A 115,343-nucleotide genomic window follows, 5' to 3' on the forward strand; every position below is an offset into this window, starting at 1 on the left:
TGGTTATTTACTTCAATATTAGAAGTATATCCTCAAATAAATGACCCTGATGAGGCTAAACTCATTACTTTTCCTAATCCTAATTTACCAATTAGTTGGTAACCATTACCACTAAATTCTTTAATATCATTAATATTAGTGGGAATATCCTTACCATCCCAATAGTATCCTTCATAATGTTTTCCAAGAACCGCCAAGATCCCAATTAAGATGATGACCGTGGTTATTCACATCAAACTAATACTTCATTTTCCAAATGATTTCATATATTTTTCCCCTCTTTTCATATAACAACTCTATTATAGACCTATTTCTTAAAAACCTTACTAATATATTTACTAAAATTAGAAATATATTAGTAAGGTTTTTAAGAAATAGCAATGACTAACAAAAATTAGTTATTGCTATTGTTATTCCTTAATTTTAATAATTACTTACTTTTTTTATTTTTACTCGCACTTTTTTGTGCTTTTGATACTGGTTTATCTTTTCCATGTTGTTTTTTAGTTGCGGTGGCTGCATTTTTTTCCATTAATGTTTTGACATTCGTCATTACTGCACCCGCGCTACCGTCTTTTCCTCGATAGTCTTTTGCTGTTTTAATATAAAAATCGCCCATTGAACGAACAATTGCCCGTTTCATTGCCGGAGTTGATAATCCAATTGATTGCTGTCTAATTTCATTTCATTTTGTCTCAATCTCTCTTTGACGTTGAACTTTTAATTTTGTAGACCTGTTATCTCCATTTGACGCCATGTAGTTTTAGTCTCCTTTCATGCGTAAATACATATAATATTATTATACCTTTTTTTGCTTAATAACCAAAAATAATTTGCAAGATAATAAAAATTATCTTACTCTTGATAGATTGGTGGTAAGGTTATTTTAAAAATACTACTTTGGCACTGATCATTAAGTTTATCAGTTCCATATATTTTAAACTAGAAATCTCTAGGCACTGGGAAGTGCTAAATCAAATGTTTCACTCCCAAAGTTAGTTCCTTTTTCGTCATTATAAATTTCATAATCATATTGGGTTGGAAAACCTCACTGCTGAACTGCTAATTTTCCCATTACCCGGAAAAGAATTTTTTTCAAATCTTGGTAATTAACTTTTGTCAAATTATTGATTTCTATATAATCCGCAATTTTTATCTTATTTTCTGGATCATTGGGATTATATAAAAAATTAGTAAAATAAGATTTATTTGCCGGAACAACCGTTAAATCTAAGTATCAATAAAGTGGTGATGGTGTCCATCTGTTGTATAACTTCCATAACGAAAACTAATAGTAATTTTATAAAGACCAGGAGTTTTAAAAAGTTCATTAGTAATATTTTGATCATTAATTTGTATTCGAATCAGCGAAAATTTACTACTATTATAAGTAAAAACTGGGAAAACACTTTCATTACTTAAATTATATTTCACATAATTTGTTTTTAAAAATACCTCTTCTAACTGCTGAACACTAAAGTTATTTTGTTCAACCACTAATTTAGCATTCCGTGAAAATGGTTGTAACCCCCGATAAATGGCAGCGTCCATCGGATTAATAATAGGAATGTTGAATTTAATTGGGTTACTAAATTTATCATGGTACTGAAAACTAGCAAATAAATGAGTATATTCCGGCGGTTAAAAAAATAAACTCTGTGGCTATTTGATTATTATATTTTAAATTAATCTCTGGGTTAATTTTAAATTCATATAATCAAATTCTTCGCCATTTCGATAAATAAGTTTGTCAAGTTTATCTCCAAACACATTTAAAATGGTGTAAATGATATTAGTTAATGATTCACCGACATAAAAACCACCCAAAGGTCCAATATACACCAAGCCAAATTAATGGTGATTAAGCACATTAATGACAAAATCATATTCTTTCTCATTTTCAACTGGATCTGGATTAGGCTTTGGTTTGGGAGTTGGTCAAGATGAATTAGGGGATGAAGTTGTTGAACAACTAACAGCAAGACCAGCGGCACCAAAGATCATAACTAAAGTACTTAAAATACTTATTATTTTTTTCATATTGTTTCCCTCCCCTAGTTTTAATGTTTAAGTTATTATATCATAGAAAAAAATTAAAAAGAAAGCTTCCGAGGAGGTAGGTAGTTGTTTCCTATTCAAATTAAGCTTGTTAAATAAAAAGCATTAAAATTAAACAAAAATTTTAATACTTCTTAAAATGGAATAATAACTATGATTATTTACGGTGTTGACCATAATAGACAGTTTTCCCATGTTTGCGATAATAATGTTTATCAAGGAGTTCTTGACTAATTTTATTGATATTCTGGTTCAGCCCATAAACCTTTATAAGCCATTTGAGCTACAATCTCTAAAACCTTCGCCATTTTGACAGATACTAACGGACTATTGCCAAAAGTAAAGGGGCCATGTTTATTACATAAAATTGCAGGCATTTTCTGGGGACCCAAATTATGGGCCCTAAATATTTTAGCAATAATAACCCCTGTTTCATATTCATAATTTGTTTTAATTTCGTTCATTTTTAAATGGGGAATGTAAGGGATTGGCTCATAAAAATTATCGGCATGGGTTGTTCCGAGCAGTGAAATATCTAATCCAGCTTGTGCTCAGGATGTCGCATAAACTGAATGGGTATGAGTAATTCCTCCTAAATCTGGATATTTATTGTAAAGATATAAATGGATTGGGGGGTACCAGTGGAAGGATTTAACTTACCTTCAATACTATTTCCTTTTAAATCAAGAATCACCAAATTATCAATTGTTAACTCTTCATATTTAACTCCTGATGGTTATTAAACCATCAGGCCCTTGTCCCGGTCAATGTCACTAACATTCCCTCAGATAAAAGTAAATAAATTATATTCAACTAACTTTAAATTTGAGATTAAAACTTTTTGTTTTAATTCTTCTAACATTATCCTCACCCTGCTTTTCGAAACTGTTTATTAATAAAGCTAACCGCTGTTTGTAATTCCTGCACTGGCTCGTTATTATCTTCATACCATGCTTTAATCATAAATGAACCTTAGTAATTAACTGTTCGGAGATATTGTAAAATTTTTACAAAATATACACATCCCGTCCCAAATGGCACCTTTTTAAATTTATCAGGATGATGAGAACTAACCACGATAGTATCTTTTAAATGAAAACCAACAATTTCGTTAATTCCGATTGCAATTTCCTTTGTAACTTCCTCACCAACTCAATCAGTTAAATTACCAACATCCGGATAGACACTTAACCACGGACTAGGACATTCTTTTTTAATTGTTAAATATTTAGTAATTGATGAAATAAAAGTATCATCCATTGTTTCAATTGCTATCATTACCCCATAACAATTAGCAAGTTTTAAACCTGCTTTCAAATTAGTAAAAAATCATTTTCGTGTTTCGTTATCTTTTATTTCATAATAAACATCATAACCTGCTAATTGAATAATCCGAACTTTTAACTTAACAGCTAAAATAATACATTTTTTAATAATGCTAAAGCAGTTGTGCGAATTGTTTCGTTATAACTACCCAAAGGATATTTCCGGTGCCCAGAAAAACAAATTGAGCGAATTTTAATTTGATATTCACTTTGCAACTTATTTAAATTATTAATTTCTTGATCACCCCAATCCAAGTCCGCTAGACGTTCTGGTGATTCATTAATGGATAATTCGATAAAGTCAAAATTAAATTGCTTGGCAATCTTAAATTTTTCTGACCAGTTTCCTTTGGGTAACGCTTTTTCATAAATCTCCACTTGGTTACTAATGTTAAACATTGTTTAGTTTTCTCATTTCGCTTGTAATAATTTTTGAAATGTAATGGCTGCTTGGTGTGGGTCGTTGTGATCACGAATAGCGCGACCAGCAATAATAATATAAATTGGATATTTACTAAAAAGATCTAAATCATTAGCTTCGATGCCACCCGTGATGGTAACTTTAAAACCAAGATTAATTAGCTGTTCAATTTTTTGAATCTTCCGTCGTTCATTTGGCACCCGCAGCTTGAACATCGCGAGCACGATGATAAACTACCTTTTCAACACCAAGGGCTTTTCATTTTTTAGCTTGTTCAAAGGTTCACACGCCAGTTAATTCAATTTGCATTTCTTTGTGATATTCTTTACTAATTTCTACAACACCGGCAATCGTCGCAAGATCAGCACAACAAATAACCGTAATAATATCCGCCCCGGCGGCTAGTAACATTCACCCCAGAATTTTGCCAGCATCATCAATTTTACCATCCGCTAAAATAATTTTATTCGGATAATGTTTTTTAATGGTTTTGATAGCATTAATTTCTTCAGCACATAATAAAATTGTCCCAATTTCAATAATATCAACGTCCAAACCAACAAGGGCTAAGTTATCAAGAGCTTCTTGTAGTGTTAAAGTATACAATGCAATTTGTAAAAGTGGTTTTTTCATTTCAGTATCCTCCTATTTAACATATTTCATATAATCAATTTTTTTAATAATAGTCATCACTTCGGTTGGGAAATTAGCTTGAATAATTTGATCAATTACCGCCGGGTTTTCAAAAATTGCGAAATTTGTGGTAATGCTAAACTTAAATGAGTTTCGGCATCAACCGCACAAAGCCAATTAATAAACTAACTGGTTGGTTATCAGCAAATAGCACTGGTTCTGTTAAGGAAACTAAGCTAAAAGCATTTTTTAAAACCCCTTCTTTGGGGCGCGTATGGGGCATCGCTAATTTTGGTGCAATAATATAATAGGGTTTAAAAACAATTTTAACCGCTGCTTCTCAAGTCGCGGCGGTATGATGAAGCAAAATTGAATTATTAGTTAAGAGTGATTCTAAAAAATCCAGTTGCATTCCCCTATATATTATATAATTCTTGTGATTTTCATTAGATTCATCAGGTATTAAAAAAGGAGAATGTGTAGTAATAATAACAGTTATATTTTTATTTTTTACACTTTTTCAAAATATAATTAATAATTTTCATTTGCAATAAAGGATGAACATTTTTATCAATTTCATCTGCCAACAAATTAAAAGTTTTATTAGGTTCTTTTTCACTTAAATTTAATAAAAAATTAAATTTATATAAAAATCAAACTAGTGCTTTATATCCATCAGAATTTAATTTAATTTCAACATTTTCATTATTTTTATATTTAAGTTTATGAACAACTTGAAGTTTAAAAATTAAACCATCAAAATTAAAATGAGAGTAAGCATAAATATCAAAATTACTAAAAAGATTTTTAACTATGTCATTAGTCTGATTTGCCATTTGTATTTTTATTAACTCTTTTCTATTAAATGCAGTTGGATTTTCAGTTTGCGTAAATAAACTAGCTAATTCTCTTCCAAATTTTACTAATTCTGGTGAGAGAAATAAAAGCATTTTAAATGTAGAGTCATAATTGGGATCAGTCGCGAATCATTTAATGAAGATAAATCATATCTCATATTTATGTTATTTTCTATTGCAGAATTATTAATCATAGATACAACTGACTTATGATTAAAGATTTCTTCAATAAATTTTATATTTTTAAAAATTTCAGCAATTTCTAATCTATTTAAAAGTGCATTTATCTTACTAATTTTCTCTATATTTTCATCGGTTACATCAAATAATAAGTATTTTTTATTATCCCTATCATTTATTTTATATGTATATTTTGCATTAATAGAGGATTTTTTTTAAAAATAAGAGGTTATATTATAAATTAATTTTCCTAAAAATATAATATTGCCATTACTATCTTTCTTTTTAAAACCATTATGTGTGTCTAAATCTTTACTTATTAATTTTTTAGTATCTGTAAAAAGATCTGGAAATTTTCAATTGGAAAATTAATTTTTTTGCAAATATTTTTAATCTCTTTAATTTCTTCTTCTGCATAAGTCTTCCTCATAAGTAAATATAAGATTTCGGATCTTTTTACTAGTTTCATCTATATCATCGCAATATTCAGTTAATTGAGGAATATCACTTTCATCAAATGGAGTAGAATTACTAAAAAATTCAATAGCTTTTAAAATATTAGTTTTTCTAGAGCCATTTTCACCAATTAAAGTAACAACTGTTCCTTTTTAAACTCTATTTCTAACTGGTCAAAACTATAGTTTTATAATTTTTAATTTTATATTTTATCATATTTTATTATCTTATTATATTTTTTATTTAATTTACATGAATTATAAATATTTTTAAAAAAATATTTAAACAGTCTTTTTGACTATTGTTTTTAACATCTAATTTATTTGATTATTATAAATATAATAAAACACTATCATAAAAATTATTATAATTTGCTTCCCACATTTAATAATTTTTTAAAAAAAAATATTAAAAAGAATTAATGATATTAATTATCATTAATATATAATTGGTCAAAAACAATATCTTATAATTAAATAATTATGGTAATGTCTTTTTAAGGGATTAATATAAAATAATATAAAAATAAATCAAAAATAAAATTTTTATTATCGTTTATTTAAAACGTATTTTATTTTTTGATAATTTAAATTATAATATGCTTTCTGTTTTTTATTAAATTACCTAAAACAATACTATTAAATCTAAACTTAAAATTAATAAAATTTTCTAAAAAAATAAATAATTTTACTAATTTTTAACTAATTAAAAAATAATCTTTATCTAATTTTTTGTCTATTTTTTTGTTTAAAAATAATAAAACTTTTAATTCTTAAAATGTGTTATATTTTAATTGAAAAAATTATATATTCTGTTACTTTTAAATCCAAAAATTAAGAATATTAGCTACGGGAACGGATTCATAAGGAGGAATAAATAATGAAAAAAAATTATTAACATTATTATGTCCACTAGTAACTGCTACTAGTAATATCAATGGTTTTGAACTTATGAAGAACAATGATTATTAACATGTAACAAAAGTAACAAATTATCAACCAGTTAAATTAGATAAAATATTTAAATATGTATTTACCCGAACGATCACTTAAAAGTTCAGAAATTATTAATGTTCAAACTAAATAAGTAACGCCAATTGCATATGTTGGGGGCTATGTAACGATGGCAAATGATAATTGGGGTGCTCTTACTGCCTTGAATAATATTCATGAGTTGTTAAAAATAAATGATAATAACATTAGTTTAACTCCAATTACACAAATCAAAATTGATTCCTTATCAAAATATACAACAAATAAAATTTTAGTAACAACAAGCGATAGTAAAATCTATGAACTTGGCCAAAATGGTGTTTTGACTAACCTTCCTTACCTTGAAAATACTCCTCAATACTGGGATCAAGATAAAGTCCTTTTATTTAATCCGAGTTCATTACTAACGCCAAGCGGACAAGTAATAAAAATTAATTATACTTTTACAACCTATACTATATAATATATAATGATTAATTAACTTTTACAACTAACGATCAAAAATTATATTTATTATCTGCCGATGGTAAGATTATTGATTTAAAAATCCCTGGCATTGGGTTAGGAAAAATTGACAATACTTTAATATTTTACAATTTTAAAGACCATGATACTTATTATTTAAATATTTAACTAATTAAAAAATAAATAACTAGTGAGAATTTATTTTTTTAGGTTATTGTAAGGTAATACTATCTAAACAATAATCGGTATCAAAAATTCCAATTAAAATATTAACTCCCTTCGTTCCCTTGGCATTAATACTTTAATTTTGATAAGCATTTAAATAAGCAATCATTACTAAACGTTGGTAGGTTGTTATATTGGGCTGGATCGCAGGTGCATGGGGAAAAACTTACTAATAATATTTGAATAGTTATTAGCAATTTCAAAAGGTGGTTTAATATTAAAAAACTGGTGGTATTCATTTCACATTGTCCCCCATGTTTGATGATTAATAAATAAGCGAACAGTTATTCCATAGTAATTAGGTGTAAGATAGTTTTTCACATCCGTTGCTAGGGTCAAAGCATGAAAACATTTTGCTCATTATTAGTGATTAAATTTCCTAGCGGTGTTGTTAAACCAATTACTCCACATAAAACTAACAAGTGTTTCATTGGGTTCCCACCTTTTAATAAAATTATTATTTTATTATTCTCTTGGTTTAATTATATCGCTGTCAAAATTAACTTCTTTTATTAATCTTAAAAATTAAAATTGTTCAAAATTATTAATAATCTTAACGCTTCGTTCCCATTAAAAAAGCAAAGTAGGAACTAACACTAAATAGCCCGAGAAAAATTAGGGTTCCAAAAATTGGTTGGTAAATTGATAAAAATGATAAATTCCGATCAATTGCAGGGACAATTAGAAAAAAACCATAACTATTAATTTCACTTTGGGTATAAAACATATACACAATTCAGGTTAGATACTTTTGCGGAATAAAATAACCAAGCACAATCGTAGCTTTACTTGTTGCATATCCTAAGTCAATAAAAAAATCACCAAAAAAAAGAAAGAGCACTAAAATTAAGATATTAATTGACTGCACTAAGTAAATATTTTTTAACGCTCCCGAAACTAATAAGGATAGGAAGAACACCACTAGAATATTTAAAATAATTCCAAAAACAACACCCATTCACTGGTCAACCGTGTGCATTTGAAATAATCAAGTTTGCACAATATGAGGATGACGAAAGGAATCTAAGAAAAATAAATAACCAATGACTAATAATATCGCCAGAAAGTTAGTTGTGAACAAAACAATCAATAAAGCACTAATAAATTGGAACCGACTAATTCCAAAATTTTTTAGTTGTTTAATAAAAACGGAATCTCGTCATTCACAGATAATATACGATACTAAAAATAATAAAAATAAACTAGGTAATAACGTAAAAGCCGTAATTAGAATATAACGACTATTTTTTAAAATATTTTGGTACCATAAAAAATAAACCAGGGTCATTAAAACAATCGGGGCAATTAACATATAAATATAAGTTCTGGTTGTTTTTAAAACAGACTTAAAAATATATTTAATACAGCGGTGAAACATTAGGTGTTGTGTTTTTATTTTCATAAGCTCCTCCTAAACATTAACAGTTACACTATACCCTGGTTGAGGTAAATTATTTTGTAAAACTGGTTTAATCATTAAGGTAATCTGGTGATTAGTACTTTGTAAGTCTTTCACAAAATAATAATTTTGCGTAGTTTCTCCAATCCGATACCACTTACCTTCATAAAGATAATAAATTGCATAATAGTCTAAATTAGTTGCTTTGGTACTTTCTCATCCAAAACGAATATTATATAACTCCATATTATTAACCATTCGGTTAATAACATATTCTGCCGTCGGATTCTTAATTTCCAAGGGAGCATTATGATTGTTATTATTAGTTGTTGGTGTTGTGATTGTAAACTGCCCAACATTAAACTTAAACTTATTGGTTTGTGGTTTAATTTGCAATCCAATTTTAGCAATCCGATTGGCAGAGCTAACATTACTTAACTTATTCAAATTTAAATCAATTTTCACTCATCCCCCGGGTAATTTTTCACTATGATCTGGGGTAATACTTTGACTAGTAGGAATCATTGATTGTTGGTCAGTAGTAGTCACCCAAAAGTTTACTGTCGCATTACTATTATTATCTGACCCATCATAATAAATAAAACTAACTTGGTGGTTATTACTAATTAAATTAGTTCCCAAAATATCCCAGTCGTATACTTTGCTGTTATCTCACTGGGCTGGTAAAACTTCACCATTTTTATTGAAGCCACTACCAATAGCAATAGAATTACCCTTTTGGTAGATTGTATCATAATCATAAAAACCACTTAACGCATTAATATTTAATGGTTTATCTCGCTGAGATTCATCATAAATTTTTCATTGGTAAGTTGGTAAAATATCGGTTAGTCTCTTATTAGTTCAGGGATAATTATTAGCAACAATCGGTTGGCCATTTTGATCACGTTCCACAAACTGGACACCACTCCCGGTTGAAAAATTGGTTTGTTTGTTTAAAACTTGGTCTTCATCAAATAAAGTTGTTTGTTCTTTGACTAAACTACCAATCCCATAACTAGATGAATTATAACCTCCATGGCCTTGATAATCATAAATTTTTTGTTCTACAAATGGATCAACCTTTCCCTTATTAGAAGCTTTAATTCGGGGATCAGAAATAAACGCTGCTCGTTGGTAAGAACCACTAGGATTTAATCCTTGATAATCATTTAAAAATCGATTCGATTGTAAACCTTCATCATTACTACTAATAAAAGTGTTGGTTCCTGAAAATTGAATTGTATTAAATAAGTTAGTAACTTGAGTAGCAAATAAATATGCGCGGATGGGATTATTAACGCCGTTGGCCTTCGCTCAATTGTAAGCATCCGTTCCAAAAGTTCCAGCGCCAGCATCTAAATAAGTTGAAAAACTAGTATATACATCTTTATTATAAGAAGGTTTTCCTCCACGTAACTGTTCTTGGTAAGCTAGCTGACGAAAATCATAAGACCCAAAATACTTTGGATTAGCGCCTTCATCAATTATTGTGTGCAAATCACTAGGATGATAATTAGGATTATCTTTTAAGAAATCAACTGTTTTATCCGGAATCTCTCCAAAATTTAATTGAATTTCAGTGGGAGTAATTTCCCCGTTTGGTTTTTGATAACCACTTGTTGTCATTTTAATTGTTTCTTGGTCATCGTAACCATGACTTCCTTTCGAAACAGTAGCATCATTACGATAATAAATTACTTTTAATTTTTTAATATTCGGATCGGTCGCAGTACCAACTTTATAATTAAATTCCTTAATAATTTCATACATCGTATTATAATCCAAAATTGAACCATTCGGAGCAGCCCCATTTGCTTCATTATTAATAAACCAACCATCAAACCCATTATATTTGGCTAAGTTAATTAAAATATCAACAATTTTATAACTACCATCACTATTCTGAGCCAAAAAATCTTTCAACATTTCTTTTGTTAATCCGTGATAGCCATCTAAAAAAACATTTCCAAAAATAGGCGTTCCGTTAACATGGGCCGCATCAATTACATCGGCAGGCGGTGGAACAATTGGTCCTTCAAACCATGATCCCGACCAGTTAACATATTCATTAATATATTGTCAATTCAAATTAGTATTTTCAAAAGGATTTTTAGTTCCCACAATTGTGTTATCAAAAGTACGGTGTTTACGCGATGAAAAACCTAATTGGTTATACTTAATATTTTCATTTTGTTCTGAGGAATTATAAGTCGCGACATATTTTCGGGGTTGCAAAGGAACAACACTGCGATTATATTTGGCATCATAGTCAGTTGCAGGGTTTCATTCTAAAATTGAATTAAGACGTAAATATTTTTGGGCTAAAGAAGTAACCCCAAAATCTTGGGCATAGTTACCATTTGGCATAAATCCTTTATTAAGAGGCACGCCAGTTACTGCTTGTTTTTTAATATTTTGGTTTCACTGAAAACCGGTACTAAATTTGGAATAATCAAGATATCGCCCCTCATGAGCAGGAGTAATATTACCAAGTGGTACTTGGTGGGGAGAATTAGCTAGCATATTATGTTGGTCAGTATTATTAAAAGCAATCCCTTCCCCATACTGATCACTAGCCCAGTCAAAGTTTGGAAGACTGCTTAGATATTGGTTCCCACTGACACTACCAATTGAACATGATGTTAATAACATTGATGGTAAGGTAATTATTGTTGCTAAACTTAAATAAATTCATAATTTTCGCATCTGATCTTATCCTTTCATTCCCCAGGTAAAATATTTGGGGGTTAAATAACTAAAAATACCAATAAGAACAACAATACCAAGGAAGGGTTCTCACACTTGGTTAAAAGCAATAAATGAGACTTGATTAAAATCTTGAATAATTTGGCTAATTCCAAGCGAGTCTAAAAATTGATAGGAAGTAAATAACATGTTAAATCAAATAAAATATTTAGTTGGACATAGATAGCCAAGAATAATAAATGGTCACATTTTATTAGTAATTGTTGGCTGTAAAATAACATCTGAAAAGATTAATAAAAATAAAGTGACAATAGTTAGGGTTGCAAATGACCAATTCCGGTTTGAAATTGCCGTAGCCATTCACACATATAATAAGGTTAAGAAAAAAGTTAACATTATCATCCCCATGATATAAAGTAACCAAATAAATGGTCTAATATTAGAAAGCAATGGTAAGTGGAAATTAAAAATTGGAACTAGCGAATAAATATTATATAAAATAATATTGATTAAAACTGAGATACTAGTTAAAGCAAGGTTTAATAGAAAGACTACTATAATAATATGATATTGATGTAAATTAATTAACTTAATTTTTTTCAAAAACTGTTTTTGTCGTCACTCCACTAAATATAACCCTAAGTAAAAACTAGCAATAAAAACTGAAATTGATAAGAAGTTAATTAAAATGGGTGGTAGAATGACAAAAAAACTATAGGTATTTCATAACCACGAACATAGAATTGACAATAATCCAGAAAAAATAAAAACAAAAATGTAGGTACGCGGATTAGTAAAAATTACTTTAAAGAGTAAACTGGCTGTTTTATTAAGTTTCAAAAATGTTGGTTTACAATGGTCAATAAAATTACTCTTCATAGCCAACCTCTTTTTCAAAATATTTAATTAACATTTTCCGCAATGTCCCAAATTCTTGTAAAATAGTGTCGATATTTTGGTTTAGATAAACAAGTCCATCTTTTAAAATTATTACCCGGTCACACAGCATCTCAACTTCTTCCGGAGTATGCGAAACAATTAATAAATTAATCTTCTTTAATTGCTTTCATTCTTTGAAAAAATTGACAAGCTTAATTTGCATCTTTAAATCTAATCCGGTAATTAATTCATCTAACACTAAAATTTCTGGATCATTTAAAATTGATAAAAAACAATTAAACCGTTGCCGTTGTCCACCTGATAACGAAGCAATGTCTTTTTTTAAAATATTTTTTAATTCAAAAGCATCAATTAGCTGTTGTCCTTCCACAGTGGTTAAATAACCCTTCCCCTTATAAAATTTAATTAAATCCATCGGCGTTGTTCCCGCTGGTCAATAACCATCTTGAAATTGGATCCCGATTTTTTTATGAACTTTCTCATTATTATGGTCAATAAAATAAACATGGCCATTATTTGGTTTTAAAACCCCTGAAATAATTTCAACAAGGGTCGTTTTTCCACTCCCATTTGATCCTAAAATTGCGACTGATTCTGAATCAGCAATTTTTAAATTAATATTTTTTAAGACTTCTTTTTTGCCATAACTTTTACTAATATTCTCTAAAATAATCATCTAGTTGTCGCTCCTATTAACATCTTACTAGTTCAAAAATAATTCATAATATATGGTATTAATTAGTTTATTCATAACGGGATCTAACTTTAATAACGGCTTTACCTTTGCCGCCGCTTCATCAGGACCTTCACTTCAGATTGGATTGCCATCACTATCTTTTTTGACTAACGAACCAAAAGTATAGAAATCAATATTAATTGGTTTTTCAACAGTCCGTCCTAAATCAGGGACCCATATTTTTGCTCATTGATAATAAATCCCCGCGGTGAAATACTTCATTACTCATAAACTTAAATATTCATTTGGATTAATAGTATTATTCGTCGGATCATTAATTTTGTTAATGGATAATTCAATATAATATGAACGCAAACTTAGCGCACTAAAGACTTGCATATCATACGACAAAATAATTTTATTTTTAATATACTTATTAATAACATCATTTGGAATCCCAATTTCATCATAACCTGGTTGCCCAGCATGTTCAGCAGCCGTTGGTTTATACTTTTGGTATTCATTATTATAGAAAGCATAAAAATTATTTAAAATCTTATTATTAACTGCTACAATCTTTTGTTGAGTATCATAATATAAAAACTCTCAAATTTGAAGTTGATCTTTATTTTTTGCTGGTCATCCCCGGTTGGGGTTAACAATTTGGTTTAAATCATTAGTAGTATTAAAATTATCATTAACAAAAAAATTAATAATACTAGCCAATGGTAAAACTAAAAATGAACCAAAAAATAAAGCTCAAATTGATCTTTTCATGTTTTTTTCTCCTTTTGTTTAAATTAGAAAAACGCTGTCCATTTTTGCTAATTAACTAATATTATATAGACTAAAAAAAAAAAAAAAGTGTTAAGTGCAAAAAAATATTTTTTTTAACACTTTTTTTGTAAAAAATAGTAAATTTAATTATTAGCTAATATTAACCATCCGGCAATTAGATTAATTAAGAAAAAAGTAAACATACCAAAAGTATCACTAACATAGTCCTAACTGATAATTTTAAGTTTTAAATTTTCAATCATTGGTAAACACCATGTTAAGCTTAAACTAACAGTAACCAGGGTAATAATTGGTGTTGTCACGATCATTCAAGTGCAAGCTTTTTTAAAGTTTTGTTGTTTCTTATTATAGTTACTACTAGCGGGATTAACTTGTCTCCTTAAAATTATTACTCCCGAAAATACTAATCATAATAAAGCAATAATTCTCGTTAAAACCTTTAACCATCTGGGTAAGGTTGTGGTAATTCCCAACATTAAACTAGGGAAAATTAATAATAACAAGCATAAGATTGCCAAGATTAACAAAATAATCCCGGTGGCAATAACCTGCGAAGTGTTTCCAAAATTATTATTAAAATTAATCAATAACAAAATTCCAAAAATTAAGGATACCAAAAAACTAGCGATCACGAAAATTAAATTCCATCATAAACCGGCTTGTAAAACTGAGTTGTATGTTATAAATATTTTTTGTGGTTTCATAAAAAAAGATCTTCAGTATAATAATTTAATATTACTTCAAAGTGATAATAACAAAAAGTAAGAAAAAAAGTCAAGATAAATTTAATAATCTTACTTTTAATTAAATTTAATTTGACTAACATCAATTGTACTTGTTGAATATTTATGAAAAAAGGAAGCACCTCCGCCAATAACATACGATTTAACTTGTACGTAAATAAAATTACCGGCTTTTCAAAATTTAATGTAAATATCAGCTCCTACACAGCCAGTTTTGATAAGGGACAGTATAGAATCCAGCAAACTTTTGATAATTTTGACTACCATCCTTGGGAATTACACGATCAACAGCTAAGGAACCAAAGGAAGTTAATGTTTGATCATAACTAAAACTATCCGCGTGAATTTTACCAACCATTTTGGTAACACTAATAGTTCGATATTGAAGAATAAAGTCATCTCAATTATCAGCATATTTAGTTCAATCAATCATTGCAAAGAATGATGATTCATTGCTATACTGTGCGACAATACCCCATTCGTCTATTTTTACTTGATGCTGGTAGAATTCCACTGAGAACATTAACGATTAAAGAATTTTTGGGAATCATTACCATTAATTTAATATTAGCACTGTTGAAATAATTAATTATATTAGTACCATCAATTTTAATATTAATTAAAATACCTTGCCCAGTAGTGAGTACCCTGTCAAGTGTCAAAACAATAATTCCCTTTACATGCACATCATTTTTTAAAACCGAATTAATGTTAGGATCCGTGCTGATCGCTTTGACTAATTCATCTTGACTAGTACTTTTAATGGTAAAGGTTCCATCCTGCGAATAATTACCGCTAAAATAACTTATTAAATCAATTGTGGTTGCTTTAATTAATAAAGTTAATGTTGTTTTCCCTTTATAATTAGCAGCATTATTTGCGTCAATAATAATATTAATTTTATGGAGTTGATTATCATTAATTAGTTTTGATTCTGTTGTTATTGAAACTCCTGGTAAGGTTATATTTTTTAATTGGGGATTTAAGGCAACCACATTTTTTAAAGCATCGAATAATTCTCTCGTGTTAACATCTGGTTCTATCACAACAGACAAACTTGTTAAATCTTGGTTTCAATTGGTAATATCTGTTTTGGGATAGACCATTAAAACTAAAATGTTGGCAGTTCCCATATAATCTTGTGATCCGTTAGCGTTAACTGTAATTGCAATATCATGGGCTACTAAATCATCTTGGGGAAGTTTCAAAGTTGTGCTAACAATTACCCGCAGATCATTAATGGCACTTAGAATGACCGGATTAGTTTGTTTAATTTGTTTTAACGCTTTAATTAGGGGTGATAAATTAACACTAGTACTAATAATGTTTCCATAAGTCGTATAGTTTTCCCTATCATTAGTAATATCAGTTTTACTTGTTTTGGCCATTAACTTAATTGTCGCAATCCCGGTATAATCTAAAGTTTGATAAGCATTTAAAGTAATATCAAGCTCGTGGGGAACACCATTATTTGGCAATTTAGAATAGGATACAATTAATAAGTTGCTTTCTTTTAAAACATTTAAAGTTGTTTGGTTAATTCCCTGTACTTTTTGCAATGCATTGCATAAACTTGTGGGGTTAGGATTTTGTTCGCTAACTGCGGGGTAAGAAGTTAAATCTTAACTTAAACTACTAATGTTCATTTTCCCAGTTTGTGCTTGTAACGTAATTGTTAACTGACCACTATATGCCAAAGTATTTGTGGCATCAATTGTTACCTTTAATAAATGACTATGTCCATCATCGGGTAACGGTGATTTAGTGGTTAAAATAATATTTGGATCCTGGGCCGAAGCAATTAAATGTTTATCCATACCTACTACCGAAGTTATTAAATAAGTCAGACTATTAAAACTAGTATCTCGAATCGTAACTGGTGATGATGTTGTATAATCATTTTTTAAATGAGAAATATCAAATTTATCGGAAATTAAATTTAGTTGACAATTAATTTGCCCTTTAAAATTATTAGTATTATTAGCATCCAAGGTAAAACTAATGCGGTGGGCAAACCCATTAGGAATTACTGTACCTTTAATATTAAGAATTTGAATTCATTTGTCAAGAAGCGCACTTGCTAAATTAGAATTTAAGTTTGGTAATAATTTAAGAGAATTTAATAAACTAGTAGTATCAATATTAGCAATGTGCAGAGGATTATTATGGCTAAAATCACCACTTAACTGGAAAACGTCAAACTTAGTAGCTTTAATATTCATCGTGATTGTAGTAGTTCCCTTAAAAATTTCAGAATGATTGGCATTAATATTAATTTTCATTAAGTGATATCCCCCATCATATTGGAGCGGATCACTAGTTGTTAAAATTGTGGTATTATCATTAATTGCACTTTGTGCAAATCAGCATTTAAATAATTTAAATGCTGATTTGCAGATAATAATTCTTTTAATAAGGTATTTTGAATGGTGACTGTTGATTTATAATAATCACCACCATCTTGGGAAATATTAATCTGGTGGTCAACTGGGGAACCAGAAGGTTTTAAACTAGTAAAAGTTTGCCAACCGCCAATTGCTAAGCCTATTAGTAAAATAATTATTAACACAAAACTAATTTTAAATCATAAATTTGATTTTAAAAATAACACAAAAAAACTTTTCGACACTTAAAAATAATTATTAGGGGGTTAAAATTAGTTTCATCCAGGTCTAGATTAATGTTAATTTTATAAACATTAAAATTATTTAGAATAATAATATTTTCTTGTCCAGTCTTTTTTAGATAACTTAAAATTTTTTTACAACAAATATTGCATATAATATCTTTTTTCATTGTTGGTGTTTCCTTCAAACTTGTTTTCCATAAAAAGTACCTAACAAATTAATCTTTTGTTAGGTACTTTTCATACTATATTAACAAGTTCATTATAACGAAAAATTAATTAACAGTTAATTATTATAATTATTATTTTTTGAACATTTAAAATGTCAAATATCGTTACAATTAATCATCGAATTTAATTTTTTCGAAATCAACTTTAGTTTTCTTTTTTGTTTGGTATAAATCTAAATCAGCTTGCGAATATTTTGGATTATTAAAACAAATAAACGCAATGGCAATATCAAAAATTGGACCCAGAATTCAAATTCAGTTAAAACAAATTAAAGCAACCGATAAGAATCCGACAATAATGCGCGCTCAATAGAAATTAGCAAAACTAAAGATACTAAACACAATAGTAATTGTACTAAAAACAATAATAATAATACTAAAGGCCAGCACAATGCTATTATTATAAGGATAGTTTAAAACTTTTGATCACACATCTCGTAAGGTATAATATAAGACTGAAAAAATAATATTAAAACAAGCAACCACAATGGCTAAAATTAAGGCAATTTTCCCCTTATAATCAAGTTTTTGATATTTTTTAATATCAATAATTATTTTAATTTCTTTAACTTTTTCAGGGTGATGTTCTTTAATTTGCTTTTTAAAATAAAATAAATTATTAACCCAAATAAAAAAGTATTGAAATGATGTACATAAAACTAAGACTAAGACACTTCCGGTGGCTAGCATTACCACCCCATTGGTTGCATAAAAATCTAAGAAGAAATATGGAAATAAAGTGTTTTCTGGTTTATGATCTAAATGACGAATATATCCCCGCACTAACACATAAATTAAATATAAAAAAGGATATAAACAAATTATTCAGTAGTTTCCTTTATGATGATTACTAAACTTATAAAAAGCATCCCCAGCGGTCATACAGAAACTTAAAATCATCGCTACCGGAATAACAGTGTGTAAAATAAAGGTTGAAATTCATTCATAAGCTGACATCCCCCGTACAATATCACCCTGGGTAAATAAGCCTAACCAAAAAACTAACATTGTCATCGTAATGTATACGGTAACCATTAACCGAATAATAAAATCAGGTTTCGTATTTTTAAACTTTTTATGAAATAAATAAAACACAAAATACCCAAAAACCAAATAATTTGATTGGGTTGTAAAATAAGCATAATAATGGCTCAAGCGTTCTCCATAAGAATTTAAGTGGTCAGCACCAGCAGTGTTTAACACTAAAATAAAATCAAGAACTAAAAAAATAAAAATTAAGATAACTCCTATAATCCGATAGATTAGTAGCATTTTATCAGTAAATAATTTTTTCATTAAAAATTTCCTTTACATTATTAATTTTAACCATTGTAACTCATTTAATTGCTATTATTATAACATAGAAAATAACATCACCTTTAACATTCAATAAATTTATGATAAAAATTAGTAATTTATGTTAGTTTTAGGATACAATGTAGATAGATAATGATAAAGATAAGATTAGGCGCTCAATACTCAAATCAATGCTTATTCATAATATATAAATGAACAACGACTCTTTCTAGTATTTTTTATCAAAAGTTTTATCCATCTATTCATTATTGAAGTTTTGAATGTGAACCACCACCCAAAGGAGTAATAAAACCATGGAACAAAAAAATAATTCTTGAGTAACAATTACTGTTTTGCCCCATCATAAATATGTTTATGAAGATGACCGCTTAATTTTATTTAGAATTCCCGAACCAAGTAACCAGTATTTAAGAGTTTTAATTGAGAAAAAAGATGTTTTTTTCTCACCAGTAAGTCATCATTATGAAATTAAAATTAATAAACATTATAACTATTTAATTTGAAAATGAAATAATCTTTCCCAAAAAAATGACCGTTATGCGATATGAAAAGGTGAAGAATTATTATATTTTTGTAAAGAACAATCGGAATCTAACTCTTAAAAAAGATTTGTTTTTTTTTAAGACAATTTACAAAAAATTTACTTTTTAAATAATTTTCCCTTGAAAAATAACATAAAAAAGTTTAAATTATAATTTTTTATATTATGATTAATTTATATATTAAGTAGGTGAAAAACAGTGAATGTCATTAAAGTAACACCCCGGGGATATTGCTTTGGGGTTATTAAATCAATTAAAATGGCGAAGGATGCCATTAAGAATTATCCCGGACAGCAAATTTATATGCTTGGGTTTTTAGTTCATAATCATCATGTTGTTAATGAAATTACTAGCTTAGGAATTATTCCTATTAATGATTTTAAACAAGATCGCTTAGAAATTCTGCAAACTCTGCCAAATAATTCCGTAGTGGTGCTAAGTGCTCATGGGAGCCATGAAAAAATTAAGGATGTCGCACTAGCCAAAAATATTACCCTGGTTGATACCGAATGTGAATGAGTAACGGCAACCAAAGATCTAATTAAAGAATACCTTGTTAAAGATTATGAAATAATTTTTATTGGAAAAGATTATCACCCAGAAACCAATGCAATAATGTCAATTGACCCGCGAATTCATTTGGTAACCACCCTTGCCAATGTTGATAAGATAATTGATAAACTTGACCCGCGCAAACCAATCTTAGTTACTAATCAAACCACCCTTGCCAATGTTGATATTGAAGAAATTGTTAACAAGTTAAAAAATATCTTTGGGAATCGTATTCTTTTTAAAAATGATTTATGTAATGCTACCTTAGAGCGCCAAAATGCTGTCTTAAACTTGAATCCCTATGAAGTTCAATTATTATTGGTCGTTGGGGATGAACGGAGTAATAATACTAATAAATTAGTGGAAATGGGTGAAAATATTAATATTAAGTCTTATCGCATTAATGACAAAAATGATATTAACCCAGCATGGTTAACTAGTGTTACCACCGTAGCCGTCACCGCAGGTGCTTCGACTCCTAGCTTACTGCAATTAGAAGTTATTAAATATTTAGAAAATTTACCATAAAAAAACATTATTAATAATAGTTAATAATGTTTTTAATATGAAATGGAATAATATCAATTGTTTTTGGTAATATTCCCTTTAAATATTGACTAAAATGGTTAGTATAATAATCTTCCATATAATGATTAAAACAAGCAACAGGAATTTGTTGTTCATCAAATTTTAGCCATTCATTTCATTTAACTTCACCAGTAATAAACAAGTCAATCTTATCAGTTAAACCATGGATAATACTACCACCAGCACCGGTACAAATTGCAATTGTACTAATTTTTGTGGTTAAATCATTAATAATATGTTGAACAACCGGAATTTGAAAAATATTTTTTAGCTTGGTAATAATGTCTTGGTAACTTAATGGCACTGGTAGTCTTCCTTGTTTAGCAACATTATCATGGGTTAGGTTAGTAATATTCTGACACCCAAGATTTTGGAGAATTAAACTATTCATCCCGGTTGATAATTGACTATCATAGTTAGTATGCGTTGCATAAACTACAATTTGGTGCTGATCTAACAACTGAAAAATTGTTTTTTTAATAACATCTTGTTTTTCTTGTTTTAATTTATTAAAAACAAAAGGATGGTGGGTAATTATTAAGTTTACATTTTCCGCAATTGCTTTTTTAATAACGGTGGTTGTTAAATCTAAGGCTACTAAGATTTTATTAATTTGGGTTGTTGGTTTGCCATACTGATAACCAGTGGGATCTCATTTACAAGCTAGTTTCTTTAAAAAATCCTTTTCAATTAGCTTAAAAATTTCTTTGGCTTGCATCTTAAATCACCTTATTAATTAATTTAATTTTTTGTGTTAATTCTTTGGCTTTCGCTGATTTGTCAGGAACTTTTTCTAATAAACTTTGAAAATGGACCACTTTTAATAATCACTTTTCTTTAAAAATCGCACTTTTTTCTTTGCGCAAAATTGGTCCAAACATGATATCTTTTTGGTTTTTAACTTTTTTTCCGGCTGATTTATTAATAACAAGAATTTCATAAATAAGATCATTTTCTTTCATAATTAATTCTTGCTCTAAAAAGTAACGCTGTGTTTTTACCCACTGGCGAATTAAATTGGCATCATCATTTGGACAAAGAATATAGCGATTAATATTATCAGCATCTTGTTCTAAAATTATTAAAATTGTGTTACTTCCTAATCCCGAAATAATACAACTATCAATGGCAATCCCCTTAATCCCTGTTAGCCCATCTGCTAACACGGGAGTAATTACTTCACCAATTTTATATTTAGCAATATTTTTTTTTGCTTGTTCAAGAGGTTGTTCAGCAATATCACAAGCATATGCTTTGGTAATTAAATTACCTCTTGCTAAATAAATTGGAATTAACGCATGGTCAGTTCCAATATCACAAATAACATCATTATGATTAACTTGTTTAGCAATTAGCAATAAGCGTTCTGATAAAATTTCCATTGCGTTAACCCTTAAAGAAATCTTTCAAAACTTTTGCTTTTGAATTTGACTGATTAGGTTTAAACTTACGAATTGTTTTGGCTTCAATCTGACGAATCCGTTCACGGGTAACTTTAAACTCTTTTCCAACCTCTTCTAATGTTTTTGGCGAATCATATTTTGATAAGTGTTTATCAATAATTTTATTTTTACGACTTTGAACTTTTTCAATCGGAGTGTCATAGTGAATATCTAAACTTTTAACAGTTTGGACAAGTTCTGGGAATGATTCATCCTCACTTTCTTTTGCTAAGCGTAGGACAGTTCGTAATTTTGTTGGTAAAATTCCAAAGCGCATACGAATCACCTTTTCTTCCCGCGCGGATAAAATTTCATGAAAAACTTCATCAATAACTTCGCGTAATGATTCTTTCTCAGCATATTCATCAGGCGTAAAAATATCTTTATTATCAACAAAGTCACCAAAATGAGTATCGTCTTCATCCCCAATTGGTTTTTCTAATGATACTGGTTTAATTGATAATCGTTTAATTTCCCGAACTTTTTCCCCTGTCATTCCTTGCCTCATACGGTCAGCAATTTCATCAAAAGTAGGTTCCCGTCCTAATTCTTGGGTTAATTGCCGTTCAATTCTTGTTAACTTGTTAATTGTTTCAACCATATGAACAGGAATTCTAATTGTTCGCCCCTGGTCGGCAATGGCTCTAGTAATGGCTTGACGAATTCATCACGTTGCATAAGTTGAGAATTTAAATCCTCTCGTATAATCAAACTTATCAACTGCTTTCATTAATCCAATATTACCTTCTTCAATTAAATCCGAAAAATCTAAACCACGGTTTAAATGTTTCCGCGCCACTGATACCACAAGTTTTAAGTTAGAAGTAATTAATTTTTCGCGACCATATTTTTTTTCTTCAGGATCACTAGATTCTAACATTTTAGCATATTTAATTTCTTCATCCCGAGTTAAAATTTTACTTGTTCCTAACACATTAAAATAAGCTTTAATAATATCTTGAATTTTTGTTTCGTTAGAAATTCCCCCGACCTTATATTTAATGCGATCTTCCCGTGGCTTTTTTGCGGTTTTTTCATCGCTAATTGCAGCTGAGTTATCTTCTAAATCTTCAGTTAAATCTTCGGTGTCTAAATTTACATCACTAAATTCAACACCATTAGCCAATAATTCTTCAAAATATTCATCAACATCATTATCTTCTAATTCAAAATGTTCATTAATTAACTCTAATACTTTTTCTTGTTCAATTTCATTGTTATTTTCTTCAAGAAATTTATTAATATATTCCTTAAATTCTTCAAATGATTTCATGTTTTTAACTTCTTTTTTTGATAACATCATAATTTTTTACCCCTTCTTAAATTTTAATCTTAAATTCATTTTGTCAATTTCAGTTGATATTACTTGTTGTTCTATAATATCAGTTGTTTTTTTTAATTTAGCCCTTAGCATTGCAATCTCTTTTTCCGTTGCAAAATCATTTATTAAAATGGCATAGTCTTCTAATGCTTTTGTATTATATTCAGTTTTAAATGTTGAACTATTGAGGATCATTGTTAATTGATTAATTAACTTTTCCTCATTAATTTCATTACACAACATATTAATATTAACACTTTCTTGGCCCAAATGTCTATGGTAATAGTCAATAATATAATTAGCAATTAACCGATTATCATTATCATTTAAAATGCTAATTTTTTTTTCATAAAAATCAGCAGCCTTCCGTGAATTTAATAATTGTAAAATCATTTGTTGTTCAGCTAATAAATACCGTTTTAATGTTTTAATTTTATAAGCCAACGCATTTTGAGTTGTTGTTTTTAGAACTGCTGATGTTTTCTTAATTTTTTGGGGATGTGTTAAATCTACTTGGTTTTGTTTAGGAACCTTTACTGGTTGGGAACTTATAAGATTATTAATTTCACTAATTAAAGTTTCTTTACCAATGTTAGTCACTTGGACTAAATTATTAATATATAATTCTTGCTCAATAGCATTATCGGTTGCTTTAATTAAGGGCCCCACAATATTAATAAATTCTTGAAGTTCATTACCATCGGTTAAATTAAAACGCGAATGGTAATAATTAATTGCAAAACTAACAGGATGGGTCGCTTTTGAAAGCATAGCACTAATTACATCTGCCTGGCCACTATTGACTAATTCATCGGGATCCTGGTTCGTTTCATTATTAACAATTTTAACCTTAAAATTATTAGCTAATAATTTACCAGCGGCTTTTAAGCTCGCCTTCACCCCGGGAGTATCACCATCTAAAAAGATTAAACATTCATTGGTAATTTTCTTTAAGGCTTGCAGGTGATATGAACTTAAATTAGTTCCCATTAAAGCAACAGTATTTTTAATATCTATCTTGGTTAAACTAATAACATCCATATAACCTTCTAATAAAATCATGTGCCCTAACTTCCGGGCTTCTAGTTTTGCATTTTGAATGTTATACATTAATCGTTCTTTTTTAAAAACTTTTGTTTCGGGCGTATTCAAATATTTTACTTGGTGGTCAGTATCTGTTAAAACCCGTCCCGAAAAACCAATAAGATTACTTTCATCATCTAAAATCGGAAACATTACCCGGTTATTAAAATAATCATAAACTTTCTCATTTTTGATCGAAACTAACCCGGCGGTTTCCATCTCATTAATATGATAACCTTTTTGTAACAAGAATTGGTACAAACTATCAGGGGCGTTATCCGCATAACCAATCATAAATTCTTCAATTTGCTGATGGTCAATATGACGACTTGTTAAGTATTCCCGTGCGCTCTGACCTTTTTTAGTATTCAGATTATTAATAAAATAAGTTTTAACAACTTCATTCAAAGCAAAAATTTTTTTGTCAAGGTCATCATAGCGTGATTTAACTTGATAGTTATCAAGCTCTGTTAAAGAAATTCCAGCACTTGCTGCTAATTCTTTTAAAACCTCAACAAAAGGAATATTTTTATATTCTTGTAAAAAAGTAAAGATATTGCCCCCTGATGAACAAGCAAAGCAACGATAAATTTGCTTTTCGGGCGAAATGCTCATCGAAGGATGCGAGTCTTGGTGAAAAGGACATACTGCTCAGTAATTTCGTCCCCGTTTTTCTAGTTTTAAATATTGGGAAATAATTGTCACAATATCAACTTTTGAGCGAATTAAATCAATTTTTTCGTTACTGACTAACGCCATAAGCCATCCCTCCTTATTAAAATGATTTATTTAATAACTTATCTAAATATGCTGATAATTTACTAATTTCAATTCTTGTTTGTTCTGTTGTATCACGATCACGGACTGTAACTTTCTGATCTTCTATGCTATCAAAGTCAAAAGTAACACAATATGGGGTTCCAATTGCATCCTGGCGACGATAACGTTTCCCGATATTTCCGGTTTCATCGTAAATACAATGATATTTTTGTAATAATTCTTCATATAATTGGTAAGCATAGTCATTTAATTGCTTACTTAACGGAATAACAGCAATTTGATATGGGGCCAAGTGCGGATTTAATTTTAACACCACACGGGTGTCATTATCATTAATAGTTTCCACACAATAAGCATCATATAATAATGCTAACATTAAACGGCCAACTCCAACTGATGGTTCAATTACATAAGGAAATACCTTGGTATTAGTTTCTTGGTTTAAATATGATAAATCTTGTTTTGAAAATTCACTATGACGTTTTAAATCAAAATCTGTTCGGTTGGCAATTCCTCATAATTCCCCTTGACCAAAAGGAAATTTATATTCAACATCAACTGTTCGTTTTGCATAGTGGGCTAATTCTTTGGAATCATGTTCACGTAAAACATAGTTTTGCTGTTGCAAACCAATTTTTTGCAAAAATAATTTAACTTGGTTTAGTCAATATTCAAACCAGTCGGTTTCATCCTGGGGGTCAAAGAAAAATTCTAATTCCATTTGTTCAAATTCACGAGTACGGAAAATAAAATTTCCGGGGGTAATTTCATTACGAAATGACTTCCCAATTTGACCAATCCCAAATGGTAATTTCTTACGTAAAGAACGTTGAATATTTTTAAAGTTAACAAAAATCCCCTGCGCGGTTTCGGGACGTAAATAAACAATTGATTTTTCATCTTGTAAAACCCCCTGGTTGGTTTTAAACATTAATTCAAACTGACGAATTGGCGTAAAATCATGGGCATGACAAATGGGACATAAAATGTATTTTTCTTCAATAAAAGCAGATAATTCCTCATTACTTCATCCCCCAGGATTCACCTCAGGGTAAACTTCTTCAATTAATTTGTCAGTGCGCATGCGTGCTTTACATTTTTTACAATCTAATAATGTATCAGAAAAATGCCCTAAATGCCCAGATGCTTTTCAGACATTATTATTCATTAAAATTGCACTATCTAAGCCAACATTAAATTTTGATTTTGTAATAAAAAAATCTCACCATAGACTTTTTAAATTCCGTTCAACTTCAACTCCTAATGGCCCAAAATCTCAGGTGTTTGCTAAACCACCATAAATTTCACTGCCTTGAAAAACAAATCCTTGGGTTTTTAAATGATTAACAACTTCTTCTAAAGAATATTTCATTAATTTTTCTTTTCCTCTCTGTTATATAAAGTATTACTCTAAAAATTATTATACTATGTTATTATTTAAAATAAATCGATTTTTTCTTCAATTCAAAAATACTATAAGAAAACAAGCCAATTTTATTTTGATAGTATTCACAAAGCATCCAAAAAAAGAAGGATAATTTCATTATTTATTTTGTACTTAACTAAGGTGTTAAAATTAATCTGTTCTAAAGTTTGTCATTGCATAATATCTTTAATTAATTCAACCCTAAAAACAGCTTCTCCAGGCTGTCAACAGTTTTTACAAATTAATCCCTCTTCACTAAAACTAATAGTTTTAATATTTTTTTTACTAAAACAGCGAGCACAAGTTAATAACTTTCATTGAACACCAAAGAATCGCAAACTATAAAACATTAACATCACAACAGCAATTAAATTATCCTCTGCTGAAGTTAAATAATTTAATGTTTGTTTTAAAAGATAATAATATTGAGAATTACTGTCACGTGGTTCAAAACCCTGGTCGGTAATTTCACATACTAATACCCCCCTAATAAATAATCATTATAATTATTGGCTTAGGAATAAGCGGGATGTTAATAAATTTCCAGTTTTTAACTTACTTAATTTATCATCATGATAAGTTAAGAATAATTCAAATTCTAATTCACAAAATAATTGTAAAGAATATTTATATTTTGAACTATTTTTTTTACTCATGGTGCATAAAAGGAGGTCTTGCCATATGCTAATGAAAAAAATGGTAATAATTTGGTCAAAATCATGATAATAACGCATATTAATGACAATGCCAACAGTTTGACCTAACCATTCGGAACTAATAACTTTCTTTGTTATACCCTAATTTGGCAATCATTGATGCTTTTTCACGCCATTTTTCCACCACTTTCACAAATAATTCTAAAAAGATCTTGGTATTTAAAATTTGTTCTAACTCTAAACGGGCTTTGGTTCCAATTTCTTTAATCATTTTACCTTGTTTACCAATAATAATCCCCTTTTGGGAAGTTCTTTCAACACAAATTGATGCCATAATTTTTAATAAATTATCTTGTTCTTCAAACTGATCAATTAGGATAGCAACACTGTGGGGAATTTCTTCTTCGGTTAATAACAAAATCTTTTCACGAATAATTTCTCTTATTAAGAATTTTTCGGGCTGGTCCGTTAAAACATCATCGGGATAATATTGAGGTCCTAGTTGTAAATTAGATTTAATTAAGGCTAATAATTGGGTAATGTTTTCATTTTGTAGACTAGAAATCGGAATTACTTCATGAAATTTAGCTAACTTATTTCATTCTGTAATTTTAAGAACCAACTCATCTTTTTTAACCAAATCTGATTTAGTAATAACTAAAATTATTGGAACATTGCGTTCTTGAATTGCTTTTAAAATAAAGTGGTCATTATCACCAATTCTTTTATTGGCAGGAGTTAAAAATAAAATAACATCGGTGGATTTGGTTGATGATAAAGCAACTTTATTCATAAATTTTCCCATTTCATGTTTTGCTTTATGAACCCCGGGGGTGTCCATAAAAACAATTTGACTTTCATTGTCATTATAAATCCCTTGAATCCGGTTTCTTGTTGTTTGCGCTTTCGGGGTAACAATCGCAACTTTATTATGTAAGATGGTATTTAATAAAGTTGATTTTCCAACATTCGGACGACCAACAATCGCTACAAAACCTGATTTAATTTCTTTCATTTTATCACTTCCAGTTTCTTTACATTAATTATATCTTAGTTAACAATAATTTGAGGATTTAATGGGACATCTTTTTTATAAAATTAATATTAAATAATCAATTATTATTGAAAAATCATATATAATACTTTCACAAAGAAAAAACGAGAGGAAAATTCGATGAAAGTAAAAATTAAAATCTTACTACTTTTAACTATTAGTGCTTTAACAATATTTATCTAATTTTAAATATTTTAGTTAACACTCATAAAATATATAATTACAAGGTAAACCGGATTAATATTAAGCAAAAAGTAGTAATGTTAACCTTTAATGATGGTCCCAAAGCAAGTGCTGAGAATGCAATTCTCGATATTTTAGAAAAAAAAGTTAGTGGAATGTTTTTTCAAATTGGGGGTAATATTGACCAGCGTCTTTATAATAAAGACCCCCAACATTGCTAATAAATATTTAGCCCTCCAACGAAGAATTTTAACGAGGCCAAGTTATTCGTGGATTGGCAGTCATACATATTTCCATCTTAATTATCTTAACCCCCAAAAAATAGCGGCCCAAGAGCTAAACCATACTCACAAGTTATTACAAAAAATTTATCAAAATATTTTAAAGATAACAATTACCCCCGACCTGGGCCCCACACGGTTTGCATATTTACAATATTTTAATGGACTGGATTATATCGGACAAAAAACTAACAATAAATATTTCATTCGGGGCTATTTAGGAACTGATTATAATGAAGAATGCGCCGGAAAAAATAAAATCTTACATGAATATTTGTCCCATCTCCGTCCAGGTCAAATTTTTGTTTGCCATACTCGCAACTATGCAAAAATATTGATCCCAGAATTAATTCGAATTTTAAAAAATAAGGGTTATCAATTTGCTTCCTTTAATCCGTATAGTCCGCATTACTACCAAAAATATGGAAAATTGGTAAACTAATGATTATTTCAAATTGAGAAATTTTATATACCACTTTAATATTTTTGATCTTTATTTTAATTACTAGTTTAAATAGTTATTTGCTTTATCTTTTAATTAAAAATAAGCAACTAAAAAATTCACTTTTGAAGTTTATTGTTTAGCATCTTGATGAGCGAAATTCTCATTTTGCCGGCTATCATCTTTAAAATAGTTTCCTTTACTATTTTTACTAGTTCTTAACAATTAGAAGTAACAACTACTAATTGATTAACTTTTTGTAGCTTAGTTATTAGTTTGTTATCTGTTCTAATAATTCCAAAGCAAAATGTTAAACGAAAGCAAACTAATAAGCATAAACTAAAAAGTACTTTCCAATAATTTTAGAAGTATTTTTTATTTTTAAAAATTAAATGTTATTTGATCATCCTCAGAGAGATGATTTAAGATACCTAATTCTTCAAAAGCTTGCATATGTGCTTTGGTAATATTAGTTCGTTTTTGTAAATCATTAATTGAAATAAATTGTTTAGTATTCCGTGCCGAGACAATGCTTTCCCCGACTGCTTCACCCAAACCATCAATCGCCGCAAACGGTGGTAAAATTATTTTTTCACCATTTTCAACAATAACTTTGAAATTCTTTACATCACTAGTTTGTAAATCAATATTTTTCATTTTAATTCCGCGCGCATACATTTCTAACACAACTTCATAAACTGGAATTAAATCTTTTTCTTTTTGCGAAGGTTTATTAAGCATAGTAAAGTCTTTTAATTCTAAGCGATTTTGAATATCACGTAAAACATTTTTGATAGTAGCTTTCCCTTTTAATATTGTTTTAATGTCAAACACATCAGTCCGGGTTGAAAAATATGTGGCATAATATTCAACTGGGTAATTAATTTTAAACCAGGCAATTCTTCATGCCATTAAAACATAAGCAGTGGCATGCGCTTTGGGGAACATATATTTAATTTTATTACATGAATCAATATATCATTGTTCAACATTATGTTCTTTCATTAGCGCAACATGCTCAGGAGTTAACCCCCGCCCCTTGCGGACATCTTCCATAATTTTAAAAGCACTTTTGGCGGACAACCCTTTATAAATTAAGTTAACCATAATGTCATCCCGACAGCCAATAACTTGGGAAATTGTAATATTATGGTTTTTAATTAAATCTTGGGCATTTCCAATTCACACATCAGTTCCGTGCGATAACCCCGATACTTGCACTAAATCGGCAAACGATGATGGTTTAGTGTCTAATAACATCTTACGAACAAAACCAGTCCCAAATTCTGGAATTCCAATCGCCCCCGTTTTTTCATTATTAATATCTTCAGGGGTAATTTTTAAACTATCTAAATTTTGAAAGAGACTTAACACCGCATGGTCATTTGTCGGAATTGTTTTAGGATCAACCCCAGTTAAGTCTTGTAACATTTTTAAAACAGTGGGGTCAACATGCCCTAAAATATCAAGTTTTAACACATTATCATGAATAGCATGGAAATCAAAGTGGGTAGTTAGTCAACTAGATGTCGTATCATCAGCTGGAAAGTTAACCGGCGTAAAAGCTTCTACTTGGTATTCGTTTGGAATAACAACAATTCCCCCAGGGTGTTGGCCGGTGGTTCTTTTAACCCCTTCACAAGCTTTAGTAATTCGTTCAATTTCACTTTTTCGTTTTAAATGCAGAATATTTTTAGCTTCAAAATAACCCCGAACATAACCAAACGCGGTTTTCTGGGCCACTGTAGAAATTGTTCCGGCACGATAAACACTGCGTTCCCCAAACATTTCTTTGGTAAAATCATGGGCCACTGGTTGGTATTCTCCGGAAAAGTTTAAATCAATATCAGGAACCTTGTCTGCTTCAAAACCAAGGAATGTTTCAAACGGAATATCATGACCTTCTCCGTACATAATAATTTGACATTGGGGACATGGTTTATCAACTAAGTCATAACCACACCGCACACTTCCATCCGTAATAAATTCACTATAACGACAGTTTGCACAAATATAATGGGGCTGTAAGGGGTTAACTTCGGTAATCGCACTCATTGTAGCAACAAAACTACTTCCCACGCTTCCCCGTGATCCAACTAAATAACCATCGCGTAATGATTTATCAACTAGTTTATGAGCAATTCAATAAATAACACCAAACCCACGTTTAATAATTACGGTTAATTCACTTTCTAAGCGATCAGCAACAATTTTTGGCAACGGGTTACCATATTTTTTATAAGCATTTTTATAACATAATTCTTTTAATAACTGATCACTTCCCTCAATTGATGGAATGTATAACTTATCTTTAATAATTTGAACTTTTTCAATTTGATCAGCAATCTTATTAGTATTTTCAACCACAATTTCATATGCTAGTTTCTCATCATTTAAGAAATTAAATTCCGCAAGCATTTCATTGGTTGTTCGTAAAAATTGCTCAGGATACTCGCTAATCCGATTTTTATAGTCAAATAAGGGGTGCGGTTTTCCCCCAATTCCTTTTGAATGAATATAAACTTCCCGGAATATTTTGTCTTCGGGGTTTAAATAGTGCACATCCCCTGTCGCAACCACTAGTTTATTTAATTTTTTAGCAATATGAATAATATTACTAATGACGGTTAATAATCGTTCTTGGGTTAAATCTCCTAGTTGTACTAAGTGTTTATAAACACTTGGTGGTTGGACTTCAATATAATCATAAAAGGCCATTGCTTCTTCTAATTCTTCATTCGATTTATTCCGTGCTAATTCAAAAATTTCCCCATTCACACAAGAAGAACCAATTAATAAATTTTCGCGGTGTTGATTAATGACACTTTTTAATAATTTTGGTGAAGAATAAAAGTAATCAGTATGTGATTTGGTAACTAAGGTAAACAAATCTAAAATTCCAGGCTGGTTTTTTGCTAAAATAGTTAAATGTTTAGCCCGCATTTTTTGATAAACTTGGTTATTATGAATTTTATTTAAGTCTTCATCAACTTCAACATTAAATTTGTTAATCATTTTACGAAGTTGGTGCTCATAAATATCAACTAAGACAATAGCATCATAATCCGCGCGGTGCGCAACTTCCTCATTATAAATAACATTATACCGGCGGGCAATACTTCCTAACCTATAATTTTTTAGCCCGCTTTCTAAAGCCCGGGATAATTGCAAGGTATCAATTATTGTATTATTAATTTTTGGATGCCCTGCTTTTTGAATTCAAGACTGAATAAAACCAATATCAAACTCAGCATTATGGGCCACTAAAATTGCATCTTGAAAATAACCTAAAATCTTATCTACTGACTCTAAGAAAGTTGGTTTATCTTGTAACATATCATCGGTAATTCCGGTTAGTTCGGTCGTAAACGAAGATAATTTTATACTTGGTTTAAACAGGTGGTTAACGGTTTCTCGTTCACCACTAATCCCATCCATAATGACTGCACCAAATTCAATAATCTCATCGTATTCATTACTTAACCCCGTTGTTTCCAAGTCAAAAATAACATATTTTGCTGTTCACAAATTATGCTGTTGCGGGTTTTTAACATACCAAACTACATCATCTAAAACATCCGCCTCTAACCCATAAATAACTTTCAGGTCCGGATATTTCAAACTAGTGTTATAAACCTCGGGGAAAACTTGAATGTTTAAGTGATCAGTAATAGCAATTGCTTGGTGGTTTCATTTTGATAATAATTTAAACAAATCAGGAACATTCACAACCCCATCCATCGTACTCATTTTGGTATGGGTATGAAGCTCAACACGTTTAACCGGAGCGTTATCCAAGCGTGTAATTTCTTCTTTTTCAATCTTAATAATTTTTTTTGAAAAAATAACCTGCTCACTTGCATAAGTATCATAACGAATATCACCATAAACACTGATTCAATTATTAATATTAAGAGCTTCTAAATTTTCATCCGGATTTTCATCCCGAGTAAAATACTTAATTGAAATTGAATCACTGCCATCAGTAATTGTTAAAACATAAATAAATTTTTTGGTAGTTGTAGCGATACGATCCTTCGCAAAGATTTTCCCATGGATAATAACATTTGGTTCATCATGGTCAATGTCTTTAATATTATTATAAGTGGGAACTTCTAAATTAACTTTGCCATAAAAATTTCGTGGTTTTGTTCAATTATTATTACTGTCTTTTTTAATGTCCGTCGGTAAAACTTGGGGTTGTTCGCTTAACTGGCGATGAACATTTTCTCTAATTTTATCAATCTCTTCTTGGTTAATGGCTAAAATATCATTTTCAACCACTTCGACTTTGACAGTTAAAGTTAAATCTTTAAAACCATAGCGACGTAAATGGTTTTGGTAATATAAACAATGTTCATTAACTAATTTACGTTCACTTTCCGAAGTAACACGAACAATTAAATTATTATCATCTAACTGAAAACTATCAGCACTTAGTTTATTAAAATAACTTTGTTTAACTTCCGATTTATGGGTACGAATATACTCAATATATTCAAAAATATTACTAATATTATAATTTAAATTATTAATTTCTAACGCGATTTTAGTGGGTATTTTTTTATTGTGTCGTAATGTTGATTCCACATGTGCTAAAATATTAATTGGTAGTAACTCATTAACAGCAATAACAATCCAAAAAATACTATCAGTAGTACTATATTCACTTTTAACTACTTTGGCATCTTGAAAATAAGCATTATCAACTTCTAAATCATTAGCAATAAAGAGTTTAATTAATTGTTGATCCATCGTATTCCTCTCCTTGTTATTAAATTAAGATTTTAAAAAAAGACATCTTTAATGGTAATTCCAATAAATAACCCAATAAATAATACTGCCCCCGCGACATTAATAACTATCTTTCATTTATATGGTAATTGTCAATTCCCAATTGGTTCTTCCTTAATTGCTTTTATTTTATCACTATCATCGCGATATTTTAATAGTAAAATTCGTTGTCGAATCCGGAAGTAACCATTTCCTAATGATTTAATAATTGTTTCTAAAAATTTGAAACCGTCTAACGGTGGGATTGGAATTAAGTTTAAAACAAATAAGTTCGCAGATAAAATCGCCACATACATAAAGAATGGCTCTGGTCCTTGGGATACAATTGTCGACATTGTTTTTGCAATTCCCACTGGCCCTGATAATTGCTGTCACTGACCAGTAAATAACAACCCAAATGATTTTAAAATAGTCACTGATTCACTAAAGGTTTCTGTTCATCCAGCACCATAGGCTTGCGCTGCTGATTGATAGATACGATTAGGTGGGGCAATTCCCACCACATAAGTATTATTTCCTTGTTTTAGGGAAACAGCTTTTGTTAAATTACCACCTTCTGCTTGATATTTATAAACCTCATGATATTTATTAACTAATACATAATTAAGTAAAATTAAATCATCATGTTTTTTATTATTATCATACTGGTTTTTTAAATAATCTAAAAAACTATAAACCGTTGTGTAATAATTAGGAATATTAGTAACGGTTCCAATATCAACCCGGGTAACATTGGGGCTATCTTTTCCGGTAGTTTTATATTCTTGAGCAGCTGCTATTAACTTAGTTTCATCTGGTCCTAGCCAATAATTTAAAATAACCATTTCCTGACTAACTACAGGTTCTGCTTTACTTAATGCATTATACAATGGTTCATTAACATCATAGTGGGCGCCTCAATAAGTCATGTCATTGATTTTCATTCCGGTTGCGGCAAACATGGTTGTAAAAATAAAAACAGCAATGAAAAAATTCATTAATGCTCCAGCAACAATAAAAATTAAGCACTTTCACCGTGTAATATTTTCTATTTTACGGGCTTTAGGAACAACTTCATCTTCTCTTTCCTTAGGAGGATCAGTTAATTCACTGGCAATATAAACATAACCACCAAAGGGAAAAATTCGAATTGAATATTTAGTTTTTTTCTTACCCCATGAAATAATTTTAGGACCAAAACCAATTGCAAATTCATAAACATATGCTCCGGCTAATTTTGCCACAATAAAATGAGCAAATTCATGAATTGTTACTAAGATTAATAATATTAAGATTCCTAAAAACAATCCTAAAATAATCATTCCTGCTGACATTTATTCACCCATTTCCAATTTGTCTAAACGCTTCTGTTAATAAGATTTTTCAAAAAAATTATTAACTTCCCTTTTAATAATATCATTTAATTCTTTAATTTCTTGATAATTTGTGAGATTTCGGGGTTGATGATGCTGCATAAAATATTCAACATACGGAACAATCTCGTAAAACCGAATTTTTTTAGCAATGAATAATGCTCGTAAAGCTTCATTTGCAGCATTCATGACAACCGCCAAGGAGTTTGGATGGGTTAGGCATTGGTAAGCTAATTTAATTGCTAACCACCGGTTAACATCCGCTGGTTGAAAAGTTAATGTTAAATTACTAAAATCAAGGGGTTGAAAAGTAACTTGACTCTTACGAATTGGATAATATAAAAAATAACTAATAACCTGTTCCATATTAGGAACTGATAGTTGGGCAATAATCGAATAGTCATCATACTGTACGGCAGAATGAACAATTGATTGAGGATGAATTAAAACTTCAATGTTCTTGGTTTTAAATAAATGGTAAACTTCGAGAATTTCTAATGCTTTATTCATCATACTCGAAGAATCAATTGTAATATTGGCTCCCATTTTTCAAGTGGGATGAGAAAAGGCCGAGGTATCATCAATCGTTGCTAATTCCGCTAACGAAAGATGGGCAAACATTCCCCCAGAAGCAGTTAAGAGAATTTTATTAATGTGATTATTTGCTTCGAGACATTGAAAAATTGCACAGTGTTCCGAATCAACAGGGTACAGCGCACAATTATTGTTAGTAATTAATTGGTTAATCAAATACCCAGCTAAAACTAAGGATTCTTTATTAGCTAATAATAACTGACGGTTTTTAGTGTGCAAACTAGCTAATGTCGGGTATAACCCACCAAACCCAGAAATGGCATTCACCACCAGTGCTTGGGGATAACTTGCTAAGATTTGATCAAAACCAGTATCATTAGTCAAAAATTCAAGCTGCGGATATTGTTTTTGTAACTGGTTGATCTTTGTGGTTGGTAAAACTCAAACTTGTTTAATGCTTGGAAAACTCTTAATTATTGCTGTAAGGTTCTTGAAATTGTGGCCAACCCCAACAGCGACCAGGGAAAAATCCTGAGGGTTATTTTTTAAAATTTTTAGCGTTTGACTTCCAATATTTCCACTAGCACCAAAAAGAATAATTTCACGCATTATTTCATTAAAATTGCACTAATAATAAACATAACAACAAACACTAGTGAAAATGAATCAAGACGATCTAGCACACCCCCGTGCCCAGGTAGTAAATTACTAAAATCTTTAATATTATATTTTCGTTTAATTCATGAAAATGACAAATCACCTAATTGCGATAAAATTGATAAAATAATTGCTAATAACACATAGATAATATAGCGCATTGTATTTTTACTATTATCATTCGAAAAGAAATCAAACACTCATTTGCCATCCGCTTGGTCAGTAAATTTAAACATTAAAATTGCATATGCAATCACAATCGCACTAGCCACTAGGATCCCAGTGATCGCTCCCTCTCAAGTTTTATTAGGTGAAACATTTGGGGCTAACTTATATTTCCCATAACTAACACCTCCGACAAAAGCAAAAGTATCGGTTAAAATAATAATTAAAGCTAGTCATAAGACACTACTTCATCCAAAATTAGGATTTAGCATAAATTTTGTCATTGCTTTAAAAGCAAAAATCATATAAATACTAAAGGCAAAAGTAATAAACATTTTCCCAAAGGTAATATCTTTCCCCCTCAATATTAATACCATGTAAACTAGAAAAACAAACAAGTAAATCACAAAAATTAATCAATTTTGTAATCATCCTCAATTAGCATAAGTATAAAAAGGAAAATTAATTGGCGCATACCCTTCGTTTACCCTTTCCACCGGTAAAATATATAAGAATATAATTAACAGGTAAGTAATAATTTGGGTATAAATTGGTCACTTATCACCTCCATTTAATTTTAAAATTTCATAGTTAACTAAACACAAAATTAAACAATTTAAAATAATAAAAACAGAATTAGCAACATCAATATGGGTCATTGCTCGCCACTCGGTAGTAATTGCTCCGGTAAACATATATAACACTAAAAAACATAATAGCACACCAAAAGTAATATAGCGTTGGCGATATTTTTTTTGAAACATTAAGTGTTTCTGGTTTGGTGCTGGTGTTTTATTGTCAACCGCTGGTTGATTATCACTTGCTGGTGGTTGATTATTATCTGGTGTTTTTGGTTTAATATTATTCATTAAGCTTAATTCCCCCAAATCTTCTATCTCTATTATTATAATCTATTATTGCTTCAATTAAAGCATTTCCGTCAAAATCTGGTCAATATTTTTTTGTAAAATAAAACTCAGCATAATAATTTTGGAGTAATAAAAAATTACTTAACCGTTGCTCGCCCCCAGTACGGATTAGTAAATCAACGGGGGGAAGATCTTTAGTATATAAATGGTTGAAAATAATTTTTTCAGTAATGGTATTAATGCTCGGATCGTTTTTAATGGCAGTAACCGCCTGAGTAATTTCTTCTAAGGAACCATAATCAAAGGCAAAGGTTAACACCAATCCCGTATTACTTTTACTGTCATTAATTGCTTTTAAAAAAGCGTTAGCTGTCGCGGCAGGAACTTTTGTTCGCCTTCCAATTCAATTTAATCTAATATTTTCATTGTGAAATTTTTTAACTTGCTCATGATTTAATAACCGTTTGGGCATTGCCATTAAATAATTAACTTCCGCTAAATTTCGTTTTCAATTTTCAGTTGAAAAACAATAAATTGTTAAATATTTAACCCCAATTTCATTGGCTTTTAATGCTACATCTTTAATCCGACGAGCGCCTTCTTCATGACCTTTAGTGCGGCTTAATCCCTGTAATGTGGCTCACCGGCCATTACCATCAAGAATAATAGCAATATGTTGTGGAATCTTATTAATAATATCATTCCTCTTTTCTAAATTTTACTTATCAAAATTATACTATATATTTTCGGGGAACTTCGTACTTTTTCAAAAGAAAAACATTAAATAATTATTTAATATTTAATAAATTATGCATTTGTTTTTGTTTTACTTTACTTTTTGAATAGGTCACAATCCCAATTAATAAAGCGGCCAAGTCTAAACAAACATTAATTAAAATAAAATTATCCCAGTAACCAGTGTCATTATATTGATGAAAATGGTTAAACCACACTACTTTGCTAGTCATCATTACATGGTAGTCGCCACTAACAGTTGTGATCATACTAATTCATGGTAACCAACAAACTAGGGCAATTGTTAGCATACTAAGTCCCGAAGAAAAAGTTACTCGTTTGGTTAGGGGGTAGATAATTCATCATAACCCCACACAAATAATAAAATAAAACGGATTAATCATCAATAAAAATCCTAAGAAGCAAGCAACTCCTTTGCCCCCTTTAAAACGGTGGTAAACCGGAAAACAATGGCCCAAAATTGTAAACATCGTTGGAACATAATAACTCGTTTGACCCAGGTTAAAACTTATTCCGGGAATTGCAACACAACTAATTCCAAAAGTAATGAACATCACAATAATAGTTTTAATCCCATCAAGAAAAACAACTAGTAATCCCCACTTTTTCCCTAAGGTAATTGTAACATTTGTGGCCCCTGGATTCCCCGTGTTAACTTTTTGAATATAAACCTTATGAAAATATTTTGCAATTAAAATACTAAAATTAATTGATCCTAATAAATAACCAATAATAATGGCAATTATTGTTCCTAAAATTCCATAAACATTCATTGTACTTCCCTCTAATAAATTATTCTAGTATTAATTTTAATATTTTTTCAGTTAAAAGAAAAGAGCTTATTGTAAACTACCCGCGTAAAAATAAAGAAAAGTATATTGCTATACTTCCATTAATTCTTTTTCTTTAGTTTTCCCTTTTTCATCAATTATTTTAATATAATTATCAGTTAATTTTTGGATTTCTGCTTCATAGTATTTTTTATCATCTTCTGATAAATCACTACTTTTTTTAATGTAGTCATTCGCATCACGGCGTTCATTACGAATTGTCACTTTGAAATGTTCAGCTTCTTTTCACATCTCTTTCACTAAAACTTTCCGACGATCTTCTGTTAACGGGGGGATGTTTAAGCGAACTAAGTCTCCTTCGGCAATTGGAGCTAACCCTAAATCTGATTTATTAATGGCCCCGACGATCACACTAACTAATGACTTATCATATGGTTTAATAACTAATTGGCGAGCTTCAAGTACCATAATATTGGCAGTTTGTTGAATTGGGGTTAGGGTTCCGTAATAATCAATCATAATATGTGCTAACATGTTAGGATTAGCTCTTCCCGTTCTAATTTTAATTAATTCATTTTCAAAACTATTAATTACTTTATCCATTTTGGACTTGCTTGTTTCCACAATTTGGTTTGTCATTTCTTTACTTTCCTCCTGTAACTAATGTTGAACGAGCACTACCATGTGCTGCTTTATAAATATTATTTGGTTCATTAATATCAAAGACAACAATATCAAGTTGGTCTTCCATTGCTAAACTACTAGCGGTTAAATCCATTACCTTTAATTGTTTGTTTTGTAATTCATTTAAGCTAATATTTTCAAAACGAATGGCATCTTTATGCGTTTTTGGATCCTTATCGTAAATACCATCAACCCCATTTTTAGCCATTAATAAAACATCGGCTTCAATTTCAATTGCTCTAATTGTGGCTGCTGTATCAGTTGTAAATTTGGGTTGGCCAGTTCCCCCCGCCATAATCACAATAAATCCTTTTTCTAATTGTGATTTTGCCTTTTTAAATAAATATGGGGAAGAAACTTCGGGAACTTGAATTTTGGACATAACAACAACTTGGTTACTGCCTTCGTATTTTAACACCGATTCTAATGCTAAGGCATTCATCACCGTTGCTAACATTCCCATATAATCTGCGCTAATCGGATCCATTTTAATTGTTTCAGCCCGATTACCACGCCAAATATTACCCCCACCAACAACAATTGCAATTTCTAAGCCTTCTTTTTGCAAAGCAACAATTTGTTTAGCAATTTCATGTAGTTTTTGCGGATCATATGGTTCTTGATGATCTCCTAAAGCTTCACCAGATAACTTTAATAAAACTCTTTTATATTTTAAATCCATAATCTTAATAAGTTCCTTTCCAAAAAATATCTTGTTCTATAATATTATAATGATTTATTTTCAGAATAAAAGTTTTTGGTTAAAAATTGTTGGAAAATTAGCAATTTTTCCATAAAAAAACTTTCTAAATCCTTAGAAAATTTTTTAATTAAAACCACCAAAACCTTTTGTTGGCATGATGCGCCCGGATTTAATTTGTTTAGCCATTTCATCAACTTGTTTTTTAGTTTTTTCAAACTGGTTAATTAATTCATTATATTCTTTTTCACTACGTCCCGAACCTTTAATAATTCTTGTTTTTCGCGAGATATGTTTTAATAAACGTGGTTCTCTTCGTTCTTTAACTGTCATTGACGATAATAAAACTTCCGTAACTTTTAATTTGCGTTCAGCTTCCATAATTTTTTCTTCACTAATTTTTGGCATTCCCGGGATTAATTTCATAATCCCCCCCATTTTTCCCATTTTAGAAAGTTGGCGCATTTGGTTTAATAAATCTTGTAAATCAAATTGCCCCATCATCATTCGATTCATGGTTTTCTTAATATCACGTTCATCTAAAACATCTTTAGCTTTTTCAAATAAGGTTTGGACATCTCCCATTCCTAAAATCCGATCAGCCATCCGGTCCGGGTAAAAGATTTGCAAATTACTCATTCCTTCGCCGGTTCCAATAAATTTAATTGGTAACTTTGTTAAGTGGGTAATTGATAAGGCTGCTCCCCCACGGGAATCACCATCTATTTTTGTAACAACAACTCCGGTTAGTTTTAACAAGTCGTCAAATTTTTCGGCAACATTAATAATATCTTGCCCAGTCATTCCATCAACAACAATTAAAATTTCATCCGGACTAACTGCTTTTTTAATTTCTTTTAACTCTGTCATTAATTCCGCATCAATATGCAAACGACCTGCGGTATCTAATAAAATAACATCATTTTTATTAGTTTTCGCATATTCAATTGCTTGCTGAGCAGTTAACACAGGATTTTGTGTTCCTTTTTCAAAAATATCAATGTTTAAATTTTTCCCTAATGTTTTTAACTGATCAATGGCGGCAGGACGATAAATATCACAGGCTACTAATAATGGTTTTTTATGATATTTTTTTTCTAATAATTTTGAAATTTTTCCGGTTGTTGTTGTTTTACCACTCCCTTGTAAACCAACTATCATAATAATGGTTGGTTTGGAAGTTAAGGAAATTTCTTTAGCAGTTTTCCCAAAAATATTAATTAACTCTTCATGCACAATTTTAATCATCATTTGGGAAGCATTTAAGCCTTCACTAATATATTCACCTTTAGCTTTTTGTTCAACATTTTTAATAAAATCTTTAACAACTTCATTATTAACATCCGCTTCTAATAATGCTAAACGAATTTCACGTAAAGTTTCTTTAACAGTTTCTTCTGTTAATGTTGATTTTTTTAAGTTTTTTTCAATTGATTTCTTCAGTTTTCCAGCTAAAAAGTCACCAATCATGTTTTCAACTCCTCTAGTATTTTTAATGTAATCAAACTCTTTATAATTATACATAAAACAATGGAATTTAAAATATCTTTAAAAAGATTTTAAAAGTGGAGATAAGAATAAAAAATAATCTACCCAAAAATTTAATCAGATTATTTTTTTAATTTATTTATTCAAAATAAAAGAAAAAATTATTATTCAATTTAATAATTTTCTCTAAATTACGGTTTCAATAAAGCGTAATTCCCGAATTACCGTAATAACAATATCACCGGGAACGATTTTATTATGACTAATTTTTTCGCGAATATCAAAGGCTATTTTTTGGGCCTGAATATCAGTTGTCCGTTCGGGATTAACAATTACCCGAATTTGGCGACCTGCTTGTAAGGCATAAGCTTTGGCCACCCCCCGGACTTCCATACACATTTGCTCCAACTCTTTCATCCGACTAATATAATTTTCAACATTATTATTGCGACCACCAGGGCGAGCAGCTGATAAAGTATCAGCAGCGGCTACTAATGGTGAGTACGGATTATCCATTGGAACTTCCCCATGGTGCGAATGAATAGCATTAATAACAATTCGACTTTCTTTATATTTAGTTGCTAACTGGACCCCTAAGGTTACATGGCTACCTTCATTTTCAAAATCAACTGCTTTCCCAATATCATGTAATAATCCTGCCCGAATCGCAATTTCCGGATCAAGTCCTAATTCACTTGCCATAATACCGGCTAACTTAGCAACTTCAATCGAATGCATTAAAACATTTTGGCCATAACTAGTGCGGTATTTTAGCATTCCAATATAACGAATTAGTTCTAAATCAATATTATAAATTCCTAGTTCTAAAATGGTATCTTTTCCAGTTTGTAAAATTGTTGTATCAAGATCAGTTTTTTCTAAGCGAATTGCTTCTTCAATTTTATTCGGTTGAATTCGACCATCCGTAATTAATCGTTCCAAAGCTTTTTTAGCAATTTCACGCCGAATGGGATTGAAAGAAGAAACCTGAATAATATTAGGAGTATCATCAATAATTAAATCAACACCCGCGGTTGTTTCAAAAGTTTTAATATTTCTTCCATTTTTTCCAATAATTCTTCCCTTCATATTATCATCAGCTAAATTAATAACCACGGTTGTTTTTTCAACAACCACATCCGCTGAATATCGTTCAATAGCCTGAGTAATAATATTAACAGCCGTTTCTTTTGCTTTTAACCGGACGTTTACTTCGGCATTTTTTAAAAATTCCCCAATTTGTTTTTGATATTTAACATTAATTTCTTTAAATAAAATATCTTTCGCTTGATCTTGCGAAAACCCTGCAATTTGTTCTAATTGCTGGATTGTATTATTGATTAAACCGTCATATTTAGCTAATAACTTTTGTAATTCCTCTCTTTTATAAAATAACTCCTGTTCTTTTTGCGTCAATACTTCTTCTCTTATAATAATATTTTTTTCACGTTCTTTAAAAAAATTTTCATTTTCTAAAATTTCTGCTCGTTTTTGTGCGACTTCTTCGCGAACATCTTGTCTAATTTGAGCAGCTTCAACTTTTGCATCTGCTTTCGCCGCATTAATAATTTTTTTTGCAGTTAGTTCTGCTTCTTTAATTTTTTTCTCAGTATTTTTAATTAATTTAAAATGTAGATACTTTTCAACTAAATATCCAATTAAATAAAATATTAAGGCACAAGCGCCTAATAATATTACTCATCCATAAACTGGCATTATAGCTCCTTTCTTAATATTAATTAAGAAAAGAAATATTTTATTTTTAATAAGTGGAATAAGATAGTATTTAACTACCAATATATATTTTACTATTTTATTTAAAAAAGAAAAGGTAAAACAAAATAATAAAAAAGTGCACCAAGCACTTTGTAAAAATTAAGTAATTTTAATTATCAATTGTTTTGTTAGGATTTTTTGCAGGTTCTGGGGAAATGGTAATCGTTCGCTGTGCTGAACGCTTTAGTTTCCAACGGTTATAATAACTATTTAAATTTTCATTAAAGGTAATAATAACTAATCCTAGTAAAATGAAAACTGATCATACTCAATAATATCATTGTAATTTATCAACATTAATTTCACTAATAAAGGTATTTCCTAAGATTTGCAAAACTGGTGTTCAAATTAACATTGTTAACTGGGTTGCTAAGGCATACGTTCCGTTTGATAATTTAACAGTTTCAAAGTACATTAAACGACCGGTTCCCATTACAATTCCTGACACATACACTAAAATTGCTTGTCACCCATATAAATCAAAACTAGATTTAAACACTACTCATCCTTGGTAGCTTGGCTGGTTATCAATTGCGGAGGCAATTGGTAAGGCAATAATTAACATTGTTCAAAAACTAATAAATGATTTTACCAATACCACTTCATAGTTAGATAGTTGAATTTTATTACTATGGAGAAAATAATCACTAATAGTTCCTTCAAAAGCATAACACAACGCTGCGATAAATGATAATAAAACTCCGGCAATTAATTTTCAATTAATTTGTTCTTTAATGAAAAAGTAGTTAAACAACATTCCAAAGGTAAATAATGTTGTTATTAAAATCCCCACCAACCCAAAACGGTTAATTTTTTCTTTTAAAACAACCCGGCTAATAATCATACAATAAATTGGAGCGGTGTTTAAAATAAAGTTTCCAAGGGTTCCATCATTTAAAAATAACGCCGAAATCATCAATAGTGCCATTGAAATTGGTCCAGCTAGTAAACCAACGCCCGCCATAATTCATACTCGTAAATGTTTTAATTTTAAAATTAACTTTTTAATGGAAGTGTATAACCCAACCCCGCACATATAACCAAAAGGAAGAATTAAGGTATAAGTTAAATTTTTAAATTTATGATTATTATGCGCCAGGTTTTTTCATTCTAAAAATCCAGTTGCTAATGCTACTAACAGAAAGGACATTAGTTCTTGAATCGTTGCTAAAAATATTGGGTAAGTAATTTTAGTTGAATTATCTCCCGCAAAAAAAGAACACAAATAAAGGTGTTAGTGAATAAAAAAATTGCCGAAGTAACACCAAAAATACTTGCTGCAAACATATGACTTTTTGATTGTTCTAAATTTTTAGTTTCCATAAATGCCCCTTTTAAATATCCTTTTTATTTTAAAATTATACCCTAATAATTTAAAAAAAATAAATGGTTTTAATTTTTCTGAATTATTATTTATTCCCTAATTAAAAAAACTGATTGCTCAGTTTTTTTAATTATGTGGACTAAATGGATCAATTACTGTTTTCGTATCTGGTTCTTCACGTTTTCCCATTTTACGATCTAGTTTATAATAATCACCATTTGACATGTTAATTCAATCTAAGATATCTTTAACTTCAGCTAGTTCTTCATAAAAATCAATGATAAATCAATCATAGAATTTATTAGTAACTAAATCACCTAGTTCGCGCGATCTTGCCGCAAAATGATTAGTAATTTCCGCAAAGTACTTACGATGATGAGCATATTCTTCCACAACTTCTTTAATTGATTTTAATTCTTTAAAGACAGGTTCTACTTTTGTCATTTCAAAAGTACCATCGCGATCCATTATAAAGTTCATAATACGACGTTGATGTAAAACTTCATCTTGCGCTTGAACTTGATAATAGTGAGCAAACCCGGGATAACCTAAGCGCTCAGCGTTAGTACTTAAGTTATAACAAATAAATTGCATCTTCGCATGTTCATCTAAATATTCTTGCAGATCTTTTTGAATTTCTTTTGTCAACATTTTATCTGGCCTCTCTTTCTATCTGCCACAATTATAGCACTTTTATAGCACTTTTATTTTATTTTTCTTAAAATTTATTTATAATTTTTATAAATAATATTAATATTCAATATTCATTTTTCAATTTTTATTATCTTCGATAAATAAATCTAATAATGGTTGGGGAATTTGTAATTCTGCTAAATCTAATAATTTGATGCTAGTACGAATTGCTAACTCATTGCCGCTTTCAACTTTGTGAACTCATTGGGGTTCTGCAATTAATTCCCGCCCAATTGCCACTAGTGAAATGTTACTATCAAGTACTTTTAAGGTATCATCCGGAGTTTTAACCCACCACCACCGCAATTAACAAAATTTTATCGTGAAATCTGTTGATAATTTTATTAATAACTAGCATTGGATTTTCTTTATTTCGCAAGCTTTTTCGCCATACTCAAGAATTCGAAATGTGAATATAATCTAACGGATATTTAACTAAGTGATCCATTAAAGCGCAAGTGTCTTCTAAAGTAATGACGGGGTTTTCAATTTATTCGGGAAAAATCCGATACCCAACAATAAATGATTTGGTACTATGTTCTTTAACACCAGCTAACACCTTTTCAACAACTGCTAAAGGAAATTTCATCCGTTTTTTAAGAGCTCCCCTCATTCATGTTTCCGTTGGTTAGCATGGGGGTAAAAAAACTGTTGTAATAAATAGGTATTGGGCCCATGAATTTCGACCCCATCATAGCTAGCCAGCTTTAATGGCACGTAATGTCGCGGCGCCAAAATCTTTAATCGTATCTAAAATTTCTTCGGATGTCATGGCGTGGGGTGTAATTGCCCATTCTCCTAATGAAATAACAGCACTTGTGAATAATGGTTCTGGTAATAATAAGGTTTCGTGGTGACTTCCCCCGTGGTGAAGTTGCATAATGGCAACTCCTTGTTTCTCGTGAATTAAATCAGCTAATTTTTTTAAATTAGAAATCTACTTATCATCATCAATCGCTGGTTGTCCAATAAAAGCTTTCCCATTCCGGTTAACATAAGTATATCCAGCGATTACCATTCCGACTTCCTTAATTTGCGTTTGGTAATAATTTAATTCATCTAAGGTATATTTTCCGTTTTCAAAACCAGAAAAAGTAGTCATTTGGGACATTACAATCCGATTTTTAATGGTAACCTGACTTGGAAACGTAAAGGGACTAAATAATTTTTCATATTTGCGATTCATAATTAATTTCTCCTTCGATTTATTAATAATTATTCTAATGCTACTTCACAACTAATTTCATCACTAAAAATACTTGATGGTTGGTTGCGGGTCATAATCTTAAACGTAAAACTGGTAATGTGATCATGGTGACTAAAAACTTTAAAATCAGTTAAACTAAAGTATTCCTCAAAACTTTTGTTTTCATATCCTAAATATGTCATTACTTTTGTTTTAATTAAGGTTTCTAATTCTTGTTGTTGGGAAATTTGATTATAGTTAATTTGGTATTGTAGATAATATTCTAATTTTCAGTTTGCCAAGTTAGTATAATCAACATATTCTTTTTCATATAAATGACCATTTTTCCGCAATTTAAGCGGAGCAAATCATTGGGCATAAGCCTCCATTAGTAAACCAAAAATGGCAATCATTCATAACATCGCATAATCTAATGGCCGGTTATTCATAACAAATAAATCTGCCCCATTTTCACGCTGCGTTTCTAGAACAAAGCGAATTAAGTTTCAACCAAAGAAATATAAACCAGCTTGGACTCCCGAACGGATAATTCAATAACCTTCCGGGTTATTTAAACGGGTTAGTTCTTTCGCATCATTTACCCACCATTTTTTTTAAGCGGTTAATGGTTGGAGAAGATGTTTCTTTGAATTTTTTTGGTTTAATTTGTTCTAATTGTTTTTGGGTAGGGTTATTATAGTAAAAAGCTTTATACCACACTTCTTTTCAAGTCATTTTATCAGGTTCTTCAATTTTACGGTTAAAGAAATGACGAACACTATATTTAAAATCAAACGGATATTTTTGAGGATCTTTTTTTCATGGTTTTGGTCCTAAAACTTTGCTAAAATTAGGAACCACAAAAGTTAAGATTACTCATAAAATAAAGTTTCAGAATGATTCATATAAAAAAATTGGGACTCTTCACTGAATGTTCCCAGTACCAGGAATTAACTCAGGATGATCACCTACCCATTGGAAACAATTATCTCGAATAAAAGCTGGTAGTCATTTTAATGATTCATAAGAAACAGGATTTCCTAATAATTCATGGTTAAAAAAGTTTCCTCATCTTCCTAATACCTGTCCTAACAAGATATTAGGCACAATACAGTCAATATATACTCACATTGAAACCCGTGATTTTCGCGCAACAAAGGCAAAGACAATAATTCCGACAACAACCCCAAATAACACCCCACCATGAATACTCATTCCCGCTTTTCAAAACGCAAATAATGATCAAAAGGGTGCCCCCCCATCATAACCAATTAAGGGTTGACTAGGATCTTCGTTATATTTTCCAAAAAAACTAGCACCAAATAACGAAAAGGGAATAATAATAAACACTGCTCAAATTAAGGGTTCAACAGGAACATTCTTGGTCTTCAAGCGAATATAACTAGCAAAAACCGCTAAAATCATCCCCGTGGTAATAAATACCGCGTACATATGGACTCAACCACTATATGTTGCAATAATATTATTATGGGGAGTATTGTTCGGATTAATTCACCCCGGTGAAGGTTCGGCTAATAACAACTGATTTAACATTTTGTCATCCTTTCTTAAGATATCTTTTCACACAATTTTAATTGTTTCTTTTATTATATATGATAAAGATTTTAAGTGCGGAGAAAAAACAAAATATTTTGGTTTTTAAAATCTAGATTATGATAATATTTAAAAGGAGATTAATAATCTAGAGTGTTTAAATGAAAAATGATGCTAAATACCCGGAGTTTTTTGATTTTGTATTTTCTGATTTTGAAGACGATAAATTAATAACTATTTGGGAAAAATGTCAAAGAGATAGTGTTTCAGATGATCCGAATAATATTTTGTCTATATTTTTTTACCCAAAGTGTTAAATTAATTCAAGACCAATTTCAACTAGCAATTAACATCACTAAAAAATGAATGATGAAGAAACTACAGCAATAAGACCAAAAATATGTGAACAATTAACTAAAAATATTACTACCATTCAATTTAATACAAATATTGCGATGTTAAAAATTATTAATAATATTTGGGGAAAAATAAAATACTATAATTTTCAAAAAGTTCCTTCAAAGTTAAAATCATCAAAAGAAAAGAAAAAAATGATCTATGAAATTAATAATTTACTAATCGCTTATAGCAAACTTAGTGATGCTGAACAAGCGCAATTTTACCGAAGTAAATAATTTTATCCTTACCTACCAAGAGCAATTTAAAATAGCAGAAATATCTAAGGAAATTACTAATCAATTTAAATTTTATCAAAATAACCTTGTGCAGCTTAATTATGAAAGTTCAATAATATATGATGAAAATTTACCAATTTATTTGTCATTATCAGTATTTAATTATAGCGAAGAATCAATTTGGTAAATAAAAAATGAATTCATAGTGAATTCATTTTTTATTAACTGCTATTTTTTATGTTGATCATGGGGATTAATACTACTAATATTTAAATCACCATGAATAATTAAGTCTTGGCCTTTTCCTCTAACGCATTTGGAATAATTGTAAAGGTATTTAAAATACCATCCGCTGCATATTTGAATGGAATTTTAGCTACCTATGCTAATGAGTTTACCGGCTCCGGTTTTATCTCTTCCGTTCATTGGGTTGGCCCCTGGTGAGAATGGCACTCCGGCTTTTTTACCGTCAGGAGAATTATCAGTTGCTTTTCCATATACCACATTTGAAGTAATTGTTAGAACTGACATTGTTGGTTCGGAATTACGGTAGTGGTGTTGACAACGCACTTCGTTCATGAAAGTTTTGACAACTTCAATTGCAATATCATCGGCACGATCATCATTATTACCATAAGTTGGGAAGTGGCCTTCAATTTGGTAGTCAGTTACCACCCCATCACTATCTTTTAATGGATAAACTTTGGCATGTTTAATTGCTGATAACGAGTCAGTTACTACTAATAATCCAGCAATTCCAGTGGCAAAGAAGCGGTGGGGATTAGTATCCATAAAACACATTTGGCTTCTTTCATAGAAGTATTTGTCATGCATATAATGAATAATATTTAAGGCGTTCCAATATACGCCAGCTAATCATTTTGCCATTTGGACAAATTTTGCTCATACTTCTTCATAATTTAACGGTGTATTTTCATTTCCATTGCAAGGTTCAAAGTATAGTGACACTTGGTTTTTATGGATTTCATCAACCCCCGTTAATAGCATATAATAATGTTTTTACTAAATTAGAACGAGCTCCGAAGAATTGCATTTGTTTTCCAACACGCATTGGTGAAACACAACACGCAATTACATAGTCATCCCCGTGGGTTGCGCGCATTAAGTCATCATTTTCATATTGCATTGATGAATATAAAATTGAGTATTTAGCACAAAAAGCTTTAAATCCTTCTGGAAAATGTTGTAATCATAAGATTGTTAAGTTTGGTTCTGGAAAAGCTCCCATGTTTGCTAAAGTATGAATATAACGAAACGCTATTTTAGTAACTAATGTACGACCATCAATTCCCATTCCCCCAATTGATTCAGTGGCCCAAATTGGGTCCCTGAGAATAAATTGATTATATTCTGGTGTCCGCATAAATTTAACAATTCTTAATTTCATAATTATGTGGTCAACTAATTCTTGAACATCAGTTTCTGTTAAAACTCCATTTTTTAAATCCCATTCAATTTAAACATTTAAGAAACCACTGGTTCTTCCGAAACTCATTGCTGCTCCGTTGTTTTCTTTAATCGCAGCTAAATATCCTAAATATGTTCATTGGAAAGCTTCTTTGACATTGGCCGCTTGTTTTGAAACATCAAATCCATATTAAACCGCCATTTTTTAATTTCTTTTAATTCTAAAATTTGTTCTAATAATTCTTCTCATAAACAAATAACATCTTCCATCATTACTAATGAAGTATTACGTTTGTCTTCTTCTTTTTTGGCAATTAAATAATCTGCTCCATATAATGCTAAACGGCGATAGTCACCAATAATTCTTCCCCGTCCGTAAGCATCAGGAAGACTACTAATAATATGTGATTTACGACAAGCACGCATATCTTCTGTATAAGCATCGAAAACTCCTTGGTTATTAGTTTTACTGTATTTTGTAAAAATTTCTATTACTCGGTCGGAAACTTTAAATCCATACGCTTCATTAGCATAACAGTTTGGACCATTCGAACTCCCCCGTTAGCCTTCATTGCTCTTTTAAATGGTTTTTCAGTTTGCACTCCAACTACTTTTTCCAAGTCTTTGTCTAAGTAATCAGGTGCATGCGAAGTAATTGTTACTGGCAAATCTTTATCAGCATCCAATACCCCCATTTTCACGTTCTTGTTTTGTTAATTCCATAACTTTATCTCATAATTTTTTGGTAGCATCAGTTGGCCCTACTAAAAAAACTATCATCACCAGTATATGGAACATAGTTATTTTGAATAAATCCGCGAGTGTCTACCTCATCTGCTCATTTACCAGCGGTACAATCATCTCACTCAGGAAATCATGTTTTTCTAATTATTTTGTCCCCTCTTTTCTCTACATGTTATAAAACTAAAAGTAATGTTTTGACAAAATTATTTACTTTTGAAATTAAAAAAATAACGGTTGTTAAATATGTATTATTTCAAACAGAAAATAAATTTATCACATCAGAAATCCCACACTAAGTTAATAGTTTATATCTCTAACTATTAAGTAATCGCTTAATAACAAATAAGTTTTAAAAACCTATCTGTTTTTATTATACTTCTAATAATTCTTTTTTCGCAATAGTTGCTAGCAAAAGATTGTTAAAAATTACCAAAAGAAAATTTTCCTTTTTGCAAGAAAAACTTCGCTGTTTTATTTTTAACTTCGTTTAAATCATTGGCGATGTGGCTCTTACTGTCAAGTTTCTGAATTGCTTGGTTAAATTTGGCATTGTCTAATACAAATTCGTGATTAATAATTTGGGCAAACCCAGTTTTTAATTGTAATAACTTAATTTGATCACTAAAGTATTTTTTTGTACTTTGACCACGGCGGCATTGATTTTTTTACGGGCAATAAAATAACATAAAACCGGGATTAATAATCTACCCCCGATAAAATTACCAATAAAAGTGGTAATTAAATTGACTAGCACAAAATATCCAACCGAAGATGCTGGCAGGACATGGGTGGCTGATAACTGATCACCAACCATAAAAATATTCATTCAAAAAATAAATGTATTGGCAACAACGTGTTGGAACCTTGCCAAACAAAAAGCAAACAATGCTAAGAAAATTCCTAAAAATAAGGTGGCAGCATTTTTTGAAGAATAAGTTAAATATAAAGTGGCACCAACTAAAATATTACAGTAAATTCCAGACATTAAATTATTTAAAAAGGTTTGGCCAATTTGTTGACCGGTTGGGTTAACCCATCAGCAAGGACACTTCCCACAAATTCCATTTTGTGTTCAATCATTTGCATTGTTTCAGCGTGTGTCATGAATCACCATGGGTGTTTAGTGTCACTGCTTTGTTTTGTTACCAGTTAAGATGTGACCATATACCAGGGCAAAATAAATCACAACAGCTGTTAATAAACTTTCTAAAAAGTTTCCTAAAAAACTAGCATTAAGTTGCGATAAAATTTTCACGGACTAGCAGCACCGATGCTAATATTAATAAATCCGACACAATAGGAAGTATATAATCCGCCTTCTAAAAAGGTCACTAAAATTAGTACAATTGGAAAGGTAATCCCAAAAATTAATTGTTTAACTCCCATCGTATTAACACCCTACATCGAAAACAATGCTACAATGTAACCCAACGAAATAAACAATCTACATAAGATCCCGTTGATAATTGTATTCATAACATTAGCATTAATCTTTTTATTCGATGCTTCAAAAGCATTAATGATTGCTTGTTATAAATAAGAGTGATGTTCATCAAGAATACTTAGATCAACTGTTGACAACTTAGTTAGTTGTTGTTGATATTTTACAATGCGCGTAAGTTTCTTATCCATTCAATAATTTTCCTCTCTGTATTACGCTAGTATGTACTTATCTAATTACAAATAAAAGAATTTGTACCTCAGATAAATAAATAACGGTAATATTATACAATAAAAAATAAAAAATTTACAAATTTAGTAATTTTGTAAAAAGTTCCCAGCACTCTTCTAAACCTTGTTTTTTCTCACTCGAAGTCTTAATAAAATAATCCGCGGGATTAAAATTTAACATTGTTTTAATTTTTTGCTCAATTTTTTTAATATCATTTTTTTTTAACTTATCTAACTTGGTCCCAATAATAACTATTGGGATTTGATAATGTTGTAAATATTCATACATTGTAATATCATTGCTTGTTGGATTATGTCGTAAATCAACTAATAAACAAACAAAAACTAGGTTAGAACGCGATAATAAGTATTCTTCCATCATTTTACTAAAAACTAATTTTTGTTGGTTGTTAACTTTGGCAAACCCATAACCAGGAGCATCAACAATCCGAAACTGATTATTATTAATACTAAAAAAATTTAGCATTCTTGTTTTACCAGGAGTTTGGGACACCTTGGCCAGCTGGCGGCGATTAGTCAACATATTAATAAAACTTGATTTACCAACGTTACTTTTTCCTAAAAAGCAAATTTCTTTAACCTCATCATTAATTCAGCCTTTTTTATCAACGGCTGAAGTAAGATAGGTTGCTGTTTTAACTTTAAACATCCCTATTCTCCTTTCTGTTGTTTATTAATTTCATACATTAAAATTGTTCCCGCCTGCGCAACATTTAACGAATCTAACTTCGCATTAATTTTAATTTTAACATTTAAATCACTATTATCTAGTATCATTGGTGATAACCCACTACCCTCGTTGCCTAAACAAACAGCATATTTTTGGCCAGCAGCAAAAGAGGTTGTTTCCAAAAATGTCGAGTTATCACTAAGATTAGTACTAATAATTTGATAGTGCTCTTTTTTTAACTGGCCCAAAAATTCAACTACAGGGTGAGAAATTACGTGAATATTTAAATAAAATAAAGATCCTTGACTAGCACGGATAACTTTATCATTAAATAAGTCAACGCCATTATGAACTAAAAAAATATTAGGAAAATTAAACCCGAGACTAGTTCGTAATAATGTTCCTAAATTCCCCGGATCTTGAATATTTTCCAAAATTAAAGCATTCTGGTGGTAATCAATTTTTTGTTGACTAAAATATTTGGCTAAGTTAATAACCCCCAAGATTTGTTGGCTCGTAACACTTGTTGATAGTTTACTAATAATTTGGTCGGTTACTATAATAATATTAACATTTTGATATTTGTTAACTAAATGTAAATTGTCCTTCGTTACTAAAATCTCCACTAATAAATTATTATCATAGGCACTACTAATTAAATGTAAACCTTCAATAAGGCCTAATTGTTTGGCGTGGCGAAATTTATTATGCTTTAATTTACCTAATTCTTTAATATATTTATTTTGACTTGAATTAATTTCACGATAACCCATAATTTTCTCTTTTCTTTTTTAATCAACATATAAAAACCCAACAATATAGCGTTTTGTCGTTGGATTAGCCCAATCTTTTTTAGTTGCTTTTGTTTTCCGCATAATAGTCACCATTGAGCGGGGACGTTTCGGAGGATCTTGCATTTTACCTAATAACACAGTCAAAGCTGTTTTATTACTTTCTTTATTATAGTCTTCAGTATCCTTTACCCCTTCTTGTTTTGCCATAATCCGCACCTTATTTTTTTTAAACCATTTTTGAAAATAGACATAATCATGGTATGACCAGTCTTTTTCTTCTCACCCTAAAATAATGCGGTCCTTTTTTTCATCTCATCCCACTAAATAATCCCGAATCTGGGTATTAGCAGTTGGTCCTTGTTCCATCATTTTAAAAGTGCGCGCAATTGTTTGGTCAATTGTTTTAAACCCATAACCAACAAAAGCATTCCCAACTCAATGGTGTTTATAAATTGGTTTTACGGGATCCATTGGTTCGGTAAAAGTAATTGCATATGACCAGTACTTATCATCTGATTTACTTTTAAATAATTCATAACCAAATTTTTCATGCTTAATAACAACACAATCTTTTTTAATTAAAATTACTAGATCTTTAAACGCATCAATAAATTGTTGTTTTTCATCTTGGGTCAAATGGGCTTTTAACTTAGCTTCTTTCATATTAATAATACGCTGAGTATAATAGGAAACCATTAATGCACCACCTTTTTGCTAACTATCCATTATTCTATTATATTATATATTTTATATTTTATTAGGGTTTAAGTCAAAGTAAATCTTGAAAACCTTGATTTTAGGCTTCCGCGTTATTTTGATAAAAATCTTCCTCATATTTTTCTAAAATAAATAGTAAAAAATCAATATAAACAAAAATTAAGATGTATTTATTTTTTTTCAAAAAATTAAGGCTATTATGAATAACTAACGAATCCGGAAAATGGGTAATCTGGTTGCGCACATAAATCACATCATGCCATAACTCTAGTCACAGTTCAAAATTACCTGGTTCTAACTTTTCAATGAAAAAATCCAATAAAAATTGCTGTTCTTTCTTTTGATAATTTTCATTCAAAAGTTCATTAACTTTTTTACTATATTTACTATAAATATCATTCTTATTATCAAAAAGTTCCTCATCATAATTTTTTAATTCCTTTTTCATTTGGTCCAAATACCCAATAATTTTATTTCAATCACAATAATAGGTTAAAAATAACTTTTTAATACAGTTAACCAAGTTTGAATAATTAAAAGCAGTTTCTAAATAATTTAAATCAGCACTACTAATAATTTTTTTAAATAGGAGATCGTTTGGGTGATTTGAATTTTTAAATTAGTTAAGATTTGTCGCTGAATTTTATGGTTATAATTAGAATTTGATGTTTTGGATGAATTACTATCAAGAAAAATAATCTTGTTATCAACAATTTCTTGGGTTCATTGTAAAAATAAAATTAAATAATTATTAATCTTATTATCAGCTAATAATTCTAAGGTGATGATGCTATTTAAAAAGGGATCAAAAATTTTATCCATTAAAAATAAATAATCTTGTTTAACTTGATGATCCATAAAGATTTGATGAAACTTGGCTAATTGTTCCATTAAAATCTTTTGTTTGGTAGTTAGTGATAGCAAATTAATCATTATTTTTTTAATTACCTCCTTAAAATAAAAAAAGAGAAAGCAAATGGCATCTCTCTGAGTTAAGTATAACATTGTTAAAATAAAAACAAACCATTTTCTTATTTTTTTATGCTAACTTTTAAAATTTCTGTCTTTGATAAGATTCTATATTAAGTAAAAATAATAATTAGTATATAATAATTGAAATTTACAAATAAAAATAGTAATTAATTTAATTACTATTTAAAAATTCTTTGTTTTAATGAATTCAATTAAACTTTCAACCATTACTTCGGTCCCCCGCCACCGTTACCAACTCCATATCCACGGTTAGTGGTCACGTCTTTAAAATTAGCAATTTCAGAAGTTAGATTATCATAATTTTCTAACTGAATTGGTAACCATCAAACTGGTTCTAAGGTATTCTCAGTAACCTTCGTAAAATTCTTCACCAATTTTTCATTGTTGCTAAACATTCCACTAATGTTAACTCCCACGGCATTTTTAACCGAACTAGTTAAAGTCGCAACATCATTAATTGTGGCTGGGTGGTAAGTTTGTTTGGCGTAACTAATTCCATCCGCTAACACAAGGTACCGTTCAGCATCCGTGTTATTAATTTCCACATATCAGCCTGCATGTGATTTGACAACACTTTCGGTTAACATTGCAATTACTAGTACATTGGCAGCCACTTCTTGCTCAGCTAATGCACTAATGACTGATAAAACAATTGCGGCCCCAGACATGTCAAATTTCATTCCTAACTGCCGACTGCTACTTTTTAAACAATAACCACCACTATCAAAAGTTATTCCCTTCCCGACAAAAGCAGTTTGGTACTCACTAGTAGTTTTATCACCTTGGTACTCCACAACAATCATACAAGCGCAGTGGTTACTACCCTAGTTAACTGCTAATAATAAATTTAATCCCATTGTTGCTAATTCTTGATTTTCATAAATCTTCATTGTTAAATTCTTCGTATTTTTTAACCTGTCTTTTCAAAAATTAGCAAACAAAACCGGCGTCATTAAATTAGCAGGCATATCTTGTAAATACCAGTCTGTATTAACTCATTGCATAAGATGATGGGTAATTATAATAATATCCTCTAAGTGCGGATAGGCTGAGTGGTAAATTAAAAGATCATAATTCATATTCGAAAGTTCTTTTTTAAATTGACATTTTTGCGCATTAAAAACATATAAAATTGCTTTCAGACTTGTTTTTAATAACTCCGCACAATTAGTAAGTGTCGATGGGAAACTACTAATTCAATATGGCGTTGGTCTTCATTACCAATATTCTGGAGGGTAATTTTCTGCTTACTTGTTTTCTTAATAATAAAGGTAATTGGTAAATGATCCGGGCTTTTTTGGTGAGTAGTTACTTAAAGTGTTATCATCCCATCGCTTCCGTTCTAATTCTCTAAAAGCAGTTTTAATTTGTAGTAATAATTCTTTTAAAAATACTTGTGAGCAACCAAAATTTAACCGAAAGAAAAAATCCCCATTTTGAACAAAATCTTTGCCATATGAAAGAATAATATTTTTCTTTAAAAAAGTTCTTCAATTTGGTCAGTATCCAACTCAGTTCTTTAATGATGTTGAAAACAAAATTATTATTCATTATGATGAACAGCAAATCTGAAATAGTTATTCTATCACAGCCCAAACTTTAATTCAGTTTTTAGATTTAGTCTATTATGAATTATTAAATAAAGTCATCAAAAAATAAATAGAAATAGGTGAAAAGATTGAAATATAATTTTGATGAAATTGTCGATCGTAGCGGAACATATGACCATGACCGCAAATGAAATATTGAATATTTAATGCAAACTTACCAGATTAACCCCCCCAAAAAAAATATTCCGCGTGGATTGGTGATACTGATTTTAAATGTCCCGTCGAGGTTGTGGATGTTATTAAAAAACGAGTAGAGACTAATATTTATGGTTATAACTATGTCCCGGCCCAGTTTTATCAAAGTATTATTAAGTGACACCAAGAACGGTTAAAGGTTAATCTCCAAACATTATGAATTCATTTAATTTACGGAACGGTCGGAACTTTATATTATTTAATCCAAGAGTTTAATAATGTGCAGGATAGTATTTTAGTACAAACTCCTGTCTATGGACCGTTTGGAGAAAGTATTATTGATAATAATCGCACCTTAGTTTGTAATAATTTGCTTTACCAGGATAATAGTTATCAGATTGATTTTGCTGATTTTGAAAATCAAATTATTAATAACCAGGAAGTAACATTTACTAGTTGTTTAGCCTTTCCCGAACATTATTCTCATTTAATAGTTTGTACTAGTCCAAATAAGGCATTTAATTTTGGGGGCTTTAAAACAAGTTATGTTGTGATCCCCGATGAAACATTAACAACAAGATTCTTAAATTGTATGAAAATTAACCGAGTTACTTCTCCTAATACTTTTGGGGCAATTACCCTACCTAATTGCTGCTTATGATAACTGTCCAGACTGGTTAGAGCAGTTAAATGCGTATTTATGAAATAATTTTGTAATTGTTAAAGAGTTTTTTCAAGTTAAACTTCCATATAGTAATAAAAATGCTTGTGTGCGGGTAATTAATAAATAACCCAATGAAGGTGGAAAATTAGTGTAATATCAATACCGGTTCACTTTTGAAGTTATCAAAATGGCATCTAAATCATTGGTAACTAATAAACCAGTAACAACCTTATTTTTCATAATACTAACCTTCTAATAAATAATATTCAATAATTGATTTAACCATTGTTCCTTTCCCACAATCATCAATGTAGGCGGTTCCCGTAATATCAATGTGAAGAAATGATAATGATTCTGTAAAGTTATCTAAAAATGCCATCGAATTACCGGTCGGATTATATTTATCATAAGAATGATTAACTAAATCAGAATATTGGGTATTACTCATTGCTTGATAGTTTTCCCGGCTAACAGGCATTCGCCAAAAAGTTTCGCATGCTTGACAGGTTGCTTGGTGAAAGCGATCAAATAATTCATTACTAGTTGCCATCGCCCCAGTTACATATTTTTCAAGATCCTTAATCATGGCCCTGGTTAAAGTAGCAATAGTAATAATTTTCGTTGCTTGCAATTTTTGAATTGCATAAGTAATTGCATCCGCCATTACCATCCGCCCCCTCGGCATTAGTTGAAGTGATTTGCACTGTTTAAATCATAAAAATTTTTAATAAAAGTTAATTCTTTGTTTGAACTTGTTTTATTATATTGAATTTGATAATTAACAAATTTAGTTATGGAAGGGGTAAAATCATCGGTGGTTGTTTGACTAAAGACAAATCATTCGTTTTGATTTTTAATTGTTGGTAAGGAAGCAATTTTGGTATTATCATCATAACTATTATTAAAATCAGGTTGGTTATCTTTATCCTTATAAATTTTTAATTCAATTTTATCAAATAATGTTGAATCATTAAAAGCAATGTTGGTATATTTTCAAGGATCTTTAATAGCCAGCATAAATATTGCTCGTTCATTACCAATCGTTAATTCACTATCCGGAATATCTTTAAAAGCGGGGTCAGTTAATCTAATTTTAATGTAATTTCAAATAATTGAGATATTAATTAAGTCATTCCAATTAATAATTTGACTAATATCTAGTTCACTGATGGTTGGCTTTCAAACAATCGGAGCAGTTTGAAACGCTCCCATTACTTTAATATAAGGTGGTTTATAGGGGTTAGCAACAACTTTAACAGTAATTCCATCCTCAGCTTTCGGCCAATCGCTAGTTGGACTATCCGATGTTAATAATTTTTTTGTTTGCGCATTATAAATCTTTATTTTCAAACTAGCGGCAATATCATCTGAGTTAAAAATGGAAATTGATTCAATTAACTTTTGCATAATGGCATTATTTAAATAACCAAAATTTTTAGCATCCAAAGTAGGTAAGCCAGCTAAATAAAGTTGTAAATTTTCGGCAAAGTGAAATTTTGGATCATCTAATTTATTTAAATCGATTGTTCCGATGCGAATAATTTCATTACAACTAATTACATTCGAAACGGCTGTTCCCGTAATTACTAAAGCACCTAAACTTGCTAATAATTTTTTCATTATTAATGTTCCTTTCACAAAGATAATATTATTTTTTGACATTAATTAATTATGTTTTTTTATTCTTATTTAGTTAAATTATATCATAAAAAATAATAAAAAAATTATTGCTTCTATTTTATTTATAATGGAAAAAAGATATAATTATATATATCAAAATATAAAGTAGAGAAAACTATGTAATTAAAAAGACTATTAGCTTCTTTTTTAAATATGATTTTCTGTTGGTTAAATTTAATCTTATAAATTTTGAACATTGACCCAATTAGGACATTAGCAAAGGGAATTAGCCTACCATTAACTAGAAAAGGGAAGTTAATTTTCGGAGCCTGTTCATTATTACAATGAATTATTATGTTTACTATTATTGGGACAGTAGTAGTTATTGTAATGTGAATATTAGACAAACCATCAATTACAACTATTATAAGTGGTGCTGCCCAATAAAAAAAAGGATTTAAAATCCTTTTTTTATTTATTAATTTTTGTTAACAGCGGAATTGATTTTGTATAGATTTCTAACATTTTGCGAAGATCATCAATTTTAACATACTCATTATAAGCATGCATTGTTGATTCTTCAATATCAAATTCGGCCCCAAACGCTACACATTTAGGCATTGCTTTGGCATATGTGCCCCCACCGATTGCTAATGGTTGGGCATTATGATCACCGGTAACTTCGCGATAAACTTGCATAATATTTTGAATCATGGGACTATCCTTTGACATGTGCACGGGATTTTCTCATTTTAGATCAATTAATTGTAAATCAAATTTTGCTAATTCAACTGTTAATGGTTTAACAACATCTTCTTGGCAATAAGTAATTGGAACCCGTAAGTTTAAAGTTATCCGTGTTTTGTCATGGTTAATTTCAACAATCCCATTATTAACTGTTAAGTTCCCTGATTCATCGCGCATTGCCGGAAAAATTTTGCTGAAAGAATAGTCGCGGTATAGGTGTTCTTCCACAAATTTCGCAATTTTTGAGGTTGGATTAACATGGGCAATGGCATTTAATGCTTCTAAAGCGGCATTAACTCCGCATTCTGGTAAACTTCCATGTGAAGATTTTCCTTTAATAATTAGCATGTCTTTTTCAACATAATTTTCAATATTTTCAGAAGTTAAGATTGCTTCAATCTTACTCATTTCTGGTCCCTGGTATTTAACCACATCATTAACAGAATTATAAGCTTCCCCACCAATTAAGATAAAGTTTTCACCCCCAGCAATAATATCGACATTTAAAATTCCTTTTTCGGCATATACCACAGGAAATTCCCCATCAGGAGTATATCCTAAATCAGGAATCCCTTCTGTTTCCATATAACTAGTAATTGAAGCCCAATCGGTTTCTTCAGTTAGCCCAAAAATTAAACGAATCCGATAATCTGGTTCAAAACCATGGTCTTTTAAATATTTTAGGGCATATAAATTAATTATTGTTGGGCCTTTATCATCAAATGAACCACGTCCTAATAACTTACCATCTTTAACTTGGGGATTAAATGGTTCAAATTCTCATTTGGTTAAATCTCCGGTTGGCACAACATCTAAGTGTCCTAAAATCGCAAAGATTTTTTCACTGCTTCCATATTCAACATATCCGTAGCGATTTTCCGGGTCTTGGTATGCTTTAAATCCTAATTCCTTTGCTAAATTAATAGCAAAATCAAGAACTTTTTTTGTATTTTCCCCAAAAGGAGTTTGGGGTGCTTTTTCACCGCGCACTGAGGGGATTTTAATAATTGCTTTAATGCTTTCTAAAGCAGCGGGAAAATATTCCTTTTGTAGTTTTTCAAGATCAATTCTCATTATTAGTACCTTCTTTCTAACCTAACACTTGTTATCTTGTTCTTAGTTATAATATAACATATTTTAAGAATTAGAAATTGAATTAATCCATAATATTGACTAAAATATCATTCAAAATATTGTATCCCTGCGGGGTACATTTTAAAAATTGATTATCTATTAAAACTAGATTACCCTTGGTAATTTCCTCCCCAATTTTATCCTGGTAATATTCATAAGCTCCTCGTGCATCCTTGACATTATCTAAATCAATTCCCGCGGTTAATCGTAACCCCATCATTAAGATTTGAAAATAATAATCCGGTAAACTAATTTCACTAATCTTTTGTTCTCATCCTTGGTAGCGCCGAGTATTTTCTAATAATAAGTACTGGTTGTTTTCATTTAGAAAACCACTAGCTCCTGGTCCTAATGGTAAAAAAGATTTATTAGTTCAATAACAGAGGTTATGCTGTGATTGCTTTTCAGGGGTTAAACTATAATTTGAAATTTCATATCTATGATAGCCAAAGTTAACCAAAGCGGTATTAATAATCTCATCAAAAGCTAAATCATTATCTGATAACTTAGTTTTTGTTTTGCCCCAGTAAGAGTTTTCTTTTAAAATTAAGGAATATCAACTAAGATGATCAGGTTGTAACTGGTTAACCATTGCTAAATCATCGTTAATTTGTTGATAACTTTGGTCAAATAAGTTATACATTAAATCAAAGGAAATATTATTAAACCCTAATTTCCGAGCTAAATAATAACTATCAATTGCTTGTTGAACAGTATGTTTACGGTTTAACTTGGCTAATAATTCATCATTAAAAGTTTGAATTCCAATTGATAAGCGATTAACATAGTATTTTTGTAAAATTAAAAGTTGTTCTTTGGTAATCCGTTCGGGGTTTAATTCAATTGTGTATTCTTGTAAATGATTATGGCTAATCCCATTAAGGATTTCTAGCAGCCTTGTTAGTTGGGTATTATTTAAACTATTAGGAGTTCCACCCCCTAAGTAAATTGTCGTCACTGCTGTTAACTGTGGTTTAATTCGATCAAATTCGCTTGCTAAAGATGTTAAATATTCATCAACCATCAGATCCTGAGATTTTTTAATTTTAAAAAAATCACAGTAAAAACAAATATGGTTACAAAACGGAATATGAACATAAAGGTGTTTAATTGTCATCTTAATAACTCCTTACTTGTTGATAATCTTATCATAAATAAAAATAGATAGTTAACATAACTATCTATTTATTACTAAAACGTGAGAAGAATGGAATACCTTTCCCATGCCGTTTACGACGAGCAATTAATCACGGAATTGAAATTGCTAACGTTAGAATGATTAAGAAAATAATAAAGATAATTGAACAAATACGGTTTGTTTTTTTCTTTAAAGCAGTTAGTTCTTCTGGTTTAACAATTTCATAACCATAATAACCAATAATATTTGATTTTCGTTTTTTAGTTAAGACAATATTCGCAATATGAATTCCTAGCATGGCAATTAAAATAATAATTGTAATTGTAATAGCGGCAGTTAAGTCCTCCACAATTCCTCAACTTCAAAAGCCAAACATAAAGTGTTCACCAGTATGTTGTTGGAAACCATATAAAATTCCTAAGATAATTCCCCCAAAAAAGTATGTTGGGAAAGCAATTCAGTTTAAGACAATGCTTCGCACTGTCATTTTTTTATAATTATCAATTAAGAAATGGGGAATGGTGTGGTTACCACGGTTTAGATTAGCTAAATAATTATTGGCTTCAATTTTTACCCGTGATAAATCAAAGATTCCTGCAAATAATGATCCTAATGATACTAATAATAATGTAATTGTTAAAAATGGATGAGGAATATATTGCGCTTTAATTCCTAAAATTTCATCTAAGCCTTGCTTATGACTAATAAAATACAGGGCAATAAAGATAATTGTCGCAACTATTCCCGCAAAACCAACTAAAATCATAATTAATGTCCGAATTTTTTCTGATTTAATTTCGCGAGCAATTTCTAATGGCATCAATTTATTAGCATGTTCACGACTTAAACGATTGGTATTTCCTTTTGAACGTAATTGAACTTGGTAAGCATATCCTTTATTTTTCTTTGCCCCATTCAAATTGTCATCTTCATCATAATAATCATTAACCACTGGCATTTTAGAGTTGACCGGCGTTAATGCCATCTTTTCATTTGCTATATTATACTCTTGATATGGCTGTGGATTAACGGAACGCGAATAATTACCATAATTATTATTTGCTAAACTTGGTGCCGAATTATATTGTTGATATGATGGAGCACTTGGCTGATGATAAGGTTGCTCGTACATCATTTCATTCAAATTAATTTGCCCTTGAGGATTAGCAATACGACGTTGGTAAGGGCGACGATACTGATTTACATAATGATCTTCAGTAAAATATCCATTCTGCGTTCCGTATTGTTGGGGATAACTACCTTGTGGTTGATGTGAATATTGATCATAATATTTTCGTTGATAGCCAGCCCTTGGTTCTTGGTAAGCAGCTTGTTGCATACGACGAGGTAATATCCGTTGCGGAGGCTGAGAATTAACAAATTTATCATTAAAATCATGGTTATAGTATGGTTCCACATAACCAACTGGTTTTGGTGCAGTTAAATCCGGATGGGAATTAAAATTTTGGGGTTGGTTTCCAAAGGGTTCACCATTTAAGTAATAGTCTTGTTGACCTTGAACATACATCCGAGCAGGACGAATAATATTATTATTTTGGTAAAGCGCTTCGGTATTATTGACTTGGTGTTGACGGTAATCTTGATTGGGCACAATATAGCCATTGGGATTTGGATTAACTTGATTAGCAGTATCATTAACATTTTTATTTAACGCATTAAAAACACTAGCATTATTATTAGCTTGTTGTTCGTTGTTATTCTGTATTTTATTCTTGTTATCAATAACAAAAGATTTAATCGAGTTAAATAATCCCATACTTTGTTCACCTTCCCTATCAAAGTGAATAAAATGTTTAAAATTAAACAATAATTAAGTTAGTCTTTACACCCGTATTTTTTGGCTAACATAATTTCTTGCTCAAAATATTCAACATTTTCTTTAAAACTGACTTCTTGTTTTAATTTGATAATACTTGATTGCACATCATTTTTGTTTTTCAAACGAAATAATGAAAAAGTAATTACAAAATAAACAATTAGTAATAGCGCTGCAAATCCTAGTAACGCTCCAATTAACCCTGGTGTTGGAATTATTAGATCTAAGATTTTAATATTTATAGTTAAGTTTATGCCCATATAAACACCACACTATCTAATGCAATTATACCAAATTTTTTAAAAATATGGTAATTATTTTTATTTTTCTGTAATTTTTCATTACTAACTAACTTAGTTAATTTATTCACGTATAATTTTAGATTTTAGTTTATTTTTAAAACTATTTCTTAATAGAATATTAATTTTAGGGACTAATAACACCAGGTGATTACGATATTCCGCTAAAATAAAATCAGCGGTAAAGTAAAAGATTAATAATAACACTAATATTAATGAAGCGCACGAAGTGAAAACAATCGTTGTAATATCATCAATGAAATTTGCAAAATCTCCTATGGTTACAAAATTAGCGGTTGGATTTTTAAAGGCAAAAATACCAATTTGGTCTCACGATAAAATATCATCAACACAGCGCACTAAGAATTCTGTTCCAAACAGCAGAATTTGGAAATAACCAACAATTGGTTCTCCCGTTGGTGAACGGTATTTTCATTCACAAGTCATAGCAAATAAAATATAATAACACATTGAATAAGCTAAACCATTAATAAGCTGTAAAGCTAAGTAGGCATCTGGTGAATGGTTAAAAGCAGAAATTGTAAAGAAAGCAAACCATAGTAATAACCCAATCCCAAAACAATATTTTGCTCCTAATTTATTATATAATCAGTTACATGCTAAATAAGAACCAAAAACTTGGGGAATTAAAAACAACTGGTTATTTAACCGAATAAACTGGTCAACCATCGCGCTATTATGATATTTCTCCCAAGTCCGCTGTCCTAATAACCAAATATAAATGTTAGATTGTGAAACCTCTTTCATTCCAATGATAAAAAATAATAGCACAAAAATAATAATAACTTTTTTTCATTTAAAAGGTTCTAAAATTTCACGTTGTTCAGCGGTAAAAGGAAGCGAAGTAAACTCTCCTTGTCGTGAATAAAAAAAATAAAAGAATAAGGCCGTAAAAATTGATAATAATGATAACGAACCAATAATTCTGATAATTCCATGGTTACTAATTTTATTTACTAAACTATAGGTAAAAATATCATGGAAGTCAATTCCCGCTAAAATAGCAAACGTCATAATTGGGGCCACTAAACTAACTGTTTTAAACGGAAAAAACTTTTTCGCAAAAATTTCATTATACGTTAAATAAAAACTACTTAAATTAGTGACTCCTAATCCCAACAAGACACAAGCAGTAATCTGAGTTTCAAAAGATGGATAAATCACTAATAATAAAACTCCCAGGATAATGGCAATATAAACTAATAACCGGTAAAATTCCCAAACTTTTTTCTTAGGAAACAAGAAAATTAATTTAATTGGAATCATCGCAATTAACGCATAAAATAACGTTGACATTACAAACAAGGCTCCCAACCCGCTTAGTTTATCAATTTTTAATGCTTTTAACGTAAAATTAAAATCATAATTATTGGATAGAATTAAAGATAAGGCAAATCAAAAACAAAAAGTTTGAGCAAAAAAGATCTTTTGACTATTGGAGCGAAAAACATGATTTTTAATTAGCATTAAAATATAGAACACCATAATTAATACTAATACAATTGGATTAAAAATAAAGATGTCTCAATTTGTTTGCATGCTTACCTCACTTGCTTAAAAGTAATTATAGCACAATATAATTTCATTACCCCTATTAAACACTATATTAATTTATTTTGCAACTATAAAATATTGCGTTTAATAATAAAATAACTCAGGAATAATAAGAGACCACCAAAACTAAGATAACTAATAATTATTGGTTTTGCATTTAAAAAACTGATAATTACTTGTAATTTTACAATTAACAATTTCCAGGGGGAAATCTTGGTAAATCATTAAATAATTACGCCGATTTGTAAAATCAATCACACTATTACTTAGTGGGGCAAACCAATATTTATTAACGGGCAAAGAACATTGTTCATAACTGATTCCAATGCTCTAAAACATTAATTATTGATAATTCCCGATAAAGGTACATTAACTTGGTATAATGCTGTCAATTACTATCAACTGTTAATAACTGTGTGGTGATAATTTTATAATCTAAGACTTTTTTAATTACATTATCTTTCCAACTCTTTAAAAACATAAAAAATATTATTTTTAAATAGTTTCATTATTGCTAAGGAAAACTGACTATCATTTGCAACATAATTAGATTTTTGACCTACAAAATTAGCTAAAAATAAATTTTGAAAAATATCAACCGGATCATAATTCTGTTCATGATAACTATTCTGATTAACTGTTAGCCAGTTATCATTAGGATCAAATGCATATAACGAACTGGTAGTTGATAATTTTAGATTATAAAAAGTGTTCCAATCAACAATTTTTTGGTAGTTATCAACTAATGTTTTTAACTCATGCTGATAGATATTGTGGTTATTTAGATCATCATAAGATTTAAAAAAATACTGGAAACTAATACTTAAGGTAATGGTGGTGCTTGTTCCGGCCCCTAAATCAATGTTAATAATACTATTAATATTCGTACCATTATATGTGCCTTTTCAGGCGCTAACATTATGAACACTTAAATTAAGATGTTTTTCTTCAGTTAAACCAAATTGTTGATTAATAAACATTAAGTGGTTTAATCGTAAACTTGAATCGTCTTGGTTAACTAAAATCTTTTCTAATTGGTCAATACTTTTATTTGCATAAAAATCATACAACGCACTTGTTTTGTTAAATGGAGATAACTAATGAGGTTCTTTTTTAACATTTTGGGAAATAATAATGTTGTTTTAACATTACTAACATGGTATTTATTGTCTTCACATTTCACCAAAATATTATCACTAATTGCAAAAATTAAAGTATACAGAATTCCCCCAATTAAAAATAAACTACAAAAAATAATAACAATTAGTAAAACAACTTGAAAGTGTAAAAAAGAAAACGCAAATAGAATCCCGCTGGCATCTAAAAAACTAAAGAATAATAAATAATTAACTTGATTAGCATTGTTGTTAGCAAATTAGAATTTAGAGTATTAAAATTAAGCACACTAAAAATAAGATTCATTATTAAAAGAATTCCAATCACAATGATAAGAAATAAGAAAATTGAAAACCAGAAGGCAATTAGTCTTAATAAATATAATATTGATTTGTGGTACGGTTTGGATATTAATAACAAATATGTGCCATATTGAAATTCCCGGGCATAAATTTTAATTGCAATAAAGATAATAAATAATAAAACTAATAAATTGGTTAAGATTAACACTTCATATTGAAAATTAATAATTAGTTTATTTAAATCATTAGTTGCTAAGATTAAATATTATAAGTTTAACCCCACCATTAAAACTAATGCTAATCCTGTCAATAATAAGATTGACATTGATTTTTAAATTTTAAAAAGGACAAATAGGATTATTGATCATCAAGAGCTTTTTTATGAGAATAATTTAAAGAAGAATGCTTGTAATTAAGATTAGTTTTCATCACTATTCAGCGCTAAGATTAATAAGCAATGGTAAATATGTTGAATCAGCAATTTTATAACCATAACCAGTTGTCATCCATTGTCCAATGGCACCAAATGATAAAATAAAATTTCAGCCTGTGACATCTTGATTAGCTGGATTATGATAAGGAACTAATCATTGTTAATCATTTTGTTTTTGTAAACAAGACTCATTTCATTCCCACTATCATAATAAATTTGATCATTTAAACCATTAAATAAATCAATATCTGGTAAAGCTTGCACATCTTTTTGGGCTTTAAAATCACTTATTAATAACGGTAAAAAATTATTTAAATGGCTATTATCTGGATCCTTTAATTTATTACTTAAATCCTGATTAATTGTAATTGCGACTTGGGGTTGTTGTTGATTAGAAGTGAAATGAAAATAATTAAAAAATTTCACGATAATCTTTGCAAAGTTATCTAATTTTTGTTGCACCCCCTTTGTTTGGAAGCTTTTAATTCTAAGACTAACGCTGTTCCCCATTTGGTTACCACCCCAAACAGCGGTAGTCCCGCAATGGTAATAATATTTAGGTTAATCTTGAAATTAGATAAGTCAAAAACATCACCACTAGTAAAAATTGAAGAAATTTTTAAAAAGAACTGTTCAAAATTAGCAACGTTAATTTTACTTGGATCATAACCATTTCCCGTTCAATTTCAAGAAGCACTATCAGCAGTTACTGGTTCAACCCCATTGGTAATAATATTGACCCCACTGACTTAACAAGGCAATAAAACTTTGGCTATTATCATATTTAATATAGCTTAAATAATTTTGTAAAGCAGGCAGGGTTTTAATCATTTCTTGAAAGCCATTAAGAACAAGATTGTTAACTACGGGCCCATTTTTATTATCATCAAAATTAATCTGAAATTTTTGAAAAATATTATAGAATTTTGACTTCGGATCATCAATGGTTACATTTTGTAAATTATTAAAATAACCAATTGTAGCATCCGAAATAATCCCAATGATTTTACCAATCGTATTTTTAATAGCATCCACCCAAGCAGTCGCAATAAATTTAATATTATAATTAATATTTGAACTATAAGTTTTATATTGCACAGTATAGCGTAAGGCAATATTAATCGTTACCACCGTTGCTGTTTTAATTGAGGGGTCGTTAATCAAAGTATATAGCGTATCAAGGTCAGTATAAGTTGCACTAATTTTAACGGGCGAAGCTGCTAACACCAACGGGTCGCTAGTTAAATAATAAGCAACATATTGATGTTTAATTTTGGCGTTAATCGAATTATTAAAATACTGCTTAAAATTCTTGATAATTGTAAAAAAATTATTCAATATTTAAAAAGATTAACCCTGAAAGGAAAAACTGTCTTTTTTCATTTCACTTATTAGATGAGATAAAAAACTATATTGATCAATTTACAATGATTATGATGGGTAAACAATATTATACTGGTTCAATTAAAAAATTTAATTTACAAAATACTTATGGGTTAACAAGTAGCAATCAACTAGCAATCCAAAAATATTTTCAATATTTTCAAATTCCAAATTGGTATGAATCTGAAAATAAACAATTAAATTTTGTTATTCGTAGTCCGCTTGATTTGTATTATATTACCCAGTATGCCTTACAATATCAAATTAAAATTTATAAAATCAAAGAAGTTGAGTTTTTATTTAATTTTTTATTTAAAAAACTTAATATTAAATATGATTACCATAGTTAGACAAGAAAAAAGTTTTAAGAAGAAAAAAAGTTATTATTTAAATAATGATAAACTTATATTATATGAGAGTTTTTAAAACACCAATGATATTAGTTTTTAATATCATTGGTGTTTTTTTATTTAATTAAAGGAGATGAACAATATGAAAAAACTTTTAACTTATTTAGGAATTATTTTATTAACAATGCGTCCGGAGTTAGTTTAGTTTGATGTAAATCAATAAATAATAATGATCATCCCGGTGGGGGTGGCATTGATAATGATATTAATAAATGATTTAAAAACCTTAGCTAATATTGAAGAAGAAAAATAATTATCCGATTTAAATTAATATAGTGGTAAAAGTAAATATTATTACTTAAGGTACTAATTAATGAATACGGAAGACCAACCAATAAAAATAAACTATAAAAAATTGTTACGATTAAAATTACAATTTGTGAAGAAAAGATTGAGAGTGCACAGATAATCCCATTTGCGGCTAAAAATGATAACATCATCGTATATTTTAATAAATTAACCAGTAATTTTAATATTTGGGAATAGAATAGTGGTTTTGAACTAAAGTGATAAACGACTAAACTACTAAGATAGCCAGTTAATAATATTAAACCAATGAAAAAAGCTACGCAAATTCATAAAGCTAATAGTTTTAAGAAAAAAATGGTTAACCGATGGTATGGTTTTTTGAAATTAATAACAAGTAGGTTCCATCCTGTAATTCGCGCCCATATACTTTAATTGCTGCTAATAAAATAAAAATTAGTAAAAAATATTGCTAAAGATAATAACTTCATATTAAAAATTAACAATAAAATTACTATAAGTTGGGGAAATTATTAATAAAGTAATTAAAAAGGTATTAAATAGCAAAACTGCTAACAGCATTAATACTCAGATTGTTATGCTTTTTGTTACTTTAAAAATTGCAAACGAAATAATAGTTTAAAAATCTCGTTGGTGGGGTGATGATTTGGACTGGGAAATACAGTTGGTGGCGATTATGATACTTATTATTTTTCATCATTATTTCTTTACTTATTGAAAAAGATAAATTAAATAAAAAAAAACAAATAGCAATAACATCATGGGTGTTAGGTACTATTTGTACTCTGTTAACTATTTAATTTACAAAGTTATTATATTACATTTTTTCCATAACATCAACACCAATTAGGTTAAAAGCATTACTTAAAACTTGGTAAACAACTTGGATAAAACATAAACGTTGTTTGGTTAATGCTAAGTTTTCTAAATTAATAACTTTAAATTCATTGTAATAAGAATGGAACTGACGAGTAATATTTTGAATGTAATCACAGATTAAATGGGGCTGGCGCATTTTAGCACTGTATTCAACATAACGGTTAAATAAATCAATATCATTTAACAAGTTTAATTCTTTATCGGTTGTTAATAATTCAAATGAAATAATATCATCAAAACTAATATTATTAGCAGCGGCTTGTTTTAACACACTATTACAACGGGCTGTGGCGTATTGGGCATAGTAAACGGGATTTTTTGAGGAATATTCTTTTAGTAAACCAACATCCAAGTCCATATGACTTTGAGGTGTTTTACTTGATAACATATAACGAATTGGATCAACCCCAATTTCTTCAATTAAATCAATTAACCACACCGCACTCCCTTTTCGTTTACTCATTTTATATTCTTGTCCATCTTTTAATAACCGCACCATTTGAATCATATCAATTTCTAAGATATCTTTGGGGTAACCTAATAGTTCTAAACCGACTAACATCCGAATAATATAACCATGGTGGTCTCCCCCCCAAAAGTTAACCAAGTGGTCGGCTTTGCTTCGTTGTAAACGTTCATTATGAACAGCTAAGTCCGGAGTAATGTAACTATAATCACCGTTATTTTTAACTAATACTCGGTCTTTTTCATCCCCAAAGTCAGTAGTTTTTAACCATAGAGCGCCATCTTTATGATAGGTTTTCCCTAATTTATCATATTGTTCCAGGACCGCATCAATTTTTCCCCCAGCATAAATAGCTTTTTCTGATGAATAATATTCAATATCAACACGGAACAGTTTTAATTGTTCTTTAATAATGTCTAAAAACAACTCCACTGATTCATTTCGGAAAATTTTGTGGGCTACGGGATCACTCATTTTGTAATCTTCACCATAAGTTAAGTCAACATATTTATCCTGATATTTGTCAACAAATTTTTGAGCGACATCAAAATACATATCACCCTTATAAGCTTCTTCAGGAGTTGGGACTTCTTTCCCCAGTAAAGTTTGATAACAAGTAAAAACAGTAATTGCTAAAATATTAATTTGGTTTCCGGCATCATTCACATAGTATTCAGTTTGTACATTAAAACCAGCAAACCGCAAAATGCGCGCCACACTATCCCCAATTGCTCCGTTACGCGCATGACCAATGTGTAAAAATCCAGTTGGGTTTGCCGAAACAATTTCTAAGTTATAAGTATAATTTTTGGGTTGTGATTTTCCATAGTTTGTTTTTAAAGTTAATACATCGGCCATTATTTTATGTAATTGTTCATTGGTAAATGTAAAATTAATAAATCCTGGTCCTGCTAAACTAATTTCTTTAAAACTTTGCTGGTCCTTTTCCTTAATAAAACTAATAATTTCATTGGCAATCTCGCGGGGATTTGCTTTTAAATCTTTCGCTAATAATAAGGCCAGGTTAGTTGATAAGTGCCCAAACCCTTCTTGACGGGGTTTTTCAATAATTATTTCTTTCTCTAAATTTTTGCTTGCTAAATAGCTCGTTAGTAAATCTTCAACAATCTTAATATTATTATTCATCTTTTCAGTTCCCTTTCTGTATAAAATATCATTTTATAGCAAATTATTCTTTATTTGCTATCTTTTTCTTAATTTATATGTTATTATTTAAAAGCGATGAGCCGATTAGGATAAATTATCATCAACCAGTCATAACACTTTTAAAAGTGTTTTTTTTTTTTTTATTTATTTTGTTTTAACTAAACGACAGTAATAAAACCCGTCACTATTATGTTCATAACCAAATACTTGTTCTTCTTGTTCAATTTTCATGGTCGGATATTTTTGCACAAAGTTTTTAATTTGCTCATGATTTTCATAAATTTCAAAAGTACAGGTTGAATAAACAAGAACACCATGGGGTTTTAACAATTGGTAGGCTTTATCTAATAATTGGGCTTGAATGCTAACAAGATCAAATAAGTCTTCACTTGTTCATGTTTTATATTTAATTTCTGGTTTGCGTTTAATAACTCCAAACCCACTACAAGGAGCATCTAGTAAGATACGATCGTATAACTGATCAGGGGGAATTAAATTAGCATCCAGATTATGAACTTCAATATTCGTAAGTCCTAAGCGGTGAATATTTTCCGTAATTAGCGGAATTTTATAGTTCGCAATTTCATAAGCATCAACATGGCCCTGGTTATTCATGAGTTGTCCTAAGTAAGTTGTTTTACCCCCGGGCGCCGCACACAAGTCTAGCACTAAATCACCTGGTTGCGGTGCTAAAACTTCCACAACTTTAATACTCATTTCATCTTGCATAATAATTTCTCCGTTTTTAAACATTTCACTATTCATCACTGGATATGATGAAATAACACAAGCAGAAGTTATTAAGCTTGGTTGTAAATTATACTGGGGATATTTCGCAATTAATTCTTCGCGTGAAATTTTTAAAGTATTTACCCGCAGTGATATTTTAGGGATGTTAATTGAATCTTTAATAATATTTAAAGCATGTTCATTTCCAAATTGAGTTTTTAAAATTAATAATAAACCCTTTGGAAAACTATACCGAATTGATAAAGTTTCAATTTCATTTTTGTCAGTAATGGCAAAAACACTGGCATCAGCAGTAAGAATCTTTTTTAAAGTAGCATTAATAAAACCACTAACCTTGGGATTAATAGTTTTCGCAATTTTAACTGCTTCGTTAACAATGGCATAATTCGGAATTTTATCTAAAAAATAAAATTGATAAACACTCAATCATAATAAAATTTGTAATTTTTGGTTAGTTTTGTGGGGATCAATAAACTTATTGGTGACATATTCTAAATAAATTTTATTTTTTAAGGTTCCATACACAATTTTAAAAATTAAGGTTTTATCCTGTTTACTAAGATCCGAGTATTTAATTAACATCTGGTTTAATAAATTATTACTAAATTCTTTTTTAACAATAATTTGATATAAAATATCAAAACATAACTGACGAGTTTTCATTTTTATCCTCTTATGGGGTTACTTCTTTTTTTAAATTCTTGGCGAATAATATTAACAATTTCATTGGTTGCTCTTTTAACAGTATCATTTACAATTACATAATCATAATTATCTTGCAAAGGTAATTCTTCGCGGGCTTTTTGCATCCTTTGCCTTAAAACTTCCTCTGGTTCAGTTCCACGCCCCCTAATCCGGGCTTCTAAAACTTCTAAGCTGGGCGGAACTAAGAAGAATGATAAAGCATCAGGAAATTTTTGTAAAACCTGGGTTGCTCCTTGGACTTCAATTTCTAGCAAGACATTTTTCCCCATTGCTAATTGTTTATCACAGTATGCTTTGGGAGTCCCATAGTAGTTTCCGACAAATTGGGTGTACTCTAATAATTCATCATTCGTAATTGCTTTTTGAAATTCTTCTTTGGTCACAAAAAAGTAATTAATCCCGTCAACTTCACCCTCACGTTTTTCTCTGGTTGTCATTGACACTGAGTATGCTAAGTGTAAATCATCATATTTAAAAAGTTCTTTGCCGATGGTCCCCTTCCCAACCCCGGATGGTCCTGAAAAAAATTATTAAAAAACCAGTGTGATTATTCATTGTTAGTATCATCTTCCTTTTCTATCCGTAATATATATAAATACTTGTTCTTATAATTTTTTGTTTTTAAAATAACCAAGTTGTAATTATCAAAACTTAAGGCTTGGTTGGCTTCACAAACAATAATACCGTAATTATTGAGAAGATTATTTTCTAATATACAAGTAATAATATCATAATAATAATCAATTTGTTTAAATGGGGGGTCTAAAAATAAAATATCTATTTTAATATTATTATTAATAAAATTAGTTAATAAGACCTGGTAGTCAACATTTAAAATAATTGCATTATCAATCTTAAGATTGCGGATATTATTTTGAATAATTTTTAAGGCCCCCTCGTGATAGTCATTTAAATAACATTGTCGTAGTCCGCGTGAGAGTCCTTCAATTCCTAACTGACCACTCCCCGAAAAAATATCTAACCCAACTTTATTTTCATAAATAAAATAATTATCTAAAATATTAAACAGATCTTCTTTAACACGCGCTGGCATTGGTCTGGTGTTCATTCCCTCTAAAGTTTGAAGTGCACGTCCTTTATATTTCCCACTAATTACTCGCATTTTTAACCTCTCTTTTAAATTTATTATACATAATTTATTGTTAATAATTTCATATGTTATAATTTTTATTGAGGTGATTTTAGTGCTACAAAGTGAAGTACCCAATAAAAGTTGATTAGTGTTTGATGATACCAAATCAATTCGTGAACCATCAGTGGATGTGAAAATACCACTTTCCGAAAATGATGAATTAATCATGCACAAATTAATTGACTTTGTTCGTTATTCACAAGATCCCACTGAAAATAAAGATCATGCAATTCGTCCGGCCGTTGGCCTAGCTGCTCCCCAAATTGGAGCCAATGTTAATATGTACTATATTCGAATTGATACTACTGATGATGAAACTAAACAACGAACTATTATTGAATACGCCTTGGTTAATCCCAAAATTATTGGGTATAGTTCCCAACTTGCTTGTTTAGAGGAAGGTGAAGGTTGCTTAAGTGTTGCCATTGATCATGAAGGTTATGTTCCCCGCAGCTTTCGGATTTTAGTTGAGGGTTATGATTATTTAAAACAAGAAAAAATTAAAATAACAGTCCGTGACTATGAAGCAATTGTTTTCCAACATGAACAAGCCCATTTAGAGGGAAAGTTATATTATGATTTAATTGATAATAAAAATCCATGGCTAAAAAAACCAGAATGAATTTTACTATAAATTTATCTTGTTTTTTATTTTTATTATAAGTTTATAAATTTAATTTAATTTTTATATGATAAATAATATAATAAAGATAACGGTCTATTTATTTATCCAATAAATAAAAACTAATAATATTAGTAAATCTTTTTTTAAAAATCTCTTATAAAATTTAATGACTTCTAAAAATAATAAAGTCAACTTTAATCAAAACTTCCAAAGCTATCTCTTAATGCCCTTATCTTACATAAAGATAATGGAAATGGTCTATGAATTGGAATCTGAATTGCAATGCCGGACCTGGATGAAGTGCTGATTAATTAAAATTAAAAATATAAAGCAGGAAATTTAAGAATTGGAAAAAAATAATCCTTATCGACAATACTGATATGTTATTCTTCATAATGTTATTCATTACATTGGGACCTTATATTTAATAGAACTTGGATTCTATTTAACATTTAAAAATTCAAATTGATTTTTTTCCTTATTTGTATAGCAATTATCATGGCAATCCTTTCTTTTATTTGAATAATAACAAATATATTTCACTTAAGATACTTTTTATTTGAAGAAAAAATCAAAGAAAACAAAATTAAAAAAATAGTAAAAATTGAAAAGTCAACTCTTAATTATATTGCCTGATGATATTTAAATTAATAACAAAAACACTTAGAAATTGAGTGTTTTTTTTATGACTAATTACGAAAAAATAATTTTTAAAGAAAAGACATCATTAATCTGAATTTTATTTTTATTATAAAATTATAAATATTTTATTATTTATTAACTTAGTCAGTGGATTTTTAACATTAGAATTCTTCCTTTATTTGATTCTACTCTTCAACCGCTTTTTCTAAGAAAAAAACACTAACTATAAAAATTTATAATAAATATTTAAAAATTAATGTCAAAACCTTTTATTTATAAACAATAAGGAGAATTTAAAATGGCTCACGAAAAAAAATATAATCCAATTGATCAAAATTGAGAAATTATTGCTCATAATATTGTCTATATTATTGGATCATTATTTCTAATTGGTGTCGGAATCAGCTTAGTGTATTATTATTCACGATGATATATTTTTATTATTTGTTTTGGAATTATTGCTAGCATTGTAACAACAATTTGATTAATTACCGTTTTATATCATTTGAAATACTTTGCCTTAGATGATAAAATCAAGGAACATAAAATTAAAAAAATTCAAAAGATAGAAAAATGGACCCTTAATTTTATTGCGTGATGGTATTTAAATTAGTTATTTTTTTGATAATTTTATTATTTTTTCATTGTTTTTTTTATTTTATGTTATAATTTTTTAGATACTAGCAAAGCAACTTTTTCTTTCTTATCAGACAATTTTAATAACAATAATTATTAACAAATTAATATTAACTAACTTATAAAGTTAGGTAGTTTTTAGATAATGAGGTGAAAATATATATGGAGAATGTTAAGAATAAAGTCGTAAATAAAAATAAACAGCAAGTCGTTACAAGTAAAAATAAGCAAAATGAAGCTAGTGGCAATTTAAATCATGAAAAAAATAAAATTCCAACCAAAGTTTTTGCTTTGGGTGGTTTAGAAGAAGTTGGTAAAAATACATATTGTATCGAATATGATGAAGAGTTAATTATGATTGATGCGGGAGTAAAATTTCCTAGTTCAACAATGCTGGGAGTTGACGCAGTCATTCCAGACTATACTTATTTAAAAGAAAATCAAAAAAAATTAAAGGCCCTTTTTATTACCCATGGCCATGAAGATCACATTGGGGGAATTCCTTATTTATTAAGAGAAGTTACCGTTCCAATTATCTATGCACCACGGCTAGCAGCCGCTTTAATTCGGGATCGTTTAAAAGAACATAAGTTAGAAGCAACTACAATTGTCAAAGAAATTGATAATATGAATGTCGTTAAAACAAAAAACTTTAAAGTTAATTACTTTGCAGTAAACCACAGTATTCCCGATGCTTTTGGGGTAGCAGTGCAAACACCAAACGGAAAAATTGTCTCAACAGGAGATTATAAATTTGACTGAACACCATTAGGCCATAAAACCGATATTGAACGAATGGTAATGATGGGTCAAGAAGGTGTGACCTTATTAATGGCTGATAGTACTAATGCTGAAGTTGAAGGATATACCCCAACAGAAGCAAAAATTATTAAAAATATTGCGGAAATCTTTGTGAAGTCAAAAGGTCGGATTTTAATTTCAACCTTTGCTTCAAATGTCCATCGAATTCAGCATATTGTTGAAATTGCTAATAAATGTAACCGTAAAATTTTAGTATTTGGTCGTAGTTTGGATCGGATCATTAAAATTATTCGCCAAATGGGACATTTAAAAATTTCTGATAAAGCATTTATTAAAGCAAGTGATGCTAAAAATTATAAAGATCACGAAATTTTAATTATTTGTACTGGTAGTCAGGGTGAACCAATGGCCGCGTTGTCAAGAATTGCTAATAATCAGCACCCGCACATTTCAATTATTCCTGGTGATACTGTTATTTTTTCTTCATCACCAATTCCCGGGAACCGTGCGGATGTTGAAAGAGTAATTAATAAGTTAGCGCGTAACGGGGCAATTATTTTAGAAAATAGTCCTGTTAACCAATTACACGCCTCAGGGCATGCTTCTCAAGAAGAACAAAAACTATTATTTACTTTATTAAAACCAAAATTCTTTATGCCAATGCATGGGGATTATCGAATGTTAAAACAACATGGGGAAACTGCCGTTAGTGTTAATGTTGAAAAAGAAAATGTCTTTTTATGTGCGAATGGTGATCAAATTAACATCTTAAATGGAAGTGCTTGAATCGGTAAACGGGTAGATGCTGATGCAATCTATGTAGATGGCAAAGACTTATCGGGGCAAACAACTGCGGTTGTCCGCGACCGGGAAGTGCTATCTAAAGATGGGTTAATTGCGGTGGTAATTTCAATTGATTCACAAACTAATAAACTATTAGCTCCCCCACGAATTATTTCACGTGGTAGTTTCTATGTTAAAGATTCGGGAAATATTATTAATGAATCAATCCGAATTACCCAAGAAGCCGTTAATGATGTTTTACAAAACCAAAAACCAACATTTGGGGCTTTAAAAAATGCAATTAAACAATCATTATCCCCTTTTATTTACCGTTATAAAAAACGAAATCCTTTAATTATTCCTGTCATCTTAAATAAAAAATAAATGTTAAGTTAACATTTATTTTTTTAATTTCAATGCTTTTTACTGATGAAATTGTAAAACATAAGCAGCAATCTTATCATAATAATTTGGGATTTTGCGAATTTTAACAAACCCCTGTTGATAATATAGCTTTAAGGCGTTTTGGTTATCAACGCGGACTTCTAAAAAAATATTATTATATTCAAAATTACTAATAATATAGCTTAACATTTTGGTTCCATAACCCATGTCGTGGTATTTTTTATTAACGGTTAATTTAATAATTTCTAAATCATCCCCACTTTTTAATAAGATAAAATAACCCAGAATCAGATTACCTTCAAGTGTTATTTTATAAAAATAGTACTGGGGATTATTAATCATTTGAATTAAATTACGATATTTATAATAATGGTGTGGGTAATTCTCTTTTTCAAGTTGAAATAAATATAACGCATCAATATTATTAACTGGTTTAATAATTAGCATTTTAACCGACTGATTTCTTTAAATATAATGGCTTAATTTCATTAATATCTTTAATTAATTCAAACTTATTTTTTAAGTTAAAATAATTATTTAAATAATCAAACTGAGGATCATCCAGCTGATCTTTAAGAATTGGAAAATCTGGATATTGTTTGGCAATTCCTAAAATAGTGGGTTCATCAAGAACTTGGCTTGGAATAACTTCATTACCCTTGCTAATAACAGCAAAATAAAATTTTCCCCCTTTGGCATTAAGGAGTGACACCGCATCAATTCGCCCAGCTTGGTAAAGAAGACTTGTTATTAAGTAAACTTTAACAAGCGGATTAATTATTTTAATTGTTTTGGCAATTGTAACTCCTACCCGCACCCCGGTATAACTTCCTGGACCCTTAGTTAAATAAAAATTATTGACATTTTTTAGTTTGTAATGATGTTTAGCTAATAAGGAGTTAATGGCCGGAATTGTTTGTTCGGTATGTTTACGCTCCCCAACAATATGGAGATGATCAATTAGTTTATCATCTTGTTCAAGAATTAAAGTGAGATATTTACTAGATGTATCAATAAATAAATTTAACATTGTTATAAAAATTCCTTTCTAATCGCTTGTAATAATGCTTGATTATTAGTTTCAATAGTAAAAAGACGTGTCTCCTCATCACGAAAAGTAATTGTCAGATGGATTAACTCATACTTAGCATCTAAATATTTTGCAATAATATCTGGTCATTCAATAATATTTAAACTATCCGCAAACTCATCTAAATATTGGTCTCACTCTTCGGTAAAATCTAATCCTAATAAGCGATAACTATCCATATGGTTAATTTTTAACCCCCCGCGACCAAGATACTCGTTTAAAATCACAAAAGTTGGTGAAGTGACTGGTTCTTGGACATCTAAATATTTTAAAAGTTGCTTGGTAAAAGTGGTTTTCCCAGCCGCTAATTCACCGGTTAATAAAATACAATGGTTTGGCTTTACATGTTGACTAAAAATTTTTGCTAAGCGGTCTGTTCCATTAAGATTTTGTATTACGACTTCCATTCTTTCCCCTTCTTTTAAATTATTATATCTTGAAAATGCATTAATCATACAATATTCTTAAAATTTATGTAATAATTAATAAGGAAAGTATCGGATTAGAAAGGACTTTATATTAATGAGAGATATTTTAATTATTGGCGCTGGTCCTGTTGGTTTATACGGATGAAGTTGTGCAGGGATGTTAGGCTTAAGTGGTTATATTATTGAAGGGAATATGTATGTTGGTGGGCAGCCAATTGAGTTATATAATGAAAAAGAAATCTATGATATCCCTGGTTTTTTAAATATTAGAGCCAGTAATTTTGTTGATTTATTACATCAACAAGCACTTAAAAATGGCAACAACATTGAATTAATGTTAGAAACTAACATTAAAAAATTAAACGCCTTACCAGAAGGCTTTAGCGTTGAATTAACCAATAACCAAATAATTAATGTTAAAACAATTTTAATTACCACTGGGAATGGTGTTTTTAATCCTATTCGCTTGGAACAGTTAGATCCGCATATTATTTATCAAAACCTAAGTTATTGCATGGAAAATGTTAATAACTACCAAAATAAAAAAGTTGTTATTCTTGGCGGTGGTGATAGTGCTTTGGACTGAGCAAACCACCTTATTGAACATAATATTACAAAGGATGTTACAATTATCCACCGTCGGGACTTATACCGTGCCAAAGAAGCAAGCGTTCAAAAATTAAGAGCAAATCATATTCAAGAACTCAAACCCTATGTTATTAAAGATATCATTGTGGAAAATAACACTGTGAAAGAATTAATCCTAACTAATTCGAATGATCAAAGTGAACACCATATTAGTGCTGATTTATTTCTTGTTCAATATGGCTCAAAAATGAGTCCAATTATTATTTCCAGCTTTGACTTAGAATTTGATAAACTGCGTAAAATTAAAATTCAAGCCAATGGAAAAACAAGTAACCCCCGAATTTTTGCGGCCGGCAATATTGCTAGTTATGAAGGTAAGTACTATAATATGATGACTGGCTTTGGCGAATGTATTAATAGTTTAGTTAATATTACAAAAGTATTGTATGGCGAAAAATACCATCCCGGATATTTAGGTCAACATAAAAAATAGTAAGAGAATCTCTTACTATTTTTTAGCCCCTTAGTTTATATATTTCTTGTTTTGGTTTAAACTCTTCCGCTTGATCAATTTTTTTCCGGGAAGCATCTAGTTTTTCTTCCCGCTCTCAAATTTTTTCATATGGGTTTTCGGGTTCTTGCAGTTGGATTAATTCATCAACATATTTTTCTTTCCGACGAGTTCGCAATTTAGCTTGACGTTTTGTTCAAATTCGATAAACAATTGGCAAGCGTAAGAAAATCCCCCGGACCGATGTTGGTGCTCATAATAACGAGTTAACACATATTAAGACAATTGAACTTCCTAATATTCCAAAGAAAATTGTCAGTAATTTACCTCATCCCCATACCACACTAATTTGGGCGGGAATATTATTTCAATCCCGAAAATCAAAGATATTAATTGGGTTATATTCTTTAGTCATATATAAATAGTTAACTAAAATAGCAACTATAATTGGAATAATTAAAATCATTCAATTGTGAAAGACCCCTTTAAAACTACTATTATAGGTTAAGAAGATTCAATTATAGAATCAAAGGTATACAAAACGAGCAAATGAAATTACACAGGTAATCAGTAAAATTGAGTATAATGCTAAGACATAATTGTTGGTAACAAACCGAAAAATAACCCCAAAAAAGACTGATAAAATGACATTGATAATCCCAAAATAAAATATTGGTTTGGCTGTTTGTTTATAATTAGCTTTGGCGTATACTAAAACATTGGCCGGTTCAGAAATCACAATAAAAACTGATGATAACGTAACTAATAACGAAAAGGTTGGTTTATAAAAGATTTCGCGAAAGATTTGGTATTCTTGGTTTGTTCATTCTTTTAACCCTGAAATAATTTGCGGTCCATATAAAGCATTGACAAAATATGGTGATAAAATAAACTGGTTGACAAAAAAGAAACCCCCAATCATAAAAGCATATGTTTCAAATTTGACATAACTGCTTCAATTAATTCGCCCATTTTTTGCCGTTCACGAAGCAAAAAATTCTTTGAAGGAATTAATTAAAATTAGTATAATACTGCGAACCCCCACCGCAATTGTCATATATAGCGATAAGGTTGAAGAAATGTTTAATCCTAATAATAAGGCAACAATAATCACATCAGCATTTAAAAATAATGTTTCCCCAATATTTTTTAACGCTACAATATTACTTGCTTTCACTAGTTGCATATTATCTTTTTGTTTGTAAATTCGAATCCATGGGTAATGCAATTTAACAAAGAGAATAATTAAACTGGACTTCATTCCCGAATATCCTAAGAAAATTAAGAACGCAAAAACTGGATCCACCGTAATTGAAATTAAATAGAAAATAATGGCATACACAATTAAATCACAAATCATTAGGATTAATCGGCGCATATGGTTATTTTGATCAGCCTGCATTAAATTCTCATAACATCCTGTTCAAAATAATGCCAGCAAGTTTTTTGACCCAATTGTTAACATAATAATTAGCATTTTTCAATAAGGATAACTATCTTTGGTACCATTATTTCAAGCAACCCCAAAGTCTTTTTCAACAATAAAAGTATACCCACTATAAACTAAAGCAATAATTGCTAATAACACTAGACCAACAATCCCCCCAATTTTGTATCGGTGTTTAGCAGTATTAATAATTTCATTGGCTTTACGCCAGTCTTTTTGCATTAATGGTTTCATCAAGAAAATCACGGTTAACACCCCAATCCCCCCTTCAACACCACCTAAAAATGAGACAATGGCAATACTATTCTTAATAAACCCATTAAACTGGGTTCCATAACTCTGAATTAATAAATACATTAAGGTAAACTGAAAAGCTGTCCCAATTAAAGAAGTAAAAGCACCAATAAAAATACTAATGATTCCTCTTCTGGTTGACATCAATTTCACCGACCTTTCTTATGTTTTATTTTATAATATTTTCCTGGATTTTAAAAACCTTTTCGTTTAAATATGCAAGATGGCCAGTTAAATTAGCAAAGGCTAACTGGTAAGCATATAAATAAATCATATAATCAGGGGTAATTTTTTTTGCCCCATATTTAACATCATTAACAACAGGATGATGGAGATAACTTAAAGTTGCTCTAATTTGGTGTTTTCGCCCGGTTAGTAAAGTGACTCTTAACCACGTGGTGTTATTAATTATTTTAAGAGTTTTAAACTGGGTGGCACAATCTTTGCTAGTATTATTTACCAGGTGGGGAGTAAAAACCATCTTTTTTAAGTCTTCGTTCTTAGTTAAATAACCCTCCACAACTAAATTATCGACTTGATAATCATCTTCACATTTTGCTAAATAAGTTTTGTGGACCACATTTTTATTATTTATCTTTGCTAATAGTAAATCAAGGGTTATTTTATTTTTCACATAAATTACTAATCCGCGGGTAAACTTATCTAACCGGTGAAGATGAGAAATTACAAATGATTGTTCCTGATCTAGCTGATACTGATTAGTAGTAATTAAATAATTGCGCACCATCCCATCTAAACTTTCGTGGAGATTAGAATGCATTTCAACCCCATGGGGTTTATCCACAATTAAAATATTATCATCTTCATAAACAATTGGTAATATCCCTGACTGTGGTTGACATGGCTGTGAACTTCCCCGGTTAGTCACGACTAATGCTTTATCAAAAATTAAAATAACATCATTTTCTTGCAAGTGATAACTGCGATCTTTAACTACCTTATTATTAACTTTAATTTTTTTATTCCGAAATAATTTATAAAGAACTGACAAACTAGTTGTTTTAAACATTTTTTTAATAAAATTAAAGATTGTTTGGTTGGCATCATTTTTATTAACAGTTAATTTAATAATATTATTATTCATTATTGACCAGCAATTAAAGGAACCGTTAAAATTAGGATAAAAGTAACCGTGTTTAATAACGCATGGGTCATAATAGTATAAGTTACATTACCCCGGGCAATAATAAATAATGATGCTAACGCAATTGAAGCTCCTAAGTAGCCAACAAAATGTTCCCAGTCCCCAGTTTGGAAAACATGCATTCCAGCAAAATAAATAATTGATGCAAAATAACTGACCCATTTATCACCTGTCAAACTAAAGATTCCATGCCGACAAGCTAATTCTTCAATGATTGGGGCAGTAAAAATGGTATAAACAGCTAAAATAACAACATTTCACCATTTATTTAATCCAGCCACTAAATTAGCTTGGTTAACAGAAGTTCCGGGTGTAATTTGTGCTTGGGCTAAACCAAAGATATAATTAAAACCAAAAGTTATGATTAAGGCAATAATAACGGTTGGAATTAATAATTTATAGTTTTGTTTAAATGTTAATTTAATTTTGATAAAAATATAAGGTGAAGTTTTGGCTAAAATCATAATACAAATTACATCCGCAATTCACGATACTACTAAATTAGCAGTCGTATCGGTTTGCACTTTTAAAATTCCCAGAATAACCCCAGCAATTAAAGTAATAATATTAGGAATAAAATAAAAGTAATAAAAGGCAATCGCTCCTGTTCGTAATAATTTATCTTGTATTCGGGATAATACAAAATAACAGCCCACCCCAACTACTATTCAGTTAACAATGTTCATTACTAACACGGCGTTAGGATTTTTGGCAAATAAATAGGTAATTAAAATACTAATAAAAAATGGTGCTAAAATCGCGGTTCCAACAAAAATATAACCAGTATTATTTAAATTAACTAGTTTAAAATCAAACGGATTAACGCGATCAAGCATTGTTTTTTTTAACTGGATTTTTTCATCTCAGCTTTGTTTAGAATTTGTCCAATCATTATTGTTATTAGTATTAATAGTATCCATATGCTCCTCCTTACTTTTCTAAATGTCCTAATAATTATATAATATAACTATTATTTTTTAAAAGTTAGTTTTTATTTTAAAAATCATTTTATTGTTTAAAATTTATTGCTAATTTTTATTAACTTATTTTTGTTTTTGGGTTAAAATTATAATAATTAAAAACAATAAAAAAAGATTTAAAAATAAGAATTAACGATGAAAAAAATTTTGAAAGTTAAAATTTATTTAACCTCCAATTATCTTAGCTCAATTAACCAAGCAATTAAAACTTTATTAGCCCAGAAAAATATTATTAATTTAGAAAATAATAATATTAATGATAATGATGAAATTTTAAAAACAAAAACGGCGGCCATCACCACAAAGATGATTATTATGATAATTAAAGTCCCAGCGTTTCTGAATAACAAGTTAGAATTAATTGTCGACCCCGTGGATTTATATATTAATTGTTTTATTACTACAACTGATATTAAAAGATATTACTACTTTAATGACACGCGGTTTACTAGTTTACCACCTAGTTTCAAAGCAGTTGCTACTAACTTAGGATATGCTTCTAACTATAATTATTTGGTTGTAGTGATAATTTTGAAATATCTAATTATACTATTAGTGATGCCATCGCCAAACTCCAGAAAGTTACATTAAATAAAATGTTTGAACAAGAAGTTAAAAAATTACTAGCCATTGCTGCCTTAATATCTAGTAAAAGTTTACGGTTTTTCTCTGTGCGCAATGCAATTAATAAAATCTTAAACGCAGAGGAAACTAAACACTGAGCTACGGACTTTAAACAAATTGTTACTAATTGAGATACATACAGCAAACAATATTAAAATAGTGAAGATGATAAGAATGCCAAAGCTAATATTACAATCTTATTAAGACGGGATTTAATACATTCGGATAATGAAAAAAACTAACTATTAATAGTTAGTTTTTTTGTTATTTTTCAATTAATGAAGTTTGGGTCATTTCTTGTGGAATTTCTTCTCCAATTAAATCTAAAATAGTTGGGGCAATATCAGCAATCGCCGCATCTTTTTGACGTAATTTTAACCCTTCTTTAGTAATAATGATTGGAACAGGTTGCGAAGTATGTTTTTTATTTGGTCCGTTAGTTTCATCAATCATAATTTCGGCATTCCCATGATCAGCGGTAATAATCATAATCCCATTAACTTTTTGCATTGCTGCATAGATTTTACCTAAACATTCATCAACTGCCTGCACGGCTTTAATCGCAGATGGTAACACACCAGTGTGACCAACCATATCAGGGTTGGCAAAGTTTAAGATAATAACATCAAATTCATTGCGGTTTATTTTAGAAATTAATTTATCAGTAATTTCATAAGCAGACATTTCTGGTTTTAAGTCATAAGTGGTTACTTTTGGAGATGGAATTAAATCTGCACTTGCTCCTGGTAAAGTAATTTCTTCTTGGGTTGCTAAACCATTTTTAAAATAGTCTTTTCCGCCGTCAAAGAAGAATGTCACATGGGCAATTTTTTCGGTTTCGGCAATTCTTAATTGACGATAACCTTTTTTACTTAATCATTCTCCAAGTCCATTAACAACTTCAATTGGTCGAAACGCAATATGCGGTGAAGCAACCGTTGCGGAATATTCCATCATTGAAACAAAATAAATATCGGCTAATTTAGGATTAAAGAATTCGGTTGCATGGTCAACAGGGAAATTTGGGTTTGTTAACGCAGAGGCAATTGCAATCGCACGGTCAGGACGGAAGTTTGCAAATAACACTCCATCGCCTGCTTTGATATAACCATTTGGAGTATTTACATTATAAGCTGGAGTTAAAAATTCATCACTTCGACCTGCTTGGTATTCCTGGTTAATAAATTGGTAAGGGTCAGAAAACTCGGCACCTTGGTGAGATACCAAAACATCATAGGCAACTTGGACACGGTCATATTTTTTATCGCGATCCATTCCATAGTATCTGCCCCCAATTGTGGCAATTTCACCCACTTTTAATTCTTTTTGAATGGCAAAAAAATGGTCAAGGTAAAGTTTAATACATTCTGGTTTAGTATCACGACCATCGCCAAACAAGTGGAAGTAGATTTCTGTTAAACCTTCTTTGGCCGCTAAACGATAAGTAGCAAACATATGGTTAATATGCGAGTGAACTCCTCCATCTGAGAATAATCCCATAATATGGAACGCTCCGTTATTTTTTTTTGCATAATTAATCGCAGCTAAGATTTCTGCATTTTGATTAAATGTTCCGTTTTCAATTGCTTTATTAATTAGAGTTAATGATTCATATTTAATTCTTCCAGCTCCTAAGTGAATATGACCAACTTCCGAGTTACCCATTTGTCCTTTTGGTAAACCAACTCATTCTCCCGAAGCATGGGCTTCAACCCATGAATATTTTTGTTTTCATGCTTCAACATTAGTCATATGAGCTTGGGTGACAGCGTTACCTTTACTTTCCTTAGCAATTCCTCACCCATCCAGAATAGCTAATAAAATTAGTTGTTTAACTTTCAATATTTTTTCTCCTTTATTTATATAATTACTACTTCACCATTATATAATGTATTTTATGAATTTAGAACATATTTATTAATTATTTTTGCTACTCCGGCATTTTCTGCAATATCAGTAATATCTTTCGCAACATCTTTTAAGGGTTGTTAGGCATCACACCCATTGCCATAATTTCACTATTATCAATTCCAAATTTCTTAGCAACTCATTCTAAAGCAACATATTTACTAATTTCCGGAACATTAATTTCCGCAGTTCCCAATGCATCACAGCAATTGCAACTTCAATGCCATGTGATCTCACTTCTTTGACAACTAATTTAAATAATAGTTGTAAATAAATGTTCATTATTAATAGTTTGGGTATGTTCAATTTTTTGGTTAGCAATATCATAAATACAACCCTCATTAAAACCAATAAAATATTCATTATATTGATCCATTTTAACTTTATATGCTTTTGGTAACGAGATAATAACTGGTCGACCAGTTGCAAAAATTACTTTAACTCCTTTTTCTTGGTCACTAATAATTGGTTGGATATTACCTTCAGCAACTCCTTTTTGAAATACACAAGCTGTCCCTTCCATATCTAGTGTAATTAATTTAATATTTGCCATTGTTTTTTTCACTTTCTAATTAACTTACCTATAAATAATACTATTTAATTAATAATTTGTATTGACCATTATTATCTACAAAATTTAAAATTCCTTTGTCTCTTAATATTTGAAGAGTTTTTCTAATTGATTCTTGGATAGTATGTGAATTGGGAAATATTTCTTTAAATATTTTTTTATATTTATAAATTTCTTGTAATGAAAAAATATCTCTTTTTATTTCAAATATTATTTTTAATACCTCCTTATTTAAACCTCGAAATTGTTTTAAAATATATTCTTTATTATCAACTAATAAAATATTGTCACCTTGATTATCATTAATTACTAAATTATTTTTTAAATCAATGTATTTTTTCATATTATGAATATTTTCATAATCTAAATTTATTAATTTTTTTCTCATTGGAATCTAAATTTTTTAATATTTCTTTTATTTTTTTATTATCATCTCATATAAAAGTTCCATATTCAAAATTTTTGTTAAAGCTATTAAAAGTAAGAATTGATGAAGTAATAAGAGCAGAAGATTCATTAAATATATAAATTTTAGCGTACAAATTTTCCAAGGCTAAAATATTAATATTATTTTTAATAAGTAATTCTATAGCCTCTAAATCCAAACTTTTATTAATAAAATTTGGCAAATTTCATGATGTAATTATTTTTAATTGAACATTTTTTTTGTTTATTATTTAATATTTCAGAAGCAATCTGCTTTTTAATATATGGAGAATAAATTATTATATTTTTTGCACATTTTCTAATATATCCTAAAAATAATTCTAAGAATGGATTTTTTTATAAATTTAATCATAAAGTTTGCCTTTCATGCATAATTATTTTTTAAAAATACTTATTAAATATTTTTTTATTTACATATAATAATTTTACTATATAGTAATTAAAAATTAAAAAATAATTTCATTATGAATAAAAATATTTTTTTAATTTAAAACTAAAAAAATAAATATTGACTTAAGTATTTTCTAAAATCTATAATTTACCTTTTTATATAAATTTTATTATTTGCTTTAGGAGGGTAATTAATTTATTTACATTGTTGTAGTTAAAAAACAAAAATTTTATTGCTTTTTTAGAATAGGATAGAAAGGAAATTTAAAATGATAAATAATTTTTCAATTCAAGATTTTAAAAAATGAAAATTCTCGCTTGCTATAAGTACTTTTTTAAATTTCATCATGGAAATTTAGCAAAAATGTTTTAAATGTTTTAAAACATTTTAAATATCATTTTATTGAAAAACAGAAAAGATATAATTATTAATTCTGTAGAAATTCAATTTTCCCAATAAAATATATAATTTTTTATAAATCTAGAACTAGTTTTTCACTTTGATATTATATAATTTTTATTTTTGTAGCAAGTAAAAATCGTTTAAGCATAATGTAAATTAAGATATAAATTGAATTACTTATAAAAATGTTTTAAGATGAGCCAACAAATTAGAAAATTAATGAAAAATAATTTAGTAATATTTGAATCAAATTCTACAATAGACTAATCAAAGAATTTACACAGTTACCTAAACAACAAATCAAAAAACATAGCAAAAAATAATATAAGTCATCTTTTTTAAATATTTTATTTATCTACAACAATGGTATAAATGCCAAAATTTTTATTATATATTTATATTTCTTATTATTTTTATAAATAATGGAAAACTAAATTATATAAAATCCTTTATTTCAATAATGTCAGTTTCAGAAAAAAAGACCTTCATTTTTAATTCTAAAATTCTTGTACTATTTTTGATATTTATACTATTAATAACATCATTTGCAAAATAATTTATATTGTAATTCGGTTCAAATTTAATTGAACCTATAACTTTATTATTTAAAAATTTTTTATATCGTCTTTGAAGATTATTGAGTTCCTCATATTCTAATTTAGAATCTATTTTTTTCAATATATCAAAAACATTTATTCCATTGCTAGAAAGATCAAGATTAATTCCAGAAATTATTTTTTTCCTTGTCTCTTGACAATTTAATCTAAGGAAAGATTATAAATAAATCTTGAAGTTGTAGTTGTTTTAACGTTGATACTTGTTTTTCCTTCAAAATCAAAAGTAGAGTTAAATGCAGGATTAATTTTAAATGGAAATTTATTAAATTTATCTAAAATATCATTAAACCATGCTTTAGTATTAGTTTGTTCATCACTTGTTAAATTATAACCCATAATTTTGTTAGCATAGGTTTGACCTAAAAAGATGCGGGAACGATCATATGATTCTTGAACCCCAACCACCTGGCATTGGACTTCCTTGCGAACATTATTAACTTTTAAGAATGAATTTGTAGTATGTAAAATATTACTGCTCATTGCCACATGGCATCAATTATTAGGAAAAATTTGAAATGATGATAAGGGATCATTAATAATATAATCATAATCAGTATTATATAGTTTAATCACATAATACTCTTGTATTCCTGTCCCATCATCATATTTTACTTTATCCACCACTTTTTATTGAGGATTCGTAGGATTAGTTTCAAATAATTTTGGTAAACTAACGCCGGTTATATCACTAGTTAAATTCATATCCCAGTCACTAGCATCAACATCAGAAGTGGGAATTAATAACTCAACATTCGCTAATTGATAATACTCTTTAATTTTATTATCTTCTTGATAACCAAATTTAACTGGGAAAGAATTACTATCATTATTAATAGTTAGTTTTGATAAATCAAGATTTTCTTTTTGTAAATCAATTAAATTACTTGTATCTTGGAAATTACCACTCGCATTATAAAACTGTAAAGTCGGAACTTCAACTGTTGATGTAATGTAATCATTTGGATGCCAACCATATCTTTTCTGGGCAACGTTGTTGATTGCCACCGAAATTGGGGAAGTTAACTGCTTAGTATCATTGTTAAATAGTACTGTTTGTAAATTATTTTTTATTAAAATTTTATTATTACCTGCACTAATTCCATAAGTATCAACACTAAAGTTATCAAAATCTGAACGATATCTTGTAAATAAGTCATCTTGGGATGCATGATAAGCCTGAGTTCCAAAAGTAAACGCAAATTCACGTTAACGTTGTTCATTCCCATTTCAAATTTGTTTAATGTCAGGGGATAAAATACTCTCTGTGGCAACTGAAAAACAATAAAGCCAACTTTCATATGGTCTAGTATTATCAAAGGGGATTGGTTCTTTGCCAAAAGCAGTCGGGACAACTGTACATAGTAAAGTTGAAATCGTGTAGTTTAAATCATCATCTAAATAATGGTTGGATAATGCTTTAAAAATTCCTAATGATAAAGCCGCTCCCCGAGCAGTGGCAAAATTATATAAAACCGCATTTCGTAAATCATCTTCATAATATTTAATGGCCGCTTGTGGTAAGTTTCAAATATCTAATCGATACTTTTTAGCATTCCCAATCAGAACAATATTACCATTTTCATCTAGCGTATTACCATCTTTATCATATAAATACTTTTTAATGTAATTAGAAAAAACATTATTATTCCGAATCGGGTAAGCTGCATCCTCACTCTCAGCACTATCAGGACCTGCTCAATTATATAGTTGGTAGCGCATTAGCGGTTTATTCCCAATAATCCCGTTATAATTAGTTTCATTATTATAACTAAGATTTTTATAATAATCCTGACTTACTTGTTTTAAGGACGTTGGAATAATAATCGCACCGGTTAATCCAACCGTTGCTAGTAATAACACAATAAATAATAAACCAATATTTTTTAACGAAACACTTAATAAGATTACTTTAAACCTACTAGTAAATTTTTTAAAATGAATTCGTTTTAACAAATGGGTTATCTTATTCTCAGAACTTAAATTACTATTGGGTTGAATTAATTTTAGTGGATTATCTTTTAACTTGATAATTCCCATCAGCAAAATAATAAAAATTGTTAGACTATAATTAACAGCTAAATCAATTAGTTCTGTATACTTATCAATTCCCTCGTTATAATTGATATCAATACTTGCTACTTTAAAAGGAGGTGCCACTTTATTTTTGACAACTTTAATTTTAACTTTATTGGCAATGGCTACTCCGGAATTAGTTAAAGTTTCAGCCCGGCGAACTTCTAAGCGCACCGAAGAATAAAATCGTAATGCGCGCCCACCCGCCGCCGTTGTTTCGGGATTACCAGACATCACCCAAACTTTTTCACAAATTTGGTTAATAAAAATAACAATACAATTAGTTTTTGAAATAACGCCGTTTAATTTTCGGAGGGCTTTACTCATTAAGTGAGCTTGGGCATCGACTGTTACATCACTCATTTCTCCTTCTAACTCCACTTTCGGAACTAACGCCGCCACCGAGTCAATAACCACAATATCAATCACCGTTAATTTAAGTAATGTTTCTAAAATATCTAAGGCTTGATCAGTATCAATAAAAGCTGCTTTCACGTTTAATTTTTGAACCTCTGCAATTGCATATCATATAAAGATAAGGTTGTTTTTCCCGATGATTCAGGACCAAAAATTTAATAATCCGCCCCTTTCCTTTGGGTAACCACCAATGCCAATCGCATTGTCTAACACTAAACTACCAATTGAAACTGCTTCAATTTTTAAATGCGATTTATCCCCTAACTTCATTACCGCGCCCTTACAATAAGTACGTTCAATTTCCTTCATAACATTTTTTAAAATATTATCGGGATCATTGCTGGTTGCTTTGGTTGGTTCGGTTAAAACTTTATCATTATTTATCTTTGATGCCTCCTTCTATTTTAGATTTACCTAGTTCACTACTTTTTTCCTTTAATTTTTTCCAATAATTTTTAACAATTCTGTACAAACTGCCTGACAAACTGCTAATTTAATTTCGCTACGTGTTAAATTCGAATTAAAATTAAACGTGAATGGATAAGTTTTATTATTATAACATATACAAGAATAAACGACACCAACTGATAAGTTATCTAACATACCTGGCCCAGCATTACCGGTAAAACTAACACTAATATCACTAGCAAATAGTTTTTGACATGCTTGTGCCATTGCTAAAACTGTTTGGGCAGAAACAACCCCGTATTGATTAATAATTTTAGCATTAACATGACCAATCTTAACTTTTACGACATTAGTATAAGTTACTAGTGAACCTTTTACTGTTAAACTAGCATTGGGAACATCGGTTAATAACGAAGTAAATAACCCCCCAGTTAATGATTCATAAGCTGCAATCGTTAACTTTTGTTTAATTAAACTTTCTACTAATTCTTTAAACATCTTCGCCCTCCCAAAACTTTTTTATATTATACTTTTCTTTTTAATTATTATAATATAATTAGAGAAAGAAAATGAAAAAGAAATGAGGATGTCAAAATGAATTGAGCTAATTGCATTACCCTAGTCCGGATTATCTTATTACCAATTATTTTAGTATTATTATTAATTTATCCGTTTGGGGAATTATTATACTATGGTTGAACTGATACCATTGTTGCCAAGGGAGAGCATGTTACTTATACCTTACCAATTAGTTATTTAATAGCTGGTGTTTTGTTTGCCATTGCTAGTTTAAGTGATGCCTTAGATGGTTATATTGCCCGAAAATATGGACAAGTAACTACCTTTGGGAAATTCTTTGATTCAATTGCTGATAAACTATTAACTAATGGAGTGGTGATTGTCTTTGCTTGTGCTAATATCATTCCGGTGTGAATGTGTTTAATTTTAATTTTACGAGATTTTTTAATTGATGTTGTTCGTCAAATCTTGGCAACGAAAACTGTGGTGATGGCCGCTAATTGACTAGGAAAAATCAGAGCTGCTTGTGAAATGTTAGGAATCTTTATTTTGTTCTTTGTTGGGTACCGTATGTTTAATGGCCAACCACAAACAACTGGACAATGAAATGAATATGGGTGAGTTAATCAAATCATTATGATTCCAATGTACTTAGCAACGTTATTATCAATTACTTCAGCTGTTAATTATATGTATTTAAACCGTAAAGCATTGTTTGATATGGGGATAATTAATAAACCTAAATTAACAACGATGAAAGGTGATTCTTCACAACATGAAAAAAAATAATAGTTCAAAAGAACAATGAGCAATTGTTACCGGTGCTAGTAAAGGTCTTGGTTATTACTATTGTGAAGAATTATTAAAAAAAGGTTATCATATTATTGCGGTTGCGAGAAATACTAATAGTGTTAATGAATTAGGAAAAAAATATCCTACCCAAAAAATAGTCTTATTGAATCTTGATTTAAGTATTATTGATAATTGTTATCAATTATTTGAACAAACTACTGAATATTTTGTTACCGTGTTAATTAATAATGCTGGTTATGGAGTTTGAGGTTATTTTAAAGATTCTGATTTACACCAAGAATTAAATATGCTTAATTTAAACATTAATGCTTTACATATCTTAACCAAATTATTTGTTCAAAGATTTAGTGATCAACAAATTGGACGAGTTATTAATGTTGGTAGTTTAGCTGCCTTTACTCCCGGTCCTGTTTTTGCTAGTTACTATGCTTCAAAAGCGTATGTTTATAGTTTAGGAGTTGCTATTAATACCGAGTTAAAGAAAACTAAATCACCAGTCCGAGTTATTACGGTTTGTCCTGGTCCCTTAAAAACTGATTTTTGAAATCGTAGTAGTAACCAACAAGATGCCAAATACCATTCAACAGTAAAAGTAATACGAACAGATAAATATGCAAAAAAATCATTGCAAAGAGCTTTAACAACTAAAAGGAAAAACTATCTTATAATCGGGTTAATTAATAAATTGGTTAAAAAATTAACAAAATGAACGCCCCAAAGTTGAGTGTTAACCTCAGTTTATAATTATCAACGCAAAAGAAAATAAATGAGAAGATGTTAAATTAACATCTTTATTTTTACTTATGATTTAATTCATATATTTTTGCATTAACTGCATATGTTCCTACCAAAATAGTACCATCTTTGAAGTTGAACTCCTGCACTAAACCTTTCTAGAATATTAGTAAAAATTTGTAACGACTAACTTAAAAGTGCCATCTAATCCCACCTGAAAAATACTAACAGCAATAACCCCCAAAATATTAACATTTTTTAACTGTAATAGAAAACCATCGGAATTATGGTTTGGACCTTCTCTTTTGACAACAGGAAATAATCAAATTTGTTGTTTTATACTTCCACCAGGATTTAATTCAAAAATATTTCGATCAAAACCAGATATTAAAATTCTCCCATCTCTTAATTTTACTATTGATCCTAAATTTTTCCCTTTAATTCTATCATTAGTAATAGTTTTTTAATAGTTCCTTTTAAATCTGTTACATATATACTGCCATCATTAATCTGAATTAATAATGTATCTGGTGATAATTGAAAAATATTAATAACTGGTGCTTTATAAGTAGCCAATTTTTGATTAATAGTCCCATTAAAGTTTACTTGATATAAACTGTGAACATCCAATGCTAAAATTTGCACATTTTTTAATTGAATTAAACTAGCAATATAGAACTTAAAATTAGTTTTAACTAATTTTTAATAGTTCCCACATGGGGGTTATAAACTCGATAATAAGTTCTTATTGTAGTATCACTAATATAAAAATTGCTTTTATCAATAGCTGAAACATTTGCTTCGCTACTAGTAATCTCACTAACAATAACATCCGACATTTTTAGATAAGGATTCTTAACTTGCAAAACATGGCGAATAGTATCTTGAGTATTATCCAGAATATCACCCAAATTTGGGTTAGTTAAATCATCAGTAAGTAATTTTTGATTTTGAACATTTAAATAAACCGTGACTTGGTTATTAGCAACATACACCATACTTCTTTTTGGATTAACATTAAGGATGTCTTGATGTAAAGATGTTCCGGACATCGTTACATATAACTCACTAATTACTAATTGGAGATTATCACTTTTAATTGCATTCAAAATATCAATTTTTGGATTTGTTGTATTAATTAATCGTACTACTTATGATTTGTTTTTGTAAATGGGTTTTTAAAGTTATTTTATCTGCTAAAAATTCCACTGTTAAAGTTGAATCATATTTATAATGGGTGCTATCAGCTTTTTCAAAAATAACAGCTTGGGTTTGAGAAATGTTTTTTAGCAAAATATCATTAATTACAACATCTGGATTCTTTTCTTTGACTGCTTGTAAAATTGTGGTACTTTTATTATCATATAATTCTAAATTTTTAACATCAACAGTTAAATCAACTCGATTGAAATTTTGATGATTAACAGCAGTGGCTAATTCTTTTGAAATAGTAAAATAAAACCCTAAGCCACCAGTTAAACCAGCCGGTGCTAACACAATTATAATAACTAAAAACACGATTAAAAAATTACGACGCATCTTTTTCAAATTATGAAGTTGCATTACCCCTAACTGATTAATTTTATGATCCATATTCTTAATAAAATTCATATTGACTTTGTTCAACCTAGGAGATGTTAAACTATTTGAAGAGGCAGGAACAATTCCGGATTCATTAAGATTTTTATTTGACAATATTAGGCAAGAATTATTTCTAGAAACTATTGGTGGTTCATTATTAATAACATTTTCTAAAACAATATCCTTATATAAGCACCTTTTTTATCAAATAAGGTAGTTTTAACAAATAAACCAAAATGACGATTGGCACAACGTAAATATAGCACAATCTTAATATCATATCCTTCTTTTAATTCTACTAAACTCTTATCTTTAATTTTTAAAAAGATTAAATTTTTCAAAAACTCTGATCTTTTTTTCCTGACAATTTTTAACTTTTCCTTCAGTTCCTGTCGACAGGAACGACATAAAAAATCAAAATTAACATTTTTCATAAGTAATATATGTTTCCCTTCAAAATTAATATCTTTATAAAATTAATTTAAAAATATTTTACCAAAAAAAGTGCCTAAATGAATTATTTTAAATATTACATAGCTAGTGATAGAAACCTTAATTTCGGACACATAAAATACTTCTTTAACAATACTAAAAAAAGTAATACCAATATTTTAATGAATACTAGGTCCTTTCTTTCTTACTCAATTATAATATGTATTTTTTGCAAAAGCTTCTTTAACCTTTGTTTCAACTTTTTGCATTTCAATTTGTCATTTTAGTTCTTAAATTTCTTGTTGAAAGGATTTTAATTTTTGTTCTAATTTGTTAGTTAATGTTATTGTCTAAATATTCTTTAACGATTTTTTTCCGTAATATAATATTTCATAATAATACCACAATTTTTTTACTATAATCCTAACTTATTTTAAAAATTAAAACTTTATTAAGTGTGTGAATTATGGTTACCTTATCAATTCTGTTGCCATTCTTAAATTTTGTCATTAAAAATTGACGTAACAAGTTAGTTAAGTCAATAATAATTCTGGTTGATTATTTAAATGATTTTTAAAAATTTTATTAACCGTAAAATGAACCTCAAGAATCATTAAGATTGAAAATACAAAGGTAAAGGCAGTATCCGAAATTTAGTGCATACGTTCCACAATTAAAGCAAAATTCATTGAAATAATATGAATTAATCAAATTACAAATAACCCTTTAACTTTTCAGTTTACTTCTTTATTATCACTATTTTTTAAGAATAAAATAATTAACGCTCCAGAACAAAATGTTGCATTAATATGGACATTCGGAAAAGCATACTCTCATGGGAAATTAAAAACAGGCATCTGAGGATTATCCATTAAACTAGCAGGTTTTCACCAGGAGTACTGGTATTATCACGGCATATTATTAATATAACCACTCCCTAAATTATAACCATATTTAATTCAGATTGTTGGAGGTAATGATTTAGTAAATTTGGGTGCACTCTTATTAAATCCCCAAAAATAGCATTATAATAATATGTTAGTTGGGTTGATCCCTTTAAAATGACTACCACTAAATAAGTAATAATTAAGAAAGAAATCCCTTTCACAGCTTTAATTTATGCTTGCTCAGTTAAAATCCGTTTTGTTTTAACTAGTTTAAAACAAACATAGTATAACCCACCCCCCTAATACTAATAAGACTGTTTGATAAATAAAAGCTAAAATTGAACCAGCTAATCAATATTTTATACTATCTACTAATAAAATATAATCAACCCCGGGACTAAACCATTCATCGGTTGTCGGAATAAAAGCAATTGTAAGAAAGTTTCCAATGATCCATCCTAGGATCACGATAATATAATAACTATTTACTATTCAATAATTATTTTTAAATTTTATTTTATTTTGCTTAATTTTAACTAAAAATAACGTTTCTAAAAAATTGCTAAATAAATCAATAAGACAACAAATAACTCGGTATTACCTAATTAATTATAAAAAAGCGCTCAATATTTTCCAAATTCGTTATTTAATCCACCCGTGAGCACCGCAGCAAATTGATAATCAACATCATATCATGCAGTAGCAATTAATAATCCTAAGTTAATAACAAAAATTATTAACAAGGGTATTGCAAAAAATATCAATGTGAATTTTTGTTTGTGAAAAAATTAACCTTAACTGACCTCGTTGGATTCGTTGACTTCATTATTTGACTGTTTTATTTTAGTTTTAATTTTTCCGAACAAAATTTCTCATCATGTTTCATGTAGTTTAGTATTAGTTTGATATTGGTAAATTGGTTTGAAAAAATATGGGATTGCTAAACCAATTAAAATAATGCCAAGACCACTAAAGAAAGCAATTACAAATTACCAAGGACGTGGTAATTCTTTTAAGCCCAGTGCTCATGTAATATTTCACACAATGTAATTTGTGCCAAAATAGACATTAAATAACTCAACTAAGGCTAAAACAATAATTCCCGTAATAATTGCAAATTGAAATGCACGTTTTGAAAACTTATAATCTGTGAAATTAAATAAATAGATATACATAAAACCAAATAACGTTAAGATATGACCAAAAAAGAACACATAATAAGTTTATTCAATAAGTTTATTCAAAAATAGTTGGTTGTTTACTTGAAAAAATTAACGTTAAAATTGGTTCCATTACTCCTAACAGGAAAAAACAATTAAGAAAAATTTTTTTGGATACAAAAGCATAATATTAGCTAATCATGCTGAAATTGTACAAGCATATAGAGTAAAATAATTGGCAAAATGTTGCCATCCCTGGTTGCTTAACATTTTTCAAAATTGTGTCGCTTCCGTAATTAATAATCAAATAACAATCGCAAAGTATAGATACCAAGTTTTTGTTGTTTTAAGATAAAAATTAGGAAAAACCCATAAGCTTCCGACTAATAAAATTGCAATAATAATTGCTAAAACTCAAGAAAATATCACCATTTGTTTTACCCCTTTAAACAGTTCATTTCAAGTTTTTAAAGACCTACTTCTTAACAATGATTTTAAAATAAAAAAGTATTTAAAAAGTATACCATTGTTTTAACAAATTGATTTTGATAGTATTGTTTTTTCATATCATTTCAATTTTTATAATAATTATACTATTTTTTGGGCAAGGTTTTCAAAAAAAATATTGAAAAGCTTATTTTATTCATAAAAAACAACAAAAAATTTCTAAAATACCACAGTGAGATTTACCTTTCTTAAGAATTTAAAAAAACACCCATCAGGGTGTTAAATTTTAATAATATTATTAACTTATTATTATTAAGCATAAATGCCATAACGGTCAATTAAACTTCTGGTGCGACGTTCTAACAAAATAAACAATGTGGTGTTTAAAATATATTTTGCCATAAAGATTCCAAAGAAGATGGCTAAAAATGTTAAAGTATGTTGTCAACTAGTAAAGATCCCATTTAACCCACTTTTGCCTTCATCAACATCAAAACTTTGGTGACCAGTTGATAATAAAATTTTAGCAACTAATAATACTGCCCAAGCTTCAATTAAGGCACAAATGGGGACAATAATACTAAAAGCGGTAATTTTTTTTGTTAACCCAATTGTTCCAATCCGGTGGTGGTGATCATGGGGTTTTTTAACAACATGGTATTCATGAATATCATGGTCTTCAACATTTTCGGGAACTCGTGATTTGTAATAAGCATTAAAGACAATGTAATAGATAAACCAGGTGATGAAAATAACTAAAATATTTGAAACCATAAAGAAGAACATTTCAATTCAGGTATGGTGACCATCAATTAAATTATGAATTCAAGGTAAGGCAATCCCTTCTAATAAACTAAAACCTAACCCTACAATTGAGATTGAATAAATTAATACTAGTGTATCAAATAAGCGTACTCCAAAAGTTGCTCCTCAAGGCATGGGAACATAAAAAATCTCAATTAAACTTAACCCAATTGTAATTCCTAAAAAAATAGCCGTGGCAGTAATTTTAAAAACAATTGAGCGCTGGTTATATAATTCTTTATCAAATAATGATTTTTTAATTCTTGTTAAAATACTATCATTTTTAACATTTAAATTAACAGTGGTATTTTTTTCTTTCATTTTTTACTCCTTTTTACTATTTATAAAAATTATAAATAGTAAAAAAATAAAAGTCAACTATTTTTATTTTTTTTTAAAATTTTTTAATTAACCCCTTTTCATGAAATTAATTTAAAATATGAACCAAAATAAAAAAGTTATGATCTCATAACCCACGTTCTGTTATTTATATTGCTATAAATCACTAGTTATTTATCTATTTAAATAATTTCTATTTAAATTCCGTTCTTTCTTCCTTTTTAAAAAGAACAGATTCCCTTACCAAAATTTAGGTTTCTCGCTTGTGGGGTTTACCCGTTCCACTTTCTAAATTTCTTTAGAACATCGTCACTGTGGCACTTTTATAGGTATGGCGCATATTAACGCATTAACTTAGCGCCAACTACCAGCCGTCATAGGTTCACCTATGCCTAACCTTATGGTTTCGGTTAGCACAAACACTACAATCTTCGCAGATTGTGCGAGCGTGGAGTTTCCTCTATTAACTTTAATTAATAGCAACTAGTTCTACCATAACTCTTTTATAATTATATCAAAGATTAAGAATTCGCACCATTGATTTTATTTTTTATAAAGAAAAGATATAATATAACAATAAGTTAGATAAAAAATGAAGAAAGTTTTTATAACATACCATCTTGGTAAAGATGACGAATACAAGAACCAGTTTTTCAAAAAATTTTAAGAAAAAATTAATATTACAAATGAAAGTTATTATCCCAAGGAAGTTAATGATCGCTTATTTAGTGACTAGGATATTATTAACAAAGTTAAACAAGAAATTTTACAAGCCACAAATGTAACAATTATGTTAATTGGGAGTGAAACTTGAAAACGAAAAAATGTGGATTGAGAAATTAATGCTAGTTTACAAGATCCAAAATCTTTAATTCTGGGGATTTTCTTACCAACTAACAATAACTATGGTTTTACAAAAAAAATGGTCGATGAAAAAACAATCCCCGCACGATTATCTGAAAATTATAAAAAAGGATATCTCCAATTATATAATTGAAACCCCATTAGTATGAAACCATTAGAATGGATTACCGCTGCCGAAGAGCAAACAACACAAGTTGCTCATAATAATTTAGCATTATTACAGCAAAATCTATAAAATAGTGATGTCATCACTATTTTTATTTTTGTAAATTTTCCATTTTGCGATAAATTAAATATTGCACCCCGAACTGTTGTTCGAGCAGGGGATTGATTTCTTTAAAATGCTGAGTAATTAAGGTGTTAATTTGGTCCTCATAAAAGTAATCACCAACTAAAAGTCCTTTCTTTTCAAAATAATTACATAAAAAATATGTTATTTTAATCTTTAAGTTAATAAGTTCACTAAGGGTTAATTGTTCATTAAATTCTTCTGTGCCCATAATTTTTGGTTCCTTACTATATAAAAATGCCAACATAATAAGAATTCTTATTAAGTCGGCATTTTAAATACTCTCTTGACTATTAATTTTGATACTTTAATAATATCATAGAATAATTACTAAATATAAGGAACGCACCACCTTTTTTAGTACAAAGAAAATATTTTAGAATAATTAATGCTTTTTATTATAGTTTTGGATCATTAATAACTCATGGTGGAGTTTATTAAACGTTTCAAAATGAATTGATAGTAACATTAACTCTTGCACTTGTTAGACAAAAAAACGAATAATTTGAAAATAAGTTTTATTATCATTACTATAGAAAGAATTGACATCCGGAGTTGGGATCATCATTATTGGTCAACTAAAATGTTCATAATCAGCATTGGTCAGGCGTTGGTTGGCATTAATTGTTTGCTGTTCTACAATTGATTTTAAACTGCTCCGGTATAATTTTATAAACTTATCTTTGCGTTGCTCATAATCTAATATTTCAACAAAATAGTGGTATATAAACTTAATTTCTTTGTTATTAATGGTGTTTCGAGTTTAAATTTAGCGGGAACCTTAAAATTATTTGCTAAATATTCATCAGCAATTTCTACTAGTTTGTGATGATAAATATACTGAATTACATCATATTTTAACCATTTTAATTCTTTAAAATTAACTAAATAAGGATGGGTTAGAAAACTACTTATCAAGTTAGTTGTTAAATACTTTTGCCCAATTAGTCATAATTTCAAAAATTTCTGGTGTTGAATTTTAGTTTTAAAAATAATATGATGAAAAAACCAATCAGTAATGTTAGCAATTACTTTAATAATATCTTGGTAATTGGCAAAATTATCAGTTAAATTCTGGTTGATTTCGTAGTCATCATTAGCAGCGGAAGAATTAGAGTAATCTTTACAATTAAAATTAATTAATAAATTATTATTTTTCTTAATAAGAAGTTTTTTCATTTGTGGCCTACTTTGCAATAATTGATAAGTTACATTCTAATTTTTTTAATAAAATAAAAACTTAACTTCCCGAAGATAATAACCTAGTTCTTGTTTAATAACCACACATTATTATCAATAACTTCTAATCAGTTTTTATAACCTACCTCACATTTTTTCTACTTATTTAATTATACTAATTTTTAAAGAAAAATTGGAGCAAACTCAGAAAAAAAATAAAAATTAATAACTAATCGTTATTAATTTTTCCTTCTAAATTATGAATTCTTTTAATTAAATCCGCTTTACTAAATCCTTCTTCTTCTAATTTTGCTTTTTGAGCTTTTGTAACATCTAATTTTGCTTTGAGAACTTCATTTTTATCTTGCAAATCATTTAGTTGTTGTCGTAAATATTTAATTTCTTTATTATACTCTTCAGCCATGTTTTCAAAAACTCGATAATCCGTGGCGATCATATCTAGAAATAAATCAACTTCTTGGGGATCATAACCCTGGTAGTCAACTTGAAACTCCTTATTAACAATATCAACGGCTTTTAATTTTATACTTTTCATTTTTTATCACCTCTTTTAAAGGAAACATCTGTTTTGAATGTTAAATATTAATTGAAGAAAGGACTGGTGTCATGATTTTACCAAATAACCGGGGCATTTTTTAGAAGAACTCATTAATTATAACATTAATGATTATCGCAATCGCAATCTTGCCATTATCTATAAACGACCCGTTGAGATTATTCTGGTTGTGAAAAATGGCAACCAAATTAGTAAGGCTCATCTTAAAGAAAAATTAAAATATGACTATTATGTTTTATATCAAGGTACGTATTTATAATTTGAAACAAAAGAAACTATTTAAACAAAATTCAATTTAAATTCTTTAAAGCAACATCAATTTAAACAACTAGAACTTGTTAACTTGCTGCACAAAGGTATAAGTTTTATTATTGTTTATTTTCGCACTTATGACTGTTATTTTTTATTGCCATATCACGCCTTAAACAATTGAATAGTAATGAACACTACCACTACCAAACAGATTCCACTGCAATATTTTGAAGATAAGGGCTATGAATTATCAATATCTTATCCATCGTTGTTAGATTTTATTAATATTCTTAATCAGTTAATCAGTTATATTTAGTTAATGATTTTGGCTTATTATTAATATAAGCATCAATGTATTTTACTAATTCATGAAAAGTAATTTTATTATTTTGATGATTATTAATAATTAATGTTAGTTGAAAATCAGAAATTTCGCGGTCTAAATATTTATTCAAGGTTTTTTTATTGTCATCTGTTAATGGTTTGGCTAAAATATTATTAATTTGTTGATATAAGAATTTTCGTTCCACATTCATTTCATTGTTTTCAATGATAATAATAATTTTGTCAAAAATTGGTGACAAATCCATTTCTAAACCACTTTTTTTCATTTTAATATTAATAAAACCTTGTTGTTTTAATTGATCTAACATTGTTTTCGCTTTTTCTTCTGTAAAATTTGAATGCGTAGCTATTTCCAAGGGGGTAATAAATCTTTTATCAGAAGAAGAACAGTTCATAATCAACATGATTAACACTAACTGTTCTTCTGATAAATTTATTAACTTGTAATGATCCAGTAAGAATCTTCACTTATTGATACTACCTTTGTTAAATAAACTATTTAACATTGTTTGTAATTATATTTAAATTAAATTAGTTTAATGCATCTTTTAATTGTTTAGCTGCTTTAAATTTAGCTGCTTTAGATGCAGGAATTTTGATAGTTTGTCCAGTTGCTGGGTTTCTTCCATCTCTAGCTGCTCTTTCAGAAATTGAAAACTTTCCAAATCCGGCAATTGATACTTCTTGTCCTTTAGTTAAAGTATTTGAAATTTTTTCAAAAATAAAATTAACCATTCTTTCACCATCGGCTTTTGATGTATTAAATTCTCCAGCTAGTAATTCTGCTAATTCTTTTTTTGACATAATTTTCCACCTCTTCTAATTTAAACCTTATATTTCGTAGGTTTATGTTATTTTACATTATTTTTTATAAAATGTATATAAAATATAGAAAAAAAGACATTTTTTAAAAAATAATTTTTCTGTTTAAAAATTGAAAATAACTAGGAAAAACGGCGTTATTTTGCAATTTCAACTTCTAATAAATAATCTTGGTTATCCGTTTTTACGCAAGAGATTAATCAATGGTTTTTCATCCAGTGGTGTATTTTCGTAATTAACAACATCCTGGTAACCATCCCACGGTTCCACATAAATAAATTTTGCATCATCACATCATTGCATTTTCAAATAATAACATTTGGATAACCAGTGGTACGGATTTTAATAACCCAGTTCGGATTGACTACTAAAATACGATCAGTTGACTTGTCAAATAATTCATAACATTGTGATTTTGAAAAATCATACTTATCTAAAAAGATTTCATTAATGTTTTCCGTTGGTAAACTATCAGTTAAAAAATTATCCAGTGGCACATGGGTCAAAGTTTGTGGACAGTCAAAAATTACTTTTCCTAAATGATCATCATAGATAAAGGCTGGATGTCAACCAAAATTGTATGGTAATTTTTCACTCCCATTATTAACAATATTAACTTTATTAAGTAACTTATTGCCTACTAACTCATAAGTAACATATATGATAAATTTAAATGGATATTGATCTTGAAATTCATCAGTACTTTCAATATCGTACTGTTAAAATTGTTGATGAATACTCAACGACTTCTCAATTAGTAATACTGCGAAAAAAACCATGACCATTCATTGAGTAAGTTTGACCATTATAACGATATTGATTATTAATTAATTTACCGGTAATTGGAAAACAAATTGGTCATGATTTTTTCATGCATTATCTTTTTGATAAACATATTCTTTATTGCCTTTTTTTAATGTTTTTTAATGATACTAATTCAAATGGATCTTTGCTAATTTGGGTGGGCGGTTAGGTTAATTCACCATTATCTAAAATATACATTTTTCCCCTTTTCTCTATTTTCTTTATCATTATAATACAAAAAAAGCCAAAGCGGCTTTCTTTTTCATTAAATTAATATCCAGTTTGGTGACTTTCACCTCTAACAATTGCTACCCCACCACTAGTTCCAATTCTGCTTGCTCCCGCTTTAATCATATTAATAGCGTCTTCTTTTGTACGCACTCCTCCGGCAGCTTTAACTTGGTAGTTATCGCCAACTGTTTTTTTCATCAAGCGAACCGCTTCGACAGTGGCGCCACTTTTATTAAATCCGGATGAAGTTTTAACAAAATCAGCTTTTGCTTCAATTGCTAATTGACAAGCTTTGACAATTTCCTCATTGGATAATAAGCTAATTTCAATAATAACTTTTAAAATTCGATCTCCAGTTGCTTTTTTACAAGCATTAATATCATTTAAAACTAGGGCATAGTCTTTTAATTTAAAAGCCCCAATGTTCATTACCATATCAATTTCATCCGCCCCGTTATTAATAGCATCATTAATTTCAAACGTTTTAACCGCGGTAGTATTTGCTCCTAACGGAAAGCCAACTACTGTGCAAACCTTCACATCACTATCTTGTAATAAGCTAGCTGCTAAACTAACATTTGTCGGATTAACACAAACTGAGGCAAAATCATATTCTTTTGCTTCAGTGCATAGTTTAATAATATCCTCCATTGTCGCTTCTGGTTTTAACAAAGTGTGGTCAATATATTTATTTAACTTCATAACAATTCCTCCTTATGTTATTCGTTAATATTAACTAATTCTAAAACTCTAATTGCTTCAATTGTTAAATCTAATAATCGTCGCATTTCGTTAATATTATTTACTTTAATTATATTGATAAATTTCTTTAATTCATAGACTATTTTATTTTTATTTCCTTCTTCGGTAAATAACTGCGTTGTTTGATCTTGAAAACGATCATAGATTGCTAAATTACTTAGCATTGTTAAATGATCAAATGTAATCGTGTAATCATAACTTAAAATTTCACTTTTGCTAATCCCCGTGGCTGCTTTGGAACACACAATATTAGTAATAATATCATTTTCATGGCGCATAACTACGACGTTATTAATATCAACATTGTTTTTTAACTTATGACTCATTGCTTTAACTTCTTTTACTTTCCCAAATAACGCAATTGCTAACTCCATGGGATATATTAAGGCATCATATAAAGAACCCTTTCCAAGATTTTCATCAAAAACTGAATGATATTCATCTATTAAAACTTCTTTCATACGACTTGAATATTTGTTTCAATGAAAACTTGCAATAAATGGCTTAATTTTATTAACATTTTCACTTAAAACTTCATATTCTGGCAAGTGAATTGGCTTAAAGGCTTCCATTAAAATAACATTATTCACCAGGGCAACCTGTTCTAAATCACGGGCTTCATGGGCACTAAATGCCAATGGTTTCTCTAAAAAAACATGTTTTTGTTGCTGTAAAAAGTATTTAGCTTGTTGGTAATGTAATCCGTTAGGAGACGCAATATAAATTGCATCGATATGATCTAACATATCTTCAAAAGTAGTTGTCATTCGCACTTGCAAATTATTTTTTAAAGAAAAAATCTTGGCTTTTTCCATACTGCGCGAATAAAGACAACTAAGCTCAATATCTTTGATTTGCCGAGCAGCATCAATAAATTCAGTTGCAATATTACCAGTACCAATAATCCCAAATCTTAACATAATTTCACCTCTTATCTATTATTTTATGCTATATTTGTCAAAATAACAAAAAAGTATTTTAAATTTCACTCGGAAAAAGAAAAAAACATTTTAATAAATGTTTTTATGAATTAGTTATTAACAATTAAGCGGTGGTTTTAATCTTAAAAGTAATTTTATCATTAATACTTTTGGCATTAAAGAATGGTGATGTTCCGCTGATTTTCACAATATATTTAGTACTATCATTAGGGTCAAGCCCACCGGTTAAACCAGCCTTATCAAAATAACTATCAGGAGCATTGGGCCCAAAAAGTTGTTTATTAGCAGCTGTTTTTAATTTAGCCAAATTTCCCTTATCAGCTTTAGCAACTTCAATTACTTGGCGACTAGCAGGTAACCAGTCTTCTAAATAAGGCTGTAAATTGACATCCTTTCATTCAACCTGACCGGTAAAACCACTAACATTGGGTTTTGCTTTAAAGTTAACTGTCGCATCTGATAAATTAAGGATTTTATCAACAAGCACAGGAGCTGATATGTTAACTTCAACTTGTGATCAGTCAAAATAATTAGTATAAATTGCTTGAATTGTGGTTTCTAATCCTCGCGTAAAATTAGGAACAGCATCTTGACCATAAACACCATTATAAGTTAAATTAAGTTTTCCATCTTTTGTCACTTTATCATAAGTTAGCTTACTTAAATCAATTCCTGACGCAATTGGACTTGAGCCCCCACCCCCACCTCCTGGTGGTGGTACACAAGCAACAACTGAGGTCGCACTAATTGTAGCAATTGAAATAGCTCCTAACATTGCTAATATTTTCTTCATATCTTAAACTCCTTCTCAAGATGTGGCACTTTAATGCTTCATATATTAATAATTATAACCTATTATTCTGGTTTGTCATCTTCCATAAAAGGATTAATTGGTTTTGAATCTGAAGAAGAGTCATTTTTAACAAGGGGGGCATTTTTTTTATTTTTTAATTCTAACTGTTCTTTTTCTCATTCTTCAGAAGCTTTTCATTTTTCTTTTACTAAGAAGATTTTTTCTTCAACCCGTACAATTGATTCTAAAACGGACACAGCAATGGTTGCCACAAAAACAATTGGAAACCATACATACCAAAAAATACAAATTCCGTTCGGAGTTAAAACATGGGTGTTTCCTAAAATTGTATAAAATAATGTAAACCCAAAGATAAAATATTGGGTAATATAGAAAATATACATAAATAAATTATGTTTTCTATTAAATTGAAAGGTTGTTTTTTTAATTTCATGCGCTCGCACCACATGGTATAGGACAAAAATTGCAATCGCAAAGCCAATTAACACATACGCAATTTTATAACCCGTATTAACACTGACATCTCACTTTTGCATTCCTAAAATTAAAAAAATAACCAATAATGCTGAATATAATACTATATTAGCAATACTAACTAATGATTTGATGGTAATTACTTTCATTTTTCCCCCTATTTTAAAGTTCTTTCTCATATATAATAGCAGATAATAAAAAGATTGGTACAGTTTCTGCGCGTAAAATTCGTGGTCCTAGCGAAACACTATGGTAACCCATTGCTTGGAGTTCTTTAATTTCAAAAGGTTCAAACCCGCCCTCTGGACCAACAATGACAGTAATGGAATGATATTCTTGTTTTAAAACCGTTGACAAAGAATTCACAAAGTTTTCATTTTCATAACAAACAATATTTACATCACTTAAATAAGATTGTAAAGTTGTGAGATCATTACTAATATTAGTAATTTTGGGGATTGAATTCCGATAAGACTGCTCACTTGCTTCTTTACAAATTTTTTCTCACCGTTTAATTTTACTATCATTATTTTCGTTGGCAAGGTGTACAACACAACGTTTAAATTCAAAAGGAACAATTCGACTAACCCCTAATTCCGTTACTTTCTGCAACATTAAATCCCATTTGTGGCTCCGAATCAATCCAGCAACTAAGGTAATTTTAACCTGGGGATCATGATTTTGGGCTAATTCAGTAATTTTGGTAATTACTAATTGTTGATTATTAAGATAGGTAATTGTTGCTAAATAATGGTGCTGTTGATAAATACAAATAATTTGGGTGCTATTTTTTAGCCATAACACGTTTTTAATTTGATGTAAATCAGCATTTTCCAAATAAAATTGATTATAAACTAACCTTGTTGCAAAAAACCGATGCATTGTTATCTTAAGACTCCTTTAAAATTTTAGTCATGACCTTATATAATTTATTATACAATATTTCTTTTTCATTCGTGGTATGAATTGTAATCTTATGGGGATTTTTCCCAAATAATTGTTTTTGAATTTTAATAATATTTTTTGTTTGGCTTTTACTTTTTCCATCACGTTCGAAAACACGAGTGTATAAAACTTTTTTAGAAGCAGTAATAAAGATTTTATAATCAAACTTAATTTTAAAAGCATTCAGGGTCACTGCTTCAATAATGACATTACTATTATGGCATTGCTTTAACAATTGCATGGTTTGATTTTCAACTAATGGCCACACCACGGTATTTAAATCATGATTATCTAACTGATTGTTAAAAATGATATCACGTAAGATCTCTTTATTAATTTGGTTATTTTCATTAATAACATTATCATATTTTTTACGTAAATAGTTTATTACAACTGGATTTTGCATACATTCTTTGGCAATAAGATCAGCATTAATATATTGAAATTGATACTTTTCAACTAAATATTGACTAGCAGTTGTTTTGCCACTACCAATATAACCATAAATTCCTATTATCATTAACATAACCTCATTTCTTTTAAAGTGATAATGCTTGTTAATAAAGTTAATATTAGTTATTTATTTAATCTTAATAAATCTTGGTCAGTAATAATATCAAAAATGGCTTGGGCAACAGCGCTCGTTTCCGCGGGAGTATAATGAATCCCATCATATTTCACCTGGTCTTCGGCACCCGGATTAGCAAATTCTTGCAGATTTAAAACCGGAATGTTATATTTACTAAAATAGTTTTTATAAGCGCCTGGTAAACTCGTTAATAACTCCCCGTCATTTAAAGTAATTGCTTTTGGAGGACAAATTATTAATACCTTGTAATCTGGATCTTCATAATTACCAACATACAAATTTTTAATTCCCTTGATAATATCATGTAAACTGGTAACAATTTTTTCTTCAATATTAAAATCACTTAAGTTATTATATTTAGCATACGCATCATAGCCAAAATAATCATTTGTCCCTAAAAAAATAATAAATAAATCAAAGGGTGATGTTTTGGCATATAAAGCACGTAAGTTATCCATTACATTATCCTGGGGAAAACCAAAATCAACTAGGGGTTTTACAATTGTTCGCCCTGGTTGCGAATCAGTTCTAATTTCAATATTAACCAGTTGATATTCTTGGGCTAATAAATCAGCTAATTTAATTGGTCAGTTATCCGTATCAGCCATTTTCCCTTCCCCCATTGGTAAATACCCATAAGTTAAAGAGTCACCAAGAATTGTAATTTTCTTTGTCATAAGGTTTCCTTCTTTCTTTATCATAATTAATATTTTATCTTATTTTTACTTATTTAGGGTTTTACTTTACGCGTAACATTTTTTGGAAAAACTCAATTACTCATACGATTCCAAAAAAACTAACTAGGGAAATTAACGCATTTTGACCATTGATAAAAAACTTAACTCCAGAATAAATTAAAAAGAATAGCGCAATAAAGAGTGAAACAAAAATTCATAAGAGAATAATTAAGATGATCACTGCTCATTCTCAATAGTTTCTTTTTAATTCATCATTTAACTCTTCGGGAGTGCGAAAACGCGCTAACAAATATCTGAGTGATCACGTAATAATAAACTATAAGTATGATAAGGAAATTAATAAAATAAAAATCACCACTTTAGCTAAAGTATCATTTTGTTGGTTGGTTGTATTCAAACAAATCATCTCCTACTATATTTTTAACTATACAACTTTCGTAGAGCATATACTACTGGGGGAAAGATTAAAATTACTAAAATTGTTTCTGGTAAATAATTAGTTGCTAAAATAATTCACGTAAACGCCTTAAAAAAAGCTTCGTGTTCAGGTTCAGGATATACCAAGGGACCAATAAAATACATAAAAACTAGCACAAACAAGGTATTGAATGTCGAAGTACTAATCGCAATTATTAAATTAAAAGTTTTTAAATAGTGCTTCTGAAACCATGTTAAATGAACATAATCATTATGATAAATTTTTGCTTCCACACAATCACTAACTTTATTAAAACCATAGGCAATCGCTCCCACACATAAGCCCATTAAGACCCGAGGAACAATTGAAAACAAAGGATTAATAAAAATGAAAGCGGTTGGCCCGGGGTATAATAGTTCTTGCACTAACGAAGTTAACCCAAAAACTAACCCGTAAATAACTCCCGCCACAATTAAATTAACATTAACCGTTAAATATAAGGCATATATTCCAATAATAAATAAAATATGCATTAAAGTTAATTTAACAACCCCGACTTTAATATAACCAAGGTAAGGAACAAGACAAAACAACAAAAAAATGGAAATAATAATACCATTAATTGTAATCATTCTTGTTGTAATCTTTTTCATTAATTTAATCTCCTACATTATTTTACCAATTTCAAGTTTTAATTTTGTCAGTATCAGCAATTGCCACATAGGGTAAATTACGTAAGCGTTCTTCATAATCTAGGCCGAACCCAATTAAAAACGCATGGGGAACATCAAAACCAAACCAATCCGGTACTAAGTCTACTTCCCGCCCCGCTTTTTTATCTAATAAAGTAACAACTTTAACCGATTTGGCTCCTTTTAAGATTAAATAATCTTTAATCATTTTAATGGTTTTCCCACTATCAATAATATCTTCAACTAATAAAATATCACGTTGATCAATTGGAATTGGTAAATCAAGAACAATTTTAGGGACGCCATTACCTTTGATTCCACCAAAATATGAGGATACCACCATATATTCGGTTTCACATTCAATAGTTAAGTGGCGAATAAATTTCGCCATAAACGGAATGCACCCTTTTAATAAACCTAAACATAAAATTGTATTATCTTTTAACTTATGTTCTGGTTGCGAATAGTAAGCACTAATTTCCGCTCCTAATTCCGCACAACGTTGGTCAATTTGTTCTTCTGATATTAAAATTTCTTTTACCAAGGGATGAATCATCATGGATTTTTAAACCTGCCTTTTCTTTTTTGGAATATTCCAATTATATATAAAAAACAAAGACTTTAAAAGATAAAGTAACCAAAGAAATTAAAATATTTTATAAAAAAAATAATAAAAACATCTAAGAAGTTTTCTTAGATGTTTGAAATTAGATATTATTTAAAACTTTCAACATGTTTTTTTAAATTGTAGAAGGTTTTAATTCCATCATATTCTGATGCTTGTCCTAATTCATCTTCAATTGCTAATAAACGGTTGTATTTTGCAATACGATCACTTCTTGACATACTTCCGGTTTTGATTTGACCAGTATTTAAAGCAACTGCTAAGTCAGCGATTATGGTATCTTCCGTTTCTCCTGAACGGTGTGAAACAACTGCTGTTCAACCAGCTTTTTGAGCTAATTGGATGGTATCAATAGTTTCAGTAACCGTTCCAATTTGGTTTAATTTAATTAATACTGAATTAGCAGCATTTTTAGCGATTCCTTCAGCAGTAATTTTTGGATTAGTTACAAATAAGTCATCACCAACAATTTGGATTTTGTGCCCCATTGTTTTAACTTGTAATTGAAAACCATCCCAGTCTGCTTCAGCTAATCCATCTTCAACTGAAATAATTGGATATTTATCAACTAGTTTATCTAAATAAGCAACCATTTCTTCAGTAGTCATTGCTCATTCTTGTCCTGTTACTTTTTCAATTTTTTTAAAGTGGTATTTTTTGTCATCAAAGTATAATTCTGATGAAGCACAATCCATTGCAATCATTACCCCATTTTCGCCTGGTTTGTATCCTGCTTGTTGGATTGCTTCTACAATTAAGTCTAATGCTACTTCGGCTGGAGTATGAGCTTTAAAAGTTTCTAAATTTTGGTTTTCATAAGCTCAGTTAAAGTGGGGCGCAAATCCCCCTTCATCACCAACAGCGGTAATGTCACCTTTATCATGCAAGATTTTTTTCAAAGTGTGGAAGATTTCTGCTGATCATCTTAATGCTTCACGTAAAGTT

Annotated in this window: 132 protein-coding genes, 1 other RNA gene and 6 pseudogenes (2 of these 139 only partly in view); 22 read left to right on the top strand and 117 right to left on the bottom strand. The window is 29.4% G+C overall.

What is annotated here, in order from left to right:
- The 12 genes and pseudogenes from P344_RS03745 to P344_RS06990 all read right to left on the bottom strand — a co-directional run.
- Window positions 1-266, bottom strand: partial view of a hypothetical protein gene (locus tag P344_RS03745; protein WP_051477560.1) — the 5' portion only. It extends 256 nt beyond the left edge of the window; the window shows 266 of its 522 coding nt (coding positions 1-266); it begins with the start codon at window positions 264-266; its stop codon lies beyond the left edge, outside the window.
- 164 nt (window positions 267-430) lie between these two features.
- Window positions 431-757: a hypothetical protein gene (locus P344_RS03750; RefSeq protein WP_025317548.1), complete on the bottom strand. Its 327-nt coding sequence runs from the start codon at window positions 755-757 to the stop codon at window positions 431-433.
- A 195-nt stretch (window positions 758-952) separates the two neighbouring features.
- A complete protein-coding gene (locus P344_RS06795; protein WP_156028564.1) occupies window positions 953-1,123 on the bottom strand; it encodes a hypothetical protein in 171 nt (56 codons plus the stop codon).
- Window positions 1,124-1,230: 107 nt separating this feature from the next.
- Entirely contained in the window at window positions 1,231-1,551 is a 321-nt protein-coding gene (locus tag P344_RS03755) for a hypothetical protein (RefSeq protein ID WP_025317549.1), read from the bottom strand.
- Window positions 1,552-1,851: 300 nt separating this feature from the next.
- A complete protein-coding gene (locus P344_RS03760) occupies window positions 1,852-2,040 on the bottom strand; it encodes a Vmc-like lipoprotein signal peptide domain-containing protein (RefSeq protein WP_025317550.1) in 189 nt (62 codons plus the stop codon).
- A 175-nt stretch (window positions 2,041-2,215) separates the two neighbouring features.
- A pseudogene (araD, locus tag P344_RS08110) lies at window positions 2,216-2,920 on the bottom strand (L-ribulose-5-phosphate 4-epimerase AraD).
- Between the two features lie 110 nt (window positions 2,921-3,030).
- Window positions 3,031-3,495 (bottom strand): TIM barrel protein, encoded by a 465-nt coding sequence (locus tag P344_RS06355; protein ID WP_201773807.1) that lies wholly within the window; start codon window positions 3,493-3,495, stop codon window positions 3,031-3,033.
- Complete coding sequence (locus tag P344_RS06360) at window positions 3,471-3,782, bottom strand: hypothetical protein (protein WP_081717396.1); 312 nt, start codon at window positions 3,780-3,782, stop codon at window positions 3,471-3,473. The genes P344_RS06355 and P344_RS06360 overlap by 25 nt, the downstream gene beginning before the upstream one ends.
- A 3-nt stretch (window positions 3,783-3,785) precedes the next feature.
- Complete coding sequence (locus P344_RS07070) at window positions 3,786-4,004, bottom strand: beta/alpha barrel domain-containing protein (RefSeq protein ID WP_201773781.1); 219 nt, start codon at window positions 4,002-4,004, stop codon at window positions 3,786-3,788.
- Window positions 3,958-4,437 (bottom strand): orotidine 5'-phosphate decarboxylase / HUMPS family protein, encoded by a 480-nt coding sequence (locus tag P344_RS03775; RefSeq protein WP_201773782.1) that lies wholly within the window; start codon window positions 4,435-4,437, stop codon window positions 3,958-3,960. Before P344_RS03775 ends, P344_RS07070 begins: the two co-directional genes overlap by 47 nt.
- Before the next feature lie 142 nt (window positions 4,438-4,579).
- Window positions 4,580-4,849 (bottom strand): PTS sugar transporter subunit IIA, encoded by a 270-nt coding sequence (locus P344_RS06985; protein WP_051413777.1) that lies wholly within the window; start codon window positions 4,847-4,849, stop codon window positions 4,580-4,582.
- Window positions 4,850-4,940: 91 nt separating this feature from the next.
- Window positions 4,941-5,273: an AAA family ATPase gene (locus tag P344_RS06990; RefSeq protein ID WP_169728179.1), complete on the bottom strand. Its 333-nt coding sequence runs from the start codon at window positions 5,271-5,273 to the stop codon at window positions 4,941-4,943.
- Window positions 5,274-7,052: 1,779 nt separating this feature from the next.
- Here P344_RS06990 and P344_RS03790 point away from each other — a divergent pair.
- A complete protein-coding gene (locus P344_RS03790; protein WP_025317553.1) occupies window positions 7,053-7,385 on the top strand; it encodes a hypothetical protein in 333 nt (110 codons plus the stop codon).
- Window positions 7,386-8,165: 780 nt separating this feature from the next.
- On the opposite strand, the gene P344_RS03795 is transcribed toward P344_RS03790, so the two are convergent.
- The 11 genes from P344_RS03795 to P344_RS06100 all read right to left on the bottom strand — a co-directional run bounded on the left by P344_RS03795 (window position 8,166) and on the right by P344_RS06100 (window position 18,989).
- Complete coding sequence (locus P344_RS03795; RefSeq protein ID WP_025317554.1) at window positions 8,166-9,014, bottom strand: hypothetical protein; 849 nt, start codon at window positions 9,012-9,014, stop codon at window positions 8,166-8,168.
- A gap of 9 nt (window positions 9,015-9,023) precedes the next feature.
- Window positions 9,024-11,720 carry an endo-beta-N-acetylglucosaminidase gene (locus P344_RS03800; RefSeq protein WP_025317555.1) on the bottom strand — a complete coding sequence of 899 codons (2,697 nt, stop codon included), beginning with the start codon at window positions 11,718-11,720 and terminating at the stop codon, window positions 9,024-9,026.
- 6 nt (window positions 11,721-11,726) lie between these two features.
- Window positions 11,727-12,599 carry a hypothetical protein gene (locus P344_RS03805; RefSeq protein WP_025317556.1) on the bottom strand — a complete coding sequence of 291 codons (873 nt, stop codon included), beginning with the start codon at window positions 12,597-12,599 and terminating at the stop codon, window positions 11,727-11,729.
- Window positions 12,589-13,296 (bottom strand): ATP-binding cassette domain-containing protein, encoded by a 708-nt coding sequence (locus tag P344_RS03810; protein ID WP_025317557.1) that lies wholly within the window; start codon window positions 13,294-13,296, stop codon window positions 12,589-12,591. Before P344_RS03810 ends, P344_RS03805 begins: the two co-directional genes overlap by 11 nt.
- A gap of 27 nt (window positions 13,297-13,323) precedes the next feature.
- Window positions 13,324-14,073 carry a hypothetical protein gene (locus tag P344_RS03815; protein WP_025317558.1) on the bottom strand — a complete coding sequence of 250 codons (750 nt, stop codon included), beginning with the start codon at window positions 14,071-14,073 and terminating at the stop codon, window positions 13,324-13,326.
- Window positions 14,074-14,300: 227 nt separating this feature from the next.
- Window positions 14,301-14,681 carry a hypothetical protein gene (locus tag P344_RS03820; RefSeq protein WP_025317559.1) on the bottom strand — a complete coding sequence of 127 codons (381 nt, stop codon included), beginning with the start codon at window positions 14,679-14,681 and terminating at the stop codon, window positions 14,301-14,303.
- 337 nt (window positions 14,682-15,018) lie between these two features.
- Window positions 15,019-15,270, bottom strand: coding sequence for a hypothetical protein (locus P344_RS03830; RefSeq protein ID WP_025317561.1), 252 nt, complete (start codon window positions 15,268-15,270; stop codon window positions 15,019-15,021).
- Between the two features lie 22 nt (window positions 15,271-15,292).
- Window positions 15,293-16,396 (bottom strand): hypothetical protein, encoded by a 1,104-nt coding sequence (locus tag P344_RS03835; protein WP_025317562.1) that lies wholly within the window; start codon window positions 16,394-16,396, stop codon window positions 15,293-15,295.
- A gap of 63 nt (window positions 16,397-16,459) precedes the next feature.
- Window positions 16,460-17,119 (bottom strand): hypothetical protein, encoded by a 660-nt coding sequence (locus tag P344_RS03840; RefSeq protein ID WP_025317563.1) that lies wholly within the window; start codon window positions 17,117-17,119, stop codon window positions 16,460-16,462.
- A 41-nt stretch (window positions 17,120-17,160) separates the two neighbouring features.
- The gene (locus P344_RS03845; protein WP_025317564.1) at window positions 17,161-17,448 is read right to left on the bottom strand and encodes a hypothetical protein; all 288 of its coding nucleotides are present in this window, start codon (window positions 17,446-17,448) and stop codon (window positions 17,161-17,163) included.
- A 356-nt stretch (window positions 17,449-17,804) separates the two neighbouring features.
- On the bottom strand, window positions 17,805-18,989 hold the full coding sequence (locus P344_RS06100; RefSeq protein WP_025317566.1) for a Pr6Pr family membrane protein: 1,185 nt from the start codon (window positions 18,987-18,989) through the stop codon (window positions 17,805-17,807).
- Between the two features lie 314 nt (window positions 18,990-19,303).
- Here P344_RS06100 and P344_RS03860 point away from each other — a divergent pair, with 314 nt between their 5' ends.
- Together P344_RS03860 and ispH are read left to right on the top strand one after the other, a co-directional pair.
- A complete protein-coding gene (locus P344_RS03860) occupies window positions 19,304-19,612 on the top strand; it encodes a hypothetical protein (protein ID WP_025317567.1) in 309 nt (102 codons plus the stop codon).
- A 138-nt stretch (window positions 19,613-19,750) separates the two neighbouring features.
- Window positions 19,751-20,632, top strand: coding sequence for a 4-hydroxy-3-methylbut-2-enyl diphosphate reductase (gene ispH / locus P344_RS03865; RefSeq protein WP_025317568.1), 882 nt, complete (start codon window positions 19,751-19,753; stop codon window positions 20,630-20,632).
- Window positions 20,633-20,642: 10 nt separating this feature from the next.
- Here ispH and P344_RS03870 read toward each other — a convergent pair whose 3' ends face one another.
- The 8 genes from P344_RS03870 to era all read right to left on the bottom strand — a co-directional run bounded on the left by P344_RS03870 (window position 20,643) and on the right by era (window position 28,415).
- A complete protein-coding gene (locus P344_RS03870) occupies window positions 20,643-21,410 on the bottom strand; it encodes a Nif3-like dinuclear metal center hexameric protein (protein WP_025317569.1) in 768 nt (255 codons plus the stop codon).
- Between the two features lies 1 nt (window position 21,411).
- Window positions 21,412-22,074, bottom strand: coding sequence for a tRNA (adenine(22)-N(1))-methyltransferase (locus tag P344_RS03875; RefSeq protein ID WP_025317570.1), 663 nt, complete (start codon window positions 22,072-22,074; stop codon window positions 21,412-21,414).
- Window positions 22,075-22,078: 4 nt separating this feature from the next.
- Window positions 22,079-23,437: a sigma-70 family RNA polymerase sigma factor gene (locus P344_RS03880; protein WP_025317571.1), complete on the bottom strand. Its 1,359-nt coding sequence runs from the start codon at window positions 23,435-23,437 to the stop codon at window positions 22,079-22,081.
- Between the two features lie 6 nt (window positions 23,438-23,443).
- On the bottom strand, window positions 23,444-25,297 hold the full coding sequence (gene dnaG / locus P344_RS03885; RefSeq protein ID WP_025317572.1) for a DNA primase: 1,854 nt from the start codon (window positions 25,295-25,297) through the stop codon (window positions 23,444-23,446).
- 16 nt (window positions 25,298-25,313) lie between these two features.
- The gene (locus P344_RS03890) at window positions 25,314-26,690 is read right to left on the bottom strand and encodes a glycine--tRNA ligase (protein ID WP_025317573.1); all 1,377 of its coding nucleotides are present in this window, start codon (window positions 26,688-26,690) and stop codon (window positions 25,314-25,316) included.
- 122 nt (window positions 26,691-26,812) lie between these two features.
- Window positions 26,813-27,241: a DNA repair protein RecO gene (recO, locus tag P344_RS08115; protein ID WP_081717398.1), complete on the bottom strand. Its 429-nt coding sequence runs from the start codon at window positions 27,239-27,241 to the stop codon at window positions 26,813-26,815.
- A 9-nt stretch (window positions 27,242-27,250) separates the two neighbouring features.
- Window positions 27,251-27,538 carry a recombination protein O N-terminal domain-containing protein gene (locus P344_RS06370; protein ID WP_334198876.1) on the bottom strand — a complete coding sequence of 96 codons (288 nt, stop codon included), beginning with the start codon at window positions 27,536-27,538 and terminating at the stop codon, window positions 27,251-27,253.
- Window positions 27,519-28,415: a GTPase Era gene (era, locus tag P344_RS03900; protein ID WP_025317575.1), complete on the bottom strand. Its 897-nt coding sequence runs from the start codon at window positions 28,413-28,415 to the stop codon at window positions 27,519-27,521. The genes P344_RS06370 and era overlap by 20 nt, the downstream gene beginning before the upstream one ends.
- A 299-nt stretch (window positions 28,416-28,714) precedes the next feature.
- Here era and P344_RS06800 point away from each other — a divergent pair, with 299 nt between their 5' ends.
- Together P344_RS06800 and P344_RS03905 are read left to right on the top strand one after the other, a co-directional pair.
- Window positions 28,715-28,858, top strand: a complete 144-nt coding sequence (locus P344_RS06800; protein WP_156028568.1) for a polysaccharide deacetylase family protein — start codon at window positions 28,715-28,717, stop codon at window positions 28,856-28,858.
- Window positions 28,818-29,360: a hypothetical protein gene (locus P344_RS03905; RefSeq protein ID WP_051413779.1), complete on the top strand. Its 543-nt coding sequence runs from the start codon at window positions 28,818-28,820 to the stop codon at window positions 29,358-29,360. Before P344_RS06800 ends, P344_RS03905 begins: the two co-directional genes overlap by 41 nt.
- Window positions 29,361-29,741: 381 nt before the next feature.
- Here P344_RS03905 and P344_RS03910 read toward each other — a convergent pair whose 3' ends face one another.
- The 17 genes and pseudogenes from P344_RS03910 to P344_RS03975 all read right to left on the bottom strand — a co-directional run bounded on the left by P344_RS03910 (window position 29,742) and on the right by P344_RS03975 (window position 48,683).
- On the bottom strand, window positions 29,742-34,115 hold the full coding sequence (locus P344_RS03910) for a PolC-type DNA polymerase III (protein ID WP_025317576.1): 4,374 nt from the start codon (window positions 34,113-34,115) through the stop codon (window positions 29,742-29,744).
- Window positions 34,116-34,147: 32 nt separating this feature from the next.
- Window positions 34,148-35,467, bottom strand: coding sequence for a site-2 protease family protein (locus tag P344_RS03915; protein WP_025317577.1), 1,320 nt, complete (start codon window positions 35,465-35,467; stop codon window positions 34,148-34,150).
- A gap of 36 nt (window positions 35,468-35,503) precedes the next feature.
- On the bottom strand, window positions 35,504-36,649 hold the full coding sequence (gene dxr, locus P344_RS03920; protein WP_025317578.1) for a 1-deoxy-D-xylulose-5-phosphate reductoisomerase: 1,146 nt from the start codon (window positions 36,647-36,649) through the stop codon (window positions 35,504-35,506).
- Window positions 36,649-37,731, bottom strand: coding sequence for a phosphatidate cytidylyltransferase (locus P344_RS03925; RefSeq protein WP_025317579.1), 1,083 nt, complete (start codon window positions 37,729-37,731; stop codon window positions 36,649-36,651). The genes dxr and P344_RS03925 overlap by 1 nt, the downstream gene beginning before the upstream one ends.
- Window positions 37,724-38,446 carry a polyprenyl diphosphate synthase gene (gene uppS / locus P344_RS03930; RefSeq protein ID WP_047797227.1) on the bottom strand — a complete coding sequence of 241 codons (723 nt, stop codon included), beginning with the start codon at window positions 38,444-38,446 and terminating at the stop codon, window positions 37,724-37,726. Before uppS ends, P344_RS03925 begins: the two co-directional genes overlap by 8 nt.
- A 73-nt stretch (window positions 38,447-38,519) precedes the next feature.
- Window positions 38,520-39,260: a glycerol-3-phosphate acyltransferase gene (locus tag P344_RS03935; protein ID WP_025317581.1), complete on the bottom strand. Its 741-nt coding sequence runs from the start codon at window positions 39,258-39,260 to the stop codon at window positions 38,520-38,522.
- 108 nt (window positions 39,261-39,368) lie between these two features.
- Window positions 39,369-39,917, bottom strand: coding sequence for a ribosome recycling factor (gene frr, locus P344_RS03940; RefSeq protein WP_025317582.1), 549 nt, complete (start codon window positions 39,915-39,917; stop codon window positions 39,369-39,371).
- Between the two features lie 4 nt (window positions 39,918-39,921).
- The gene (gene pyrH / locus P344_RS03945) at window positions 39,922-40,644 is read right to left on the bottom strand and encodes a UMP kinase (protein WP_025317583.1); all 723 of its coding nucleotides are present in this window, start codon (window positions 40,642-40,644) and stop codon (window positions 39,922-39,924) included.
- A gap of 144 nt (window positions 40,645-40,788) precedes the next feature.
- The gene (gene ffh / locus P344_RS03950) at window positions 40,789-42,132 is read right to left on the bottom strand and encodes a signal recognition particle protein (RefSeq protein ID WP_025317584.1); all 1,344 of its coding nucleotides are present in this window, start codon (window positions 42,130-42,132) and stop codon (window positions 40,789-40,791) included.
- Between the two features lie 204 nt (window positions 42,133-42,336).
- Window positions 42,337-43,866, bottom strand: coding sequence for a ribonuclease Y (rny, locus tag P344_RS03955; protein ID WP_025317585.1), 1,530 nt, complete (start codon window positions 43,864-43,866; stop codon window positions 42,337-42,339).
- Window positions 43,867-44,035: 169 nt separating this feature from the next.
- Complete coding sequence (locus P344_RS03960) at window positions 44,036-45,151, bottom strand: hypothetical protein (RefSeq protein WP_156028689.1); 1,116 nt, start codon at window positions 45,149-45,151, stop codon at window positions 44,036-44,038.
- 225 nt (window positions 45,152-45,376) lie between these two features.
- Window positions 45,377-45,901: a ferritin-like domain-containing protein gene (locus P344_RS03965; protein WP_025317587.1), complete on the bottom strand. Its 525-nt coding sequence runs from the start codon at window positions 45,899-45,901 to the stop codon at window positions 45,377-45,379.
- A 99-nt stretch (window positions 45,902-46,000) separates the two neighbouring features.
- Window positions 46,001-46,249: a hypothetical protein gene (locus P344_RS06110; protein ID WP_025317588.1), complete on the bottom strand. Its 249-nt coding sequence runs from the start codon at window positions 46,247-46,249 to the stop codon at window positions 46,001-46,003.
- Between the two features lie 267 nt (window positions 46,250-46,516).
- A complete protein-coding gene (locus P344_RS08120; RefSeq protein ID WP_158500474.1) occupies window positions 46,517-46,660 on the bottom strand; it encodes an oxidoreductase in 144 nt (47 codons plus the stop codon).
- A pseudogene (locus P344_RS07530) lies at window positions 46,641-47,129 on the bottom strand (oxidoreductase). Before P344_RS07530 ends, P344_RS08120 begins: the two are co-directional and overlap by 20 nt.
- A 29-nt stretch (window positions 47,130-47,158) precedes the next feature.
- The gene (locus tag P344_RS06125) at window positions 47,159-47,578 is read right to left on the bottom strand and encodes a hypothetical protein (protein ID WP_051477562.1); all 420 of its coding nucleotides are present in this window, start codon (window positions 47,576-47,578) and stop codon (window positions 47,159-47,161) included.
- A gap of 118 nt (window positions 47,579-47,696) precedes the next feature.
- Window positions 47,697-48,683, bottom strand: a complete 987-nt coding sequence (locus P344_RS03975; RefSeq protein ID WP_051477563.1) for a prolipoprotein diacylglyceryl transferase family protein — start codon at window positions 48,681-48,683, stop codon at window positions 47,697-47,699.
- A gap of 362 nt (window positions 48,684-49,045) precedes the next feature.
- Here P344_RS03975 and P344_RS03980 point away from each other — a divergent pair, with 362 nt between their 5' ends.
- A complete protein-coding gene (locus P344_RS03980) occupies window positions 49,046-49,318 on the top strand; it encodes a hypothetical protein (protein ID WP_025317591.1) in 273 nt (90 codons plus the stop codon).
- 228 nt (window positions 49,319-49,546) lie between these two features.
- Here P344_RS03980 and P344_RS08125 read toward each other — a convergent pair.
- The 11 genes and pseudogenes from P344_RS08125 to P344_RS06135 all read right to left on the bottom strand — a co-directional run bounded on the left by P344_RS08125 (window position 49,547) and on the right by P344_RS06135 (window position 57,435).
- Window positions 49,547-51,635: pseudogene (locus P344_RS08125) on the bottom strand (pyruvate formate lyase family protein).
- A gap of 450 nt (window positions 51,636-52,085) precedes the next feature.
- A complete protein-coding gene (locus tag P344_RS03990) occupies window positions 52,086-52,604 on the bottom strand; it encodes a formate/nitrite transporter family protein (protein WP_025317596.1) in 519 nt (172 codons plus the stop codon).
- Window positions 52,605-52,610: 6 nt separating this feature from the next.
- Entirely contained in the window at window positions 52,611-52,745 is a 135-nt protein-coding gene (locus P344_RS07940) for a hypothetical protein (protein ID WP_269078585.1), read from the bottom strand.
- On the bottom strand, window positions 52,709-52,876 hold the full coding sequence (locus P344_RS06810; RefSeq protein WP_156028570.1) for a hypothetical protein: 168 nt from the start codon (window positions 52,874-52,876) through the stop codon (window positions 52,709-52,711). The genes P344_RS07940 and P344_RS06810 overlap by 37 nt, the downstream gene beginning before the upstream one ends.
- A gap of 361 nt (window positions 52,877-53,237) precedes the next feature.
- A complete protein-coding gene (gene yihA, locus P344_RS03995; RefSeq protein ID WP_025317597.1) occupies window positions 53,238-53,831 on the bottom strand; it encodes a ribosome biogenesis GTP-binding protein YihA/YsxC in 594 nt (197 codons plus the stop codon).
- A 2-nt stretch (window positions 53,832-53,833) separates the two neighbouring features.
- Entirely contained in the window at window positions 53,834-54,625 is a 792-nt protein-coding gene (locus tag P344_RS04000) for a TrmH family RNA methyltransferase (RefSeq protein WP_025317598.1), read from the bottom strand.
- A gap of 18 nt (window positions 54,626-54,643) precedes the next feature.
- Window positions 54,644-55,342, bottom strand: coding sequence for a hypothetical protein (locus P344_RS04005; RefSeq protein WP_025317599.1), 699 nt, complete (start codon window positions 55,340-55,342; stop codon window positions 54,644-54,646).
- A gap of 100 nt (window positions 55,343-55,442) precedes the next feature.
- Window positions 55,443-55,811, bottom strand: coding sequence for a hypothetical protein (locus tag P344_RS04010; protein WP_025331891.1), 369 nt, complete (start codon window positions 55,809-55,811; stop codon window positions 55,443-55,445).
- Window positions 55,812-55,918: 107 nt separating this feature from the next.
- Window positions 55,919-56,296 carry a hypothetical protein gene (locus P344_RS04015; RefSeq protein ID WP_025317601.1) on the bottom strand — a complete coding sequence of 126 codons (378 nt, stop codon included), beginning with the start codon at window positions 56,294-56,296 and terminating at the stop codon, window positions 55,919-55,921.
- Window positions 56,297-56,562: 266 nt separating this feature from the next.
- A pseudogene (locus P344_RS06130) lies at window positions 56,563-57,168 on the bottom strand (M17 family metallopeptidase); the annotation flags it as partial.
- A 12-nt stretch (window positions 57,169-57,180) separates the two neighbouring features.
- The gene (locus P344_RS06135) at window positions 57,181-57,435 is read right to left on the bottom strand and encodes a hypothetical protein (RefSeq protein WP_051413783.1); all 255 of its coding nucleotides are present in this window, start codon (window positions 57,433-57,435) and stop codon (window positions 57,181-57,183) included.
- 238 nt (window positions 57,436-57,673) lie between these two features.
- Here P344_RS06135 and P344_RS04025 point away from each other — a divergent pair, with 238 nt between their 5' ends.
- Together P344_RS04025 and P344_RS04035 are read left to right on the top strand one after the other, a co-directional pair.
- Window positions 57,674-58,015, top strand: a complete 342-nt coding sequence (locus tag P344_RS04025) for a hypothetical protein (RefSeq protein ID WP_025317602.1) — start codon at window positions 57,674-57,676, stop codon at window positions 58,013-58,015.
- A 180-nt stretch (window positions 58,016-58,195) separates the two neighbouring features.
- The gene (locus P344_RS04035) at window positions 58,196-58,765 is read left to right on the top strand and encodes an aminotransferase class I/II-fold pyridoxal phosphate-dependent enzyme (protein ID WP_025317604.1); all 570 of its coding nucleotides are present in this window, start codon (window positions 58,196-58,198) and stop codon (window positions 58,763-58,765) included.
- On the opposite strand, the gene P344_RS04040 is transcribed toward P344_RS04035, so the two are convergent.
- The 3 genes from P344_RS04040 to P344_RS04050 are packed head-to-tail and all read right to left on the bottom strand — an operon-like array spanning window position 58,757 to window position 60,385.
- Window positions 58,757-59,005 carry an aminopeptidase P family N-terminal domain-containing protein gene (locus tag P344_RS04040; RefSeq protein WP_025317605.1) on the bottom strand — a complete coding sequence of 83 codons (249 nt, stop codon included), beginning with the start codon at window positions 59,003-59,005 and terminating at the stop codon, window positions 58,757-58,759. The genes P344_RS04035 and P344_RS04040 overlap by 9 nt on opposite strands.
- Window positions 59,006-59,009: 4 nt before the next feature.
- Window positions 59,010-59,429 (bottom strand): M17 family metallopeptidase, encoded by a 420-nt coding sequence (locus P344_RS04045; protein ID WP_025317606.1) that lies wholly within the window; start codon window positions 59,427-59,429, stop codon window positions 59,010-59,012.
- A 20-nt stretch (window positions 59,430-59,449) separates the two neighbouring features.
- On the bottom strand, window positions 59,450-60,385 hold the full coding sequence (locus tag P344_RS04050; RefSeq protein WP_025317607.1) for a lipoprotein: 936 nt from the start codon (window positions 60,383-60,385) through the stop codon (window positions 59,450-59,452).
- A gap of 249 nt (window positions 60,386-60,634) precedes the next feature.
- Here P344_RS04050 and P344_RS04055 point away from each other — a divergent pair, with 249 nt between their 5' ends.
- Window positions 60,635-60,832: a hypothetical protein gene (locus tag P344_RS04055; protein WP_081717402.1), complete on the top strand. Its 198-nt coding sequence runs from the start codon at window positions 60,635-60,637 to the stop codon at window positions 60,830-60,832.
- 24 nt (window positions 60,833-60,856) lie between these two features.
- On the opposite strand, the gene P344_RS04060 is transcribed toward P344_RS04055, so the two are convergent.
- From P344_RS04060 to P344_RS06140, 7 genes are all read right to left on the bottom strand, one after another.
- Window positions 60,857-62,206 carry a Sapep family Mn(2+)-dependent dipeptidase gene (locus tag P344_RS04060; protein ID WP_025317608.1) on the bottom strand — a complete coding sequence of 450 codons (1,350 nt, stop codon included), beginning with the start codon at window positions 62,204-62,206 and terminating at the stop codon, window positions 60,857-60,859.
- Between the two features lie 82 nt (window positions 62,207-62,288).
- Complete coding sequence (gene hemW / locus P344_RS04065; RefSeq protein ID WP_038677606.1) at window positions 62,289-63,383, bottom strand: radical SAM family heme chaperone HemW; 1,095 nt, start codon at window positions 63,381-63,383, stop codon at window positions 62,289-62,291.
- A 64-nt stretch (window positions 63,384-63,447) separates the two neighbouring features.
- Complete coding sequence (locus P344_RS04070) at window positions 63,448-65,181, bottom strand: MSC_0882 family membrane protein (RefSeq protein WP_025317610.1); 1,734 nt, start codon at window positions 65,179-65,181, stop codon at window positions 63,448-63,450.
- 59 nt (window positions 65,182-65,240) lie between these two features.
- Complete coding sequence (locus P344_RS04075; RefSeq protein ID WP_038677608.1) at window positions 65,241-65,501, bottom strand: hypothetical protein; 261 nt, start codon at window positions 65,499-65,501, stop codon at window positions 65,241-65,243.
- Between the two features lie 102 nt (window positions 65,502-65,603).
- Window positions 65,604-67,100 (bottom strand): hypothetical protein, encoded by a 1,497-nt coding sequence (locus P344_RS04080; protein ID WP_025317612.1) that lies wholly within the window; start codon window positions 67,098-67,100, stop codon window positions 65,604-65,606.
- Between the two features lie 304 nt (window positions 67,101-67,404).
- On the bottom strand, window positions 67,405-67,596 hold the full coding sequence (locus P344_RS04085) for a hypothetical protein (protein ID WP_025317613.1): 192 nt from the start codon (window positions 67,594-67,596) through the stop codon (window positions 67,405-67,407).
- On the bottom strand, window positions 67,571-68,185 hold the full coding sequence (locus P344_RS06140) for a hypothetical protein (RefSeq protein ID WP_025317614.1): 615 nt from the start codon (window positions 68,183-68,185) through the stop codon (window positions 67,571-67,573). Before P344_RS06140 ends, P344_RS04085 begins: the two co-directional genes overlap by 26 nt.
- A 374-nt stretch (window positions 68,186-68,559) precedes the next feature.
- On the opposite strand from P344_RS06140, the gene P344_RS07945 reads away from it, so the two are divergent.
- Complete coding sequence (locus tag P344_RS07945; RefSeq protein WP_269078587.1) at window positions 68,560-68,682, top strand: hypothetical protein; 123 nt, start codon at window positions 68,560-68,562, stop codon at window positions 68,680-68,682.
- A 434-nt stretch (window positions 68,683-69,116) separates the two neighbouring features.
- On the opposite strand, the gene P344_RS04095 is transcribed toward P344_RS07945, so the two are convergent.
- Both P344_RS04095 and P344_RS04100 read right to left on the bottom strand, forming a co-directional pair.
- A complete protein-coding gene (locus tag P344_RS04095; protein ID WP_025317616.1) occupies window positions 69,117-69,476 on the bottom strand; it encodes a hypothetical protein in 360 nt (119 codons plus the stop codon).
- A gap of 186 nt (window positions 69,477-69,662) precedes the next feature.
- Window positions 69,663-70,304: a hypothetical protein gene (locus P344_RS04100; RefSeq protein ID WP_025317617.1), complete on the bottom strand. Its 642-nt coding sequence runs from the start codon at window positions 70,302-70,304 to the stop codon at window positions 69,663-69,665.
- An 89-nt stretch (window positions 70,305-70,393) separates the two neighbouring features.
- Between P344_RS04100 and P344_RS04105 the strand changes: the two genes are divergently transcribed.
- Both P344_RS04105 and P344_RS04110 read left to right on the top strand, forming a co-directional pair.
- Complete coding sequence (locus P344_RS04105; protein ID WP_025317618.1) at window positions 70,394-70,699, top strand: hypothetical protein; 306 nt, start codon at window positions 70,394-70,396, stop codon at window positions 70,697-70,699.
- Between the two features lie 108 nt (window positions 70,700-70,807).
- A complete protein-coding gene (locus P344_RS04110) occupies window positions 70,808-70,993 on the top strand; it encodes a hypothetical protein (RefSeq protein ID WP_025317619.1) in 186 nt (61 codons plus the stop codon).
- 850 nt (window positions 70,994-71,843) lie between these two features.
- Here the strand turns inward: P344_RS04110 and argS are convergent.
- From argS to rsmD, 4 genes and pseudogenes are all read right to left on the bottom strand, one after another.
- The gene (gene argS, locus P344_RS04115; protein ID WP_025317620.1) at window positions 71,844-73,517 is read right to left on the bottom strand and encodes an arginine--tRNA ligase; all 1,674 of its coding nucleotides are present in this window, start codon (window positions 73,515-73,517) and stop codon (window positions 71,844-71,846) included.
- 165 nt (window positions 73,518-73,682) lie between these two features.
- A complete protein-coding gene (rsmB, locus tag P344_RS04120; protein WP_025317621.1) occupies window positions 73,683-74,951 on the bottom strand; it encodes a 16S rRNA (cytosine(967)-C(5))-methyltransferase RsmB in 1,269 nt (422 codons plus the stop codon).
- Window positions 74,952-74,953: 2 nt separating this feature from the next.
- A pseudogene (gene gmk / locus P344_RS04125) lies at window positions 74,954-75,548 on the bottom strand (guanylate kinase).
- The gene (gene rsmD / locus P344_RS04130; RefSeq protein WP_269078588.1) at window positions 75,541-76,314 is read right to left on the bottom strand and encodes a 16S rRNA (guanine(966)-N(2))-methyltransferase RsmD; all 774 of its coding nucleotides are present in this window, start codon (window positions 76,312-76,314) and stop codon (window positions 75,541-75,543) included. Before rsmD ends, gmk begins: the two are co-directional and overlap by 8 nt.
- Between rsmD and def the strand changes: the two genes are divergently transcribed.
- The 3 genes from def to P344_RS04145 all read left to right on the top strand — a co-directional run bounded on the left by def (window position 76,199) and on the right by P344_RS04145 (window position 79,978).
- Window positions 76,199-76,780, top strand: a complete 582-nt coding sequence (gene def / locus P344_RS04135; protein WP_038677611.1) for a peptide deformylase — start codon at window positions 76,199-76,201, stop codon at window positions 76,778-76,780. The genes rsmD and def overlap by 116 nt on opposite strands.
- A gap of 931 nt (window positions 76,781-77,711) precedes the next feature.
- Window positions 77,712-78,026 carry a hypothetical protein gene (locus P344_RS04140; RefSeq protein WP_025317624.1) on the top strand — a complete coding sequence of 105 codons (315 nt, stop codon included), beginning with the start codon at window positions 77,712-77,714 and terminating at the stop codon, window positions 78,024-78,026.
- A gap of 185 nt (window positions 78,027-78,211) precedes the next feature.
- Window positions 78,212-79,978 carry a ribonuclease J gene (locus P344_RS04145; protein WP_025317625.1) on the top strand — a complete coding sequence of 589 codons (1,767 nt, stop codon included), beginning with the start codon at window positions 78,212-78,214 and terminating at the stop codon, window positions 79,976-79,978.
- A 39-nt stretch (window positions 79,979-80,017) separates the two neighbouring features.
- Here P344_RS04145 and P344_RS04150 read toward each other — a convergent pair whose 3' ends face one another.
- From P344_RS04150 to tsaE, 3 genes are read right to left on the bottom strand one after another with little or no spacing between them, the layout of a single operon-like run.
- Window positions 80,018-80,446, bottom strand: coding sequence for a GNAT family N-acetyltransferase (locus P344_RS04150; RefSeq protein WP_025317626.1), 429 nt, complete (start codon window positions 80,444-80,446; stop codon window positions 80,018-80,020).
- A 1-nt stretch (window position 80,447) separates the two neighbouring features.
- The gene (gene tsaB / locus P344_RS04155; RefSeq protein WP_038677613.1) at window positions 80,448-81,029 is read right to left on the bottom strand and encodes a tRNA (adenosine(37)-N6)-threonylcarbamoyltransferase complex dimerization subunit type 1 TsaB; all 582 of its coding nucleotides are present in this window, start codon (window positions 81,027-81,029) and stop codon (window positions 80,448-80,450) included.
- A gap of 2 nt (window positions 81,030-81,031) precedes the next feature.
- Window positions 81,032-81,496 (bottom strand): tRNA (adenosine(37)-N6)-threonylcarbamoyltransferase complex ATPase subunit type 1 TsaE, encoded by a 465-nt coding sequence (tsaE, locus tag P344_RS04160; RefSeq protein WP_025317628.1) that lies wholly within the window; start codon window positions 81,494-81,496, stop codon window positions 81,032-81,034.
- A 115-nt stretch (window positions 81,497-81,611) separates the two neighbouring features.
- Between tsaE and P344_RS04165 the strand changes: the two genes are divergently transcribed.
- Window positions 81,612-82,598: an NAD(P)/FAD-dependent oxidoreductase gene (locus tag P344_RS04165; protein ID WP_025317629.1), complete on the top strand. Its 987-nt coding sequence runs from the start codon at window positions 81,612-81,614 to the stop codon at window positions 82,596-82,598.
- 22 nt (window positions 82,599-82,620) lie between these two features.
- Here P344_RS04165 and P344_RS04170 read toward each other — a convergent pair whose 3' ends face one another.
- The 3 genes from P344_RS04170 to P344_RS04180 are packed head-to-tail and all read right to left on the bottom strand — an operon-like array spanning window position 82,621 to window position 86,442.
- Complete coding sequence (locus P344_RS04170; protein WP_025317630.1) at window positions 82,621-84,501, bottom strand: polysaccharide biosynthesis protein; 1,881 nt, start codon at window positions 84,499-84,501, stop codon at window positions 82,621-82,623.
- Between the two features lie 25 nt (window positions 84,502-84,526).
- Complete coding sequence (locus P344_RS04175; RefSeq protein ID WP_038677615.1) at window positions 84,527-85,462, bottom strand: RluA family pseudouridine synthase; 936 nt, start codon at window positions 85,460-85,462, stop codon at window positions 84,527-84,529.
- On the bottom strand, window positions 85,462-86,442 hold the full coding sequence (locus tag P344_RS04180; RefSeq protein ID WP_025317632.1) for a type II CAAX endopeptidase family protein: 981 nt from the start codon (window positions 86,440-86,442) through the stop codon (window positions 85,462-85,464). The genes P344_RS04175 and P344_RS04180 overlap by 1 nt, the downstream gene beginning before the upstream one ends.
- Before the next feature lie 195 nt (window positions 86,443-86,637).
- Here P344_RS04180 and P344_RS04185 point away from each other — a divergent pair, with 195 nt between their 5' ends.
- Window positions 86,638-87,093 carry a hypothetical protein gene (locus P344_RS04185; RefSeq protein WP_025317633.1) on the top strand — a complete coding sequence of 152 codons (456 nt, stop codon included), beginning with the start codon at window positions 86,638-86,640 and terminating at the stop codon, window positions 87,091-87,093.
- A gap of 5 nt (window positions 87,094-87,098) precedes the next feature.
- Window positions 87,099-87,281: a ribosome-inactivating family protein gene (locus P344_RS04190; RefSeq protein ID WP_025317634.1), complete on the top strand. Its 183-nt coding sequence runs from the start codon at window positions 87,099-87,101 to the stop codon at window positions 87,279-87,281.
- 109 nt (window positions 87,282-87,390) lie between these two features.
- Here P344_RS04190 and gpmI read toward each other — a convergent pair whose 3' ends face one another.
- From gpmI to P344_RS04235, 8 genes are all read right to left on the bottom strand, one after another.
- Entirely contained in the window at window positions 87,391-88,968 is a 1,578-nt protein-coding gene (gene gpmI, locus P344_RS04195) for a 2,3-bisphosphoglycerate-independent phosphoglycerate mutase (protein ID WP_025317635.1), read from the bottom strand.
- 136 nt (window positions 88,969-89,104) lie between these two features.
- A complete protein-coding gene (locus P344_RS07545; protein ID WP_236681359.1) occupies window positions 89,105-89,230 on the bottom strand; it encodes an HAD hydrolase family protein in 126 nt (41 codons plus the stop codon).
- Window positions 89,231-89,287: 57 nt separating this feature from the next.
- Window positions 89,288-89,587 (bottom strand): HAD family hydrolase, encoded by a 300-nt coding sequence (locus tag P344_RS07550; RefSeq protein WP_025317636.1) that lies wholly within the window; start codon window positions 89,585-89,587, stop codon window positions 89,288-89,290.
- A gap of 40 nt (window positions 89,588-89,627) precedes the next feature.
- Window positions 89,628-89,993, bottom strand: coding sequence for a hypothetical protein (locus tag P344_RS06150; protein WP_025317637.1), 366 nt, complete (start codon window positions 89,991-89,993; stop codon window positions 89,628-89,630).
- Window positions 89,994-91,603: 1,610 nt separating this feature from the next.
- The gene (locus P344_RS04220) at window positions 91,604-92,086 is read right to left on the bottom strand and encodes a hypothetical protein (RefSeq protein WP_156028572.1); all 483 of its coding nucleotides are present in this window, start codon (window positions 92,084-92,086) and stop codon (window positions 91,604-91,606) included.
- Between the two features lie 3 nt (window positions 92,087-92,089).
- Window positions 92,090-92,467 (bottom strand): hypothetical protein, encoded by a 378-nt coding sequence (locus P344_RS04225; protein ID WP_025317641.1) that lies wholly within the window; start codon window positions 92,465-92,467, stop codon window positions 92,090-92,092.
- Between the two features lie 201 nt (window positions 92,468-92,668).
- The gene (locus P344_RS07555; protein ID WP_330216937.1) at window positions 92,669-94,336 is read right to left on the bottom strand and encodes a recombinase RecA family protein; all 1,668 of its coding nucleotides are present in this window, start codon (window positions 94,334-94,336) and stop codon (window positions 92,669-92,671) included.
- Window positions 94,337-94,387: 51 nt separating this feature from the next.
- Window positions 94,388-94,858 (bottom strand): CinA family protein, encoded by a 471-nt coding sequence (locus P344_RS04235; protein ID WP_025317642.1) that lies wholly within the window; start codon window positions 94,856-94,858, stop codon window positions 94,388-94,390.
- 96 nt (window positions 94,859-94,954) lie between these two features.
- Here P344_RS04235 and pgsA point away from each other — a divergent pair, with 96 nt between their 5' ends.
- Window positions 94,955-95,668: a CDP-diacylglycerol--glycerol-3-phosphate 3-phosphatidyltransferase gene (gene pgsA, locus P344_RS04240; protein WP_025317643.1), complete on the top strand. Its 714-nt coding sequence runs from the start codon at window positions 94,955-94,957 to the stop codon at window positions 95,666-95,668.
- On the top strand, window positions 95,655-96,458 hold the full coding sequence (locus tag P344_RS04245; protein ID WP_025317644.1) for an SDR family NAD(P)-dependent oxidoreductase: 804 nt from the start codon (window positions 95,655-95,657) through the stop codon (window positions 96,456-96,458). The genes pgsA and P344_RS04245 overlap by 14 nt, the downstream gene beginning before the upstream one ends.
- A 392-nt stretch (window positions 96,459-96,850) precedes the next feature.
- Here the strand turns inward: P344_RS04245 and P344_RS04250 are convergent, their stop codons facing one another.
- The 10 genes from P344_RS04250 to rnpB form a co-directional block, all read right to left on the bottom strand.
- Window positions 96,851-97,057, bottom strand: a complete 207-nt coding sequence (locus tag P344_RS04250) for a hypothetical protein (protein WP_025317645.1) — start codon at window positions 97,055-97,057, stop codon at window positions 96,851-96,853.
- 65 nt (window positions 97,058-97,122) lie between these two features.
- On the bottom strand, window positions 97,123-97,536 hold the full coding sequence (locus P344_RS04255; protein WP_025317646.1) for a hypothetical protein: 414 nt from the start codon (window positions 97,534-97,536) through the stop codon (window positions 97,123-97,125).
- Window positions 97,537-97,561: 25 nt separating this feature from the next.
- Window positions 97,562-98,038 carry a hypothetical protein gene (locus tag P344_RS04260; RefSeq protein WP_025317647.1) on the bottom strand — a complete coding sequence of 159 codons (477 nt, stop codon included), beginning with the start codon at window positions 98,036-98,038 and terminating at the stop codon, window positions 97,562-97,564.
- 140 nt (window positions 98,039-98,178) lie between these two features.
- Window positions 98,179-98,349, bottom strand: coding sequence for a hypothetical protein (locus tag P344_RS06815; RefSeq protein ID WP_156028574.1), 171 nt, complete (start codon window positions 98,347-98,349; stop codon window positions 98,179-98,181).
- Between the two features lie 744 nt (window positions 98,350-99,093).
- The gene (locus tag P344_RS07560; protein ID WP_025317649.1) at window positions 99,094-99,297 is read right to left on the bottom strand and encodes a hypothetical protein; all 204 of its coding nucleotides are present in this window, start codon (window positions 99,295-99,297) and stop codon (window positions 99,094-99,096) included.
- A gap of 300 nt (window positions 99,298-99,597) precedes the next feature.
- The gene (locus P344_RS07565; protein ID WP_025317650.1) at window positions 99,598-99,795 is read right to left on the bottom strand and encodes a hypothetical protein; all 198 of its coding nucleotides are present in this window, start codon (window positions 99,793-99,795) and stop codon (window positions 99,598-99,600) included.
- 521 nt (window positions 99,796-100,316) lie between these two features.
- The gene (locus P344_RS07570; RefSeq protein ID WP_456293385.1) at window positions 100,317-100,541 is read right to left on the bottom strand and encodes a hypothetical protein; all 225 of its coding nucleotides are present in this window, start codon (window positions 100,539-100,541) and stop codon (window positions 100,317-100,319) included.
- Between the two features lie 84 nt (window positions 100,542-100,625).
- Window positions 100,626-100,919 (bottom strand): hypothetical protein, encoded by a 294-nt coding sequence (locus P344_RS07575; RefSeq protein ID WP_236681363.1) that lies wholly within the window; start codon window positions 100,917-100,919, stop codon window positions 100,626-100,628.
- A 327-nt stretch (window positions 100,920-101,246) separates the two neighbouring features.
- Window positions 101,247-102,059 (bottom strand): hypothetical protein, encoded by an 813-nt coding sequence (locus tag P344_RS04280; protein ID WP_025317651.1) that lies wholly within the window; start codon window positions 102,057-102,059, stop codon window positions 101,247-101,249.
- A gap of 143 nt (window positions 102,060-102,202) precedes the next feature.
- An RNA gene (rnpB, locus tag P344_RS06380) (RNase P RNA component class B) lies at window positions 102,203-102,572 on the bottom strand.
- A 295-nt stretch (window positions 102,573-102,867) separates the two neighbouring features.
- On the opposite strand from rnpB, the gene P344_RS04285 reads away from it, so the two are divergent.
- Window positions 102,868-103,176, top strand: a complete 309-nt coding sequence (locus P344_RS04285; RefSeq protein WP_025317652.1) for a TIR domain-containing protein — start codon at window positions 102,868-102,870, stop codon at window positions 103,174-103,176.
- 22 nt (window positions 103,177-103,198) lie between these two features.
- On the opposite strand, the gene P344_RS04290 is transcribed toward P344_RS04285, so the two are convergent.
- The 3 genes from P344_RS04290 to P344_RS04300 form a co-directional block, all read right to left on the bottom strand.
- Window positions 103,199-103,441: a hypothetical protein gene (locus tag P344_RS04290; protein ID WP_025331897.1), complete on the bottom strand. Its 243-nt coding sequence runs from the start codon at window positions 103,439-103,441 to the stop codon at window positions 103,199-103,201.
- A 488-nt stretch (window positions 103,442-103,929) separates the two neighbouring features.
- Complete coding sequence (locus P344_RS04295; protein WP_025317654.1) at window positions 103,930-104,409, bottom strand: hypothetical protein; 480 nt, start codon at window positions 104,407-104,409, stop codon at window positions 103,930-103,932.
- A 229-nt stretch (window positions 104,410-104,638) separates the two neighbouring features.
- Window positions 104,639-104,965, bottom strand: a complete 327-nt coding sequence (locus P344_RS04300; RefSeq protein WP_025317655.1) for a DivIVA domain-containing protein — start codon at window positions 104,963-104,965, stop codon at window positions 104,639-104,641.
- Between the two features lie 124 nt (window positions 104,966-105,089).
- Here P344_RS04300 and P344_RS06385 point away from each other — a divergent pair.
- Window positions 105,090-105,554 (top strand): annotated as a pseudogene (locus tag P344_RS06385) (Holliday junction resolvase RecU).
- Here the strand turns inward: P344_RS06385 and P344_RS04305 are convergent.
- From P344_RS04305 to eno, 15 genes are all read right to left on the bottom strand, one after another.
- Complete coding sequence (locus P344_RS04305) at window positions 105,529-106,089, bottom strand: DnaD family protein (protein ID WP_025317656.1); 561 nt, start codon at window positions 106,087-106,089, stop codon at window positions 105,529-105,531. The pseudogene P344_RS06385 and the gene P344_RS04305 overlap by 26 nt on opposite strands.
- Before the next feature lie 25 nt (window positions 106,090-106,114).
- On the bottom strand, window positions 106,115-106,387 hold the full coding sequence (locus tag P344_RS04310; RefSeq protein WP_025317657.1) for an HU family DNA-binding protein: 273 nt from the start codon (window positions 106,385-106,387) through the stop codon (window positions 106,115-106,117).
- 155 nt (window positions 106,388-106,542) lie between these two features.
- Complete coding sequence (locus P344_RS07580) at window positions 106,543-106,902, bottom strand: hypothetical protein (protein WP_236681364.1); 360 nt, start codon at window positions 106,900-106,902, stop codon at window positions 106,543-106,545.
- 172 nt (window positions 106,903-107,074) lie between these two features.
- Window positions 107,075-107,278, bottom strand: a complete 204-nt coding sequence (locus P344_RS07585) for a hypothetical protein (protein ID WP_236681365.1) — start codon at window positions 107,276-107,278, stop codon at window positions 107,075-107,077.
- 201 nt (window positions 107,279-107,479) lie between these two features.
- Window positions 107,480-108,142, bottom strand: a complete 663-nt coding sequence (deoC, locus tag P344_RS04320) for a deoxyribose-phosphate aldolase (protein WP_025317659.1) — start codon at window positions 108,140-108,142, stop codon at window positions 107,480-107,482.
- 17 nt (window positions 108,143-108,159) lie between these two features.
- Window positions 108,160-109,122, bottom strand: a complete 963-nt coding sequence (locus tag P344_RS04325) for a Gfo/Idh/MocA family protein (RefSeq protein ID WP_038677618.1) — start codon at window positions 109,120-109,122, stop codon at window positions 108,160-108,162.
- A 124-nt stretch (window positions 109,123-109,246) separates the two neighbouring features.
- Complete coding sequence (locus tag P344_RS04330; protein ID WP_025317660.1) at window positions 109,247-109,936, bottom strand: lipoprotein; 690 nt, start codon at window positions 109,934-109,936, stop codon at window positions 109,247-109,249.
- Between the two features lie 62 nt (window positions 109,937-109,998).
- Window positions 109,999-110,580 carry a hypothetical protein gene (locus P344_RS04335; protein WP_025317661.1) on the bottom strand — a complete coding sequence of 194 codons (582 nt, stop codon included), beginning with the start codon at window positions 110,578-110,580 and terminating at the stop codon, window positions 109,999-110,001.
- A 13-nt stretch (window positions 110,581-110,593) separates the two neighbouring features.
- A complete protein-coding gene (locus P344_RS04340) occupies window positions 110,594-111,313 on the bottom strand; it encodes an RsmE family RNA methyltransferase (protein ID WP_025317662.1) in 720 nt (239 codons plus the stop codon).
- A gap of 7 nt (window positions 111,314-111,320) precedes the next feature.
- Window positions 111,321-111,896, bottom strand: a complete 576-nt coding sequence (gene coaE / locus P344_RS04345; RefSeq protein WP_025317663.1) for a dephospho-CoA kinase — start codon at window positions 111,894-111,896, stop codon at window positions 111,321-111,323.
- A gap of 56 nt (window positions 111,897-111,952) precedes the next feature.
- The gene (locus P344_RS04350) at window positions 111,953-112,642 is read right to left on the bottom strand and encodes an SGNH/GDSL hydrolase family protein (RefSeq protein WP_025317664.1); all 690 of its coding nucleotides are present in this window, start codon (window positions 112,640-112,642) and stop codon (window positions 111,953-111,955) included.
- A 61-nt stretch (window positions 112,643-112,703) separates the two neighbouring features.
- Window positions 112,704-112,952 (bottom strand): hypothetical protein, encoded by a 249-nt coding sequence (locus P344_RS06820; RefSeq protein ID WP_148552326.1) that lies wholly within the window; start codon window positions 112,950-112,952, stop codon window positions 112,704-112,706.
- A 131-nt stretch (window positions 112,953-113,083) separates the two neighbouring features.
- Window positions 113,084-113,734 carry a hypothetical protein gene (locus P344_RS04355; RefSeq protein WP_025317665.1) on the bottom strand — a complete coding sequence of 217 codons (651 nt, stop codon included), beginning with the start codon at window positions 113,732-113,734 and terminating at the stop codon, window positions 113,084-113,086.
- Between the two features lie 22 nt (window positions 113,735-113,756).
- A complete protein-coding gene (gene hpt / locus P344_RS04360) occupies window positions 113,757-114,332 on the bottom strand; it encodes a hypoxanthine phosphoribosyltransferase (RefSeq protein ID WP_025317666.1) in 576 nt (191 codons plus the stop codon).
- A gap of 155 nt (window positions 114,333-114,487) precedes the next feature.
- Window positions 114,488-115,343 carry the 3' portion of a phosphopyruvate hydratase gene (gene eno, locus P344_RS04365; protein WP_025317667.1) on the bottom strand. The gene runs 518 nt beyond the window's last position, so the window shows 856 of its 1,374 coding nt (coding positions 519-1,374); the start codon falls outside the window, past its right edge; its stop codon occupies window positions 114,488-114,490.

This window comes from Spiroplasma mirum ATCC 29335, from assembly GCF_000565195.1.
Taxonomy (GTDB): Bacteria; Bacillota_I; Bacilli_A; order Mycoplasmatales; family Mycoplasmataceae; genus Spiroplasma; species Spiroplasma mirum.